This window comes from Vibrio sp. 10N.222.52.B12 (genome assembly GCF_002875385.1).
Lineage (GTDB): Bacteria > Pseudomonadota > Gammaproteobacteria > Enterobacterales > Vibrionaceae > Vibrio > Vibrio jasicida.
In genome coordinates this window covers 115,344-228,514 of sequence record NZ_MDAW01000121.1, presented here as the reverse complement: position 1 = coordinate 228,514, position 113,171 = coordinate 115,344, and the positions used below count along the sequence as shown (strand labels likewise).

Below are 113,171 nucleotides of genomic sequence, written 5' to 3'. Positions count from 1 at the left end.
ATTCTCGCTCATGAATTGAATTTGGTTCTTGATGAAGATGGTTTACTCAAGTCTGATGCACCTCTGCGTCACCAATTGCTAGAAAATCTTGGAGTAACAGTACATAGCGTTGATAGCGAGATGATGAATGAGTTCAATCATGCGATGTCGATTGACTTGATGTCAGAAGAAATGTCGCAAGAGCTTGGCTCACCAACGGAAGTTCGTTTGCTACTTGGCAGTGAGAGCTACATTCTGTGGATGCGCATCGATCAGTTGCCGAACTCCATCATTCGTATTCCGCTCTCTGAACTGCAAGAAGAAGATTTTGCTCCGCTGTTCCGTAACAGCTTGATCATGGCGCTTCTTATCATTGCTGGTGGCTGGTTGTTTATCCGTTTGCAAAACCGACCTTTGATTGCGTTAGAAAAAGCCGCGAAAGGAGTAGGTCGAGGTGAAATTCCGCCGCCATTGCCAGAGAAAGGTGCTTCAGAAATCCGCTCTGTAACTCGCGCATTCAACCAGATGTCGAAAGGTATTCAAGAGCTGGAAGAAGATCGTGCGCTACTAATGGCAGGCATTAGTCACGACTTACGCACGCCACTGACGCGTATTCGCCTCGCGACAGAAATGATGTCACCTGAAGACAGTTACTTAGCCGAAGGCATCATCAGTGATACCGAAGAGTGTAACGAGATCATCAGTCAGTTTATGGACTACCTCAAGCCAGTAAATAAAGAGTCGTTTGAGCAGGTGGACATCAATACCATTACCAGCGATGTAGCAACGTCGGAAGGGGGTTATGAAGTCGAAATCGAAACTGACCTCAACCCTACGATGCCAACCGCGAAAGGCAGTCCAATCGCGATTAAACGCGCGGTGAGTAACCTTGTGGTTAATGCTCTACGATACGGCAATGGCTGGGTGAAAATCAGTACGGGCGTCACGGCCGACAAACAGTTGGTGTGGGTTTGCGTTGAAGACAATGGCCCGGGTATCGAGCAGTCGCAAATTGCCAAGCTGTTTGAACCTTTTACTCGTGGTGATACCGCGCGAGGCAGTGAAGGGACCGGATTGGGCTTAGCCATTGTGAAGCGTATCGTTAGCCAACATTCTGGCTCGGTTGTGGTACGTAACCGCAGTGAAGGCGGGTTAAGCGCACAAATCAGTTTCCCAACCAAGTAAGCTTTCTTGCTCAATCGATTCCAATAAAAAAGCCCAACCTATGACTAGGTTGGGCTCCCCGATCATCCTAGGCAAGGTTAGGATTCTTTTACCTCTTGAGCAACCAGCTCATCTTCCTCTTCCAGTTTCTCTGGAAGCAGTAGGTTCAATACGATAGCGGTGATGCCGCCTGCCGCCACGCCTGTTGAGAAAATACTCTTAATGAACTCCGGCATGAATTGCAGAATTTCTGGTTTTTGTGCAATGCCCAAACCCATTGAGAATGACAGCGCCATAATTAGGATTGCGCGGCGATCGAGGTCAACACGAGAGATAATGCGCACGCCCGCTGCGGCAATGGTGCCGAACATCACGATGGTTGCGCCGCCCAGTACTGGCTCAGGAATCAGCTGAACAAAGCTTGCCACACCCGGGAACAGACCCAGAATCACCAGCATGCCTGAGATGAAGTAACCTACGTAACGGCTTGCTACGCCAGTGAGCATTATGATGCCGTTGTTTTGGCTAAAGGTAGAGTTCGGGAAGCTGTTGAATACTGCTGCAATCGCTGAGTTCAGGCCGTCAGCTAATACGCCGCCTTTGATGCGCTTCATGTAAACCGGGCCTTTCACTGGCTCTCCAGAAACTTCAGACGTTGCGGTAATGTCACCAATCGCTTCTAGTGCCGTAATGAAGAAAATCAGAACCAATGGAATAAACAGCGACCAGTCGAAGCTTAAGCCGTATTGCATTGGGATCGGCAGTGCGATGAGGTCAGTTTCGCCCAGTGTTGAGGTGTCGACCATGCCCATGAAGTACGCCATGACGTAGCCAACTAGCATTGCAATTACAATTGATGCAACGCGTAGGTATGGGTTCTTTGAACGGTTAAGAATTACGATTAGGCCAAGTACTGTACCAGCTAGAGCTAGTTTATCTAGGCTACCGAAAGAGCCATCGCTCATCGCCGCGTAGCCACCACCCATTGATACTAAGCCCACTTGGATAAGCGTCAGGCCGATAAGCGTCACGACAATGCCAGACACCAATGGCGTAATGATGCGGCGTGCGTGTTCTAGGACGCGAGATAGCAGGATTTCAGCAAAAGAAGCTACCAAGATAGTACCGAAGATCGCTGCCATCATAGTGCTGAGATCTGCGCCACCTGCTTTAAGAGAAAGACCTGCACCAATTATTGGACCTAAGAAGTTAAAGCTGGTGCCTTGCACTGAAAGCAAGCCAGAGCCGATAGGGCCAAAGGTACGAATTTGAATAAAGGAAGACACGCCAGATGCAAACAATGACATGCTGATGATGGTGTTGGTTTGGTCAGCAGGCACACCCAAAGACTGACAAATGATCAGAGAAGGAGTAATAACGGCTACGAACATCGCCAATAAGTGCTGAAGTGCAGCAAAAATGGTCTGAGGTAGTGGTGGACGATCGTTTAACTGATAGACCAGTTCCGAAGTTCGGTTTGAAGTTGTCATGTTTGTCTCGCTAGTCGCAATAAATCTTGCCCCAGAGCTCGCTGAATGGGAGTGCTGGGTGGAGTTGACGTTATGACCTGTGATTGCTGTTAATCAGTGTCAACTCAGGTTGGTTTGATGTGACAAGGTGCACACCATAAATTTTGAGCGCGATTATAGAGGGATTTATTCAAAAAGCAAACGTTTGCTTTGAGCTAAAAAGAAAAGGCGATAACGGAATGGCTATCGCCTTTAAGGTTTTACCTTGGGAGGTTAGTTTTTTAAGTGCTTATCGAAGAAGCCCAACACATGAGCGTAATATTTAGCTCGGTGTTCATCTTTGTAAAAGCCATGTCCTTCATCGTCTAACACAAAAGATTCGTATGGGTAGTTGAGCTTGTCGAGTGCTTTAGCCATTGCCTCATAATGTTCAATGGGCGCACGTTGATCTTTTCCACCATGCACGAGAAGAATAGAAGCTTTCAACTTGTCTGCATTATGAGTTGGAGACATGGCTTTCCAGACTTTAGGGTCGGTTCCCAGTACTTCTTTCAAATAGCTTAACCCCATGCGACTATCGGGCACATCACCTTCGGTGAACATCAACTCAAGGTCATAAACACCGGCACTGCCCACTGCGCACTGGAATAACTCAGGTGCAAGGGTGGCGGATTGCAATGCACTGTATCCACCAAAGCTTCCGCCAGAAATACAGATGCGTTCTTTATCTGCTATGCCTTCTGCGACAATGTGTTTGGTGGCGTCGATGATGTCATATTGAATGTTCGTTCCCCATTTACGATAGCCAGCCTCTTCAAACTGCTTACCGAAACCACCACTACCACGGAAGTTTACTTGCATCACAGCATAACCATTGTTAGCGAGAAACTGATTCTCCTCGGTAAAACGCCACCAATCTCGTGGACCATGAGGACCGCCATGCGGATTGACGATAAGAGGGAGATTTTTTGCTTCAGTATTTGGAGGCAATGTCAGATAGCCTGATATGGTTTTCCCGTCTCGACTGGTGAACTCAAAAGGCTTCACTTCGGCCATTTTCTCTGGGTCTAACCACTCTCGTGCCGAGAACAGATAACGGATTTCTTTTGGCTCGGTGGTAAATAAGTAGTAATCCCCAGGATTTCTATCGTTAAAGGCCATGATGACGTAAGCGTCACCAGCTTCTGTCTCACTGACTAGGCGAACTTGATGACCAGACAGAGAAGTGAGGATTTGCTTTAAGTATTCGCTGCGTTTGTTTTTTGGATCAACAAAGGCATAAGTAGGGTAATCACTTTCAAACTCGACCGCGTAAAGTTGCTTTGAGTCTGGATCTAACCAATATTCCTTCGGATCGACGGTATCATCCGAAGCAACTTTTGTACTTTTACCGGTTTTTAAGTTGAGGTGATGGATTGCTCTTGGCTCACCTGACTGACTTATCGCGGCATAAACGGAATCTTGATTCTCTGCAAAGGAGATAGGATAAAACTCTTCGAAATTTTTTAAAGCCGCCAATTTATCGGAGCTTTTCCATTGATCGTTGACGCGATAATAAAGCTCGACTTTGTTATTGCTATTCAAGCCTGAAACAAAGCGAACTTCACCATCATGGTCGGTGAGAAACCGACTAAACGGGATGGGTGCTGTCGTTATCTTTGAGCGCCTACCGGTGTATACGTTGACGCGGTACACCTCTCTTGGCGCTTCTAAGTTGAAACTGTATTCACCGAGAGGAAGAGCAGAAACTAAGATATGGCGGTCGTCTTCAGGCAGAATATCTAGGACATCACCGTAAGCTCTTACGATAGAGGATGCTCGCACTAGGCGGCTAGTTTGAGGAGGGTTATAACCAAATATATAAGCGTATTTGTTTCCATCCACATTGGCCGAGACGAGTTCGCCGTAGTAGCGAGGGGCGGTAGACCAACTCTTTAAATATTCTTTGGATGCGACAACACGTTCATTATTGACCCAATAATAATCACCCACTTGCTCGTTACCTGAGAAGCGCAGCACACTGCTCGGCTGCATGGTTTGACTGTCGAGTATAACCAAAGCATCTTTACCATCGATACTGGATTCAAAGGCTAAGTGCTTGCCGTCAGGTGATATTTTTGGATTAAAGTAAGCCGAACTTTTGGCAAAAAGCTCAGCCGACTGAAGAATCGCGCTCTGTTTATCTTGCGCTGCTATGGGGGCGGAGTGTACAGAACCAACTAATGCTGCTGTGACCGCAAGCAAGGTACGTTTTTTCATGCATCTATCCTTGATGACATTGTGTATTTATGATGTTTTTATATCCGCTTGGATCATTAACTTTATGTAGAGTTTGCTTGCTCTAACTTGTCGTAATTATTGAATAAAGTCGAGTTGGCTTTTATTAAATGAGATATTCATTGGCGCAATGAATGTATGCGAAACCTACCTTACAGAACAGTGTCTGTAAGGTAGGTTTATTAATGGAGCGAGGGTAGGTGAGAAAAAAGAGCTTACGCCTTAGAGTAAATGTCACGCTCACCTAACCAACGGTCAATAATTGCTGTCGCATTCGTTGGGTAGTTGTCATGAATGTAACGCGCGATGCGTTGAACTTCCGGAATTAAGCGCTGATCTCGCACTAAGTCGGCAATTTTAAAATCGGCCAAGCCAGTTTGTTTGGTGCCAAGAAGCTCACCCGGTCCACGAATCTCTAAGTCTTTCTGTGCAATCACAAAGCCGTCATTGCTTTCACGTAATACGCCTAAACGTTTTTGGGCGGTTTTTGATAGTGGCGAGTGATACAGCAACACACAATGGCTCGCCACTGAACCTCGACCAACACGACCTCTAAGCTGGTGCAACTGAGCTAAACCCAAGCGTTCTGGGTTCTCGATGATCATCAGGCTTGAATTGGGCACGTCCACGCCAACTTCAATCACTGTCGTTGCAACCAGTAAATGCAGCTTATTGTCTTTGAAATCCTGCATCACCGCTTGCTTCTCGGCGGGCTTCATTCGTCCGTGCACGAGACCAATTTTTACGTCAGGCAGTTTACGTTGCAGCTCTTCAGCGGTATCAGCGGCGGCTTGAGCTTCCAAGACTTCAGATTCATCAATTAAGGTACATACCCAATACGCTTGTTTGCCTTCGTTTAAGCAAGCATTGCGCACTCGTTCGACGATATCATCGCGTTTGGTGTCTGGAATCGCGACGGTCTGGATTGGTGTTCGACCTGGCGGTAGCTCATCAATCACCGACGTTTCTAAGTCGGCATAAGCAGTCATGGCTAATGTTCGCGGAATCGGCGTTGCTGTCATGATGAGCTGATGTGGATAAGCGCCTTGTTTCGCGCCTTTCTCACGCAGCTCTAAGCGCTGGTGGACACCAAAGCGGTGCTGTTCATCAATAATGACTAACGCAAGATGATGGAACTCAACATGCTCTTGGAAAAGGGCGTGAGTGCCCACTACCATTTTCGCTTCACCGCTGGCAATGCGCGCCAATTCGGCTTCTTTGGCTTTACCTTTCAATTTACCCGCAAGCCAACCGACCTGAATGCCCATTTTCTCGAACCAATTAGCGAAGTTAATCGCGTGCTGTTCGGCGAGCAGTTCGGTGGGTGCCATTAAAGCGACTTGATAGCCGTGTTCAATGGCTCTGACGGCAGCAAGCGCAGCAACTAAAGTTTTCCCCGAGCCTACGTCACCTTGAACAAGGCGCATCATTGGGTGGTTTTTTTCTAAGTCAGCTTCAATTTCTTTAACGACTCGTGCTTGAGCATTGGTCGGCGAGAAGGGTAATTGAGCCAGTAGTTGCTTTTTCAGCGAGTCACACGACGCCAAAGGCAATGCAACGTCCTGTTGTCCTTTGCTGCGCACTGCCAACATAGAGAGGTTCTGCGCCAGTAACTCTTCCATGATCAAACGAATTTGAGCTGGGTGTTTACCTTCATCAAACTCATCCAAATTAATGGTTGGAGGCGGTCGATGAATCGTATGCAGCGCTTGCGACATGGTGATCTGGTGATCGTACAAACCGGAAGGTAGCAACTCTTGTACTGCGGCTTTATCGAGGAGTGATAAGGCTTGTTCCGTCAGGTTACGCAAAGTGATTTGGCGTAACCCATCGGTGGTTGGATAAACGGGGGTTAAGCTCTGTTCCACATCCGGTTTTTGTTCACTTACATAAAACTTGTAGTCAGGGTGAACAATTTCTAAGCCCATCCCGCCACGCTTAATTTCACCGTAAGCGTGTACTAACTTACCATTCGAGAAGTTGTTCTTCATCGCGGCAGTAAAGTTAAAAAAGCGTAGGGTAATCGTGCCATTGCCGTCGCTGATTTTTATCGTCAGCATTTTGCGTTTGCCGAAAGTAGTATCGACAGCCATGACTTTGCCCTGTACCGCCGCCCAAAGTCCGGCATGCAGTTTGGCGATTGGGTAAATGCGAGTGCGATCTTCGTAACGAAGAGGAAGATGAAACAGTAGATCTTGAACGCTATGCAAGCCAACTTTGGCGAGTTTTTCTGCGACTTTAGCGCCAACTCCAGACAGAGAAGTTAAAGGAACAGCAGATAACATTTGGGCAGACATAGTGGGCTCAAGAAAATAGTTAACATAGCAGTATGTTAACCACTAAGCTGTGTTTTTGTACAGGATTAAGTTAGAGAAAGGGATATGGGAACGCTTACGCTCCGAGATTCGAGAGCGCGGAAATAAACTAACCAGTGAGGCGAGAAAGAGCCATATCGATTGACGATATGAGGTTATCCCGAAGTGAAACGTTCTCGCCTCTCGAGTCTATTTATTTCTTCTGCATCTCTTTCCACCATGATTCGTCAGCCACAATTTGGCCTTCGTCATCAAGTTGTGGGTATTCTAGCCCTTTGCGCTTCGCTACCTTTGCTAAGACCGGATGCCCACGTTCGAACAAAATGCGGTTGATGGTTTCTTTTGGTAGAGCGCTCTCTTCACGTTCGTACATGCCAGCGGCTTCACGCTGACGCTGCGCTTCATAAAGAATCACAGCACTGGCGACTGAGACATTCAGAGACTGCACCATACCGATCATTGGAATAATGATGTCTTGGTCTGCGAGTTTCTTCGCTTGCTCTGAAGCGCCGATTTTTTCGCTACCCAGAATAATTGCCGTTGGCTTGGTGTAGTCGATTTCACGAAAATCGACCGCGGTGTCCGAAAGGTTAGTGACCAAAACCTGCATGCCTTGCGCTTTGAGCTCGGTAATCGCGGTTTCAATCGAATTGTGAGTATCTACTTCTACCCAGTTACGTGCGCCTGCTGAGGTGTGAGTGAGGGTACGCATTTTGTCTGGCCAAATCGCATGAACTTTGTGTAAGCCTGTTGCGTCAGCAGTACGGATCACAGCGGATACGTTGTTTGGCTTATGAACTTCTTCAAGGCACAGAGTGAGGTCGGTTTGGCGTGCTTTTAGCACCTGATGAATGCGGTTGTAACGTTCTAAATTCATAATTAATAGGGATATAAAAAATCGCCACCCAGTGATTGGATGGCGATGAAGTTTAGTTCTTTCTTCGTCTGACTCGAGTCGCCTGTGGCATGGTCTTAATTTTACGCATGATGCCAGCAAGGTGAACACGATCTTTGGTGGTTAGCAGAACGGTAACCGTGTACAAGCGACCGTCGCGCTCTTCGGTCGAGAGACCGTGAATGTTCGAACCGGTTTTCGAAATCACATTGGTCAATTCCGCTAACGCACCTTGGTTGTTAAGCATATCGACTTTTAGTTCAGCGATGAATTCTTTGTCGTACTCTTCAGACCAAGCAACAGCCATGTATTTGTCTGGTTCTTTTTGATAACCGCGTACGTTTGGACACGTTTCACGGTGTACCACAAGACCACGACCTGGTGATACGTGAGCGATAATGTGGTCATCCGGGATCGGGTGACAACAATTTGCGAAAGTCAGTAGCAGGCCTTCAGCACCACGGATTGGCAGTTTCTTTTTAGATTCGTTTGGAATCGAACTTGTTGTGGTCAACTCATCGGTGTCACCTAGTAGGCGACGAGCGATGACGATACTCATCAATTCACCCAAACCAATTGCTGCAAGCAGATCATCAACGCTTTCTAAACGTAGATCCGTGAGCACTTCTTGGATGTTTTCTGGGTAGATTGAATCAATCGAGTGGCGACCTAAGGCGTGATTCAGAAGGCGACGACCCAAGGTAATAGACTCTTCGCGACGCATGGTTTTCAATACTTGACGAATCTTAGTGCGGGCACGCGATGTCACGACATAGTTTAACCAAGCCGCGTTTGGACGAGCGCCTGGTGCACTGATGATTTCTACCGTCTGACCGTTCTTCAGTGCCTTACTCAATGGGTAAGGGTTGCGATCAACACGAGTACCAACGCAAGAGTTGCCAACATCAGTATGCACAGCATAAGCAAAGTCGACCGCTGTAGCACCTAACGGCAATTCAACGATACGACCTTTTGGCGTGAAGACGTAAATTTCGTCTGGGAACAGATCCGATTTTACGTTTTCAATGAATTCGAATGAGTTACCTGCACTTTGCTGTAGCTCAAGTAGGCTTTGCATCCAACGCTGAGCTTTCACTTGCGCTGTTGTGCCAGACTTGTCGCCCTTGTCTTTGTATGACCAGTGTGCTGCAACACCTTTATCCGCCATTTGATCCATATCTTCGGTACGGATCTGAACTTCTACTGGTACACCGTGTGGGCCGACCATAGAAGTGTGTAGCGATTGGTAGCCGTTCGCTTTTGGTACTGCGATGTAATCTTTCATGCGACTAGGGCGTGGCTTATACAAGCTGTGTACTTGGCCTAGGACGCGATAACAAGTATCGGCAGTATCAACAACCACTCGGAAAGCGTAGATATCCATGATGGTGTGGAAACGCTGTTCTTTGGTTTTCATCTTGTTGTAGATGGAGAACAGGTTCTTTTCACGACCTAACACGCGCGCATTTAAGCCTACATCTTCGAGTCGGCCTTCAATTTCGCTGTGAATACGTTGGATCATCTCTTTTCGATTACCACGTGCCGCTCGCACCACTTCTTTTAGAACGCGGTAGCGGTTAGGGTAAAGCGCTTCGAAGCCAAGCTCCTCGAGTTCCGTTTTGATATTGTGAATACCAAGTCGGTGAGCCAGCGGCGCGTAGATTTCCAGTGTTTCACGAGCAATACGGCGTTTTTTGTCAGGGCGCAGGGCACCTAGCGTGCGCATATTGTGCGTACGGTCGGCCAGTTTGATCAGGATAACGCGGATGTCTTGCACCATCGCCAGAACCATCTTACGGAAGTTCTCGGCTTGAGCCTCTTTCCTATCGCGGAATTTGAGTTTGTCCAGTTTAGATACACCATCAACCAGCTCAGCGACGGTATTGCCGAATTTCTCTTCGAGATCTTCTTTTGTAACGTCACAGTCTTCGATGACGTCATGCAGCAAAGCAGCTTGGAGGGTTTCGATATCGAGGCGCATTTCGGCCAAGATTCGAGCCACAGCGACTGGGTGGATGATGTATGGTTCACCGCTTGAGCGGGTTTGCCCTTCATGGGCATCTCTTGCTACCACATAAGATTGACGCAGAGCCTCAATTTGAGGCTCTGTTAGGTATTCTTGGGCAACGTCTTTGAGGCTATCGAATAGATACAAATTATAGGCCCGGGAGGTTGTTGAATTCTAAAGTCAGAATTAACGGTTGTGAGCGATGCTGCTTACTGCCGCTAGCTCTGCCGCTTCTTGCTCTTGCTGTTCTTGACGTTCACGAGCGTCTAGAACTTCTTTAGTAATTAAACCTTCTTCGATTTCGCGTAGAGCGATAACCGTTGGCTTATCGTTCTCTTCTGGCACTAGTGCATCTTTACCGCCAGTTTGCATTTGACGAGCGCGGCGAGCCGCAATCAGTACTAGGTCGAAACGGTTGCCAACTTTTTCAACAGCGTCTTGAACAGTTACGCGTGCCATGAGGACTCCAAATAGTTAACTAAATTTTGAATGACGAGAAAGTATACAGTCTCAGCGTAATATTTACTAGCGATAAGACGTGCAACAACAATGACTTTCTATATAAACAATATAAGCTTCCTTACCGTAATAAAGAAGCGAAAATTTGTGTTTCCGAACAGAATTACTCTGCTAGAAGCGCGTCAAGCATACCTTTATATTTAGCAGCTTGCTTTTCTTCCTTCAATCTTTCCGCACGTAGGATGGCTTTAAAGTCCATCAATGCAGTATCGAAATCGTCGTTTACGATCACATAATCGTACTCGTTGTAATGCGAGATTTCAGACTTTGCTTCTGCCATGCGTTTTGCGATTACTTCTTCACTGTCTTGACCACGAGTGTTTAGACGGCGCTCTAGCTCACCATTTGATGGTGGCAGGATAAAGATGCTTTTCGCTTCTGGCATTTGCTCACGGATTTGGCGTGCGCCTTGCCAATCGATGTCTAGGAATACGTCGATGCCTTTATTTAGCGTTTCTTCAATCCATACGCGTGATGTGCCGTAGTAGTTGCCGAACACTTCTGCATATTCTAGGAAGTCGCCTTTAGCAATTAGAGTTTCAAACTCTTCTTTTGCTACGAAGTGGTAGTGCGTACCATTTTCTTCGCCAGGGCGCATGCTACGAGTAGTATGAGACACAGACACTTTCATTGCGTATGTTGGGTTGCGTTCCAACATTGCTGAGATCAAGCTAGATTTACCTGCGCCGCTAGGTGCCGATACGATATAGAGAGTACCTTTGCCCATTGTACTGTTCCACTTTTGGTTGGATTGAGTGAATGCCGAAAGAGTATCGACCTTGTGTCATGCTAATAACGCTTATTGGCGAAATTGGTATAACGATAGCACTGACGTTGATGATTTTCTCACCAAACCGCTTGAGATTGGTGATAAACCCGCCAGAAAAATGGAGGCGAAGAGTATCATGATCTCTTTGCGGTGGCTAGCCGATCTTTTGGATCTTTGAGGCTCAGTATAAATTCATATCTTTGTATACAGAAACGAAAAAAGGGGAAGCTTTCACTTCCCCAGGCGTGCGACTGACTCACACTTAATTTTCGGAGCAACCATAACCACTTTGGTTACTACTTTACAGGTGTTGGTGGCCTGTTAGCCTTGAGACTCTAAGAAGTTGATCCAAGGGCTAGCGACAGGCTTCATATCAGGCGATTGCGCAGCACTCTTCATTGCTTTTAATGCATTGCTTGGCTGATTTAATTCGAAGTACGCCATACCTCGAATGTAGTTCAGCTCACCTTTATCATCACGTTTGGCGTCTGGTGCGGCATTCTTAGCAAACTTAGTTGCTGCTGAGTACTGCTTGTCGAGAATCATCAAACGAGCAATCTTGATCTGCGTTTTTGCTTTTGGCGCTAACTTGTAGGCCGCTACATAAGTCTCAATCGACTTATCTAGTTCCTGTGCTTGTTGCCAGAAAGAAGCCAACTTCTCCAAGTTTTTAGCATCACGTGTGACCTTGCCTTCATCCATCGATGTTTGCATTGTCTTAGCTGCACGGAAAGGAACACCTTGATAAGCTTGGAAGTTCACTAAGCGTAGATACTCTTTCTCTTCTTCTAATAGGCCTAACTTATGGGCCATTTCCAAAGTCGAAAGGGCGTTACGTTCTTGGTTCAACTCCATATAAATACCAGACAATTGAGTCCAGTAGCGCTTATTTTGTGGGTACTTGGTGGTTAAAATTTTCAGTACACCAGCAACACTTTTGAATTGTTTCAATTCATAGTGTGCAGACATCAACAATTGATACCAAGACTCACTAGGGTTCTTACTCATTGCGATGGCTTTTTTGGTCGGCGGAATCGCATTCTTGTAATCAGATAGCTGAATGTAGGCACTTGCTAATGTGATGTAAGCGTGTGCTTGTGGCTTTTCTTCCGTTGTTTCAGCAATCTTGAACCACTCCTTCATCGTCACGACAGACTTTTTAAATTGGCCTTCCGCTAGATAAAGCTGAGCTAAGCTGTAACGCACTTGTTGCGCCACGGGTACCGGTAGAGCATCTAAACTCAAAGCTTGAGCAAAGTATTTCGCTGCCTTTGGGTAGTCATCTTTTAATGAATAGAGGAATCCCATTTGTTGTAGCAAAACAGCTTTGTCATATTGCTTCTTACCAGAGCTTTCCAGCGCTGAATTAATCTTTGATATCGCTTTGGAGTAATTTTCTTCAGCGATAAGTTCTTGAACTTTATTGACCGTTCGAAACGTTCTGTCAGACAACTCTGGTGTTTTTGCTAGGGCAGGTGCGCTGTACGCACCTGCAATAACCAATAGAGAAGCTAACAATTTTGTATATGTTTTCATGTTGCGACTCCTTAGTTAGTAGAGAACTCGATTTCTTGCGATAAGCGCGAAGTTACCGGCTTTCCATCAACCATTTTTGGTTTAAAGGTCCACTTTGATACGGTTTTTCTTGCTGCTTTACCCAAGCCTAACTTACGTGGTGTTTCTTTTAAGACTTTGACATCTTGAACACTGCCACGCTCGTTAACAGTAAACTCTACTAAAACGATACCTTTCTCAATCCCAGCTCGTGCCGCTTTACGTGGCATTTGAGGTTGGAATGTCGCAAGAGGAACAGGACCTCCGCTTCCAGCCAGTTGAGCACCACCACCTTGAGAGTAGTGACCGAGTACTGAACCACCCGTAACGTTCACTGGTAGGTCGAGTTTCGGCATATCCATTGGGATTTGATCCATCACCGGTTTGACCGTTGCTGTTACCTTCATTTCAGGTGGCGGCGGCGGGCGCTTCGGTGGTGGTGGTTTCGGGAGTTCGCGCTTTTTCTCCTGTATTTTTTCGTCCGGTTTAATGCGAATGAATTCCACCATACGGAGATCATCATTCGACACTAGCTCGTGGCGCTCTTTGTTTACTAGCTTGTCCATCCCCCAGAACAATCCAAGGGAGACAATGAGCGCCAGTGCAATTGAGGCCAGATACCGCATAGGCTTAATCCTTATTGGTTGCGGCAATGGAGATGCTTTCAACACCTGCCATCTTAATCTGGTCCATCACCTTCACGACTACGCCAGCATTTGCTTCTGTATCCGCTTGGATTACAACCGCACCGTCTGGGCTTTCAGCACGTAGACGCTCGATGTTGGCACGAACCGCATCGACTTCAATACGACGCTTGTCTACCCACACATCGCCTGCTGCACCGATAGCAACCATGATGTTACCTTTCTTCACGGTTTGCGCTGAACTTGCCGTAGGACGATTTACTTCTAGACCTGCTTCTTTAACAAACGATGTTGTTACGATAAAGAAGATCAACATGATGAATACGATGTCTAGCATCGGAGTCATATCGATAGCAGCCTCGTCGCTGCTGTCATTGCTATAGCGTCTCTTCATGACCTATACCTCTAATTCCGTTTACTCAGGCAATGTGCTTCAGCTTGTCTTCAAGCTTCTGCGTGGTGACTTTGGCTAAATGATCAAGACGAGTACTAAAGAAAAGTCCTGATAGAGAAGCCACCATTCCCGCTAATGTTGGGATTGTTGCCTTTGAGATCCCCGAGGCCATTGCTCGGGGGCTTCCTGTTCCTGTTACCGCTAAGATGTCGAATACTTGAATCATACCGACAACAGTGCCGAGCAGACCAAGTAGGGGACAAAGTGCAATCAGTACTTTAACGATTGGCAGTCCCTTTCTATTCTCAATATCCTGACGAGAAACCATTTCTTGTCGGATCATCTTAGCGTTCCAGCTTTTATGTTCTGAACGCTCTTCCCAAAAGCTCACCGCTTTTTTCATTGCTTTGGGAGCGACAGCAGCGAAGTAAAACCAACGTTCTAACAAGACTGCCCATAACATAAAGCTGAGGATAAAGATGGCGACAAGTACATCGCCACCCATTCCCAAGAAGCGCCTAATTGATTCAAGTTCTCCAACTAACCACCACATAATGCCTCCTTAGCTTTCGGCTTTATGCAGTTTTTCCTGATAGCGAGCGATGAAGCCTGCACTCTGTTCTTCAAGAGTTTGAACCAAACGGCGACCTTTACTGTGTACGATGGTGTACAGGAACAGTAGAGGAATTGCGACAACTAGACCAAGCATCGTAGTAACAAGTGCTTCTGAGATACCGCCAGCCATTAGCTTCGGATCACCTGTACCAAATAGTGTGATTGCTTGGAATGTACCGATCATACCCATAACGGTACCTAGTAGACCCAGAAGAGGAGCTACCGAAGCAAACAGCTTGATTGAACTGATAAAACGTTCAATGCTCGGTGCGTTGCGTAGGATGATTTCATCCAGTTTCGCTTCAAGATCCTCAAGGTTGTCACCTTTGTGGTCTTGGTAAGCTTGGATTACTTCACCCAGAGGGTTACCTGGAATAACAGTGTCTGATTTCGCTTGCTTACGCATTTTGCCACCAATAACCAATAGGCGTAGGTAACAGATAAGCGCGATAAGTGCACCGATAGCACCCATGCCTAGGATGACGTAACCCACGATACCACCTTGGTCAATACGCTCCTGAACAGTAGGGCTTTGTACAAGTAGAGACAGAATCACACCACGAGATGGGTCGATAAACAAAGGTTCGTATGTGCCTTCTGCTGCTTCAAAACCACCAACTAGGCCAGTAATGTTTTTGCGTGGTTGGCGTGATAGTTCTTCAAACTTAGCGGTTTGAGGTACGTAAGTAACGTACTTACCATCTGCGATTGCGTTAAACTCACCGACAAGAGTGACGTCACGTACCGCTTCTTTACCTTCGCCGTATACAACTGTTGCTTGTGCTGTTGTTGTCTCGCCTGATGCCACTACCTGTTGTAGGATCGTGTGCCAAAATGCTTCAAGTTCTTGCGTTGATGGAAGTTCTTTACTTTCTGCTAGTTTCGTAAGAAGTGCGTCACGCTCTGGGAAAAGAACAGCATTTTGTGAAGCGGCAAATAGGCCTTTAAATTCACCTGCATACTGACGAACCACACCAAACATTTCACCTAACGTACCTGAACGAACACGTAATGTTTCTGTTAGGTCAGTTAGCTGTTTGTCGTTTTCATCAAATGTTGCTTTTAATTCGTCACCAAGAGCTTGCTGTGCTGCAAGTTCTGCACGTGCTTTTTCAAGAAGTGCAGCTTGTTGGTCACGGTTGTTTTTGAACTCAGCTTCACGAGCCTTGTTCTCTTTTGATTCAACGATACTTTCTGATTTTACGTTTTTCAGTAGCTCAGATAAGTTCTTAGGTGCTTCAGCTTGCGCACCGGAAATCATGAATAAGCTCGCTAGCAAACCAGCGGCTAGAGTTTTGAATCCTTTCATTTCTTATTCCTCCCCAGCAAATACAGGCAGTTTGATCAGCGCTGGTGGCGCTTGTTTCTTAGCGATACGAAGGCCTTGCTGTACAGCGATACGGTAGTTTTCTGGTAGTGATTCCCATTGACGGGTTTGTTGATTCCACATACCTGTTTCACCGCCATCCGGAGATTGGAATAGAAGCGCAGTACGACCAATACGTAGGAAGTCGTAAGTCACGGTCTCACCGTTACGCTCTAGGCTAGCTTTGTAAGATTCGATTGAGCGAGAGAAGCCTTCTTCAATTTGGTACGCTTCCATCACTTTACGGAATTTCTCAGAAGTTGTTACGTCTGCACGATCCATCAGGTCACGCAATTCGTTAACGCGCTTAGCGCGTTCTTCTTTTTGGAAAGGGAGATCAAGCATAACGAACTCATCAAGAGCGTCGATCATTTTTAATGTAAGAGGTACAACCTCAGTCGCGGTTTGATCGATTTGAGCAATCTGGCTGTTTAATGAATCCAATTCGCCTTGCTGCGATTGAACCATACGATTGATTTGCTCGTTGTAGATTTTCATGCTGTCGATTTGACGCAGTAGGCCTTTGTATTCAGCCAGCATGCTTTCAGCGCTTTCAGCATAGTTATCAATTTTTTGTTGTGAAGCCTGAGAAGACTTCGTTGTCTTTGCTTGGTTAGCGACAACGGTACCGGAGTCCGCAGCTACTGCTGCTCCACTTACCGTTAAAATCGCGGCAGTAACTGCACTTACGCCAAATTCCTTTAACGTCATAGTTGCATCCTTGTCAGTGTGTAAAAAGTCAGTCGAATAGGGCGCAGGAAAAGTTCCTGCGCCAAAGTTTTTAATTAAAAGTTTTGAGAGTAGTTAACGAAGAATACACGGCCTTGAATGCTGTACAGTTCATCGTTGTATGTAACGCCATCTGCTTCAAATGCTGGATCTTCGTCAGTTAGGTTACGTACACCTGCTGTTAGTTTTGCATCCCAAGGTGCCATGTAGTTGTAGGCTACGTTGAACGTTGTGTAGCTTGGGATCTTGCCGGTCTTGTTGTAGTTCTTATCTACGTCTTGTGCTTGAGAGGCAATGTGATCAGCCGATAGGTAAATATCGTGGTCACTCAAGACATTGAAGCCAACACCCGTTTGGAAACGGTACTCAGGAAGACCGTTGCGGCCTACTTTGTTGTTTGTTGGACCATCTACGTACTCAGGGCTGCTGTAATCTAGTACGTAAGTACCACCAAAGTCGTAACGTACAGTCGCTACATCGAAGTCATACAAGTAGTTCACTTTTAAGTCGATGCCTGATGTTTCAAGGTCGCCGATGTTTGATAGTGGAACCGTTGCGTGTGTGATGCTGCCTGCTGAATCACGAGTGATGTTTGAGTTTGGTTGACCGCTGCTACGCTCTTGGTCAATCATACTCTGTAGTGTGTTCATCACGATCGTATCTTCAATACGGATGTTGTAGTAATCCGCAGTTAACGCTAGATCTTCGATTGGCGAGTAGCTTACGCCGAAGTTAAATGACGTTGATGTCTCAGCATCTAGATCTTCATTTGATGTACGCGTTGTTGTGTACTGTTTCTCAGGACAATCTGCGTCAGAGATGCCTTGGTCTTCACAGTAAACATAGTCTTTTGCGAAATCATTTGATTCGCTATCCGCACCGTAAAGGTTGCTTAAAGAAGGAGCGCGGAAGCCCATACCTGCACCAGCTCGGAACATTAAGTTATCAAGTGGTTGGTAACGGAATGATGCTTTTGGTGAAACGGCACTACCAAAATCGCTGTAGTGGTCGTAGCGTAACGCTACGTTCATCTCTAACTCATCAGTGAAAGCGATCAAGGATTCTGCAAAGAGAGCGTATGTTTGGCGATCACCAGCCGCTGAGTTACCAGCGCTACCAATGATATTACCTGCTTCACTTTGTGAATCGTATTGGTCAAAGTAGTCATACGTTGTTGCTTCAGCACCAATGTATAGTGGAATGGTTACATCACCGATATCTGCTAGGTCGAACTGTAAACCACCATTGATCTGGTGCATTTCCATTTGCGATTCACGTGCAGTTGTCGCGGCCAAATCTTTAGTCGCATCAGCACTAAATTCGCCATCTACGAATTCACCAGAGTTAGCAAGTGCTTCTGCAGGTGAACGTAGAACATAACCAGTACCGCGCTCGTTACTGTTTGAGTAGTTTAGGTGGTAGCCAGTTTCCCAAATTACCTCACCGAACCCGTCAGTATAGAAAGAGCCGTCTAGGCCTGCTTTCATATCCGCTTGGAAATCCGTAACGTTTGTGTCACGCGTACCTACGTTCGTGAAACGGTAGTAAACACTTGCTGGGCCCTTAGATGGGTCCAAGCCGTTTTCTGTAAAGAAATCAGCGCCGCCTGAAGTTGATGGATCAACTTCAAAGTAACCTGCCGCTGGGGCAAAACGACCGAAACTTTCGTTACGGCTTAAAAGCATTTGTGCGTTAAAGGTCGTTGTATCTGATAGGAAAATATTACCATTTACAAAAACTGTATTTCGTTCAAGAGAAGCGGTTTGAGCTGCCTCTGAGGTGTAGTCGTAACCACACATAGGGCCAAGACCAGGGTATTCAGTAACACCCACGAAGCCTTTAGATGAGTCACACTTCGCATCAGTGTCATAACCGTTCAGAGGCTTTAGTTTGCCATCATGATATACGTTACGGCCGTAAATACTTACGCCAGACATATCAAAGTAGTTATCTGAACCAGTATTCTTTGAGCTCAAGTAATCACGGTCTCTTTGGTAAATCTCACCTTTCGAATCATGTTCAAACGAAAAGTAAATATTACCTTTTTCACCAGAAGTACCCGTTACGATAGAGAAGTTCTGTTCATCACCGCCTTCTTGCGAAGGAATGCCGCCACCAACGGTTACGTTAATGCCGTCGAACTCATCTTTTAGAATTACGTTTACAACACCTGCAACAGCATCTGAACCGTACACGGCAGAACCGCCGTCGGCCATAACTTCTACACGCTCAACGATAGCTGCAGGAATCACGTTTAAGTTTGCTGCGCCGCCACCCATGGTTGCAGAACCAGGTAGACGCTTACCGTTAATAAGAACAAGTGTTCGTGAAGCACCTAGGCCACGTAGCGACATTGTTGCTTGGCTCTGCCACGAGCTACCTGAACTTTCACTGTATGAACCGAAAGAGTTGAATGAAGATTTACGTAGTACATCAGCGATGGAGATATCACCGGCACGTTCAATTTCTGCACGGCCGATTACTGCTACTGGAGTGCTTCCTTCCATAGACGCACGTGTTAAACGTGAACCAGTAACTTTCATCTTTTGAAGTTTTTCAACTTGCTGCTCTTCTGCCTGTGCTGCTAGTGGGGCCACTGCCGCCGCCGTTCCCAGTGCAAGGCTGATCGCAACAGATAAAGCGGTTGTGTTTTTATACATCCTTGTTGCTCCGATTATTATTATTTCCTATGTATGGTCACTTAAAGACCAATTGTGACGTTAAGATTTCGTTAACGCTTGCCACATGTATACCTGAGGTGAAAAAAGGAAGTCAAACCAGTGGTAAACAGAGATAAGGAAATGTAAAAAAGATGTAAAATTCCAAAAGTGATGTAAATCACAGAATAAATGGCTGTGTTAGGAAGAGTGGGCGAGATCAAATATTAATAAAACACCGTATTTTGTGTTTCTTGTAAAGACTAATGACTTATGTGGCCTTTGGTTTTTAACTAGGCGATTGGTACTGGAAATGGGTGCTTATCTAGAGAATTATTCTGATTTGGTTTTTTTATGGAATGGTCTCTATGTTAACTCGATCGCAAGGGGTGGTATCAGAATATGATACCCACCATTATAAAAGGGCTCACTCGTATTTCAGGGTCAAATAGTAATGGGCGTTTTCGTCTAATTATTCTCTATATATGCATGTTTATATAGGGTTTTGGCTCTAAAGTGCCCAGATTGATATTCTGTATGAATTGGTTTTGTGGTTTTTTATAATTTTTTACAAAAACATTTCTATTTTTCGACCTCGAGGGAAGTTTGTCATGTTTTGGGTTCAAACACTTGAAGCTTCAGTGGATTCAAGATAAATATGACGCTGAAATTATTGCAGTAGTGGAAAAAACTGGCTTTTGAAATTCAGGGAGTGTGTTTCAACAGCTTTAGTTACTACGGGATAGAGATGCACCATTTTGGGCCGGATTCCTCCTCTCCAATTCCGCCTAATAATGGACAGTAGACAAGGAGCAAGTTGTATATGCTGTCGTACTTTTTACGCCGTTTGGCGTTGGTTATCCCAACGTTTCTCGGGATTACCATTCTTATCTTTGCTATCACGCGATTCGTACCTGGTGGTCCGGTTGAGCGCATGCTTTCTCAAATGCAAGCGCAAGGTGATGGCGCCGCGTCAATGACATCTGCTGGCGGTAATACCGCTCTCTCCGATGATCAAATCGCTGAGCTGAATGCGTTTTATGGCTTAGATAAACCAGTGATGGAAGCCTATGTTGAGTGGTTGAGTCGCTTGGTGACGCTTGATTTAGGTGAATCTACTCGTTATTACGAACCTGTGTCTGACATGATTGCAGAGCGCTTACCTGTTTCTTTGTTTTATGGCGGAATGACCTTTTTTATCAGTTATTTTATTTCGATTCCGCTCGGCTATTATAAAGCGCTTAAACACGGCTCCGTATTTGATTCCGCTTCTTCTATTCTCATCTTTGTCGGGTACGCACTACCCGGATACGTGGTTGGTGTCCTACTTATCACCTTGTTCAGTTATCACCTAGAGTGGTTCCCGATGGGAGGCTTTGTCGGAGACGACTTTGATGACTATGAAACCTTCTTTGAGCGCGCAAAAGACATCATGTGGCATGCGGTACTGCCTCTAATCTGTTACCTGATTGGTGACTTCGCAACGCTAACGATGACAATGAAAAATAACCTGATGGAAAACTTGTCATCCGATTACATTCGTACTGCGATTGCAAAAGGTTTGCCATTTAAGAAAGCAGTACGCAAGCACGCGCTGCGCAATAGTTTGATTCCAATCGCCTCTCACTTTGGTAATTCATTGTTGTTCTTTATGACAGGTGCATTCCTTATTGAAGTAATTTTCAACATTGATGGCATTGGCCTGCTTGGTTATGAGTCCATTATGGAGCGCGATTATCCTGTAGTTATGGGCATCGTAGCTATCAACGCGGTATTGCTACTGATCGGTAATATCATTTCAGATATCTGTGTTGCTTTAGTCGACCCACGTGTGAAGTTTGGAGCGTAATATGATTAAAGTTAGCCCATTAACTCAAAAGAAGTTCCGTCACTTTAAAGAAATCAAACGCGGTTATTGGTCATTTTTGATCTTATCAACCATGCTGATCCTTTCATTGTTTTCGGAGCTGTTGATCAACAGTAAGGCACTGGTCGTTAAGTACGATGGTAGTTTTTACTTTCCTGTCGTCAGTGATGTCCGCTTGGGTTCTGAGTTTGGCCAAGCTTCTTCTAGTGAAGCAGACTACCGAGAGCTACAAAAGGTATTCGAATTAGAAGGTGGCGATAACTTCGTTGTATTACCTATTGTACCTTGGAACCCATACGAGCAAGACTTTAGCGGTGATTTCCCACCGACAGCGCCAAGCGCGGAAGATAAGCACTACCTAGGCACTGATGTGATTGGTCGAGACATTTTAGCTCGATTGGTTTATGGCTTTCGAACGGCAATGGGCTTTGCGTTGCTAACCATGGCCATCTCGTATGCGATTGGTACTGCCGTGGGTTGTGCGATGGGCTTCTGGGGCGGAAAATTTGACTTATTTGTTCAGCGTTTGATCGAGGTCTGGTCAATGGTTCCGTTTTTGTACGTCATCATGATCCTCGTCTCGATAGTGCAACCAACCTTTACTCTGTTCGTCGGTATTAACGTACTCTTTGGGTGGATGGGGATGACTTGGTACATGCGTACCATGACCTATAAAGAGTCGGCTCGTGAATACGTAATGGCAGCACGTGCATTAGGTGCGTCAACCGGCCGTATCCTGTTCAACCACATCCTGCCAAATACCATGGTAATGATTGTGACGCTGGCACCATTTACTATCGCAGCGAACATCACAGCACTGACAGCACTAGATTACCTAGGCCTTGGCCTGATGCCTCCGACACCAAGTTGGGGTGAGTTATTGCAACAAGGTAAGTCGAACCTAGACTCGCCATGGATCGTTGCTTCTGTTGTTAGCTCTATCGTACTGGTGCTAGTGATGGTGACCTTTATTGGTGAAGCTATCCGAGCTGCATTCGACCCGAAAAAATTCACGCGCTACGTTTAAGTAAGCATTGTGAGCAAAACATAAAAAGGGAAGTTTTATGAAAAAATTATTATTAGCGTCAACGCTGAGCGCCCTGAGTTTTGGTGCGATGTCAGCAACGCTTCCGACTGACTTAAACTGGCAAACAAACTGGGATGAGCCTCAATATGGCTCTCCTGAAGCAAAACGTGGTGGTACCTTCCGAGCGTATATGTCGAGCTTTCCTCAGACTTTGCGTAGTGTTGGCCCCGATGCCAACTCAGGTTTGCGTTCTTATATCCTGGATGAAACACCGGGATTGGTTGTACGTCACCCTGATACTCTCGAATTTATTCCGGAGTTAGCTAATGAGTGGGCGTTAGCGGGTGATAACAAAACCGTTTATTTTAAACTGAACCCAGAAGCAAAATGGTCAGATGGTAAACCTGTCACTGCCGACGATTTTGTATTTATGCTGAAGTTCTATCGCTCGAAAGACATTCTTGAGCCATGGTATAACGATTACTATAACAAGACTGTCGAAGATGTGATTAAGTTCGATGATTTAACGTTCGCGGTTAAAGCCGCGAAAGAACTCAATCCTGAAGAGTTGTTGTTAAGAATGGGCGCACTGCGTCCTCGTCCTGCTCATTTCTATGCGAATCCAAAGAAAGATGAGAATGGTGATGGTATTCACGACAACTTTGTTCGCTATTACAACTTTAAGAGTGAACCAACTACGAGTGCTTACTACCTAGCGGATATCAAAAAAGGTAAAAGCGTTACCTTTAAACACGTAGGCGAAGACTGGTGGGGTTACTCGAACAAGTACTACCAAAACCGTTATAACGTCGACAAGATTCGTATCACCGTCATCCGTGATAACGATATTGCCAAGAAGCACTTTGAGAAAGGCAGTTTAGATGCATTTGGTCTGGTTCTACCAAGCTTATGGCATGACAAATCCAATACCGCACCTTACCAAAAAGGCTACATTCAGAAGTTCTGGGGTTACAACCAATACCCTGTAGGGGCTGGCGGTGTTTGGATGAATACTGCAATGCCATTATTGGATGATTTAAACATCCGCAAAGGCATTACTCACGCGATCGACTTTGATGGCATGATCGAAAACATCATGCGTGGTGACTACAGTCGTAAACCAAACCCAACAGGTTACGGCCACGGCAAATACACGTTGCCAGATGCTAAAGCTCCGAAATTTGACCCAGAAAAAGCGGCACAAGCGTTTGCTGCAGCGGGTTTTGATAAGATTGGTTCGGACGGAATCCGTATCAATGACAAAGGCCAACGTTTGAGCTTCGAATTGACGTACGCGACACCTGTACACACGCCTCGTATCGCCTTTGTGCGCGAACAGGCTAAATTGGCTGGTTTAGACATTGAGCTTAAGCTGATCGATGGCTCGTCGATGTTCAAATATGTGCGTGAGAAGAAACATGATTTAGCGTTCCTTGATATGGGCACTTCTGAGATACCAACCTATTGGGAATACTTCCACTCAGTGAACGCGAATAAGCCTCAAACCAACTCGTTCACAAACTACAGCACGCCTGAACTTGATGCGAAGATCATCGATTATCGCTTCAATATGGACATGGACAAAAAGATCCAACTTGGTCATGAAATCCAGCGTGACATTATTGATGCGCACGTGATTGTTCCTGGTTATATGGTGCCTTACGTTCGTTATGGCCACTGGCGTTGGTTAAAGCTGCCAGAGAAGCCAATGAACCGCATGACGGAAGCACTGTTTAGCGGTGGCATCATTGGTGATGGCACTTACTGGATTGATACTGATGTGAAGAAAGAAACCCAGAAGGCGATGAAATCGGGTAAAACTTTTGAACCAGTTGTTGTCGTTGATGACACTTATAAGCTGTAAGGATGTGTTATGGAAAACGATGTAATCCTAAGTGTTAAAGATCTTGAGGTTGAATTCATTACGGATGATGGACCTGTCAAAGTACTGCATGGCGTAAACTTTGATGTTCGTGCTGGGCGTACCCTTGGTCTAGTTGGTGAGTCGGGTAGTGGTAAGAGTGTCACGTCGATGTCGATAATGGGTCTGTTGCCAAAACCATACGGTAATATCGTCAATGGTGAGGTCAATTACCGTGGTACAGACCTTGCCACATTACCAGCAGAAGAAATGTACGCCATGCGCGGCGACCGCATTTCTATTATTTTCCAAGACCCGATGACGGCTTTGAATCCCGTACATAGTATCGGGCGCCAACTGTGCGAAGTCTTGGAGTTGCACCGTCCTGAATTGGATAAGAGGCAAAGAGAGTCTTACGCGCTAGAAATGCTGGCCAAAGTAAAAATCCCAATGCCAGAAAAACGTCTGAATGAATACCCACACAACCTATCGGGTGGCATGCGTCAGCGTGTGATGATCGCGATGGCATTAGCGTGTAAACCAGACATTCTTATCTGTGATGAACCAACCACAGCACTGGATGTAACCGTGCAGGCGTCTATTCTTGAACTAATGAATGAGCTTCAAGAAGAAACGGGCATGGCGATGATCTTTATCACTCATGATCTTGGTGTGGTTGCGGAAGTGTGTGATGACGTAGCCGTGATGTACGGTGGTCGTATTGTGGAAAAAGCCGAGATTTTCGAGCTGTTTGATAACCCACAGCACCCTTATACAGAACGTTTAATGGGTTTGATGCCGAGTTTAGATAACGAACCTAAACAGATGATCGATATTAAACCGATCGATGCCAGTATGTTTGCTAGCTAACTGGTGCAAAGTGAACAAGTCATAAAAGAGGATGTTATGGCAAAAGAAGTATTAAGAATTGAAGATCTTAAGCAGCACTTTGTATCAGGTAAAGGACTGTTTAAGAAAGGCTACACCATTAAAGCCGTTGATGGCGTGTCGTTATCAGTAGGTGAGGGTGAAACTCTTGGCCTAGTAGGTGAATCTGGCTGTGGTAAAAGTACCCTAGGTCGTACTATTTTGAAATTGTACGAGCCAACAGAAGGTAAGATTTTCTTTGAAGGCAAAGACATCACCAAATTGTCTGTGAAACAAATGCGCTCATTGCGTAAAGACATGCAAATTGTCTTTCAAGACCCGATGGAATCGCTTAACCAACGTCATACGATTGGAATGATTCTCGAAGAGCCGTACGTGATTCACAACATTGGTACGTCTTCAGAGCGTAAGCAATGGGTGAAAGAGCTGTTGGTCAAAGTCGGTTTGCCAGAAACGGCAGTGAACCGTTATCCACATGAATTCTCTGGCGGTCAACGTCAGCGTATTGGTATTGCTCGTGCGATCGCTCTTAAACCGAAGTTGTTGATTTGTGATGAGTCAGTCTCTGCGTTAGACGTATCGGTTCAGGCTCAGATCTTGAATTTGTTACTGCAACTTCAGCAAGAGATGAATCTGGCCATCATCTTCATCTCTCATGATTTGTCTGTAGTGAAACATGTGTCCGATAAAGTGGCGGTGATGTACTTTGGCAAAGTGGTGGAAGCGGGCAACGCGAAAGAAATTTACGCGAACCCTCAAAATGACTACACCAAAAAACTACTATCCGCGATTCCTATCACGCACCCTAAATACCGCAAGAAAAAGCGCGTAGCAGAAAAAAAGCAGCAAGTGGCGTAAAGTCACCTTCTAGGTAAAATGAAACGCTCCTATTAATTGGAGCGTTTTTCTTTTTGCCGGTGAGGTTTGTCAGTTCAGTTTATTCAACTCTGCGTGCTACACTGCAAACTTACTCCTTTGATTTGTTTGGATAGTTGGCCATGCCGTCGCATTTACCTAAATCATTCAGTCGTCCTTTTCTGAAAATCTTTCATCTGCTTGAAGCTGTGCTTTTGGTTGCCATTACTCTGGCGACTGTTTGGGCTATGGTCGAAGAGTTTGTCCATATTTACGTGCAAAAGCGTGTTGCACTCGATGATATCTTATTGATGTTCATCTATCTGGAAGTGCTTGCTATGGTTGGGCAGTTTGTGATGAACGGTAAGATACCAGTCCGTTACCCAATTTACATTGCCATGATGGCCATCGCTCGCTATATCACTCTCGGAATGAAAGAGCTCGACTCCGTGATGATAGTGTGGCTGTCTTTGGCCGCGTTTATTCTGGCTGCCGCTACTTTGGTTATTCGAGTCGGTCATCATTATTGGCCGTATATTGATAATCAAACCGCCGAAAAAGATGAATAATGTTAAGCCTCGCCAAGTGCGAGGCTTTGCTTTTGTGTGAAGGGGAATCACATCTACACGACTTTGGGGTAAAAAAGTGTAAAGTCATCTCAAGCACTATTGTTTCTTGTCTGTTTGACAGTTATCTTCACGCTATCCCGTATTCTCCTTTTTATGAGACATTGTGATGCTGATGAAAAGCACATCCACAATTTGCTTCCTGCTCTCTGCTTTGATGGCTTTTATGCTGTCGAGTGGCGTAGCTCGTGCAGAGGTCTCACCCGGTTACTCAGATAACACTCCCAATGCAGAAGTGATGCACTTTAGCTATTGTGATATCGAGTTTAATACCGTCAACAAGGAAGAACCGGGTTGTTGTGAACCGGGCGGAACATGCTTCGAAAAACAATGTTGTTCCCATGGTCATGCTTCGGGCACGGCAGTTGTCGAAACCCAGCAACGTTCATATGAGGCACCATATCGTCATGAGCTTGCGACTAGCCAAACTTCTATCTATACCAGTGCAGATATGCACTCTCACTATCGTCCTCCGATAGCTTAATTCCTATCTCGCAGCATATCGCTGCCAACAATGTCACTGCACGCATTACCGTGCGAATTTGTTACGCGTGTAAATAGCTTTTTTATTTACACCGCCCTGTGATGGGAACTAAAAAATGAAAACCACTTTAATTGCTCGTAACGAGCGCCTTGCTGCGTATCTGCCAAACCTTGTTAATGCTCAACAAGCGGGAGGTCGTCATGACGTATAAGCATCTACCAATTATCTTGTTCGTGTCTGTGTGTTTGATTTGGGGCACCACGTGGTTTGCGATGGAAGTAGCGGTGCAAACTATTCCACCTATCTTTGCTACTGGACTGCGTTTTCTGATTGCCGCACCGCTATTAATCATGTTGGCGAAACACCTCAAACAACCTCTGTTTTTCCCTAAAGGTAAAGTGTTCTGGATGTTCGTCGTTGCGATTTTCTATTTCGCGATTCCGTTTACCTTGATGATTTTTGGGGAACAATACATTTCATCGGGCCTTGCTTCGATCATCTTCGCCAATATGCCGATAGCGGTGATGGTGACATCGAGTCTGTTTCTTGGGCTTAGGTTACGTAAATCCCAGATTGCCGGCCTTTTGGTCGCGGTTCTGAGCTTAATTCTGATTCTGGCGAAAGAAATGAGTCTAGGTGGGGAGGATTACCTGCTGGGCTTTCTCGCTCTAGGTGGGGCGGTCGCGATTCATGCAGTGATGTATGTGTTTGTTGAAAAGTTCTGTAAAGGCATTCCAGTACTGACTTACAACGCCTTTCCAAGCTTTGTTGCTTCTGTGCTGTTGTTTATCACCTCATTGCTCGTCGAGCGACCAGATATTTCTCAGTTCTCGGTGGACTCGATTAGCGCTGTGATTTATCTCGGTATGTTTGCTAGCGTAGGTGGCATTGTGGCGTACTTTAAGCTTGGACAAGTGTCGACGCCGTTTACTGCCTCGATCTGTTTTCTGTTTTTCCCGTTGATTGCGCTGAGTCTTTCTACATGGATTGCGGGTAACAGTTTGTCGTTGGTTTCTGTCGCTCTGCTGCTGCCATTATTGGGTGGTATTTTTGTCACTAAAGCTGAACCTACTTTCTGGCAGCGTTTTCGCCTCAAGTCTGCAGAGAAAAAGCCTGTGCTATGTGAACATTGTATGAAGAACATCAATGCCTAAAACAGACTAAACGTCATGAAGAAGCCCCATTGGATTGGGGCTTTTGATGTGACTTTATTTACCTTGTTCGTTACGCAGATACATGATGGCAACCATGCTAAAGCCAATAAATTGCCATAGATATTGTCCATCACTTGCACCTGTAATGGTTTGGGTGAAAGCCATACAACCCGTTACGAACAGAGATGCAAAAGCCGCATAGAGTAGCCATGGACGCTCTTTTCCAGCCATAAACTCACCTGCCAGCACCGAGCGAATCACCAATAAAAACGGTAAGCACTGCAAAGCGATGAGGATCGGGAACATAAAGTCAAACGTTGGACTTAGCAGTGCATGACCGACTTGGCTTTTATCCCAAGTTCCAACGATATAGCCTTTCCAGCCTGCCCAAGTATCGCCTGCATAGGCAGTATCAGGTGTGATGACGCTAAGTAGCACGCCCATCACTTTATCGATAAAGCCATTTTTGAACCAAAAGACGAACAGAAAGATCTGGATTGGAATGATCTGAAAAGCAAACTTCTTCAACATGTGTGTATCCCAAGAAATGAATGATTTGGTTTACAAGTATGTGGAAGGCGCGTTCTTTACGCTTGATGCAAGGCAAGCGAGTTGAACTCCAAACAAAAATCAAACATCCAGAATGCCCATCAGCATTGAGGAGGTTGACCGAACAATCGGTGAGAGCAGGCGATTTTTCACTCCGCTTTATTTGAGGCTATTTGGCTGTTTGGAATAGGTTTGCTTTTTGTGAAGATTCAATAAGATCAAACAGTTGCCCGTTATGTTCTTTTTTCATCTCAGTATAGCGTTGGTAATTGTATTGCGAGCCTTTTGGGTTATCTGCGAGTTTGTCAGCCACACTGAGTAAGTAAAAACTGATCGGACTTGGCGTGCTTTCTGCTGCGTAAAACAAGTATGGGAAGGCTTGATTAGGGTGCTGGTTGATAAGCAAAGCAAGCCCCAAAGTGAGGTTGGCAATATCACAACGTGGGTTCAGTTCGAACGCTTGCTTGGCTGAGTGAAGCGCTTGCTCTCGGTTTTCTTCTTTGTGCTCGCGTAAGTAAGCTAAAGATTCAGAGTAAGACAACAAAGCGCTGACCAAATAGCTGTCTCGCCCTTGCTGTTGAATCGTATTTAGCTGCTGAGCAATATTAGAAAAAGCGGGACCACCTTTACCTTGATAGAAAAGAGAAATCCCTTCAGAGATCACTTTCCAATCGTCATAGTTACTGATGGACGTCACGCGATGGCTCGCCACTTCGTAATCGGAACTCATTGGGGCAATGATGGCTTTGATTTCTAAAATCACATCGCCAATAGCATCGAAGAAGTTATCTTGGTTAAATGTCTTCTCTACCTTTTGGCTCTGGTTGGGTTGATGGTTGTTTTGCACCAAGACGCTAAGCACATAATTGCCTTCTACTTTCTTGATCCAACTTTTGAGCTCAACACCGTGGTTGGCAAGAGACTGCTTACTTTGTTGGGATAACTGAGAATAGTGATAACCGGATAGGTTTTTGGCTGAATTTAGCCCATAGAAGAGATAGTTATATACGCTTTCTGCCATTTCAAAGTTGCTGTTGGAATCGAGCGTTATATCATGAATATAAACGGGCACTACGTTACTTTGTTGCGCAGTTATCACCGTTGTGTCATCAGCGGTGTCACCTTTTGGCAAAGCCCAAGCCACAATAAACCCAGCCGTCAGGATTGCCGTTACAGCTAAAACCATACGTTTATTTTTAGGCTTGGCGGTACGAGTAAGAGGAGTGGATTCTTCAGGGATTGGAGTGCGCGTTATGCTCGGCTTAGTCACTTCGATATCAAATAAGTAACCTTGCTTAGGAATGGTCTGAATGATGCGATACGGACGCGTTTTGTCCTGAAGCTGACTGCGCAGTAGACTAATGACTTGTCTCACCAAGTTGTCGGAAACTTGCGTCCTTTGCCAGACATCATCGGCGATTTGCTGGGTACTCAGTACTTTCCCACGATTCTTGATAAAGTAGCTGAGCAATCTTGCTTGCAATGGCTCTAAATGAACCTCCTCACCATCAATCATCAACTGATTTTTATCAGGATAGAAAGAAATAGGGGAGTCATGTTGCAGGACTAAGCAATGCGGACGAGTCATGGCGATTCAATGGTTTAGAAGTAACCACACAAGACTATTGGTTTTATATATAGTAAGCAAGTGAAGCATCAGCAAATAAAAAGCCCCGCAGTGCGAGGCTCTTTAGATATCTCATCGAGGTCTTTATTACTCGATGTTCTGAATTTGTTCGCGCATTTGCTCAATCAGAACTTTCAGTTCAACACCTGATGCGGTGATGTCTGTGCTGATCGATTTTGACGCTAGCGTGTTCGACTCACGGTTGAACTCTTGCATCATGAAATCTAAACGACGACCGACTGCGCCACCTTTCTTCAGGATGTTTGTGGTTTCTTTTACGTGAGAATCAAGACGGTCTAGCTCTTCTGCTACGTCTGATTTCTGTGCCAGAAGGATAAGCTCTTGCTCAACGCGAGATGGGTCTAGCTCTACTTTCGCATCTTCAAACTTCGAGAACAGACGCTCACGTTGCCACTCTAGGATTTCTGGCATGCGTGCACGCACTTTCACGACTTCTGATGTGATCGCTTCTAGGCGTTGTTCGATAAGCGCTTTCATGTTGTCGCCTTCACGGCCACGCGCTTCGATGAACTCACCAATTGCTTCATCAAATGCAGCAAGCAGTTCTTTGTTCACCTCATCCATATTTTGCTCAGGTGTTTCCATCACACCAGGCCATTGCATGACTTGGAATGGGTTGATGCGGCTTAGTTCGCCAGTCATGTGCATCACTTGCTCAGCAGCTTTGATCACTTGGTTTGCCAGTGCTTCGTTAATGCTAAGCTCTGCTTTTGCTGCTGGGTTTGCTTCAAAACGCAGATTACATTCTACTTTGCCGCGAGCTAGGCGCTTACGAAAACGCTCACGCAGTACTGGCTCAAGAGCACGGAACTGTTCTGGCATGCGGAAGTAAGTTTCTAGGTAGCGTTGGTTTACACTGCGGATCTCCCACACTGCGCTGCCCCAATCGCCTTTTACTTCTTTGCGTGCATACGCTGTCATACTGTAAATCATCGAATTTTCCTGTCTTTTAAATTTGCTGAAAATTACCACGCAATAGTAGCACAGCAAGATGGCAGAGGCTTTGCTATTCTGTGACGAGATTGTCCAGATAGCTTTATTTAATCGATTCCGTTATAATCTGCGCCCAACCAAATCGTCTTCTCCTCATTACTTAAGGTAGATGCCCATGCGTCCAAACGATCGCAAGGCGGACCAAGTTCGCCCAATCAAAATTACTCGTAACTACACAGCTTACGCTGAAGGCTCAGTGTTAGTTGAGTTTGGTAACACCAAAGTGTTGTGTAATGCGACCGTTGAAGAATCTGTGCCTCGTTGGCTAAAAGGTCAAGGTAAAGGCTGGGTAACGGCTGAATACGGCATGCTACCTCGTGCAACTCACTCGCGTACGCGTCGTGAAGCGGCGAACGGTAAGCAAGGTGGTCGTACGATGGAAATCCAACGCTTGATCGCACGTAGCCTACGCGCTGTGGTTGATCTACAAGCGATGGGTGAGTTCATGATCACAGTTGACTGTGATGTTATCCAAGCAGACGGCGGCACTCGCACTGCATCTATCAGCGGCGCAAGCGTTGCAATGGCAGACGCGTTTCAACACCTAGTGGATAGCGGCAAGCTAAAAGCAAACCCAATGAAAGGCCACGTAGCGGCAGTTTCAGTTGGTTTGCTAGGTGATGATGTTCTGTGTGACCTTGAGTACGTTGAAGATTCAGCGGCAGACACAGACATGAATGTAGTGATGACAGAAGAAGGCAAGATGATTGAAATTCAGGGCACCGCAGAAGGTGAACCGTTCAGTCATGAGCAGCTGATGGCTCTGTTAGAGTCGGCGAAAGTCGGCATTACGGAAATTGTCGCAGCGCAGAAGGCGGCGTTAACCAATTGATTTTAATAGCTCCCATTATGGGGGCTATTTTTTTATCTCCGTCGTATATGAATCTACAGCGTTGTTCGCTGCGCTTTTCTACTGGATCGCCAGTCCGACCTATTTACATAGAAGACTATGCTCATAGGGATAGAAAAACTTGCTGCCTAGCTGTAAATCCATCTACTTAGGAGATAACGCATTAGTGTTTATTAACTGCTTGGGAATATGGATACCAAGCCTGTATTTAGAGAGAAAATAATGAAAGCATACCAGCGTGAATTTATTGAGTTTGCACTTGAGAAAGAAGTTCTTAAGTTTGGTGAGTTTACTTTGAAATCTGGCCGTAAAAGCCCGTACTTCTTTAACGCTGGTCTTTTCAATACTGGTCGTGACCTAGCGCGTCTTGGTCGTTTTTACGCTGCAGCGCTGGCGGACTCAGGCATTGAGTTTGATGTACTGTTTGGCCCTGCATACAAAGGTATCCCAATCGCGACTACAACAGCAGTAGCGCTAGCGGATCACCACGACATTGACACGCCTTACTGCTTCAACCGTAAAGAAGCAAAAGACCACGGCGAAGGTGGCAACCTTGTAGGCTCTGCTCTTGAAGGTCGTATCATGCTAGTAGATGACGTAATCACAGCAGGTACCGCGATTCGCGAATCAATGGAAATCATCCAAGCAAACGGTGCGGACCTAGCAGGTGTGTTGGTTGCGATTGACCGTCAAGAAAAAGGTAAAGGTGACTTGTCTGCGATTCAAGAAGTGGAGCGTGACTTTGGTTGTGCAATTATCTCAATCGTTAGCCTGACAGACCTTGTGACTTTCCTTGAAGAGAAAGGTACTGACAAAGAGCACCTAGAAGCAGTAAAAGCGTACCGCGCAGAATACGGCGTTTAATTGCTCTTTCATCATTGAAGAAAAAGGGGCTGGTGGATATCCATCAGCCCCTTTCTTTTATCTTTATCACTTACTTGTAGCGAATGCCTTTTGGCGCAGTTTCATCAGCCATGGTCTTGTAGCGTTTATGTAGCCACATCCACTGATCTGGTGCGCGCAGAATAACTTCTTCTACAAAGGTGTTCATATAAGCCGCTGCCGCTACTTCGTCTTTTTTCGGATAGTCGGCTTCAATGCACTTATCAGCGATGATTTCATACTTACCATCTCCATTGCGGAAGCCAGAGCCCGGAATTATCGAGCACTTGGACGTGTAAGCCAGAATGCTGGTGCCAGTTGTAGTACAAGCGTCTTCAATTGCGAAGAAAGGGACGAATACCGATTTGTTACGACCGTAATCGTGATCCGGTAAGTAAAACAAACGCTCACCGCTGCGTAGAACACGAATCATTTGTTTAACGTCTTTGCGGTCAATGAGTTTGTTGCCGTTGTGCGTGCGTCCCCAGTACTGAATGAAGTTGTACGCTGGGTTGTTGTGCGGGCGGAAAGCGCCATAGCCTGCAACACCTAACACACCGAAAGCACGAGCGGTGATTTCAAGATTTAAAGCATGTACACAACACAGTAATACACCTTTACCTTCTGTGGCTTTCTCACGAAGTGCGACTAGGTCTTTCTCAATGATCAGAGTTTTGAAACGCCATGTCGGCCAAAACCAAGTGATACCGGTTTCGATCAGTGCCATACCGGTATTCTTGAAGTTCTCTTCAACAATGTGTTGGATCTCTTCAGGCGCTTTATCTGGAAAAGCCAGTTCAAGGTTACGTGTCGCGACATGGACACGACCTTTGCCGTAGCGCATGCCGAGGTGGCCAAGTGTACGGCCTAACGACAGCAACATACGGTATGGAAGGATATTGACCACGATAGCCAAAAAGCCAAAGCCGAGCCAAACACCCCAGTTACGAGGGTGGAGAAGTGAAAGAGAAAACTCCGGCTTAGTGAATTTGTCTTTACTCATAATCTCTACTTAATTTGTGCGCTGAGAAGTGCCCAATACTCGTCAAAGTTCGCGGTTGGTTGGTATTTGAAATCACTACGAACAAAGCGGTTCAAGCTGCCTTCAACTTGTCCTAGGATTTGAGCCGCCAAAATGCGCTCTTCCACTGGGAACGATTTGCCTTCACGGATTTTACGTTCACGTAGGATCTGACGAAGCTGTGTTTCGATACGTTCAAACAGTTGGTTGATGCGATCGCGTAGGCGCTCATTTTCAAACATTAGAGCATGACCAGAAAGAATGCGTGTCAAACCTGGGTTACGTTCTGAGAATGCCAAGATAAGGTGCATTACCATACGAATGCGCTCTAGCGTGTCTTTCTCATCATCCAAAATGCGGTTGATACGAGTCATGAGTGCTTCTTCGATGAACTCAATCAAGCCTTCAAACATGCGAGCTTTACTTGGGAAGTGGCGATAAAGTGCCGCTTCTGAAACACCGACCTGTTTCGCCAATTTTGCCGTAGTAATGCGTGAAGCCCCTTCTGTAGATTCAAGCATCTGCGCGAGAGCTTGCAAGATTTCTTCACGACGATTGGATTTTTTACTGCCGGCCATTTAGTTACTTCCTTTCAAAATACAAAGTTGAGCGGAGGGGATTATAAGACGCTCTTTGGCATCAAACTAGACCAGTGAGGAGGTAATGGGAGCTTTAACACCCTCACTTGTCATGTTTGTACCAAATTTGTGCCAGTTTTCTATGAAAAGCGAATGGTAATTACATCAATTCGTGCATTTTTTCCAAAATTCTGAAACTTAGCGCTTCTTTGGATTCTAATGCCAACGCCTGTTCGCCTTCTGGCCAGAATAAAGTGATGGCGTTGTCGTTACTGTTAAAACCTTGGCCTTCAACAGAAACATCGTTCGCACAAATCATATCGAGGTTTTTCTTTACCAGTTTACCGCGAGCGTAGGTTTCTACGTCGTTGGTCTCTGCTGCAAAACCAACTGTGAATGGACGTTGCTCTGTCATGTTGGCGACGGTCGCTACGATATCAGGATTTTTGACCATGTTGATGGTCATCTGATCGTTGTTTTCGGTCTTTTTCAACTTTTGAGACGCCACATTTTCTGGACGGTAATCTGCTACGGCGGCGCAGCTAATGAAAGCATCGTGGTTAGGCGCGTGAGCCATTACAGCATCATGCATCTCTTGTGCACTCGCAACATTGATACGCTCAACACCCGCTGGCGTATTCAAGCTGACAGGCCCACTGACTAGCGTGACCTTCGCTCCCAATTGCGCTGCGGCATTTGCTAGTGCAAAGCCCATCTTTCCTGAGCTGTGGTTAGAAATGTAACGCACAGGGTCAATCGCTTCACGAGTTGGACCTGCGGTGATCAGTACCGATTTTCCTGCCAACAGTTTCGGTTTGAAGAACTGCTCACACAGATGCACTAACTGCATTGGCTCTAGCATTCGACCAGGACCCACATCGCCACATGCTTGCTCACCGGCCGCAGGGCCCCAAATGTGCATACCACGGCATGCAAGTGTGGCGATGTTTTCTTGAGTTGCGACATTGCGGTACATCTGTTGATTCATTGCTGGAGATACCGCTACTGGTGAATCTGTCGCAAGTATTAACGTAGTAAGCAAGTCATTACCCATGCCTGCCGACATACGTGCAATCAAATCTGCAGTTGCAGGAGCAAGAAGAACCAAATCTGCCCATTTTGCCAGTTCAATGTGACCCATCGACGCTTCTGCTGCTGGGTCTAACAAGCTATCCGACACCGGACGCCCAGAGACTGCCTGCATGGTTAAGGGAGTAATGAACTCCTTCGCCGCTTTGGTCATCACTACTTGAACTTGCGCGCCCCTTTCTATTAGGCGACGGGTTAGCTCCGCACATTTATACGCGGCAATACCGCCACTGATGCCAAGTAGAACTTTCTTTCCTGCTAGTGTTTGCATGTGAGATCTCCAATTTTTCTGGCGAGGAGTTTATCACAATTGAATCTTTCATCGCTCAAGCAAATCTGGCGTTAAGCTAATCCATATCAAACTACAGAATATTAATTATTGGGATTTCTAGAGCCTCAATAATGGTTTTTTGTGTTCAAATTTTAGAGAAGAGGTCTATGCCTTTTTAAGAAATCCACAGGAGAGAAAAGACGATCTGGTTGAACGCGGTACATTCTGATGGATTGCTAAATTACATAAAAAAGCTGCGGCTAACGGAAAAAACAAAAGTCAGTTTCGAATTTCTGCTTTTGTTTTGTGCAATAGGAGTTCACTAGAGAAAGAGAGCTCATGATGACCCTTAAATCCTTACCTACTGATTCTATGCCACGAGAGAAGCTGCTACACAGAGGGCCGCAAGCTTTGAGCGATGCTGAATTATTGGCGATTTTTCTTCGCACTGGCACACAAGGTATGAATGTCATCGAATTGGCTGATTTTCTTATTCAAGATTTCGGTTCACTTCGCCAGCTTTTTTCTGCAACCGAAAAAGAGTTCTGCCAACACAAAGGGTTGGGACAAGCGAAATACGTGCAGTTACAAGCCGTCTTGGAAATGACGCAACGTTATTTAGCCGAAACCTTAAAGCGTGGTGATGTATTAACCAGCCCCGAACAAACTAAAATGTACCTTTCTTCTATATTAAGAGATCGACAAAGAGAGGCTTTCTACATTCTTTTCTTAGATAACCAGCATAGAGTAATAAAAGATGAGATTTTGTTTGAAGGCACACTAGATGCCGCGTCGGTTTATCCGAGAGAAGTGGTCAAGCGAGCCCTGCATCATAACGCAGCTGCTTTGATTTTGGCACACAATCACCCGTCTGGTGTTGCAGAGCCGAGCCAAGCAGACAGACGAATTACGCGACGATTAATCGATGCTTTAGCGCTGGTGGATATACGGATTTTGGACCATTTCGTTATCGGTGATGGCGAAAGCGTTTCTTTTGCAGAAAGAGGGTGGATATAACTGTGCATTTTTTAGGTTGTTAGTTGCTAAAAATCTGCTATCATCCTCGCCACTAAATTTTTAACTGAATTCAGCTTGGACTGCTAGAAAAAACCTGCTGTCTAAAAAAAGATCACGAAAACCTGTAAAAAGGATCTGTTCGGGTCTTGAGCAATGCATATCAAGTTAGTATAATGCGCGACCTTTGATAGCCTTGTATGGATTTTCCATAGCGGTTCTTAACCTCTAACTTCTTTCCGAGAAATAGAGAGGTTCGGCCACCAAGGTTGATATCGAGCTGAAACGATTTTGGAGAAGACATTCATGTCACGAGTATGCCAAGTAACTGGTAAGCGTCCAGTAACGGGTAACAACCGTTCACACGCACGAAATGCTACTAAGCGTCGTTTTCTGCCGAACCTACAAACTCATCGTTTCTGGGTAGAGAGCGAAAAACGTTTTGTTAAACTACGCCTTACTGCAAAAGGTATGCGCATCATCGACAAGAAGGGTATCGATACTGTTCTTGCTGATATCCGTGCACGTGGCGAAAACGTTTAAGAGGAAATAGGCAATGGCAAAGAAAGGCGTTCGTGAGAAAATCCGTCTAGTATCTTCAGCAGGTACTGGTCACTTCTACACAACAGATAAGAACAAGCGTAACATGCCAGGCAAATTTGAGATCAAGAAATTTGATCCAGTTGTACGCCAGCACGTTATGTACAAAGAAGCTAAAATCAAATAATTGGTTTTGTCTCTTTGACGATTTAAAAAGCCCAACTCTCGAGTTGGGCTTTTTATTACCTAAAATTCAGTAATCCTTCACTTCATCCCTTCTTTCACGTGTTTCCATACAGATGTTCTAGTCAAAATTCATACGCTTTGGTAGTTTGTTGATAACTACAGGAGATTAGGAACTGCTATGCGCGTTAGTCCGGCCCGTCGCCGTCGTTGGAACAATATTCTTATCCTAGGCATCATCGTTTTTATGGTGATCTTGAATGCGCCAACCTTGATCAAAACCTACCTTGTCGAAGAACCTGTGGATCCTTACCCCAATTTATTGCGCTCTGATCATGAAGTGAGTGCTATTTACTTCTCAGGTTGGGAATTGGAGAAACAAAATGGGCAATGGCAATCGAACATTAAAGCTAATATTCCCGTACAAGAGATTGTGACTCGTTGGCAATCTTTGGAAGGGACTGAGCTGACCTCAGAACAATACGATAATTTAAAGTCTCAGTTGTCTTCTCCAGAAAGTATTGAGATCTGGTACAAAGACTTAGAAGAACCGCAACGAGTGACCTTTTATCGGCTTGGCGACTTTTGGTTGTTTAAAAACTGGCAAGATAAATGGATTGCGATTTCTGTTGATGGCAACTACATCATGCCCAAGTAAGCCTTACGAATAACCCTTTTCAAAGGCTGTGTTTGTCTTTGTTCTTTTCGATTATGCTAGCCACCCAATATCAATGCTCTTAGCGTTTTAAGGAAAATTAAATGCCTGAATTACCAGAAGTTGAAGTAAGCCGAATGGGCATCAGTCCACACATGGTTGGCGAGACGATTAAGGCATTTGTATTCCGAACCCCGAAACTGCGTTGGGATATCCCTCAAGAGTTGAAGAAGCTAGAAGGGCAGGTGATTCGTAATATCAATCGCCGCGCTAAGTATCTGTTGATTGAAACGGACGAAGGTACTGCGATTGTTCATTTAGGAATGTCGGGTTCACTGCGTGTGCTTGATGCTGATTTTCCTCCAGCAAAGCACGATCATGTGGATCTCAAACTTACTAATGGAAAAATACTGCGCTACAACGATCCACGCCGTTTTGGCGCATGGCTGTGGAGCGCACCAAATGAATCACATGCTGTATTAGGTCATATGGGACCGGAACCTTTGACTGAAGAGTTCAATGCTGATTACGTAGCGGAGAAAGCCAAAGGTAAGCGCGTTGCGGTTAAACAGTTCATTATGGACAATAAAGTCGTCGTCGGAGTCGGAAACATCTACGCCAACGAATCATTGTTTAAATCACGCATTCATCCCACTCGCCCTGCAGGTAAGCTAACCAAAAAAGAGTGGCAATTGCTGGTGGAGAACATCAAAGCCACGTTAGAGATCGCCATTCAGCAAGGCGGAACGACATTGAAAGATTTCGCCCAAGCAGATGGCAAGCCAGGTTACTTCGCACAAGAGTTATTAGTTTACGGAAAAGCCGGAGAGCCATGCCCAGAATGCGGCGAAGCTCTCCAAGAACAAAAGATAGGCCAACGCAATACCTTCTTCTGCGGGGAATGTCAGAAGTAAACTGCGTTAGTTATCAAACTTCTTTGGGCCGTATTCTCGGCCCATTTTTATGAGGTGGTAGCCATTCATCACTAAATTTAGCGTCATACTTTTTGCTTTATTTAGCAGCTTCATTGTAGCCACGAGGTAGTCTTTGTCTCCTTGGCGTTTTCTATTACCAATGACAGATGGTTTATTGCCTCCACGTAAGCCAGCTTGCCTTACGCCAAACATTGCTTGCTTATGAAGCCAAGTATTACGTAGGAAGACATCTACCGGGAATTGGAACGTTTTACTTGCTTCGATAAACGCTTGGGCCGCCTTGGGGTTTATTGCATAAGAGGTTGTACACTGTGGTACTTTTAGGTACTTAACCAAGCGTTGGGAGCCATATTGTTTCGTATCGTAGAACATGCCACGACTACTAGTGTTTTCTGTACGAATATAACCACAGTTTTCGATATTTTCTGCAACGGCTTTCAATGTGTTAAGGAATAGCTCGTCTTCGATGCTGAGATCATCTTCAAAAATGATAATAGGTTCATTTAATTCAACGCACTTTTGCCAAAGTAGGTAATGGCTCGCGTAGCAGCCCGCCTCACCGATGATGCATGGGCGACCCATATTAAATTCAAACTGGCGCCGATCTAAGTGTTCTAATAAGGGGTGAGCATCCTTACGTGCATCCACGCCATAGAAAACTTCACAATCTAAACCGATTCTCTTTAGGGTGTTTAATGTTGTTTCTTGCCTGTCTTCACAGCCTTTTAAAGTGATACAAAATGCTTTCATGGTGACTCAAAATTGGTGTTCTATCTAAAGTAAGGTAATTTTTTTATTTGTTTTACTGGCTCAGAAAGAAACTGATTCAGAGCTTCTCCATTAAGTACTTTTTCGTACTTCTCTATGTAAGCCTTGGCCATTGAAATATGATCAAACGTGTCTCGAGCGTATTCGTGACACAGTTTTGGATTGTAGCTTCCATGTTTAATTGCGTCTGCAAGTTCATCTTCAATATTTGACAGTAAGCCAAACTCTGGCGAGTTAATTAATTCAGGTAGTGATCCATATGGCGTAGCAAACACGGGCGTTCCCATAAATAGGCTTTCCGTGATGGCCAATCCAAATGGTTCTTCCCATGTGACTGGAAAGATTAGGCCTTTAGAGCGCTCAAGCACTGCACACTTTTCTGTATTGTTGACCATGCCGTGGAATTTTACGTGGCGATCTAAGGTGAGTCGAAATCCCATCTTGAAGTTCAACCTGTATCCACCTAACACATCCAGTGCTACATTGGCTTTTTTCGTAATATCTATTGCGCCTTGAACGTTTTTTAAACGCCATGCCGCTTTACCAAGGAAGTGATAGCGGTTTTCTCTGTTATTGAGTTCTAAGTTTGGCTGACGGTAATCACCCCAATCTAGACCATTGCACACAAAGGCTTCACAGCCGTGGTTTAGTGCATGTTTTTGAGAGACGAAAATTGAATTGGGGTCATTTTTCTTGGAAACGGTGTTGTTGCCATGACGAGTGATGACATAAGGTTTTTTGGTGCAACGACCACCAACATGGAAGTGAACGACATCCACCTCGTCAGGAATTTGTTCATCAATAGACAAGTCTGGTTGCTGGGTAATACACGTTGCCCAATCACATGTCATGGGTTCAGGATTCAGAATGTAAACGTTATGACCCAGTTGATGAAGCGCTTTCATTAAGCTCCATACAACACGTTCTGTACCACCATAAGCAACAGGGGGTAATGTGCCTTTACACACAATTAATACGTTCATAGCTATTCTTTTCTTTTGTTCGAGTAATTAGTTCTTTGTTTTTTGAGCAAGTGCAAGTTCAACTGGTGTAGGAACAAATCGGCTAATATCACCACCATGTAAAGCCACTTCTCTTACAATCGTAGAAGATAGGAATGCGTATTCGTCATCAGGGGTAAGGAAAACACTTTCGAGACCTGGTAAGAGTTTTCTGTACATGCTGGTTAGGCCAAATTCATATTCGAAGTCGACAGTAGTTCGCAGGCCGCGAATCAAAATGTTTGCGTTTTGATCTTTTGCAAAATCGACCAATAAACCAGTGAAGCCTTCAACGTTCACATTGGAAAGGTGACTGATAGAACTTTCTACTAATTGGACCCGTTCTTCTAAAGTGAACAGGGTCTTTTTGGAAGGACTTGCAGCAACGCCGATCGTGATAGAGTCGAACATCTGGGCCGCGCGTTCTATGAGGTTTAAGTGGCCATTTGTGATAGGGTCGAAGGTTCCCGGATAAATGACGTGTGTGGCACTATGACCTTGTTGTTTCATATGCAGCTCGTTGTGTTTGTCAAAAGTGTCAAAAAACGCTTAAAAGTAGTAATATGATACATCATCGAATCGAGAATAGATAACATCGACAAACATAGGTTTGATAAGGGCATAACGTTTTAATGAAACTTTTTTACTATATAAAAAACCTGCTGTTGACCATTGCTCCACGAGCGTATTTTGCTTACAACAAAAACAAACTAGAAAAGAAGTTTCAAGGTCAAATGGAGTTAGTTCAAGAACGAGTGGATTACTATTGTAAGATCAATACTCCGAGCGAACTAGATTCCAGTAAATCGACCAGTTTGAGTCGTTTCTCACACAAAGGGCAAAGTGCATACACCTATGATCTTAAAGAATTTCTTCGTTACTTTTCCGGTAATAATCCGTTTTGTTATTACTTTGGGGATGAAGTTGCCGTAGAAGATTGCCCGACGATCTATAAAGCAAGACCGATTGAGGGTAATAACGACAACTCGGTGTTGTTCAAACTCAACAAGCGCAGACACTTCCAGTTTGTAAACGACGCATTGGATTTTCGTGCCAAGAAAGATATGGCGGTTTTCCGTGGTTTTGTAAAACGGATTCACCGTATTCGTTTTATGGAAGCAATGTTTGAGAATCCAATGATGGATGCTGGTCAATCCAACCCCTCTCAAGAGCACCCAGAATGGCAAAAAGATTTTATGTCCATTCAAGAACAATTGAAGTACAAGTTTATCATTTGCCTTGAAGGTAACGATGTTGCAACCAATTTAAAGTGGGCAATGTCTTCGAATTCTGTCGTAGTGACGCCTAAGATGCGTTTTGAAACGTGGTTTATGGAAGGTACGCTACAACCTGGTGTTCATTATGTTGAAGTGAAAGATGATTGGTCTGACTTTGACGAGAAAATTAACTACTACCTTGAAAACCCAGATAAAGCTGAAGCCATGGTTGAAAATGCGCATCGACATGTGGCCCAATTTCAGGATGAACAATTGGAAAACTTAATTTGTATCAAGACGCTCGAGAAATACTTCAAGCTATGTCAGTAATGCTCTTAAACCAAAAGCCTAAATTATCATGAGTTTATTCACTTCACCTCCGTCTCATTTGTGTGTATTGCGTTTGTCGGCTATTGGCGATGTTTGTCATGCGATCTCTGTGGTTCAGGCGATTCAAAAGCACTGGCCGCAAACCAAGATAACTTGGGTTACTGGTAAAATAGAAGCGCAACTGATTGGTGATTTGCCCAACGTTAATGTGATTGTTTTTGATAAGTCACAAGGCCTTAAAGGAATGAAGGCTGTGTGGCAGCAGCTAAAGGGCACTAAGTTTGATGTTTTGCTGCACATGCAGGCAGCCCTGAGATCGAGTGTTTTGTCTTTGGGTATCCAAGCAAAATACAAAGTGGGTTTTAGCAAGAATAGAACGAGAGAAGGGCAGTGGTGGTTCACTAACCGTCACTTACCTAATACAACGGCAATGCATGTGTTAGATAACATGGCTGACTTTGCTAAGTACATTGGTGTTCCATTCAGCCAGCCAACGTGGAATATCCCCTTACCCAGTGAATCAGTCGATTACGCTAAAGGCATTACCCAAGGTAGAAAGTGTGTCGTGATTTCTGCTGCGGCAAGCAAGGACTCTCGTAACTGGTTAGTGGAGCGATATGCAGCTATCGCCGATTACGCATCGTCTTTGGGACTTCATGTGATCCTATGTGGCTCGCCAGCGGAACGAGAAAAGCAATTAGCATATAAAATTGAGTCACTGTGCAAGCAGCCTGTCACCAATATTGTCGGTGAAACAAGCTTAAAGCAACTGACAGCTGTATTGTATGAAGCCACGGTTGTCATTAGCCCTGATTCCGGTCCTGCTCACTTGGCGACAACTCAGGTGACACCTGTGATTGGTTTATATGCGCATAGTGACCCTAGACGCACAGGGCCTTATAACGATTTAGATAACGTCGTAAGTGTTTACCAACAACACGTTGAAGAACAAAAAGGCCAGTCCGTAGACTCACTCACGTGGGGCACGCGTGCTAAAGGGGATAACTTAATGGCCGCAATTACCGTTGAGCAGGTGCAAGAAAAGCTTCACAAGGTATTGCGGGGCCTGAGTGGCTCAGAATGAACCTCAAATGATAGGGTAAATTAGGACAATACCAGATTTAAATCATGTCTACGCGTCCTTCGATTAATCGTGATTATAATGGTAATACGTACAGTGCTTAGAGCATGTAAGCAAAATTAGGTTGAAAGTGAAAACGGATATGACAGAAAAAGTTATCGCACTCATAACAGCTCGAGGTGGGTCTAAAGGCTTGCCTCGAAAAAATGTACTCCCAATTAATGGTAAACCTCTGATTGGTTGGACCATAGAAGCTGCACTAAATTGCGAGCAAGTTGAACGTGTATTTGTATCTACTGATGATGATGAAATCGCAGACATTAGTGAAAGCTTTAAAGCCGATATTATTCAACGGCCTGACATTTTGGCATCCGATACCGCGAGCAGCATTGACGTTGTTTCTCATGCAATTACATGGTTTGAAGAAAAAGGGATTGATTGTGACAGTATTGTATTGTTGCAGCCTACTTCTCCGCTAAGAACGGCAGTTCACCTAGATGAGGCTCTAACACTATACATGTCTAAAAGCGCAAATTTTGTTATAAGTGTTTTCGAACCGTCTCACACACCTGTAAAATCTTACATAGCAAGAGAAGATGGAACAATTGAAGGGCTATGGAGTAATGACGCCCCTTACATGAGAAGACAGGATTTACCCAGAGCATTTCAGCCAAATGGCGCGATTTACGCATTCTCTAAAAACGAATTCAAATTAAACAATCAATTCCCTCGCAATAAAGTTTATCCCTATATCATGTCAGAAGCTGATTCTGCGGACATTGATACCATAAATGACTTGTATTTAGTCGAGGAAAGAATGAAGGAATTAGCAAAATGAACAATCCTGTATTTAAAATTTCTGACCGTGAAATTGGCCTAGATTTCGACCCATTAGTGATTGCAGAAATCGGTATTAACCATGAGGGTTCACTCAAAGTTGCGTACGAAATGGTTGATGCGGCAATTGAGGGGGGGGCGGAAGTCATAAAGCACCAAACTCACGTAGTCGAAGATGAAATGAGTGGGGAAGCGAAAAATGTTATCCCTGGCAATGCTGATGTTTCCATTTATGAAATTATGGATCGTTGTTCATTAAATGAAGAAGATGAGACTAAGCTAAAAGAATACGTTGAATCCAAAGGCGCTATTTTCATCAGTACGCCATTTTCTCGTGCTGCGGCTGAACGCTTAGAGCGAATGAATGTACCAGCATACAAGATTGGCTCAGGTGAATGTAACAACTATCCACTTCTTGACCTGATAGCAAGCTACGGGAAGCCTATCATTCTGAGTACGGGTATGAATGGCATTTCATCAATTCAAAAAGCTGTCGACATTTTTAGAAAGCATGCAACGCCTTTCTGCTTACTGCACACTACTAACTTATACCCAACACCAGACCATTTAATTCGAATTGGAGCGATGGAGCAGCTACAAGAGGCATTCCCCGACGCAGTTGTAGGGCTTTCTGATCACAGTATTGATAACCTTGCTTGTCTTGGTGCAGTTGCTGCAGGAGCTTCAGTTCTTGAGCGTCACTTCACTGATAGTAAAGATCGCCCTGGTCCTGATATCGTATGTTCAATGGATGCTAAAGAATGTGCTGAACTGATTGCCCAATCCAAGCGCATGGCAAAAATGCGTGGTGGAAAGAAAGAAGCTGCAAAAGAAGAGCAAGTCACCATTGATTTTGCTTATGCAAGTGTAGTAACCATTGCAGAAATCAAAGAGGGTGAGGTCTTTACGCGTGATAACCTTTGGGTTAAGCGTCCAGGTACCGGAGATTTTTTAGCGGAAGACTATGAGTCGCTTATTGGTAAAGTTGCATCACAAGCAATTACATCAGATGTCCAATTGAAGAAAGAATTCGTTAAATAGCTATGAAGAAAATATTGTTTTTGACAGGTACTCGCGCTGATTTCGGTAAGTTGAAAAGCTTGATCACAAAAGTGGAACAACACTCTGAATTTGAAGCGCATATCTTCATCACTGGAATGCACATGATTGCCAAATATGGCATGACAGCAATTGAAGTTGAAAAAGCAGGCTTCAAATCACTTTACAAGTACATCAATCAAAATGGTCACGATTCGATGGATGTTGTTCTGTCAAAAACAATTCAAGGTCTTTCAGATTACGTTAAAGAGCTCCGACCTGACATGATTGTTGTGCATGGAGATCGTGTTGAGGCAATGGCTGGTGCAATTGTTGGTGCGCTTAATAATATTCTTGTTTCACATATTGAAGGTGGAGAGGTCTCAGGCACTATTGATGAATTGATTCGTCATTCAGTGTCTAAAATGTCCCACCTACATTTTGTTTCCAATGAAGTTGCAAAAAAGCGTTTGCTTCAATTAGGTGAGAGTGAAGCGAGTATCTTTGTTATTGGTTCGCCAGATTTAGATATTATGGTTTCTCCAGATCTTCCATCACTGAAAGATGCGAAAAAAAGGTATGACATCCCTTTTGAGAGTTACTCGGTGTTTATGTATCACCCGGTTACAACAGAAGTTGATGAGCTTGCCAATAATATTGCTAATACCGTTGATGCTCTACTGGAAAGTAGCGAAAATTTTGTTGTCATTTATCCTAACAATGACCATGGTTCGGAAATTATCATCAATGAACTAGAGCGATTAAATAACAACAAAAGATTCAGAGTATTTCCTAGTATCCGCTTTGAATACTTTTTGACTCTTCTTAAAAACGCGAACTTAATGATAGGAAACTCCAGTGCTGGAGTTCGAGAAGTGCCATTTTATGGTAAAGCTTCGATAAACCTTGGAACTCGTCAAAATATGCGCTCGAACGCTAAGTCGATCATCAATGTGCCTGAAGTTAAAACTGATATTTTGGATGCTATTTTTCGTGCCAAAGCATCGGTATTTGAGCCAGAACAGGAGTTTGGTTCTGGGCAAAGCGATGAATTATTTATGAAAGCTCTTGCGTCGAGTGACCTCTGGCAAGCGAGTAAACAAAAGGTTTTTATAGATAAAAGATAAAGACCAAGCTTTAAATCCTGTCATATCGGTAACAGATGTAACTTAATTTAAAACGCGACAAGTGTTGGTTCATAGTTAATGAACCAACACTTGTCAGATAACTAACCCATTACAACAACAGCTACTGGTTGTTTTTTATTTTGTAAATTTCAAGCAGTTTCTGATAGTTCTTTTCTAATACCGTCTCGACATCCATTGTTAAGGCCAATTCTCTGCATTGTTCACTAACATTGGTTGTACGCTTTTTATCAGCCCAGAACTCCATCGCTTTTGCAAGTTCTTCTGGGTTCACCTCAGCCCCAATTACGCTCGACACTTCTGGTTTGAGAACCTCTTTTGCACCACAGTTTTCAGTGGTAATAGAGGGTGTGCCACATGCTAGAGATTCGATCACCGTAAAGCCAAAAGGTTCATAGAGAGTTGGTAGGACATAGCAATCAGCCAGCGTAAAGTAAAGCTCTGGTCGTTTGTCTTCTCCCATAAACTTACATTTGTCTTGTATACCAAGGTTTTCCGAAAATTTAATGTATTCGCCTTCGTGAGTCTCTCGGCCAACGACCACTAGTTGAGCATCAATGTTCAGTTTGGAAAATGCAGTGAGAGTCTGCTTTAACCCTTTCCTCTCGTAGCCAGTACCTAAAAATAAGAAAATCGGTTTGTTAGGATCAAGCTCCATTTGTTGCTTAAGTTCTAAAGCCTCTTTTTCGATTCGTTGTGCATCAAAGCGTTTCGTATCGACAAAGTTATGGATTACTGTGATTTTTTCTTTAGGTACGTGGTGAGCTTCTTGGATCTCCTGAGCACTCTTATATGAATTACTAATGACATGGTAGTAGGCTCCGGGGGCCATCGCTTTTTGTTCAATCAGATGTGTCACTCTATCTTTGATTCGCATCGGCTTATTTAACGATCGTGCCATATGAAGGCTTGTGCCTGCTCCAATTCTCAATACATCGTGTGTCCATGCGTGAGCTAGGCCGTATACCAAATCATAGTCAGATTCCTTGACGTGCTTCTCTACCGCTTTCGCAAATTTCCAAAGGCGATGGCTTTTGCCAATACTAAAACCGCGCAACTTCACAAACTTGACGTTAGGGTGCGGAGGTGTATCAGCATTAGAGCGGCAGATAATAGTGACTTCTTCCCCTTTCTCTGCCATGTATCTCGCCATTTGATTGAGGTACAGCTCAACTCCGCCAGAGTATGCGTGTCTTAAATGGACCAATGCAATCTTCATAAGTAATCCAGTAATTCGTTTGATATTGGTTGTTATGTTACTTGAAGCCTTCATTTTCTGAAAGAAGCCAATCAAAGAGGTGTCGTGTCATGGAAGAACGGTAAAAGAGGCTTACGAGATTGTTCCTCAAATAGAACAATGTAAAATGACGCTATGATGTGATCACGAGACATTCAAGTGGATAAGGACAAGCAGAAAACAGGAGCCGTTTCAGGAAAGCCCGGAAACACGGGCATTCAACGAATTTTAAAAGCCAGTATCTATTCACTTCAAGGTTTGAAGGCTGCAGTGAAACATGAAGCCGCAGTTCGACAAGAATTAGCTTTGCTGATTGCCGCTGTGTTGCTGCTCTCCTGGTTAGACGTTTCGCAAATACAACGTATAGTGATGCTTGGTACTGTTGTTTTGGTGTTGATTGTTGAACTGATTAACTCTGCGATTGAGGCGGTTGTGGATAGGATTGGTGTGGAAAGACATGAGTTAAGCGGTCGAGCAAAAGATATTGGTTCTGCTGCCGTTTTTGTAGCATTACTGTTTGCTGCCTTTACATGGTCTTATATTCTCTTTTTCTGAGGGGCGTGATGAAGCACTATCAAGAAAATAATACGCATGTGTGGTACGACGAAAGCTTGATCACCGAGCCCATTGAGAGTTTGTTTGATATCAACTACTGGCGCAGTTGTAATGCCATCGTTGGTAGTGCTAGTGGACGAGGCACTACGTGGTTTATCAAGCTCCAAAGTACAATTGCTGCATTACGCCATTATCACCGTGGTGGCTTGTTCGGAAAAATTGTCCGCGACCAATATTTGTTCCTAGGCTTAGAGAGAACTCGCAGTTACGCTGAGTTCGTTCTGCTCCAAAAATTACGTAGCGCTGGCGTTAATGTTCCACGTCCTATTGCCGCGAAAGTAGAACAAATAGGTTTGTTGTATCGAGCAGACTTATTGAGTGAAAAAATATCTGAGGCAAGCGATCTCGTTGATAAGTTACAGATAGAACGCTTATCCGGTGATAACTACAAAAAAATTGGTTTAGAAATCCGTAAAATGCACGATGTTGGTGTCAATCATACTGATCTGAATATCCATAACATCTTGCTAGATAGTGAAGGTAAGGTGTGGATTATTGATTTTGATAAGTGTAAGCAGCAGTCAGGTCATAAATGGAAAGAAAGCAATCTGAACAGGCTCTTAAGGTCATTCAATAAAGAGAAACTAAAAAATAATATCCACTGGAATGAAGAAGAATTTACTTCTCTCTTAAGTGGTTATTATGGTTATGAGTAAATCAAGGTAGTGCGACATGGGATTAAAGAGAAAAATCAAAAAATGGCTTTATAAAAAGGCATTAAGAAAAGCAGGAAGTGTCGGAGAGAATGTATTTGTGAATGGAAAGTCTGCATTCACTAAAACTAGTCATATTGGATCTGATTGTCATTTTAATGGAATGATGATTCGAGGGAAGGGTAAAGTTGTGATTGGGGACAACTTTCACTCTGGTGTTGGTTGCCATATTATTTCTGAGATTCATAACTACCACGGAACCAAGCTTCCATACGATGATACCTATATTGAAAAGCCAGTTTCTATAGGGAAAAACGTCTGGCTAGGGATTAATGTCATTGTGCTAGGTGGTGTGACTATTGGTGATGGTGCAATCATTCAGGCAGGAAGTGTTGTTGTAAGTGATATCCCACCAATGGCTATTGCTGGTGGCCATCCTGCAAAGGTTTTCTCATATAGAGATAAAGAACACTACGAGCGAACTGCTGGCAATATATAACTTTTCCGCAGTGAATAGTTGAAGTTGTAAGTCTTCAACTATTCATAAGCTTTACTAAATTTTAATTATATCTATACCACTTTGTTGATAAAACTGATATACAGTCTTAGCCCTCTCGCGAGTCGCCCCTTCTTTTTTCATCTTGCTAAGAATATCGAAAGAAATGACACTTTCCAGCTCATACGCTTTTCCTATGCTGTATATAACAGTGCTCCAACAGGCTGCAATATGACTTGGGATGCTTTTTGTGCTACTAAAGTATGTTTCGGCAGGGACACCAAGATCTTTTATTTTTATGTTTAAGTCTCTTATTATAGAAAGCTTTTCTTTGGATTCATCTCTGTGTGGAATGTAAAAGAAATCAATGTTTTTGTGTTGGTAATATTCACTTATTTGGCGTAAAGATTCTATTTCGTCTTCAAGAAGCATTATTCGGGATTCTGAATACTTAGAGCCGAAGAAGAAGCAAGTGTTGTTGAGTTTTTCTTTGCGGATAAGTGGTTTGGGCTTTCTTAAGTTTTTTTGGCCAAGTCTCAGTAACCCTTCTCCTGCGAAAAACGAATACAAATTAGGGCACTTTAGCTCAGAGTATTTGAAATTGAAAACAAAGTCATAAAAACGTTGGAATACCTTCTGACGTTTACTTCTTAGTTTTGGAGCATAAATCCCTTTTTGTATATAGTCTAGTTGGGTGACAATCGTAGCTGCACCATCGTCCATATAGACGCGCTCTTTGGCTCGATTAGCTAGAAAAAAATTACAAGCAACTTTGCTACGGAAGTCACCAATAATAAAGCGTTTTGATATCGGCATTCTTCTCATTTTTATCATAAAGAAAAATGAATATATATCGCTGATTAGAGAATTTCTAAAGTGCTTATACACTAACTTTCTATTAGCTGGAATTGGCTCTAAAAGATTGAGCATTTGTTCTCTATTTTTGATTCTTTTTTTGTTGCCAAAGTTAACGATAAAAATAGGATTTTCATTGTATTCATTACAGTACTCAAGTGCGGATAAGATCTGTAATGGAGATTCAACATATATAATACTCTGGTCAAAAGATATGGTCATGATGCAAGGTGTCCTATCACTTTTTCTAAGCTGCCTTTACTTTGAAAGTTGCTTTTTTTATCTTCAAGCTTGGTCGGAGATTTGTAGTACTTTCGAATGTGTTTAGAAAGCTCTATACCATCATTGACAACTGTGAGTTGAGAGCTGCTAATAAGTTCATGTGCAATCTCCTCGAAGTTAAAGTAGCTCGGACCAGTAATGGTTGGAACACCCAAAGCCGCTGGCTCTAACACATTGTGCCCACCGACTTTATCGCCAATTAAACTACCGCCCATAAAGCAAATGTCGGCTGCTCCAATCAAGGTAAGCATTTCACCCATGGTATCTCCAAGATAAACTTGGGTCGATATTGTTACTTCTTCTTGGCTTGTACGGCGAGCAGTTTCAAAGCCTTGACCTTGACAAAGCTCAAATACATCTTCGAATCGCTCTGGATGTCGTGGAACAAGGATTAAAAGTGCATTTGGGTGAGATTCTAAGATTTTTTTGTGAGCTTCTAATACCTGCTCATCTTCGCCTTTATGAGTGCTGGCAGCTATCCAAATCGGGCGCTCCAATCCAAGGGCATCCCTTAGCGCTTTAGCTTTTTCTTTTACGTCGTCCGATATCTGGATATCAAACTTTATTGAGCCAGTAACAAAAAGTTTGTTTTTCTCGATACCTAAACGTTCGAAACGCTCAGCATCTGACTCCGTCTGGCAAAGTACCTTATCTATGCATGGATGTAGGAGGTCAAACAGTGGCTGCACTTTTGCGTAGTTCCTACACGACTTTTCAGAGAGGCGAGCGTTGACCACTATGATAGGGATTCCGGCATTATGGACAGTATTAAGCGTGTTTGGCCAAAGCTCGGTTTCGATTATCAACATTTGCTTTGGCCGTATGGCCTTTAGAAAGCCTTTCACGGCAAAACTGAAATCGATAGGCATATAGCGGTGTTCAACTAAGTCGCCCAACTTAGCAATTTGTTCCGCACCAGTGCTGGTTGTGGTGGTGACTAAAATAGGTTGGGTTGGTTTTTGCTTTTTCAATTCTTTAATGAGTGGGATAGCAGCGATGCTTTCGCCTACCGAAACCGCATGAATCCAAATAGGGTGCTCAGTTGTCTCTAGCTTTGGGGTTGTACCAAAATGCTCTTTCCATCGTTGGCCAAATTTGGGCTTGTTCGGTTTACTTTTGTATAAACCAAATAAGAGGAAAGGGGACGCAAGGGCAAGTAGCAATGTGTAAAAAATGCGGATTAGCATGAACTTACCGTTATCGCTTCAAGTTTTTGGATGCTATCTAGCACCTGTTTTGGTGATAATTCAGTTAAACACTTAAGGTGCTTAAACTCACACTCACGCTTAAAGCATGGACGGCAGTCAATATCGGTGTGAACAATCTCTACCTTTTCAGCAAGCGGTGGAGTGTACTTTGGAGATGTTGAACCATAGACTGCAACGACGTTACAACCAACGGCAGCTGCCACGTGCATAAGACCCGAGTCATTTGCTACAACTGTCTGACATGCCGCCAGTAGATCAACGGCTTCAATCAGGCTCGTTTGCCCTGCCAAAACATGAATCAGGTGCTGGTGTTCTTGAGGTACTAATTGCTTGATGTTGTTACAGGTCTCAAGGTCTTTTTGAGAACCAAATAGCCACACTTGCTTTCCTGCATTCGCCATAGCTGATGCAACTTCTGCGTAATGTGTCTCTGGCCATTTTTTAGCAGGGCCAAACTCTGCACCAGGGCACAGGCCAACAACAGGCTCTTCTTGATTGAGGTTAAACTTAGCAATCGCTTCAGCTTGCTCTTTTTTATCAATAAACAGGTTAGGGCGAGGTTGGGTTTCTAAACCACCCAGTGAGGATGAATCGATCATCTCCTCTTGTGGGTAAGCTAATGCAACATAGCGTTCAACCATGAATTGAAAAGACTTCATGTTTGGTCGCAGGTCATTAAGCAGGCCGTAACGCATTTCGCCTTTCCAACCAGTACGAAGAGGAATGTTTGCAAACCACGGAATCAGAGCAGATTTTGCAGACTTCGGCAGGATGTAGGCGTGGTCGTATTGCTTTTCTCGTAATGATTTACCGATTTCGCGACGACCAAGTAAGTTGAATTCACCATGACCAATAGGCATTTCAATGGCTTGGTGGATTTCTGGCATGCGTTCAAGAATTGGTTTACACCAACCTGGTGCAATCACATCAATTTGGCTTTCTGGATGAAGTTGCTTTAAGACAATATAAAGAGACTGTGACATCACCATATCGCCAACCCAAGAAGGGCCAATAATTAAGATTTTTTTCATTTGCTTATTTGCCAGTCAGTGTTGTATCTCGGTTTAAATAGGTTGTAATAGTTATTGCCGTCTTCTTGAGAGTGCAGAAGTTGTAGCACCCACATGTATTGTTCCGGTTTATTTGCTACAAAGTACTCAATCGCTTGGTTACAAGTGCGAGCATCTTGTTCTTCACCCTTGTCTAGCTCAAACACTGGTAAGATTTCGATATCAAACGTACCATCTTCTGTATTCATAGAAGCAAACATAGGTAACACTTTAGCTCGTGATAGCTTGGCAATTTTACCTAAGCCTGGAAGCGTTGCTTTTCTAGTCGCAAAGAAATCGACAAAAACGCTGTGTTCAGGACCATGATCCTGATCGGGTAAGTAATAGCCAATGTAGCCATCACGGATCGATTTCAAAAATGGTTTAATACCACCAGAGCGCTCATAAACACGACCGCCATACTGAACTCGTTGTTTGTGCATCAACCAATCGCCGACTTCATTTTTCTGCTTTTTAGCCATTGCAGAAACCGGCATTCCCATAGAGGCCAACAAAATCGCTGGAATGTCGATCGCCCATGAGTGCGGTACCATCAAAATGACTTTTTCATCATTTTCGATATGCTCCTGCAAAATATCTAAGCCGCGAATTTGGCAGCGTTGCTGTAACCACTTTGGAGAACGTAAGGTAAGTAGGCTAAAGCGGAAAAAGAATAAAGCGGCTGTGTAAAGCGTCTTTTCGATGAGTGCTTCACGCTCTTCAAAGGTTTTGTCTGGGAAACACAGCTCAAAGTTAACGCGAGCTCGGTGGGCTGGGCCTTTGCGTGATTTAGCCAATTTTTTTGCAATAGCTTTGGCTAGCCATTTTTGCACTCCTAGCGGAAGAAGCGCCAACGGCATCGATAGTAGGGCGCCGAGCCAAGTTCCCCAATATTTAGGCGCAAGAAAGTGACGCTCGAATTCAGGGTTATAAGCTTTTGGATCGAAATCATCACGTTGAACAGTCATGAAGTTTTAAGCACCTATTTTCGGAAGAGAGAACTGGAGATGTTTAGAAATGATACTCGTAAACGTATCAGAGTAAAGGTGGTAGAGGCTTCACTACCACCCTTTGAAGGTATTAACGATTCTGAATCGCAAGGTATTCAGCAACACCCTCAGCTACCGTCTTGAATTCTACATCGCAGCCAGCAGCACGAAGCTTAGTAAGGTCAGCTTGAGTGAATTCTTGGTAAGCGCCCTTTAGGTGTTCAGGGAATGGAATGGTTTGGATTTCCCCTTGGCTGTGATGTTTGATCACTGCTTTTGCCACTTCTTCGAATGATTCCGCATTGCCGGTGCCACAGTTAAAAATGCCTGAAACACCGCTTTCTAAGAACCATAGGTTCACTTTGCTCACGTCACCAACGTAGATAAAGTCACGCTTGAAAGATTCACTACCAGCAAACAATTTAGGGTTTTCGCCTGCGTTGATCTGGTTGTTCAAGTGAAACGCTACTGATGCCATGCTGCCTTTGTGATCTTCACGTGGGCCATATACATTGAAGTAACGGAAACCAGTGATTTGAGAAAGCTGCTCGCCATGCTCCTCTGCGTCTTTCCACAGGCGACGAACGTAGTTGTCAAACTGCTGTTTTGAATAACCGTATACGTTAAGTGCACCTTCGTATTCACGCTCTTCAACAAACGTTTCTGTCTCACCGTATGTCGCAGCTGATGATGCGTATAGGAATGGAATTTCACGATCTAGACAGTAATGAAGCAACTCTTTCGAGTACTCATAGTTGTTTAGCATCATGTACTTGCCGTCCCACTCTGTTGTCGCAGAACAAGCACCTTCATGGAAGATGGCTTCGATAGGGCCAAAGTCATCACCCGCCATGATTTGGGTAAGGAAGTCATCACGATCCATGTAATCAGTGATATCAAGATCAACTAAGTTTTTAAACTTCTTGCCATTTTTTAGGTTGTCGACAACCAGAATATCGTTAATACCTGCTTCGTTCAGAGCTTTAACAATGTTGCTGCCGATCATGCCAGCACCACCAGTTACGATGATCATAAGACTTCCACCATAGATTAAAATTTTCTCAGGAAGTTTAGCAGAGTTAAGGCTTTAGGTGTTAGAGGGAAGGTGTTGGCGTTAGATAAAGAAAAAGGAAGCCGAAGCTTCCTTTGTATAAGTAAGTTAATCTAAATCGTGGTTAGATTACTTTTCATCTGATGTATTCGGGCGTTGATACCATGGGTTACGTTCATCCGTCAGTTCAATCAAGCTGTATTTACGACCTAGCTTCTGACCGCCATCGCGAGTCAATGGCTGCCAACTAAAGTTCGCACGGTTGTTGCTTGGTTTCACCGTCATGATGTCGAATGGAATCGAGATGTAGAAGCCTTTCGTAAAGCTACCTTCGCCGAACTCATCTGCAGACAAGTCACTAATTGATGCAAACGCACCAGCGATCACGCCACTCTTGAATTGCTTAGACACGTTCACTTGCGTACCGACATCACCCGCTAGGAACTGACCCACATCGACTTGAATCATCAAATCTTTTAGGAAGTCCCATTGTGGGTAGTAGTAGGCAGATACAAAACCAGTAAAGCCTTTATCGACCACTTGGAATGGGCGGCCGTATTCAGGGATATGCTGCCACTTCTCATCGTAAACGCCAAAGTAGCTTTCAGGGTCACGCTGAGAAATTAAGTTAACATCGGCACCAATTGCCCAGTTTGCACCTTTTGGACGGTACAAGAACTCCGTACCTACACCCGCAAACATGCTTTCTAGGTAACCAGCGTAGAATTGCTGGTCCATGGTATCGGAGTATTCTTGGAACCAAGTTAATTGAAGGTTCGACATAGTTACTGCGTGTTCATTCTGATAAGCACGGAACATAGTACGTACACGAGGAACACTTGTGCCATCTGGTGGTGTTACGTAGTTAAACTTGTCGTAATTATTGTACCAATCCCAGTACAGCGAACCGCCGATTTCTAGATTGTCCGTTAGCCAGTAAGAAGCGTTGCCGCTCAAACCAACACTAAACAAGTAGAAGTCTTCTGGGTTACCCAAAGTCTGTGCAAGTTTTGGTGCAAAGCCCCAATCAAAACGCTCAAATCCATCGTAAGCAGGTTTGCCTTGAGGCTTATTGTTTGATGTAGACGTCGCATCTTCAATATTTGGGTTGATGTAGTTTACTTCAGCAAAGTCACGGTACTTATTTTTTGAGATAACCGTTTGATCGCCGAGCAAACCACGGCTGCGCTCATTGATAGTAAAGGTATCAATGTTGTCTGGCATCTCGTTGTAAAGAACTGCAGCTGCTTTTTCATGCGCTTCGTTGCGGTCGCGATACTTCTTCTGTTCACCAACAATGGAGACAGTATTGGCTTCAACATAGAGCTGGGTATTTTGGTAGCCAGCGACTTTATCCAGCTCCTCGGTAACGCGCTCCCAATCGACATCAGACAGTTGCTCTGGTTGCTTGTCTTCAACTTCTGGCGTTGGTGTATCACGCCAGAAAGACGGCATGTCATTGAAGTTTGTGTAAAGGCTTACGCCTGCTACTAACGTATCACCACGTTCATAACTCACACGCAAGTCCGCCATGTGGCCTAAACGGTAAAGCACGCCGAAGTTCCAAGGGGTGTGGGGCGTCATGTCTATGCCACCGCGTACCACAGGAAAATCTTCGCTGTAGTCATTACTGTCGTATTCAAGCTTGAAGCGCAGTGGGGCATGTAGTGTTTGATATTCCACACCACCAAATAGAGCTGCCGGTCCTTTAAACCAACGCTCAAAATCTACGCTACCGCCATTGCCTTTAAAATCGGAAGGTCGCTCACAGAAACTGTCTGACAACTTACAAGCGGGGTTACTGATATTGTCACGCGTTCCAAGGTAACCCCAGCCCATACCTAAGGTAAAATCAAAGGTACCAAGGTTAGGGTTAGAGTAGCGTTTTGTTGCAGCAACAAACTCACCATCAAACAGGCCAGTACCCGCAAAGTCACGAATACCAACAGAAAGTTCTGGTAGGTACTCGGATTCTTCTAACAAGCGAACTTTAAAATCGATGCCTTTGTCTGTGTACTTGGTATCTCCAGAGAAGCTTGGGTCGTCACTATAGAAAAGATCGTTCACCATGGTGTAACGAATCGTCGTTTCTAGCCAAGGCATCACTTGCAGAGTCACATTGTAAAATAGGTACTCATCGCTGCCAGTGACCGCAAAGTTAAACTCACCTTCAGGAGCCATACGTCCAGTTGGCATTTGCATTAAGCCCACACCACCAAAGTCCATCTGTGAAGGTTGCAGTGGTGGTGCCTCAAAAGGCATATCTTGAGCCCAAACCAACGCTGGACTCATTAAAGAAAGCGATAAACTGGTTCTTATCAGGTTCATATTTAATTCTTCGACAAGGTTGGTTTACGTTGTGACAGTAGTTTGACGATATCTTGATCCATTGGCGACTGTTCAAAATCGTCAAATGGGATATAGACCATGGTCAAAGGTGGTAAATAATATTGTTTGGTTAACCAACTGCCATGATGAGGGGTAACCACCTCACCATTTGGATAGATTAAAATAGGCGGCTGAGCCAGTTCGCCAACCTCACTGCTTTTTAGGCTATCGACCTGTTCATGCAGAGGGATACCAGCTAGATTTTTGATGGCATAAACCTTGTCCACATTGCCCACATACAACACTTTTTCTGCTCGCTGAGGCGCACTTAAGGCAAACTGACCTTTTAAAAGCGGGTTATCAAATTTGTCTAAGCGAATTTGATCAACATCGACGGCGGAAAGAACGCGAGGCGCAAACTGACTTTGCTGGATAAATTTGTAAAATGGATGACCAACGAGGTTGTATTGAATCATTTGGTTCAACACGGCGTTTTTTAACGCCAGACTTTCTTGCTGTGCCTGTTCTGAGTCATCAAACAAACTAATCGCAAAAGGATATTGCAAGACAACGTTCTGCTCTTGTGCGAGTTTCAGGATGTTGTCTAAACGAGTTGGCTGTTCAAATTGTAAGGCTTTTCCAGTACCCACTAATTCAACTTGTAATGGCGGTAAACTTTGGTTCTGGGCTAAAGCAGGTACGGCGGTAATACCAACAACACCCACTAAGCTTAGTAAAGAGAGCAGTCGCTTACTCATGATTTGCTGTACCCTTTCAAAATGGTCAATTCAACTGGCACCATGTTTGGTCCCAAGTGCTGACGTGTTTTCACCACTTGTCCATTACTGTCTACCCAATAGGTGTTCTCTACGCTTTCTTCTAAGCTTGGAAAAGTGACGAGCTCAGTATAAACGTCGGTTGCTGTCGATGAAATAGGAGTGGTTATCGTCTCTTTGCCTTGATGTGATCGCTCTACTTGGGCTTGAAAGCCGTAACGGTATTGCTCAGACCAATCGTAAGACAGCGCATATTGAACAGATGATTTTGAGTAAGCAGGCACGTCACCGTAGACACCGGCTAGGTTAGTGGTTTGCAATCCAATGGTTTTAACAATATGGCCATTCTCTGTTACCACCATCGCTTTATCGGCACTGACCCATTTGAGTTGGGTTTGACCCGTTAGTGGGTTTGATTCTGCAAAGGCGAGAACAACAAAGACTTGCTTTTGGCTGCCGATTTTTAGATAAGCGCTGGCATAAGGAACGGCTTCAATTTCTTCTGGTGTCAGTTCAACATCGATGTAGTTGCCATAAGCTTCTTGAACGGTCGCCGAGACATCATTGAATTTCTGAGTACACCCAAAAGTGAGGCTTAATACAGGTAAAACAACAAGTAAGCGCATCCATTTTTGCGATAGAAAGGTATTCATTATTCCCTCGTACAAATAAAATCGCCCTGAAATAGTTCAGGGCGATTTATCTAGTTCAACTTAAACGAATTAGTTCGTAGAAGTAGAAGTAGAAGTAGAAGTAGACGTTGAAGTTGAATCGCTGTCTGACGCTGCAACTGCTACTACAGTTACTGCTGCTGCTGCACCTACTGCTACTGCAGTTGTTCCAGTTGCAGATGCTGCTGCTGTGCCAGTAGTACCAGCTTCAGTCGCTGCGAATGCAGTTGATGCGCTTAGAGCCATAAGAATAGCTAGAGCTGTGTTCTTCATTATTAATCCTTGTATTTCAGATTTTAAAACATCGATGTTTGGTCTGTTTAGAACATACCATCTGTCATTTTAGTTAAAAAACAATCAGCATGTAAATAGTTTCCTATGGAATTTTACCAACTTCTAAAGAATGCGTCTCATTGAAAAGACAATTCATTTGCAGGCGGTTTTAGTGATTTTAACTAGAGCTTACTGGTGTAATGAAGGATAACTCGGCCATAAGTAACACTAACCCGTCAATATCGAAGTAAGTAGCGAATTGACATTCGAGATAAGTACAACATTATGCTTTGTTACATTAGACGAATGATGCCCAGAGTGTCATTGCTCTCAAAAACAAGAATATCCATTCTCAAACGTTAGAGCGAGCCCCCTTGCCGTTTTGCGCTAATCCATGCATAATTTGCCAGCTTTTATGCTGTGCTTTTCAAGTATGAGTTTTTGATTTTCTCGTCACAAAAGCGATGTTTGAAAAAAGCACTTATATCAATAAACCGAGCAGCTCGGTAATCAGCGAACAGTGGCTAACGCGTAATGCCGCAGGGCGGTAGCGTGAAAACGCACAAGCAAACAGATTAAAGAGTTAACAGACATTCACTGCGTGCGTCATTCATGTGCAGCGGTCAGTCAATACCCAAGGAACACTTACGTGATGAACAAACGACCATGGCTAGGGGCGTTGAGTGCAATCAGCTTAGGCTTGTGCTCATTTACGGCCTCAGCAGATTTTTATGCAGGTGCGTTAGTGAGCTACTCTAATGCCGAATATCACCACTCTTCTACTTCTTCCGTAACCGAAGGCAATCCATTCCTTCTTCAAGCGCAAGCAGGCTATTTCTTTAACGATTATGTCGCGTTAGAAGCACGTTACGGCACTTCAGTACAGCGCGAAAGCGGACTTGCAGTAGACAGCTTAGCAAGTGGTTTTGTTAAGTTGAACATGCCGGTTTCTGAACGTTTCGCACTTTACGGACTGGCGGGTTACTCCAGTGTCCAAATTGATCAACAGAACGTCGGTTCGAATAAAGATCAAGGCTTTAGCTTTGGTTTAGGTATGCATTACGCCTTAGATAAGCACAATGCGGTTGTTTTCGAGTTTGTTGACAATACATCAGAAGACCAAGTTCGTTTGAATGCCCTGACACTCGGCTTTCAGCACCGATTTTAATTAAAAGACCTAGTGCCTAGTTTTAGTAACTAGGATTTTTTAACTCTCGATTTAAATAGCGAATTATCATGCTTAAAGGATATTTCTCGATTGCCGCTTGTGTATTGGCAAGTGTTTTTGCGCCATTCAGTCATGCGCAAACTCCAACCCCGGAACAAATGCAAATGTTCCAAAGCCTACCTGCTGATCAACAACAAGCACTAGCAAGTAAGTACGGCATATCTCTCCCTTCAGGATCTTCTTCTCAGCCAAGTTACTATCAAAACCCTCAAGTGATCGATCCTCGCCCAGAGGTGAGTAATGCCAATCAAACGGATAAAATGGATTTAGCGAAAGAAGACGAAGACTTAAAACGCTTCGGCTTGGAGCTATTTGCGGGTTCACCAACAACATTTGCCCCAGTGAGCGATGTACCGGTCCCTGCTGATTACACAGTTGGCGCCGGCGACGAAATTGTTATCCAACTGTTTGGTAAAGAGAACACGACACACCGTTTGCGAGTAAATCGCGCGGGTACTATCAACTTTCCATCTCTTGGTCCAGTTCAAGTTGCTGGCATGAGCTTTTCTGATGTTCGTGACTCACTAAACCAACGTGTAAAAGAGCAAATGATTGGCGTACGTAGCGACATTTCACTAGGTGAGATGCGCACCATGCAAGTGTTTGTCATGGGTGATGCTTACAAACCAGGTGCTTACACCGTCAGCGCGCTTACCACCATTTCTCAAGCCATTTATTACAGTGGAGGTTTTGGTGAGAGTGGTGCGTTGCGTAACGTGCAATTAAAGCGCAATGGTCAGGTGATTCGCAAGCTTGATATGTATGACCTATTGCTAAAAGGCGACGCGCGCAACGATGTTCGACTGTTACCTGGTGATGTGGTCTTTATTGGTGCTGTTGGCAATACCATCGCTATTGATGGCGAGGTAAACCGCCCTGCAATCTATGAAGTGAAATCAGGCGAAACTTACAAGCAAGCCATTCAAATGGCGGGAGGTTTTACTGCCAACGCTTATAGTGACCAAGTTGAAGTCAAACGTTATGCAGCAAAAGGTGCTCGCGATGCATTAACCCTTAACTTCAGCCAGTCACACGATCAACAAACTAAAGTCAAAGATGGCGACGCCGTTAATGTACTGAAGAAGAGTGAAGAACTAACCCGTTACGTGCAGATTGAAGGTGATGTTCGTCATCCGGGCTTTATCGAATGGAAGAGCGGCCTGCGTGTTGCTGATTTGTTCCAATCGGTAGATACGTCATTTAACTCTACTGCTGATGTTAACTATGCTGTCGTTGTCCGTGAGATTAATCCACAGCGTGACATTGAGGTTTATCAAGTTAACCTCGCTAACGCGATTCTTTCTCCAAGCAGTAAAGATAACCTAAAGCTAAATTCACGTGATCGAGTGCTGGTTTTTAACCGCTTCAATAATGAAGACCTAGATACACTAGCGGATCAAGATACGGTGACAAAAGCGAAAACGCTTGAGCAAGCGCAATTTAAAGCTGAGCTGGATCAACAAAAAGAGCAAGAAGTGATGAGCTCTTCTGTTGCAATATCTTCAGCAACAGACAATATGTCTATGGGCCAATCTTCAACTGAAGAGTCAGAACAGCCGAAAATCATATTCCGTGGCAAAGAAATCACGAAAGAAGACTTTGATGCGTTGAAGCAAAACACCCGTCGCACTTTACTTGCTCCGGTACTTTTGCAGCTCCAGCAGCAATCTCGTTTAGGTTTAGCGCCACAAATCACCGAAGTATTTGGTGAGGTTAAACACCCAGGTCGCTACCCACTCACACCACGCATGTCAGTGTCTACACTAATCGAAGCAGCTGGTGGTCTAACGTACAATGCATTTACCATCAATGCCGAACTGGCGCGTACTGTGATTAGCAGCAAGGACGAGCGCGCGTCTATCGACGTAGAACGCATTGACTTACGTAAAGCGATTCAAGGCAATACAACTGCTGACGCAATTCTTGTTGGCCGTGACCGTCTAAATATTCTTGAAAAACCGAATGTTAAACTACAAAGCACAGTAACTCTGCAAGGCGAAGTTCGTTTCCCTGGCACGTACACGGTTCGTCAGGGTGAGACCTTAGGTGAGTTACTTGAACGTGCTGGTGGTTTGACAGAATTTGCTCATCCTCAAGGCGCAATCTTCACGCGCGAGGCACTTCGCCTACAAGAGCAGAAGCTACTAAACCAATACGCTGCAGATATGCGTGCAGAAACTGCGAAGAAAACCTTCCGAGCAGACAGCAATATGAGCTCGGTGATTTCTGATCCGGATAAAACGTTGAAGTTTGTTGAAGAAGCTAGCCGTAGCAAAGCGCTTGGCCGCATGGTAGTACAGCTTAATCGCATCTTGAAGGACGAGCGCTCAGCTGACTTTATGTTGGAAGACGGCGACTTCTTATTTGTGCCGACATACCGCAATACAGTATCGATCATGGGCGAAGTTCAGGTGCCAATCACGTACTTGTTGGATAACAAGCTAGACGTGAATGACTACCTAAACAAAGCTGGTGGCGCGAAAAAACAAGCAGATGAAGACCGTATCTTTGTCGTGCGTGCTGACGGCTCAGTTTACAAACCAACGTCTGGTTACTGGTTTGGTAACAACCATGAAGAGCTAAAAGCGGGCGATACCATTGTAGTGCCAATTGATACTGACTACCGTGACGCATTGAGCACCTGGACGGCAGCAACGCAGATCCTTTACCAAACAGGTGTAGCGATCAACGCGTTGAAGTAACGAATTACAAAGCCATACAAGTCAGCTTAAACAGGATTAGAAATTTAACTTTAGCAAGAGCTTATGTAATGATTGGAGTTACATAAGCTCGACTTTGTTAATATTAATAATCTAGTGTGGAAATGAGACTGGACATTCTTTGACAGGATAATATTCAGTATTCCGTCATTCCAGCGAGCCTAAGCGAGACTAGGAATCTAGTCGCAGTATGGTGGCTGAAATCAATTTTACCAATCTCTGAATTCCACATAACGAACCTCAGAGCTTAGGATTAAAGACCCATGGAACAACAAAAAGAATCCAACCCAAACTACCTACCGTATCCACCTCAATCTCAGTCCACAGATGATGAAATCGACTTGCGTGAACTGTTCGGCACATTGTGGAAAGGAAAGTGGATCATCATTGCGACTACATTTGTTTTTACAGTTGGTGCGGTACTTTATGCACTAAGCTTGCCAAATATCTACAAATCGGACGCATTACTTGCACCAGCAGAAAGCTCAAGTGGTGGAGGTCTTTCAAAAATGGCTGGTCAACTCGGCGGATTAGCAGCACTAGCAGGTGTTAACCTTGGTGCCGGTGAATCTTCTCAAACGGATTTAGCTGTGCAAGTAATGAAGTCACGCCAATTTGTTGAAGCATTCATCAATAAACATGATTTACTTGTACCATTAATGGCGGCAAAAGATTGGGACTTAGCTAATAACAAACTCATTTTTGATGAAGAACTCTATAACCCAACTACAGGTGAATGGCTGCGTGAACCCGATGGACTGCGCGGTGTAACTCCAACGGCACAAGAAGCGTTTGAAGTATTCAATAAAGAAACGTTGAGCATTACTCAAGATAAAGAAAGCGGCTTATACACGGTATCGGTAAAACACTACTCACCTTATATTGCTCAGCAATGGGTTAACTGGCTGATTGAAGACATCAACAAAGTAATGCGTGAACGTACAATATCGGAAACTTCGCAAAACTTAGCTTACCTAAATACTCAGCTACAAAAAACCGCCGTAGCCGATATGCAAAGCACCTTTTATAAGCTGATAGAAGAACAAACCAAAAGTCTAATGCTTGCAGAGGTACAAGAAGAGTTTATCTTCAAAGTTGTTGATCCGGCAGTGGTACCAGAACTAAAAGACGGCCCGAAACGTGCTCTAATCTGTGTGTTAGGTACATTGCTTGGTGGCATGCTGGGCGTAGCAATTGTATTGATACGTTTTGCTTTTCGGAAAGAAGATACAGAGGAACTAAGATCTAGGACTTAGCCCTTGGTGTTACCTACTGGACCAGTTTGGCAAGATAGGTGAAATCAAGGAATTACAATGAGATAGTAAAATTTGGTTGTCTCATTTTGAATAAAATGTGTCTCAGATGTAAATAACTCTCTGAGACAAAGAGTGTTGTTAACGAGAATGAAAACAGTAATTACTTACGGAACGTTCGACCTTTTTCATGTTGGGCATGTGCGCTTACTCAAGCGTTTGAGTGAGCTAGGTGACAGGTTGGTTGTTGGGATATCTTCAGATGAGTTTAACGAGCTTAAAGGGAAAAAGTCCTTTTTCTCATACGCTGAGCGAGCCGAGATTGTTGCCGCATGCCAGTATGTTAATGAAGTGTTTCCAGAGCACGACTGGGAGCAAAAACAAAGTGACGTGCAACGCTTTAATGCAGATATCTTTGCCATGGGTGACGACTGGGAAGGCAAGTTTGACTTTCTGAGCGAGTACTGTGAAGTTGTTTACTTACCTCGCACTGAGAATGTGTCTACTACAGATATCAAGAAAAAGCTGTCGTCTTTGAAGAAGACCGATTTGGATAAAATTGAGAGCTCATTGCACAATGTAATTGAGATTGTGAAAGCAATGACATAAATCCGGGTGTTAGAAGTGCGAAGAAAGGCTCTTCCACCTAACTTAATAACATATAGAACGAACAAAGGTAGGTCGATTTTCACAATGTCTAAGGCATAGAAAAATCTTGTGTACCTATGATTGAACGATGACTTACAAAACTGACAAAAGCACAATTGCCAAGAACACGATCTATTTATATGTTCGTCAAATACTGATCGTACTGATCACTCTATTTAGTATTAGAGTTGTTCTCAATAATCTTGGCGTTGTTGACTATGGTATTTACAGCGTTGTCGCAGGTGTAGTGACTTTGTGCTCGTTTTTAACCACGAGCATGGCGTCTGCGACTCAGCGTTATTTTTCGTTTGCATTAGGTAAGGATGACGACAGCACACTTAAACAGACATTTTGTGTGAATTTGGTCATTTATGTCGCTATTGGTGCGTTGGCGTTACTTGCCCTTGAGTCTATTGGCTTGTGGTTCGTACAAGAGCATTTAAGCCTCCCTCCAGAAAAGTACGCTACAGCCCAAGCTCTATACCAATATTCTATTGTCACGCTGATTTTTGGGATATTTTCTGCCCCGTTTCTGGCGATTATCATTTCTCATGAGAGGATGCAGTATTTTGCAGCAATCTCTATTATGGAGGCGATATTGAAGCTTGTGGCAGCGATATCGTTGAGTGTTTACGGTGGTGATCGGCTCGAATTCTATGGGCTATTGCTATTGGCAGTTTCTATATTTGTCTTTTTGGCTTACTTTGTCGTTTGTATAAAAAGCTTTAAAGAGTGCCAGTTTAAACAGTGGTACTGGAACCAAAAGCTGTTTTCAGACATTATTGCTTTTACTGGTTGGACTCTATTTGGTCAATTCACTACGGTCGTCAGGATGCAGGGAGTGACCATTCTCGTCAATCAGTTCTTCTCTCCTGCGACAGCGGCCGCCCGTGCGATTGCTATTTCAGTTTCTTCGCAAGTTAGTGCGTTCTCAAACGCATTTAACACTGGTCTTTACCCTTCAATAATTAAAAACCATGCGGCGGGGAACACCAAAGAGCTACATGATATCGTCTTTGTTGGCTCAAAGTTTACCTTTTTCTTAATGTGGGTGTTTACTCTACCGCTGATTGTGGGAATGGAGTTGGTTTTGTCGCTGTGGTTAGGAGATCCCCCGCAGTTCGCCGTGTTGTTCACTCAACTGGCTATGGTTGAGATGTTGATCATGTCCATCAGTTTACCTCTAGCCACGGCTGCTAGAGCGCCCGGTAAAATGCGTGGCTACGAGCTAACACTGGGAATAATGCAGCTACTGATTATTGTGATTGCTTATTTCACCTTAAAACTTGGTTATCCAGCTTACAGCGTTTTTGTCATTGCTATCGTGATGAACCTACTGATGTTTTTAGTGAGACTGCTCATAGTTTCTCGCCTCATAGCTCTCTCTACTTTGAACTACGTTCGTGTCGTACTCAAGCCAGTATTTTGGGCTGTGATATTTCCTACTTTGCTGGTTATTATGGTCGGCGACTATTGCAAAGGTAGCGACATACTTCAGTTTGCTTACCTGATCTTAGTTTTTTTCGCAGCTGTAACCTCTGTTATTTACTTGGGGATGAATACAAGTACTCGACGTGAGTTTTTCAATGTCATCAACAATAAGCTACGAACTAAGTTAGGTGCAAAATAATGAAGATATTAATTATGGGCGGCACCGGAGCCATGGGGGCGCACCTCGTCAGTAAGTTAGCAGAGGGCTCTAACCAAGTATACGTAACGTCTCGTCGCAGTAGAGCTAACAATGGGAATATTCAGTATCTTACTGGAAATGCCAAAGACGACGGTTTCATGAAGCCTCTTTTGGAGTCAAAGTGGGATGTTATTGTAGACTTCATGATCTACAAGACAGACGAGTTTGCCTCGCGTGTTGAGCGACTGCTTGCAGCCACCGAACAATATGTTTTCATTAGCTCAGCAAGAGTATATGCAGATAGTACGGGCTTAATCTGTGAGGACTCACCTAGGTTGGTTGATGTATCCGATGATTCTACTTACCTAGCGACGGATGAGTACGCATTAAGTAAAGCAAGGCAAGAAGACTTGCTGTTTAATTCGGGACTTAGCAATTGGACGATCATTCGCCCCTATGTGACCTACAGTGAGCAACGACTTCAACTGGGGGTTCTAGAGAAAGAAGGGTGGCTTTATCGGGCGGTTAAAAATAGACCCGTAGTCATTAATCAGGAAATGTTAAATAAGACAACGACTTTGACGTATGGAAAAGACGTCGCTAACTCGATGGCTGCGCTGTTGGGGCATAAAGGTGCTCTGGGTGAAGCTTTTCACATTACCAGCTCTGAGTCGCTGACTTGGCAAGCAGTGTTAAAGGTTTACTCTCGTGTCTTGCAAAATGATGTCGGTATGGAACTAAAAGCTTGCTCAAGAGAGCTAGAAGACATCAAACGCTGGCATAGTGCTCAGTATCAAATCGACTATGACCGTATGTATAATCGGCAATTTGATAATACTAAGATTAACCAGTTTGTTAGCACCTGCGATTTTGTTAAGCCCACAGATGGGTTAGAGTGCTGTCTTAGTGAGTTTTTGAAAGTATCCAAGTTTGGCTACGTTGATTGGTGTGCCGAGGCAAAAAAAGACAAGCAAGTAGGTTGTGATACATCTTTAACTGAGCCGAAAGGATTAAAGAATAAATTGAAGTACGTTATTTTTAGGTACTTTTTGAAATAGGTATAACTCTATGTTTACAAGAGAAAAAAATGCTCAAATTGTCATGTCGTTGTTAAAGCAACATGGAATCAAAAAGGTAGTTGCTTCCCCAGGAAACACTAATGTCGCATTTATTGGTAGCATTCAAAATGACCCTTACTTCGAAATGTACTCGGCTGTTGACGAGCGCTCGGCGGCTTATATGGCGTGTGGGTTAGCGGCAGAATCAGAGGAACCGGTTGTCATCAGTTGTACTGGCGCTACAGCCTCCAGAAACTATTTGCCTGGCTTGACTGAAGCTTACTATCGCAAACTACCAGTGTTGGCGATTACCTCTACTCAGGATACATCAAAAGTGGGTCACTTGGTTGCACAGGTCATTGATCGAAGCAGTCTGCAAAATGACGTCACAAAAGTCAGCGTGTCTATGCCAATTGTTAAAGATGCCGACGATGTCTGGGCTTGCGAAGTCAGTGCTAATAAGGCCATTCTAGAACTATATCGCGATGGCGGTGGCCCTGCTCATATTAATCTGTTTACAAATTATAACCTTCCGTTTGATTGTAAAGTCTTACCTACTTCGCGAGCTATTCATCGTCACTTTATCGATAGTGGCAACCTACCTGAACTCAAGGGTAAGGTAGCCGTATTTATTGGTTCACATCCTAAGTGGGAACAAAAACAAACTGAGGCATTAGACGCCTTTTGTGAAGCGAATGATGCTGTTGTCTTTTGTGATCACACAAGTGGCTATAAGGGTAAGTATCGCTTGCTGTTCTCTTTGGCGGCAGGACAAGAGTATATGGATAACTCGGCGTTAAGGCCTGATATCTCTATTCACATTGGTGAAATAAGCGGCGACTATCCAAGTCTTAGAATGTCAGGAAAGCAAGTTTGGCGTGTCAGTCGAGATGGTGAGTTACGTGATACTTTCCGCAAGTTGAAGCATGTATTCGAAATGCCAGAGTCGCTATTTTTCAAGAAGTATACTCAGTCGAACTCCCCAAACAACAGCTATTATCTTACCTGCAAGGATTATCTGTCTTCATTACGCGAGAGCATGCCAGAGCTGCCGTATTCTAATATTTGGGTCGCTTCACAACTTGCTACTCACCTACCACCGCACTCAAACTTGCATTTAGGGATCCTAAATAGCTTACGTTCTTGGAACTTCTTTGAAGTTCCCGAAACTGTCGATGTATGCAGTAACGTGGGGGGATTTGGTATTGACGGAATTCTATCTTCTTTGTTAGGTGCGTCGCTAAATAATGAAAGCAAACCTTATTTTTGTGTACTTGGTGACCTTGCGTTCTTCTACGATATGAACACGCTTGGGAATAGACATGTTGGCAAGAACCTTAGAATCCTGATGATCAACAATGGTAAAGGCACTGAATTTAAGCAGTACAACCATCACGCAGCTTATTTTGATGATGCTGCGGATGAGTATATTGCGGCGGCCAATCACTTTGGGAACAAATCGAAAACTTTGGTTAAGAATTTCGCTCAGGATCTCGGCCTCCAATATTTGAGTGCTTCGACGAAAGAAGAATTCATCAAAGCCAAAGAGCAGTTTTTATCGGTTGAACCAATGAAGCAATCGGTGGTGTTTGAAGTTTTCACCGACAGCAGACTTGAAAGCAAGGCATTGGAAAAGGTGCTTAATATCAAGCAAGACTCAAAGCTTTTACTTAAAGGTAAAACCAAAAAAATGATTGGTCATAAAGGGATGAGCACAATTCGAAAAATCGTTAAAGGTAGCTAAATGAAGGTTTGCATTCTTACTCAGCCATTGCATAAGAACTATGGTGGTTTACTTCAGGCATACGCGCTGCAGAAAGTTATTCGTGACAATGGTCATGATGTATACACTGCTGATATTCCGTTTCGAAAGCCAAGGCTTTTTGGCATACCTTCATTTGCTAAAGCCTGTGTAAATCGTTATCTGCGAAATAAGCCTGTGGCGAGACTTTGGCCTTTATCTAACCAGGAAAAGGCGCGAATTCAAAAAGAGACCGATAGATTCATCGCAGAAAAGCTAACGCTTACAAAGCCCGTTGATTCGGTAAGTAAAATCCAGCAGTTGGATGAATACCAGTTTGATGCCTTCGTTGTAGGGAGCGACCAGGTTTGGAGGCCGTTATACTCTCCTGGGATCATGACTTATTTCTTCGATTTTTTGGAAGGGAAGCAAAACGTCAAACGTATGTCCTATGCTGCTTCATTTGGTATAGATAATGCGGCTGAGTATTCACCAGAGCAAATCAAACAAGTGTCACACCTGTTGAGTAAATTCGATGAGATCACCGTGCGTGAAAGCTCGGCAGTCGATTTGTGTAGTAATGTTTTTGGTGCTTCAGCGACGCACGTTGTTGATCCTACGCTACTACTCGACAAAGAGACTTATATCAATTTAGTTGAGCAAGATAACCCCCCTCACTCCACAGGCGACCTGTTCGTATACGTGCTTGACCAACGAGAAGATAAAAGAAAAGTCATCGACTTTGTGTTAGAGCTGACTCAATTAACCGAGTTTACCGTGCTACCCGAAACACCTTACGAGACTTACCCTGCAGTAACGCAGTGGATTCGTGGCTTTATGGACGCCAATTATGTGGTGACCGACTCATTCCATGGCGTCGCGTTTTGCATTATTTTCAATATTCCATTTATTGCAATAGGCAACGAGTCGCGTGGCCTTGCTCGGTTTACCTCAGTATTATCTAAGTTTGGTTTACTTGACCGATTAGTGACATCTGTCGATGATATTTCAGCCGAACTTGTTGCAAAAGAGATAGATTTTGCCGCGGTTAATATAATCAGAGAGCAAGAGAAAAAAAGCGCTAAAGATATCCTAGCGTCTGTTTTAACTAATTAGGGCTACTCGATTGTTAATGAAAATTTCCATCATTATCCCTGTATATAATGGCGAGCGATTCATAGAAGAGTGTATCCGTTCGGCCATGAATCAAGACCTAGACCTATTTGAGGTCATTTGCATTAATGACGGTTCAAATGATAATACTCAAAACATCTTAGCCCAACTCGAGAACGAGTACGCATCTCTTCGAGTGATCAATAAGGTTAATGAGGGGCCTGCAAAGGCTAGAGAAATAGGCGCTGAAAAAGCGACAGGGGAATATCTTGTCTTTTTAGATGGTGATGATCTCTTGGCACCTAACGCTTTAGGTGAAATCTACACTGTCGCTTCTAAAAATGACTTGGATATGGCTGTTTATGACTATGTCATTTTTTCTGACCAGCCAAGGTTTTCGAAAGACTCTGCTCACACACTCAAGCCTGTGAGCGTGTACACCGGTAAGGAGTACATTAACCAGTTTATGTATACCGCATACAATTGGGACAAATTGTGGCGCCGTGATTTTTACATTAGCAAGGTGATATCTGGCGTTGGTGGGTTTTATTATGAAGACCAACTTCCAACTTTAAAAGGCATCTACTCATCCAATCGTATAGCTAGACTCAACATTGTTTGTGTTGGATACAGAGATAATGCGAGCTCAACCACTCGTAGAGCGATTACGAAAGAACATTTTCAAGATCTTCGTTCGGTGATTCTAAGTTATTCTAAGGTGCTAAAAGATAACGATTTATGTCGTAGTCGTTGTGCGCTCATGAAGCTAGCGCATATGCTGGCTTTGTTAGATGAACACCGACATCAGCTGAGCCTTGAATTTGATAAAGAAATCTTATCGGTGTACAGCGAGGTTAGAGCGTTCATTGTTTCTCAAAATGGTGGCTTTGTTAACCTTTGTCAAAAAGTCGGTGTAGTTTATGGTTTTTACTACAAGCTAGAAACGATGTGCCTTGCGCGTGTATTTGGATTTATAGGTAAGTTGAGTCGCATCAAACGAATATTAAAAGAAAAAAAGTTGGTAGTAAGTAAAAATCAGGGGCTAGATAATGGCAGTTAATGTACTGTATCCATTAATTTGTTCAGTGTATGTGTTATTTATATATCCCATTATCTATTCTAAGATATTGAATAAAAATAAAATATTATCCCTAGCTTTCTTACTGATTCCGTTGTTCATAACAACAGCAACACAGGTTAATATAGGGACGGATTACCCTTCATATATTGGATTATACAAAGGAGAGTTTCCGTTCGATGCATCAAAAGGAGTAATATTTAACTTTCTTTTTGATAACCTTAACTTGATAAGTAATGATCCTAGGCTATTATTTGTTACGGTATCGGCTCTTCAGGTTTTATTTCAGTTTTTTATTTATAAAAAAGTAATTGAGCTTTATGGTAAGACTACATTTTTAATTTTTTTGATTGTCTATTTTTGTTTGACATTTACAAGTAGCTTCAATATTTTAAGATCATCTTTAGCCTCTTTAGTCTTAGCGTATTCCTTCCTTAGTCATTTGCCATACGGAAAGATCAAAAAATATACTTTCAGTACATTATTAGCCGCGTTATTTCACCCTACTGCGATTTTATTTGTTTTTATTCCTATTTTCTTGCCCATCATTAAGAGGAATATCCCCACAATCATATTGATTTCTATAGCTGTAATCGGTTTTATTTTAGGTCAAATTAAATTTGTGGCTGTATTAGCAGATTGGTTATATCACTCATTACCTCCTAGTACCCCATATCGCTTTTATTTGGTCTCCGAGCATATGAATTCATATATTGGAGGGTTAGGGCTGGGAATGTTTGTTAATTTAATCTTCTGCTTGGTTGGTGCGTATTTGGTGAGGCATGAAAGACGTGATGATATGATTCTTTTTTACAATTTATCAATAATAACATATTCGCTAGGCATGGTTTTTTACTATAACCCAATCTTTAATAGGGTACTATATTACTTGGTGTTTTTTCAAGCTATGTTTTTATCATCTCTAATTGTTAAATTATCTAGAGATAGATATTTATATTCTGGTTTTTTAGTTTTAGTGAATTCGTTGCTTTATTTTTATTTTGGGTATTACTCTGTTCAAGTCTTTAATGGAAATATTTAAAGTTTATGAAGTTTTCAAAAATAAATAACTTTGATTTAATACGTTTGTTTGCTGCTATACAAGTGGTTATAGGGCACAGTGTCCATCATTTGGGTGTGGAACTAGTTTTGTATGACTACTTTCTTCGCTATTTTCCAGGTGTGCCAATTTTCTTTTTTGTTAGTGGGTACTTAATTTCATCTGCTTATAAAAGAAGCCCTGATATTAGAAGTTATGCTTTTAATCGAATTGTACGGATATACCCAGCACTTTTAGTATGCTTGTTAGTAACGCTAGCGTTTGTTTTGTTCAACCAGCAAATTGATTTTAGCTTATTGGCGTTGTCAAAGTGGCTGGTGGCACAAGCTACTGTAGGACAGTTTTACAATCCTGACTTTCTTCGTGGTTATGGTGTGGGTGTGATCAATGGTAGTCTCTGGACTATACCCGTGGAATTACAGTTCTATATACTTGCCCCGCTAATCTATCTCTTTGTTGAGCGTTTTAAGGCCAACAGTAAGTGGTTTATTCTGTTAGTTTTGATTAGCTTTGTAGTAGTTAACCAAGTCTATGGGCTTTATTTCACTACCGTGGAGCATAGAGGGGTAATCAATAAGCTTTTCGGGGTGACCTTTTTACCTTTTGTCTATTACTTCATTTTGGGGGTGATAGTTCAAACTTATAGTGAGCAAGTGATAAGCTGGGTTAAGGGGCGATTCGTTACATTTTTACTGTTGCACTTAGTGTTAGCGAATGTAATGGAGGTAAGCGGATTCATTACCTATGGGTCTTATCTAACCCCGATTCTGGTGGTGACTTTATCATTGTTAGTTATTAGTGCGGCTTATTCGATGCCGAGTTTGTCTGAAAAGATGCTAAACAGAAACGATATATCGTATGGGGTATACATATACCACATGCTTTGGGTTAACTTTGTTATCGATTTAGATTTATCGTCAATCTATAAGTTTTCATTGGTGATAGTGTTAACTTTGCTTTCAGGAATATTGTCTTGGCGTTTGATTGAACGTCCATCTCTATCTTTTAAGAGAAAGGCTTTCGCAGAGAATAAAGTGTGATTTTGTAATGAGTGTAATTTTAAAATTAAGTTATTTAATATACTACTTAATCTTTCCTAAAAAGGTTAATCGAGTTGTTTTCTATTCAGCATCGGGAGCGAGTTTTAATCAAAACTCAAAACACCTTTTTGAGTTCTGTATCGCAAACACTGACCTCGAGTGCAAATTTGTTGTGAATAATAACAGACTTCGAGAGCAGTTAAATCAGGAGTTTGGGGGCGGATTTATCTCCAATCAAGGAGTAGAAAACATCCGTTGGATTATGTCTGCTGGAATCTGGGTGACCTCGACTGGGCTTCCGATCAAGGTCCCTTTCTTTGACGTCGGTAGGTTGTGTGTCAATCTTTGGCATGGTATTCCGCTCAAGAAAGTTCTCTATAAAGACGTCAGCATCAATGCTCTGAAGCGCTTGTTGTTCTCGTTTGTGTATCCTAAATATGACATTGTGACTAGCACCTCAGATACTGTCTCCGATGTGCTTGTCGACAGTTTTCGATGCAAGCCGAGTAGTGTCGTTGTTACTGGACAAGCATGGAACGATGCCGTTTTTACCAAAGACAATGCTGCGCAAGTACGAGCACTCGATGCTCGTATCACTGAACAATCGAAATTGGTGTTGTATGCCCCGACCTGGAGAAATGCTCCAGCAAAAGCGTTCAGTCTTAACCCATTTAAAACCTACCCGGATGAGCGTCCTTCCACGGTCTTTTTTCCATTTGAAGATCTCAAGCTCGAGGAGCTACAATCTTATCTCGAAAGCGAGGATATCTTTGTTTTTGTGCGAGCGCATTTGCTTGATGCTCAGAACAACCAAGAAATCCTCAAATTGCCCAATGTTGTTTCTTTTGAGCAAGACGCCTTTCCAGATGTTATGGAGTACATCAATGCATTCGACATGCTGATCACTGATTACTCAAGTATTTACTTCGACTTTTTACATCTAGATAGACCGATGCTGTTTCTTCCATACGACATTGAAGAATACACGAAGAACCCAGGGTTTAACTTTGATTATCACGCAGTCACTCCTGGGCCAAAACCAAGTTCATTTGCAGAGTTTAAAACAGTGCTCTCTAACTCGTTGTCTGGTGACTTTGATCGTGAGCTATTGCTCAGTACCAAACGAAAGTTCCACAAGTTTGATGGGGACAACTGCAAACGTATTTATGAATTAATGAAAGACTATAGAGACAGCAAATAATGTTTAAAGACAGAATTCTTCTCATTACTGGTGGTACAGGCTCATTCGGTAATGCCGTTCTTGATCGCTTCTTAGAAACCGATATCAAAGAGATTCGTATTTTTTCTCGTGATGAGAAAAAACAAGATGATATGAGAAAGAAGTACAACAACGATAAGCTTAAGTTCTATATCGGTGACGTTCGAGACTACCAAAGCATTCTCAATGCAACTCGGGGAGTGGATTACATTTACCATGCGGCAGCGTTAAAACAAGTACCTTCTTGTGAGTTTTACCCTCTAGAAGCAGTAAAAACCAACGTATTGGGTACTGAGAACGTACTCGAAGCGGCGATTGCAAATAATGTTGAGCGCGTGGTTTGCCTGAGTACCGACAAAGCGGTTTATCCTATCAACGCGATGGGCATTTCAAAAGCGATGATGGAAAAAGTCATTGTTGCTAAGAGCCGTAACCTAGAGCACACCAACACAACTATTTGTGCGACTCGTTACGGTAACGTGATGGCTTCTCGCGGTTCAGTGATTCCACTGTTTTTGCGTCAGATCATCAACGGCCAGCCAATCACCATCACTGACCCGAACATGACTCGTTTCATGATGACCCTCAACGATGCGGTTGACCTTGTGTTGCATGCTTTCGTTAACGGAACCAATGGCGATATCTTCGTACAGAAAGCGCCTGCAGCGACTATTAATGTATTAGTTCAAGCACTATTACGCCTTACTCATAAGGATGAGCACCAGATTAACGTTATTGGTACTCGTCACGGCGAGAAGTTGTATGAAGCACTGTGTAGCCGTGAAGAAATGTTTGTAACAGAGGACCAAGGCAACTACTACTGCATCCCATCAGACAATCGAGATCTTAACTACTCAAAATACAATGAAGAAGGTGAGAAAGACCTATCCCTTATCGAAGATTACAACTCTCACAATACTGAGCGTTTGGATGTCGAGGGTATGGTTGAGCTATTACGTAAGCTTGATTTCATTGTCGATATTGAAGCTGGAAGTTTGGTTGTACCAGAGGGCGTATAGATGAAGATTGTTGTAACAGGTGCAAAAGGTTTCATTGGAAAAAACCTCTGTGTCATGCTTCGTGAGCATGGCTATGAAGACCTTGTTGAAATTGACCGTGATACCACAAGTGAGCAAACGATTCATGCGTTAGCTGAGGCTGACTTTGTTTATCACTTAGCTGGAATTAATCGCCCAAAAACAGAAGCGGAATTCCAAGAGGGCAACGCCGATTTTACTGATTTCGTTGTCGAACAGCTTAAAGCTAGTGGTCGAAAGATTCCCCTTGTGGTGAGTTCTTCCACTCAAGCTCTTCAAGACAACGCATATGGACAGAGCAAACGCTCTGCCGAGCAGAGTGTTGAGCAATATGGGCAAGAAAGCGGTGCGTCATTTTATATCTATCGTTTTCCTAATGTGTTTGGAAAATGGTGTCGCCCAAACTACAACTCATTTGTTGCCACTTTCTGTTACAACACACTCAATGACCTAGATATTACCATCAACGACCCTAAAGCTCCGGTAACGCTTGTTTATATCGATGACGTTTGTCGTAGCTTAATTGCTTTACTTGATGGTACTGAGCCGAGTGGGGCCAAAGCTGTTTCACCGGAGTATCCAACCACAGTTGGTGAGGTGGCGGATTTACTGCGAGCGTTTAAAGAGAGTCGAGAGAACTTAGTTACGGAAGATGTGGGTACAGGATTGGTTCGTGCATTGTACTCGACTTACTTAAGCTATATGTCACCTGAGCAATTTAGCTATACCATCCCTAGTTATGGTGATGAGCGTGGTGTGTTTAGCGAGATGCTAAAAACAAAGCAAGCAGGCCAATTTTCTTTCTTTACCGCGCACCCTGGGATAACTCGAGGTGGGCACTATCACCACAGCAAGAATGAAAAGTTCCTTGTCTTAAAAGGTAAAGCTCGCTTTAAGTTTGAACACATTGGGACGGGGGAGCACTATGAGCTGGAGACGGAAGGCAGCGCTCCTCAAATCGTCGAGACTGTGCCAGGTTGGTCACATGACATCACGAATATTGGCGATGAAGAGATGATCGTTATGCTTTGGGCAAATGAGATTTTTGACAGAGAAGCGCCAGATACCTTTGCGTTCCCACTGTAAACCTTGAAGAGAAAAAAAATGAAGAAATTAAAAGTCATGTCGGTGGTTGGCACGCGTCCTGAGATTATTCGTCTGTCCCGTGTGTTGGCAAAATTGGATGAGCATTGTGAGCATATTCTAGTACACACCGGTCAGAACTATGACTTCGAGCTTAACGAAGTCTTCTTTAATGACTTAGGGGTCCGTAAGCCGGATTACTTTCTTAATGCAGCAGGCAAGAACGCGGCTGAGACTATTGGTCAGGTCATCATCAAAGTGGATGAAGTGCTGGAAGAGATAAAGCCGGAAGCTATGCTGGTCCTAGGTGATACCAACTCTTGCATTTCTGCCATTCCAGCGAAACGTCGTAAGGTGCCTATCTTTCATATGGAGGCGGGCAATCGCTGTTTCGACCAACGAGTTCCTGAAGAGACCAATCGCCGTATTGTCGATCATACCGCAGACATTAACCTTACTTACAGCACGATTGCTCGTGATTACTTGTTAGCGGAAGGGCTTCCAGCTGACCGCGTTATTAAAACGGGCAGCCCAATGTTTGAGGTGCTGAACCACTACATGCCTCAAATCGATAACTCAGACGTTCTTGAGCGTCTTGGTTTGGTGAAAGGTGAGTTCTTTGTGGTGAGTGCTCACCGAGAAGAGAATGTCGATTCACCAAAGCAGCTTGCAAAATTGGCGGAGAGCTTGAATGCAGTAGCGGCGAAGTATGGATACCCAGTTATCGTATCGACTCACCCTCGCACACGAAACCGAATAGAAGCACAAGGTATTGAGTTTCATGCCAACATTCAGCTTCTGAAGCCGTTAGGTTTTCATGACTACAACCATCTTCAGAAAAACGCAAAAGCGGTGCTTTCAGACAGTGGCACAATCAATGAAGAGTCATCGATTATGAACTTCCCAGCGTTGAACTTGCGAGAAGCGCACGAGCGCCCAGAGGGAATGGAAGAAGCTGCGGTGATGATGGTGGGTCTAGAAGTTGAGCGCATCATGCAGGGCTTGCAGATACTGGAAAGTCAGCCAAGTGGCGAGAGCCGTTTGTTAAGAAGAGTGGAAGATTACAGCATGCCGAATGTGTCAGATAAGGTCGTTCGTATTGTTCACTCGTACACTGATTACGTGAATCGTGTCGTTTGGAAAAAGTATTAATGCGCTTAGCTTTAATTATTGATGATTACTTGCCCCGCAGTACCCGTGTTGGGGCAAAAATGTTTCATGAATTGGCTTGCCACTACGCCGCTCTAGGACATGATGTTACTGTTATTACCCCCGAACAAGGGCAACAAACAAAGTTAGTAAAAAGCGTTATAGATAACGTAAAGGTTTGGCGATTCTCCAGTGGTGCAATTAAAGATGTACCCAAAATAAAGCGAGCGGTTAATGAAACGTTGTTGTCAACTCGTGCCTGGAATGCCATTTCTCATGAAGTTAAGCCAGATACGTTCGATGGCATTGTTTACTACTCACCATCGATTTTCTTTGGGGGACTTGTTTCAAAAATTAAAGTACGTTGCCAATGTAAAGCGTACTTGGTTTTGCGAGACTTATTTCCTCAATGGGTCATCGATGCCGGCATGATAAAGCAAGGTTCATTGATTGAAAGATATTTTCGATTCTTTGAAAAACTTTCTTATGAGCAAGCCGATACCATTGGTTTAATGTCTGAAAAAAATCAATTGCTTTTTAACGAGATTACAGAGCATCGTTATACTTCCGAAATATTAAGAAATTGGGCAGAGCTTACCCCGCATACACTGTCTTCTCAGAAAGACAGTATTCGTTGCCAACTAAATTTAGAAGACAAGGTCATTTACTTCTATGGAGGCAATATTGGTCATGCTCAAAATATGGCCAATTTGATACGTCTCGCTAGAGCGATGAGTTCATATAAGAAAGCACATTTTCTTTTTGTCGGACAAGGCGATGAAGTTAATCTTATTAAGCGTTTAGCCAAAGAGTGGAGGCTTGATAACTTCACTTATCTCCCTTCAGTAGACCAAAAGGAGTTTAAGAACCTCCTTGCAGATATTGATGTGGGCCTTTTTTCGCTTTCTGCTCAGCATACTGCTCACAACTTTCCGGGTAAGCTCTTAGGGTATATGGTTCAATCCATTCCAATCTTAGGCAGTGTGAATATTGGTAATGACTTACTTGACATTATTAATGACAATAATGCGGGGATGATTTCTGTCAATGGTGAAGACGACGTACTTTATAAGAATGCGTTATCACTGTATGAAAACGTGGAACTGAGAGCACAAATTGGATGCAAAGCATATTCTCTGCTTGAGCAAGAGTTTTCTGTTCAGGCGGCAGGAGCAAGCATTATCGAAGCATTGAAGGAATAGTATGAACACTTATAATGATGAGAGCTTATCTGTACTTTTTGAAAGAGCGCAAACCTCATCAAGAAAAAGGGCACACCATAATTTACATGCTGATTATGGTGAAAAGGTTCAGAGGCTATTCATCGCTTTAACAAAGGGAAGTTATGTCGAACCTCATTATCACGAACTTTCACATCAATGGGAGATGTTTATCGTCGTAAGTGGTGTGATTAGAGTGTGCCATTATAACTTTGATGGGAGTGTTGCTTCAGAGCTCCTCGTCGGCGATGGTCAGAGCGTAAGGGTTATCGAGTTTCTACCGAAAGACATCCATAGTGTGGAATGTCTTTCCGATAAAGCTCTGTTACTGGAAGTTAAAGAAGGTCCATTTAATCCTCAATTCGCTAAAGTACCTGTGATGATAGCCAAGTAAGTAATGTTATATTGAAATGCACCTAAATGATAAAAAAGGTCGTTTTTTCCTGACATCAAGTAGCAATGGATGATTACTTATACTTCTTGTGTTGGGGACTCTTTATTTAACTTCTTACGTAGGAAGCTGGTTACGCGCCAGATATAGGTAAGAATTAATGAGTAAACAACAAAACATCCAATGAATAAACTGAACATGACTGATTCTGGGATATCTCTTGCCTCTCCATAAATGCCTACGCTTGCATAAAGTGAAGCAATAAAGCAAATTGAAACAAGAGTTTGTTTTGGCCCTAACCCTAATCTTTGGAATATATGGTGCAGGTGTTCGCGATCTGGTTTGAATGGTGAATCCCCACGGCGTATGCGGCGGATCATTATTGCAGCCATATCCATTAGTGGGACTGCGATTAGCCAAAGAGCCGTGACTGGGCGCATCAAAGGTTCTGTACCTTCAACCTGGCTGACTCCTAATAATAGCCAAATGACAGTAAAGCCGATCATCATGCTTCCAGCATCGCCCATGAAAACTTTTCTCTCTCTCCCCAAAACGCCAAGGTTCATGCAAATGTAAGGTAGCATCGCTACTATAATTACGACACATAAATAGGCAAGGCCATGCTGGCTATCGACTTGAAGTAAAAATGCTAACGCGCCAAAGGTTACAATAGATAATCCACCTAGCAGGCCGTCAATCCCATCAACCATATTAAAGGCATTTATTGCTCCAATTACAGCTAGGATCGTCACCAAACTTCCAGCCCAGCCAAGGGAAATCTCACCAAAACCAAACATGTCACCTAGGCTATGTAGCTCAATACCCGCTACTTTCATCATTACTATAGATAACGCTGCTTGAATGCCCATTCTAACTTTGAAGCTGAGGTCGATCTTATCATCAACGGCTCCGACAACTGTTAACACGCAGATGCAAAGTAGATAAAGCCAGCTATGTTCGATGATTTCTGGTTTAAAAGTGAGGTATTGTGTAAGAACTAAACAAATAGAGATTCCACCAACTAAAGGGACTGCACCATTATGTAGTTTACGAGCGTTGGGCTTGTCAACTAAGCCTACTTTCTTTGCTACTTTTCGCATTAAAAAGAGCGTGGCAAAAGAAGAGAAAAAGATAAAACTGAGTTCGAGGAGCATACATTAGCCAACTGTATTATTAAATTTAATCTATGCGATTCTAACGTAAATTAAAGACATGAAAAAGTTAGTAATAGGATATTTATAGCTAACCGTGTTCACAGAAGTGCCTCTAGAGTTGATGTCATTTACGAGGAGGAGTATTCTTAGCGTGATAGTTTTAAGGGGATATTCATGAAAATTGCTGTCGCTGGCACTGGTTATGTCGGCCTTTCCAACGCCATGTTGTTAGCTCAAAACCATGAAGTGGTTGCACTAGATATTGTTCTTGAAAAAGTTGAATTGTTAAATAAAAAACAATCTCCAATTGTTGATGCTGAGATTGAAAGTTTCCTTGAAAACAGGGAACTAAACTTTATCGCAACAACAGATAAGCAGAAGGCTTATCAAGGCGCAGAATATGTTGTGATCGCAACGCCAACGGATTATGACTCTGTTACGCATTACTTTAATACTTCTTCAGTAGAAGCTGTGATTAAAGATGTGATGGCGATTAATCCAGATGCGGTAATGGTGATTAAGTCAACTGTGCCAGTTGGTTACACGACGCGTATCAAAGAGGAGTTAGGGTGTGAGAACGTTATTTTCTCGCCAGAGTTTCTTCGTGAAGGTAAAGCGCTTTATGATAACCTTCATCCGTCACGTATCATCGTCGGTGAGCGTAGCGAACGTGCTGAAATATTTGCAGGTCTGCTTGTTGAAGGGGCTGTAAAAGAAAACATTCAAGTGCTCTTTACTGACTCTACAGAAGCGGAAGCGGTTAAGCTGTTCTCTAACACTTACCTTGCTATGCGTGTTGCGTACTTTAATGAGCTCGATTCTTATGCAGAAGCACACGGTCTGGATGCTCGCCAGATTATTGAAGGTGTTGGCTTAGACCCACGTATTGGTAATCATTACAACAACCCGTCCTTTGGTTACGGTGGTTACTGCCTTCCAAAAGACACGAAGCAGTTGCTTGCGAACTACCAAGAAGTGCCGAATAACATCATTGGCGCGATTGTGGATGCAAACCGCACTCGTAAAGACTTTGTGGCGGAATCTATCCTCAAGCGTGAACCAAAAGTAGTAGGCATTTACCGCCTTATCATGAAGGCTGGATCGGATAATTTCCGTGCTTCTTCTATTCAAGGCATTATGAAGCGAATCAAGGCGAAAGGTGTTGAGGTCGTGGTTTACGAACCAGTACTCAAAGAAGAAGATTTCTTTAACTCTCGAGTGATTAAAGACCTGAATGAATTCAAACAAAGTGCGGATGTGATTGTTTCTAACCGCATGGTGGAAGAGTTAGCCGATGTAGCGGATAAAGTTTACACCCGTGACTTGTTTGGTAGCGACTAATGAATCTCTGGTAAGGTCCTAGTTTGCTAGGACCTTTTTTCTTTGCTCTTATTAAAACACCTAACAAGCTCCAATTAATAGACTACCTCAACTCCTTCCACTTCAATCCTCTTCCCTAACTCACTTTTTGCTTCTTTCTCTCCATGTATCAAATGCACGGCTTTTGGTTGTGTTGGAATCTCAGTAACAAACTTCAATAAATCGCTTTGGTCTGCGTGTGCAGAATAACCAGAGATGGTATGGACCTGCGCGTTGGCTTCGATTGGTTGGTTATCGATACCCACCGTGTGGCTGCCTGATTGGATTTCTCGACCTAAGGTTCCTTGCGCTTGATAGCCCGCAAACAACACATCATTTCTTTCATCCGGTAAGAGTGCTTTTAAGTAATTGACGATTCTTCCTCCTTCGCACATACCGGATGCCGCGACGACAATCGCAGGTTCATCGGTGGAGGCTAGTCGATTCACTAATGCTTGATGTTCTCGATGGTTTTCTACAGTAATGCATTGTTCAAAGGCGAGGGGGTGACGATGATTGTTGAGCTTTTGCTTTGCTTCTTTTCCCCATAGTTTTTTGAAACGGCGGTAGGTCTTCGTGACTCTTTTCGCAAGCGGTGAGTCTAGGATAATTGGCAAAGAAGACGACAAGTCGCGTTGGTGAATCAGTTGCTCAATATCGAATAACAGTTCCTGCGTACGTCCTACGCTGAAAGCTGGGATCAGAATTACGCCACCGTCTTGCAGTGCGTGATCGATAATGGCGTTCAAGCGCTCAGTTCGAGTGACAATGTCTTCATGCTCTTTGTTGCCGTATGTGGACTCGATGAACAGATAGTCGGCACGCTTTGGCGGCTTTGGATCGGGCAAGAGCGGGGTATTGGACGGACCTAGATCTCCGGAGAACACGATGATTTCATGATTAGGGAGTTTGAATTCCACATAAGCGGAACCAAGAATGTGTCCTGCAGGTTGAAAGCGCAGGTAACATTGTTTGCCAAGTGGCAGCCATTGTTGGTAGTCATGGGGTCTTATCTGTTTTTTAATGACGTTGAGGACTTGTTGACGCTGATGGTAGTTCAAACCCAGTTGCAGCTTTAGCCCGTCTTCTAACATGAGCGGTACCAGTTCGGCTGTTGCTTTAGTGCAGTAAATGGGGCCTTTAAATCCAGCTGCCAGTAACCAAGGTAGGCGTCCAATATGGTCGATATGTGCATGAGTCAGGACTAATGCTTTGATGTGTTTTTCCGGAAACTCAATATCCAATGATGCCCTGCGGTTGCCAAAATGGATGTCTTTGCCTTGGAAGAGTCCACAATCGATCAAGATGCTGCCGTGTGGCAGTTTCAATTCATGACAAGAGCCTGTGACGGTATGTTTACCACCATGGTGAATCACACTGGCGATGTCTGATATTGGTGTTGTCATGTCGATTGCTCCTCCTTGAACAAGCGTAGGTCAATAGTAAATCTTGAGAGCAGGGTAAGTGAATAGAGTTCGTTGGTTGGATGGAATTGAGTGGGAATAATCGGAAGTGCGATTGGGTTCTTTGTTTGATGTAAGTGGTTTGTCGTTGTTTTGCTAATTTGATTTTTGTGCGTGCGGTGAGTAGATTCCTGATGTCGTTAAGGCTCCTCGGAATGACGGGATTCTTTGGGTTATGTCTGTTGTTTAGTTGCTTTGAGTTAGAGGGGGACGGGGAGTAGATTTCTGATGTCGCTTGGGTTCCTCGGAATGACGGATTTCTTATAGGTTATGTCTGTTGTTTGGTTGTTTTGAGTTGGGCGCGTGCGGGTGACTAGATTCCTGATATCGCTTGGGCTCTTCGGAATGACAGAATTTACTGAGTCGGTCGTAAGCAAATAAAAAAGGATGCGTGAAGCATCCCTTTTTATTTCTGCTTAGTCAAAAGCGAAATTAAGCTTTAGCTGCCGCCGCTGCTTTAGCGATAGCTACGAAGCTCTTAGCGTCTAGAGAAGCGCCGCCAACTAGAGCACCGTCGATGTCTGGTTGTGAGAAGTAAGCTTCAGCGTTTTCTGGTTTAACAGAACCGCCGTATTGGATGATTACTTGTGCTGCAACTGCTTCGTCTTTCGCTGCGATTAGTGCACGGATAGAAGCGTGGATACGTTGTGCATCTTCAGCTGTTGCTGCTTTACCAGTACCGATAGCCCAGATTGGTTCGTAAGCGATGATTGCGCCGTTTAGAGCTTCAACACCGTAAGTGTCGATAACTGCGTTGATTTGACGTGCACATACTGCTTCAGTTTCGCCAGCTTCGTTTTGAGCTTCAGATTCACCGATACAGAAAACAGGCGTTAGACCGTTTTCTTTTAGGAAGTTGAATTTCTTCGCGATGAACTCGTCAGATTCGTTGTGGTATTCACGACGCTCTGAGTGACCGATGATGATGTGAGAAGCACCAAAGTCTTTCAGCATTTCTGGAGACATGTCGCCAGTGAAAGCACCGCTGTTGTTTAGGTCAGTGTTTTGTGCGCCTAGGATAACTTTGTTATCACCTTCTGCGATTACACACTCAGCTAGACCGATGTAAAGAGCTGGTGGAGCTACTGCTACGTCAACACCTTCAACGCCTTCAAGTTCAGCGTTAATACCAGCTAGCAGCTCAGTTACCATTGCTTTGCTACCGTTTAGTTTCCAGTTACCCATCACTACAGGACGACGCATAGGAATATCTCCCTTATCTTTAATGTAAATAGTCTATTAATGTAAAAAATCTACGTAGGAATATAACAGAATAATGTGAACAGATCATGATTGGCGTCATGTCTTATTCGGCTTTCTTCATCTGGTCGGTGCTGCATTTGTTCTATACCCAAGTAACCTCGAGATGCTAGGTTCAGCGAGAATGGCTTGGTTTGCAGGCGAGGCAACAATTTGAAGATCTAGTGGTTCTAAATTAAAAATTGTTAACAAAGTATGCAGACCAAGGCAGCTCGCCCTTCGGGAGCGTGTCATTGAACCGATGTTGCGTTGTTTTCTTAGCTTGCTTTTTCGGTAAACAGGGAATCAATGACAACGCTCTGGACCCTGTATCTTGAGGTCACTTGGGTCTATCCATTTTGTCAAAAGCAATCGATTGGTGATCGCGTAGACAGAATGATAGTCCATTCCTCGGAAATTGCCGCTTAGATTGGTATTACTACGGGTTAAAAGTTAGCCGTAATAAGAAAGGAATCAAAATGCCAAACTTAGTTTTAGAATATTCCAACTCGGTCGGTGAGCGTGTGAATGTTCAAGGATTGTTGGAAGACTTACACAAAGTGGCCTTAGACTGTGGTTTGTTTGAGCTTGCGTCCGTCAAATCTCGTGCGCTTCGTTGCCACAACTGGCTGGTAGGGGAAGAGGGCGATAGTGTTGATTTCATCCATATCAACTTTGATTTGCTCGCAGGAAGAAGCTCAGAACAGAAGCGGGAATTATCAAGAGCACTGATGGTGGTGTTACAAGAACAAGCAAGCCATGTTCGCAGTTTGACTGTGAATGTTCGAGATATGGATATTGATTGCTTCCAGAAGGTGGTAAATTAGACACACTAGATTTACGTAGTGCGGCCAAGGAGTTGTCGCACTTTCAATATGTTGAGTGTTTCGATGTCGATTAAAGAACTACTGTTTTCTTTCCAAGGTCGTATAGGCCGTAAAACTTACTGGGTGTGGAATATCATCTACTACATCATGATCTTGGGCTTCGGTGCGGGCATCAGTAAGTTGTTCCCTGCGTTCTCTTATATTCTTCTGCCTATCTTCTTATTGATTCTTCTTATCCCAGACTTAGCGATCACCACTAAGCGCTGGCATGACCGTAATAAATCAATTTACTGGTTGGCGTTGAATATCCCGTTGATCATTGGGCGAGTTGCAACGCCAATGACGAACCCAGCAGCGCAAGACCCATCAACACCGCAAATGATGGTCGCTTCGATTTCTCTGATTTGTGGTCTGTGGATTCTGGTGGAGTGTGGTTTCTTGAAAGGCACGGTAGGTCAAAACAACTACGGCCCTGAGCCGAAGTAAGGCCTTTGGGTAGCGAACTTGTCGAAAGTAGATTCTTAGTCTCGCTGGAGCTCGCGAGAATGACAGATTTCTTTTATTTAAGAGTGGCTTAAAGTAGCTGCGAGAAGGAGTCTTTTTTAAGGTGTCGTACTGGCTGAAAGTAGATTCTTAGTCTCGCTGAAGCTCGCTAGAATGACGGACTTCTTTTATTTAATAGTGACTTAAAGTAACTACGAGAGTGCGTTCTTTCTAAGGTATCGTACTTGCTGAAAGTAGATTCTTAGTCTCGCTGGAGCTCGCTAGAATGACGGATTTCTTTTATTTAATAGTGACTTAAAGTAACTGCAATAAGGAGTCCTTTCTAAGGTATCGTACTTGTTGAAAGTAGACTCTTAATCTCGCTAGAATGACGGGTTTCTTTTATTTAATAGTAAGTTAAATTAACTGTCATTCTGAACAGCGAGGGACGAGCGTGATTCAGAATCTACTCACCGAGTGCTCCGAGTTTGAAGTAAGCTAACTGTGCTGGTGGGTCACAATAGGAAACTAAAACAACTCATTAAGGAGAATGAACCATCGACAAAACACCTTGCGTTTACATCCTAACTTCAAAAAATAACTCTGTTCTCTACATTGGTGTTACCAGCCAACTAGCCCAAAGAATATGGCAGCATAAAAACGGAGTCGTTGAAGGTTTTACCAAAAAGTATCACGTTCATAAGCTCGTTTATTTTGAGTTGTTCGAAGATATGGCAACTGCCATAAACCGAGAAAAGCAGCTGAAACAATGGAAGCGAGAGTGGAAGTTAGATTTAGTGAGAAAAACGAACCCTGACTTTCTCGATTTATCCAATGAGTTTTAGTAAAAATCATCCCTATCTTTAAATGCCTTCAACTCAACTACATCAGCTTTTTGAGTTGGTGAAGGTTCTCCCTGTAATGCCTCTCTGAATTTCACGACCTGTTTCTGTAGCTCATTCATCAGCACGACATTGGTGTGGTTTGGGTTTTTGCAGTTGTGGATGACCCTATCTATGTGGCTTTGTTGCGCCCATAACCTTGGCTGCATCTGCTCTGAGGCACCTTCTATCATCTCTTTTGCCATGTCATGACGAAACTGTTCAAAGGCTTCGGGATCGCGTTCCGCCATTTTTACCATTTCATCGAATGAGGGTAAAACTTGTGGTTTGTGGGTGCTTGGCATGGTTATCTCCAAATCCATTGGATGTTGCTCCTAGTTACTAAAAGCTTAATCCATGCAGAAACGGAGATAGAAAGAATTACAACATCGTCTCATTAATAAGAGCGTATGTTCATAATAAAGTGGAAGAGAGTCGAAATACTAGGCTTGAATGCGGTACACGCAGCGACGCTGGCCACTGATGATGTGCTCATCGCGCTTTATTTTTGTGTCACTGCCGAGAAGTGACTGGAAGACGTTGAGCTCAGATTGGCACAAGCTTGGGCAGCGAGTCGCGGCTTTGTAAATAGGGCAGTGGTTTTCGATGAGGATAAAACCATGTTCATCTTGTTCTAGTTCTGCCATGTAGCCTTCTTGTTCACGCAGAGTAACCAATGTCTTTAGTTTGCTCTCTAGAGAGTCACACTGCTCAAGGTGTTGTTGGTAGTTTTGTAAGGTGAGTTTCTCGCGCTCAGACGTGACTTTCTCCAATCCGTCTTTACCGAAGATATGCTCTACGGCTTCGATAAATTGAATGGTCAGTTCACCATGACGATCGGCAAATTGCTCATGACCTTTTTGGGTCAGAGACCAATGGCGGGCAGGGCGACCCACTTTGACTTTTACATCATGAATCGACAGGATACCGTCATCTTCCAAACCTTGCAGATGCTGACGCGCACCCATGGTTGTCATACCCAGTTCAGAAGAGAGTTGTTTCGCTGTGACAGAGCCATCACGCTTAACGATTTGCAAAATCCTATCTACGGTCTTCATATACCCACCATTTATACGTCAGTACATATTATGCGCGATAGGGTTAGTAAAGAAAAGTGTTGACTTAATTTGTCTGTGGATTTGTTGGGTCTGTGTTCATGCGCACAAATATATGTCGTCATTCAGAACAACGAGGGACGAGGTGATTCAGAATCTATTGTCCGTTTGTGCTTTGACTTAAGATGAATGAGGAAGAGTTGAGGGCGCTGTTATTAGATCCTTAGTCTCGTTAGTGCTCGCTAGAATAACGCACTCTTATGATGACAGAGCAAGCTTAAATGGCTTACAAGGAGAGAAAGGCTCCAGCTCTGGGTGAGCGGAAGCCTCGAACCATGCCTAAAGAATAATATCGCGTACTTCAGGATCTTTACGCTCTAGGTAGTGTGTAGACTTGATGCGACGAATAGTACGACAACGGCCACGGATCAACAGAGTTTCTGTTGTTGCGATATTGCCTTGGCGAGAGATGCCTTCTAGCAGGTCGCCTTTCGTAATCCCCGTTGCAGAGAAGACTACGTTGTCGCTGCGTGCCATGTCTTCCATCTTCAATACAACATTCGCTTTTACGCCCATCTCTTCGCAGCGTTGTAGCTCTGCTGAGCCGTAGATACGGTTTTCTTCGGTATCGCCTTTTACTTCATGACGAGGAAGAAGACGACCATGCATGTCACCGTCTAGTGCGCGAATCACCGCTGCCGATACCACGCCCTCTGGTGCACCACCGATGCAGTACATCATGTCGACTTCGCTGTCTGGCATACAAGTTAGGATTGAAGCGGCTACGTCGCCGTCTGGCACTGCGAATACGCGAACGCCCATGGTTTGCATCTCTGCGATCACTTCATCGTGACGAGGCTTCGCAAGCGTAATAACGACTAGCGTATCAAGAGGTTTATTCAGTGCTTTTGCTACGTTTTCTAGGTTTTCTTTAAGTGGCTTACCTAGGTCGATAACACCTTTAGCGCCAGGACCGACAACCAGTTTTTCCATGTACATGTCTGGTGCTTTAAGGAAGCTGCCTTTCTCACCCGCTGCCAATACTGCTAGTGCGTTAGATTGACCCATTGCGGTCATGCGAGTACCTTCGATTGGGTCGACAGCGATATCGACTTCGTCGCCACCAATACCCACTTGTTCACCGATGTACAGCATTGGTGCATCATCGATTTCACCTTCACCAATAACGATTTCACCACTGATGTCTGTTTTGTTCAGCAGGGTGCGCATTACTTCAACAGCAGCACCATCCGCTGCGTTTTTGTCGCCACGGCCAAGCCATTTGTAACCAGCCAAAGCGGCACCTTCAGTAACACGGGAAAATGCCATTGCTAAATCGCGTTTCATGATGTCTCCAAGTAACAAGAGGGAAGAATAATTTGCGCGGCGATTTTATCACATCGTCAGTTAAACGTTTGCCTTTTTGCTGAGCTTTTACTTTAACTAAGTTGAATTTGATCAATACTTGGGTGAGTTTATGGGGTAGTGATGGGAAAATACATTGCTCAAAAATGCTTCTAGGATAAGAAAAGTCAGCGTTTAGTGAGATTGCGCCGATTTTTTAACCGAATGATGCAAAATATCGAATATAGTAAGTGTTTCTCATCGCTACGCTGAGTAGAATGAACCTCATAGGTAAGGTGCAAGCGAACGCTCGCCATCGTCCCACGGAATAACAATAGGTAGGCCAAGATGTCTTTTGAAGTACTAGAAAAACTAGAAGCGAAAATTCAAACTGCAGTTGACACAATCACTCTTCTTCAGATGGAAGTAGAAGAGCTGAAAGAAGACAAAGTGAAATTAGAAGCTGAAGCTAACGAAATGCGTTCTCAACGTGAAGAGCTTGAGCAAAAATCTCAGCAAGCTCAACAAGAGCACGCTCAGTGGCAAGAGCGCATTCGTGCACTACTTGGCAAGATGGACGAAGTGGAATAATCCACTTAAGTATCCAGAATCAAAAACACCCGCTTCGGCGGGTGTTTGCGTATTTGGCTAGTAGCCGTAAATGGCGTTAGGTTAGTTTAACCTTTCCTCATCTTCTTCCTCTTCATCATCATCCAACTCGAGATCGATATTGAGCGGTTCTGGAGAAAGAATAATGCCAGTACTATCTGCATAGATGTAATCTTCCGGTAGGAAGCTAACACCACCAAAGTTTACTGGAACATCGATTTCACCAACGCCTTGGTTAGCTGCGCCAACAGGAATAGAAGCGAGCGCTTGAATGCCAAGGTTCATGTCTTCTAGTTCATCCACTTCACGGACACAACCGTAAACGACAATGCCTTCCCATTCATTTTCTTCTGCAAGGGTTGCGATTTCTGCATCTATTAAGGCTCTGCGTAGGGACCCTCCGCCGTCGATCAACAATACTCGCCCGATTCCGTCTTGTTCTAGCGTTTCGCGGATCAGTGCGTTGTCTTCAAAGCACTTAACCGTCGTCACTTGCCCGGCAAACGACGCGCGGCCGCCAAAGTTACTGAACATCGGTTCAACTACATCTACCTGATCAAGATAGATATCACAGAGTGCTGAGGTATTGTATTCCATAGCGTACCTTTCTAAACAGAAACTGTTGTCTTTGAGTATATCTAGGCATTAAGTCAATGCAATGACAATCCTTTTTTAACTCATCAGAGTTTGAGCTACCACAATTGTTGCAAATAAAACGTTAGTGACCAGTGAGCATTTCACAACAACGGGCATCATTGGGGCAATTTGTGCGGGTTTTTCGGTATCCCAAACCGCTTTGCCATGATTCGCTACTACGTAGATGCTTAGCAGGAAGGGTAAGCTGATCCAAACCGGCTTGTCTTGAATAAGTAAATAAGCCGCAAAGGCGAGTAGGGCGCCACCGAGTAAGATGAAGTGGTATTGCTTTGCTTTACGTTGACCAAGTCGAACTGCCATCGTGCGTTTACCACATTCGCTGTCGTTCTCAATGTCACGCATGTTGTTGATGTTCAGCACTGCTACGGCTAACAAACCGCAGCCTAATGCTGGTAAGAACAATGTCGCATCCACATGACCGGTATGCAGGAAGTAGGTACCAGACACGCCAAGTAATCCAAAGAAGATGAAGACAGACAGGTCGCCCAAACCAACGTAGCCGTATGGTTTGCTGCCCATGGTGTAAGCAATCGCTGCGATAATGGCCAGAATGCCGAGGCCGATAAAGGTAATGATGCTCTCAAAAGAACTCAGTGCGTAAAACACCAAAATAAGGCCTGCAATCGCGGTCAGAACGATATTAAAGATGATCGCCATTTTCATCTGAGCGGCAGTTACGGCGCCAGACTGCATCGCGCGCTGAGGGCCCAAGCGGTTGTCATTATCTGTACCTTGGACTGCATCGCCATAATCATTGGCAAGGTTAGATAGTATTTGCAGTAACGTAGCTGTGACGAAAGCCATGATGGCAATGGTCAGAGAAAAGTGTCCCGCTGAATAGGCGAGTACGCTACCGGTCAAAATTGATACCAGTGCAAGCGGTAATGTTTTAGGACGCGCGGCTTCAAGCCAGATCTTTAGAGATTGTTTCATGGATATTTCGTGCTAGTAACCAATGTGCCCAGTATAAGCACAAAGCGACAGATACGCTATTGACCTAAAGCAAGTCAATTAAGAGTCAAAGGGTTACAAGTAAGGAACACAGTTTTCATATTTGAGGGAATAAAGCGGGGCTTTTTGGGAAAGGGAAGGGTACGGCGCACGTTGTTATTAGATCCTCAGTCTCGCTTGAGCTCGCTAGGATGACGAACTTTTTTGGTCTAGAGCTTCTTAAAGTAAACCTTCATTTTGAACGACGAGGGACGAGGTGATTCAGAATCTATTGTCCGTTTGCTCTTGGATTTAAGGTCAATGCTGAAGAGTTGGAGTGTGTTGTTATTAGATCCTTAGTCTCGCTTGAGCTCGCTAGGATGACGAACTTTTTTGGTTTAGAGCTTCTTAAAGTAAACCACCATTTTGAACAACGAGGGACGAGGTGATTCAGAATCTATTGTTCGTTTGCGCTTTGATTTAAGGTCAATGTTGAAGAGTTGGAGTACGTTGTTATTAGATCCTCAGTCTCGCTTGAGCTCGCTAGGATGACGAACTTTCTTGCTCTAGAGTTTGCTAAAGTAACTGTCATTCGGAACGAAAAAGCCCAGAAGCATAGTTCTGGGCTTTGGTCTCTATACTGGGCTTATTACAGAATGAAGCGGCTTAGATCTTCATCTTCAATCGTGTCGCCTAGGCGGTTTTTCACGTAAGCCGCATCAATGACGAACTTCTCACCCGCTTTTTCAGTCGCGTCGTAAGAAATCTCATCCATCAAACGCTCCATCACGGTATGCAGACGACGAGCACCGATGTTCTCAGTAGTTTCGTTCACGGTCCATGCTGCTTCTGCGATTTGAGTGATGCCGTCTTCAGTGAATTCTACATCCACGCTTTCTGTTTTCATTAGCGCAACGTATTGTTCAGTCAGAGATGCTTTTGGCTCAGTAAGAATACGTTTGAAATCGTTACTGGTCAGTGCTTCTAGCTCTACACGAATAGGCAGACGACCTTGCAGTTCTGGAATCAAGTCAGAAGGCTTCGCTACTTGGAATGCACCAGATGCCACAAATAGGATGTGGTCTGTTTTCACCATGCCGTGCTTAGTTGATACGGTGCTACCTTCGATTAACGGTAGTAGGTCACGCTGAACACCTTCACGAGAAACGTCAGGACCTGAGCTTTCGCCGCGCTTACAAATCTTGTCGATTTCGTCGATGAACACGATACCGTTGTTCTCGACGTTGAAAATCGCAGACTCTTTCAGCTCTTCTTGGTTTACCAGCTTCGCTGCTTCTTCTTCTGCCAACGCTTTCATTGCGTCTTTGATTTTCAGTTTGCGTTTCTTCTTCGTGTCGCCAGCAAGGTTTTGAAACATGCCTTGTAACTGGTTGGTCATTTCTTCCATACCAGGAGGCGCCATGATCTCCACACCCATTTGCGGTGCTGCTACGTCGATGTCGATTTCTTTATCATCTAACTGGCCTTCACGTAGTTTCTTACGGAAGATTTGGCGGGTGTTCGATGTGTCTTCTTTTTGCTCAGATTGACCCCAAGCATCACGAGCTGGTGGTAGTAGGGCATCTAGAACACGCTCTTCTGCTTGCTCTTCAGCGCGGAATTTTACTTTTTCCATCGCTTGCTGGTGTGTCATCTTCACTGCTACATCGGTAAGATCGCGGATGATGGTTTCGACTTCTTTACCAACATAACCTACTTCGGTGAATTTGGTTGCTTCGACTTTGATGAATGGTGCATTAGCCAGTTTGGCAAGACGGCGAGCAATCTCCGTTTTACCTACACCAGTAGGACCAATCATTAGGATATTTTTGGGTGTCACTTCTACACGCAAGCTTTCTTCAAGCTGCATGCGACGCCAGCGGTTACGTAGGGCAATCGCAACCGAACGTTTTGCTTTCTCTTGACCAATAATGTGGCGGTTCAGTTCATGAACGATTTCGCGAGGAGTCATTTCAGACATATTCTTTCCTTACTTCGTTACGATTACGCTTAAGCCGTTGGCTTAGGAAGCTCTACTGTAGATTCTAGTTCTTCTACAGTGTGATTATGGTTGGTGAATACACAGATGTCGCCAGCGATGTTCAGTGCTTTCTCTGCAATTTCGCGTGCGTCTAGGTCTGTGTTTTCTAATAGTGCGGTTGCTGCTGCTTGTGCGTATGCGCCACCGGAGCCAATGGCAATCAGATCGTTCTCTGGCTGAACTACGTCACCGTTACCTGTGATGATAAGTGAAGCCGTTTCATCCGCTACAGCTAGCAGCGCTTCTAGTTTGCGAAGTGCACGGTCGCTACGCCAGTCTTTTGCAAGTTCCACTGCTGCCTTAGTTAGGTGGCCTTGGTGCATTTGTAGTTTGCTTTCGAAGCGTTCGAATAGGGTGAAGGCATCCGCAGTACCGCCAGCAAAACCGGCAAGTACTTGGTTGTTGTATAGGCGGCGAACTTTACGTGCATTGCCCTTCATTACGGTATTGCCTAGCGACACTTGGCCATCACCCGCGATGACGACTTTATTGTTTCGACGTACAGATACAATGGTAGTCACAGTCGACCTCTTAATTATTTCTCTTTGGATTTAATTAAGTATATGGGGTAAGTGAGTGGGGGATTCAAGGGGGCGAAAAGAAAGGCCCTAGGATCTTAGCTCCTAGGGCCAGTGTTTAAAGATTCTCTTTCCAAATCGCACAAGGTTCGATCTTCGCGCGTTGCAATTTGTGGCGATCTTTCTCTGCTTCACGTTTGAACTTGTATGGGCCAAGTACAACACGGTACCAAGAGCTGCCGTCTTTTTTGATTACTCGGCTTGTCATGCCTTGGAAGGCGATCGCTAACTTACGCTCTTCTGCTTGGCTTTGGTTCTTGTAAGCGCCGCATTGCATAACGTAAGGGACTTTGGATACCTGAATTTCTTTGGCGACGACTTCGACTTCACGTTTTGGAAGCGTATCGACGTATTCCCACTTCTCTTCCGGTGGAGGTGGAATGTCTTTCTTCGGCTTTGGCTTGCTGGTGGTATTTGTTGTTGGTGTTTCAACAACCACTGTTTTTTCCGGCTCAGGATCTGAACTTAATAAATACAGCCCATAGCCAAAACCGCCCACGAGCAAAATTGCCAGTAGACCGCTACGCCAAGGTTTTTTTCTTGAAGGTTGTTTTTTTGCAGACTTTTTCGGAGCGCCGCGTCCGCGTCTTACATAATCTCTATTTGCCACGGTTACTTCAGGTCATCAAGGATTCTGGCAAATATGTTAATCCAGATTGAAAAGATAAAACACCCTATTCGTGTAATCTTGTTAGTTACGTGCAGGAAAGTTGAGAATAAAAAGCGACGCTAAATGCGTCGCTTGGGGAGTCTTGCGTTGCTTATCGTAATGGTGGAGGCGCAGCACTACCACGAACGACAAGCTTAGTGTCGAGCAGTCGAGAGCCAGCATGTACATCATGGCCTTTCAGTAGCTCTAGCATCATCAGCATCGCTTGGCGACCAATCTCGTAGCGAGGTTGAGAAATGGTGGTCAGTGGTGGATCGCAGTATTGCGCGAACTGAATGTCATCAAAGCCGACAATAGACAAATCTTGAGGGATACGCAGACCAAGACGCTTTGCTTCTTGAATGGCTCCAATCGCCATGGTGTCACAGTGACAGAAGAGTGCCGTTGGGGGCTCTGGTAATTCAAGCAGTTTGCGAACGGCTTGTACGCCACCTTCAAAGGAGAAGTCTGCAATCACACTGTATTGTGGTTCTTTATTGATGCCTGCGCGACGCAACGCTTGTTGATAACCTTGCTGACGGAATTGACAAAGTACTGCAGTGTCCGGGCCAGAGATTTGCGCGATGCGTTTATGACCAAGTTGCGTTAGGTAGTTCACCGCTTCAAACGCTGAAGTCAGGTTATCGATATGAACAGTTGGTAACTCCAACTCAGGGGCAAACTCACAGGCCATCACCATAGGTGGTAGGTTCTTTTGCTCAGGCTTGCTGACGTCAAAGGGTAAGTCTGTACCCAACAGCAACATACCGTCGGCTTGTTTGGTGAAGACCAAGTTTACAAATGAGCTCTCACGTTTCTTTTGTTGACCGCTATCGCCAAGCAGAACCAGATAGCCATGTTCCATCGCTGCATCTTCGATACCGCGAATGATCTCTGAGAAGTACGGATCGCAAATATCCGGAACGATAGTGACAATGGTTTTTGATTCATTTCTTCGTAAGTTACGAGCTAATGAATTTGGTGAATAACCAGCTTCTAGTACGGCATCTTCCACTCTCTTTCTTGTTGAAGAAGAGACTTTTTCTGGATTCATTAATGCTCGTGATACTGTCGCAGTAGATACCCCTGCAAGCTGGGCAACATCCTTCATTGTCGCCATAGTTTTTACCCTCTTAAAATATTCGCCAAGGTGACGTTTGTCATTGTTCTAATTGAAGCCTATGTGACTGATCCACTTTAGACTTTACTAATTTGAATAGTCTATTCATTTCTAAAGGTAAAGTTACGGTCTGTTTAACAAAAATTGCAATCCTATTGTGATTTTACTCACATTAAAAGGCAATTCATTACATGGTTAAACGTTTGCTAGCTGAGATCTTGTGGCTCTATGTCTAAATTCCAGCGAACTTTCTTGGCATTTGGCAACAACTCAATAGCAGGTTTGGCACTGGTTAATAACTTTTGCATCAATGAGCGATGCTGAGTTTGCAAAAGTAACTGCCAGCGATACTTACCTGCACGTTTAGCAAGTGGTGAAGGTGTTGGTCCCAGCACCATGCAGGAATCATCGAATAGCGGATGTGATTCAAGAGTAAAACGCACCTGACGAAGGAAATCCTCGACAATTTCACTTTGGTTCGCTTCGGCTTTAAACAGCGTTAAAAAGCTATATGGTGGCAGTTGAGCTAACTTGCGTTCTTCCAATGCCGTCATAGCAAAGTGTCGGTAGTCTTTATGTAAAAGGGCTTGCAACAAGCTGTGCTCGGGGTGGTGAGTTTGAAGTATCACTTCACCAGGCTTGCTAGCTCGGCCAGCTCGGCCTGCAACCTGAATAAATAGCTGAGCCAGTCTTTCAGAAGCACGGAAATCACTACTATAAAGAGAGCCATCGACATCTAATAGTGCAACAAGGGTGACGTTAGGGAAGTGGTGACCTTTCGCCAACATCTGCGTTCCAATCAGAATTTGGTATTCGCCTTTGCGAATGGACTCAAGCGCATCTTCTAAACTGCCTTTGCGGCGCGTGCTGTCTCTATCTATACGAATGGCTTTGTATTCAGGGAAAAGATCGGCCAGTTGCAACTCAAGTTGTTCGGTTCCCACGCCAACCGTCACAAGCTGGGTCGAACCGCAGCCCTGACATTGATGAATTACAGGTTGTTGTGAGCCGCAATGATGGCAGCGAATCTCGTTACTGTATTGATGGAAGGTATAGTACGCATCGCAACGTTTACATTCCGCAATCCAACCACACTCATGACACATGAGTGCAGGCGAGAAGCCACGACGGTTCAAGAACAACATCACTTGGTTGCCTGCTTTTAGGTGCTTGCGCATTTCAGCAATTAGAGGAGCCGATAAGCCGCTGTCCAAATACAGCCCTTTGACATCGAGGACTTTATTCGTGGTCGGAACCGCTGAACCAGCACGTTGTGTCAGGGTCAGATGATGATATTTCCCCGTAAGTGCGTTGTGCAGCGTTTCCAAAGCAGGGGTTGCAGAACCAAGCACAATAGGCACTTGCTCTTTATGGGCGCGCATCACGGCGACATCACGAGCGTGATAACGCAGACTGTCTTGTTGCTTGTAAGATGCATCGTGCTCTTCATCGACAATAATAATACCGAGATCGGCAAAAGGTGTGAGCAGGGCCGAGCGGGTTCCAATAATGATGCCGGCGGCTTTGTCTCTTGCAGAAAGCCACGCATTGAGCCGCTCGGTATCATTCAATCCAGAATGAATCACATCAACAGGAACATTAAAACGGTGTTTAAAGCGGTTAATGGTTTGTGGTGTTAGACCAATCTCCGGTACGAGAACGAGTGCCTGCTTGCCTTTCTCGAGTACAGGTTTGATCAGGTTCAGGTAAACTTCAGTCTTACCAGATCCCGTTACTCCTTCTAATAAATAGCAAGCAAACCCGGTTTGGCTATTCACACTGGCAATCGCAAGCGCCTGTTCATGATTAACCTTGGGCTTTTCAACATCGCGCTCAACGTGATTACCCCATTTGGTGATAGTAGGCTTTTTCTCTATGCGCTCAACCCAGCCTTTTTCTTCCAAGGTCTTTAGCACTGTTGAGGGAATTTCTTGGTCGATGAACTCTTGATGCGGAACTACGCCATCAACCAACATCTGCAATACGCGCTGCTGTTTAACCGCTCTTCCCAAGCCTTGCATTAATTTATTTTTACCTGATTCGGTGATCTGCCATTCTTGCAGCGTTGCGAAGTCCGCTGGCTTCCCTTTACGTAGCGCCGCCGGCATTGCATTGTGTAAGGTATCGCCGAGAGGGTATTGATAAAAGTAACTGCACCACGTGAGCAAGGAATATAAATTCTCTGGCCATAGCGGTTGAGCATCTAATACGGCTTTGATTGGCTTAAGTTGCTCTTTAGGAAAGTCAGAATGGTTCACCATCGCTGTGACTACACCAACAAGGGTCTGTCGGCCAAAAGGAACAGATACTCTTCCCCCAATGAGCGGAAAGAGATGCCCAGGAATGACGTAATCGAACTGTTTGTCGAGTGGGACCGGCAGTGCCACTCTAGCGATGGATGGGCGCATAGAATCTTAACTATATAAAAGAGGGAAGAAGAGGGTATAGTCTATTAAAACCCTCGGCGAAATTCGAGTAAACCTCAAATAAGGCGGCAGAAAGCCTTCAGTACATACGTACTGGTGAAAAAAGTGGCGAAAAAGTTGCCAAATGTGTTGATCCCAGCAAAGTGATTCATTACTATACTGCGCCTTGAGATATGGCTTCGGCAATTGGCCGATGCGGTACTCATTTCTATTATTAATTACGTGTGGTGTGCGGCTTAGACTCGTATAGCGACACGGCCTACTATTGAGGTTATCCCATGAAAGCTGGTATCCACCCAGAATACAAAGCAGTAACTGCTACTTGTTCTTGCGGCAACTCTTTTGAGTTCAAATCTACTCTAGCGAAGGAATCTATCCACCTAGACGTATGTGACAAGTGTCACCCATTCTACACTGGTAAGCAACGTATCGTTGATACAGGCGGCCGTGTTGATCGCTTCAACAAGCGTTTCGGTGCACTATCAAGCAAGAAGTAATAGCCAGCGCTATTATCATTCCTGTTTAAAAAAGGACGCTACGGCGTCCTTTTTGTTTATGGCGAAAGCAAAAGCTGAAGGATAAATCGAGCGGTTAAATTTTGTTCGATTATTTTTCACTCAGGTCTTGCATCCTAAAGTGTGATCTGTATAATGCGTCGCACTGGTTAAGCCAGTTGTGAACCAATGAGCAATGAGGAGCGAGTAAATCTTCGGATTTACGAGGTAATGTAGACTCAGCTTATGTTCGCGGTTAATACAATTAGCTATCTTTTCTTCGGAAAAACTATCCCCAGACGTGACTCTGGTATGTAGGGGTAGTTAATCGAAAATTAACTGACAATGTGTCCTAATCTTGGACGCTACGGTTTCACATAAATCAATCGGCATTCTCTCGTCTTAACGAGTTTGAGTGGCGATATTGTTTGTGTAATTTTTAATATTGGAGCTCTGTCTCATGCAGAACCAACGTATCCGTATCCGCCTAAAAGCATTCGATTACAAACTAATCGACGCTTCTACAGCGGAAATCGTTGAAACAGCTAAGCGCACTGGCGCACAGGTTCGTGGTCCAATCCCACTGCCAACTCGTAAAGAGCGTTTCACAGTTCTTATCTCTCCACACGTTAACAAGAAAGCACGTGACCAGTACGAAATTCGTACTCACAAGCGTCTAATCGACATCGTTGAGCCAACAGACAAAACTGTTGATGCTCTAATGCGTCTAGACCTTGCTGCGGGCGTTGACGTTCAAATTAGCCTAGGTTAAGGGAGATTAGAAGAATGATTGGTCTAATCGGTCGTAAAGTGGGCATGACCCGCGTATTTACTGAAGACGGCGTTTCTATCCCAGTAACAGTTGTTGAAGTTGAAGCAAACCGTGTTTCTCAAGTTAAAACTCTTGAGACAGACGGCTACGCAGCAATTCAGGTAACTGCTGGTTCTAAGAAAGCTAACCGTGTAAACAAAGCTGAAGCAGGTCACTTTGCTAAAGCTGGCGTTGAAGCTGGTCGCGGTCTTTGGGAATTCCGTTTGGAAAACGGTGAAGAGTTCGCAGTTGGCGCTGAGCTAACAGTTGAACTATTCAACGAAACTAAGAAAGTAGACGTTACTGGTACATCTAAAGGTAAGGGCTTCCAAGGCGCTGTTAAGCGTTGGAACTTCCGTACTCAAGATATGACTCACGGTAACTCATTGTCTCACCGTGCACCGGGTTCAATTGGCCAATGTCAAACTCCAGGTCGCGTATTTAAAGGCAAGAAAATGGCAGGTCACATGGGTGCTGAGCGTGTAACGACTCAAAACCTAGAGATCGTACGTGTTGACGCTGAGCGCAATCTGCTTCTTATTAAAGGTGCAGTACCAGGCTCAACAGGTGGCAACGTGATCGTTAAACCAGCTGTTAAAGCATAACGTCTCAGGAGTAAGTAATGGAACTAATGGTTAAAGGTGCTGATGCACTAACTGTTTCCGAAACTACTTTCGGACGTGAGTTTAACGAAGCTCTTGTACACCAAGTAGTTGTTGCGTTTGCAGCAGGTGCTCGTCAAGGTACTCGTGCTCAAAAAACACGTTCAGAAGTTTCTGGCGGTGGCGCTAAGCCATGGCGTCAAAAAGGTACTGGCCGTGCGCGTGCTGGTACAATCCGTAGCCCAATCTGGCGTACAGGTGGTGTTACTTTTGCTGCGAAACCACAAGATCACAGCCAAAAAGTAAACAAAAAAATGTACCGCGGTGCTATGAAGAGCATTCTTTCTGAGCTAGTTCGTCAAGAGCGTCTAATCGTTGTTGATAACTTCTCAGTTGAAGCGCCAAAGACTAAAGAGCTAGTTGCTAAGCTTAAAGAGCTTGAGCTAACTGACGCTCTAATCGTGACTAGCGAAGTAGATGAGAATCTATTCCTAGCGGCTCGTAACCTATACAAAGTTGACGCACGTGATGTTGCTGGTATCGATCCAGTTTCACTAATCGCGTTCGACAAAGTTGTAATGACTGCTGACGCAGTTAAACAAGTTGAGGAGATGCTAGCATGATCACTGAAGAGCGTATCCTAAAAGTTCTACGTGCTCCGCACATCTCTGAAAAAGCAACTATGGCAGCTGAGAAAGCGAACACTATCGTTTTCAAAGTAGCTAAAGATGCAACTAAAAAAGAGATCAAAGCAGCTGTAGAAAAGCTTTTTGAAGTTGAAGTTAAGTCTGTAAATACTCTTATCACTAAGGGTAAGACCAAACGTCAAGGTCTACGCCAAGGTCGCCGCAGCGACGTTAAGAAAGCGTACGTTACTTTGAAAGAAGGTCAAGATCTTGACTTTGTTGGCGGCGCGGAATAACAGGAGTAGTTAAGAATGGCTATTGTTAAATGTAAGCCGACTTCCCCTGGTCGTCGTCACGTTGTTAAAGTTGTTAACGCTGACCTACACAAGGGCAAGCCATACGCACCTCTTCTAGAGAAAAACTCTAAGAACGGTGGTCGTAACAACAACGGTCGTATCACAGTACGTCACATCGGCGGTGGTCACAAGCACCACTACCGTGTAGTTGACTTCAAACGTACTAAAGATGGCATCCCAGCGAAAGTTGAGCGTCTAGAATACGATCCAAACCGTAGCGCAAACATTGCTCTAGTTCTTTACAAAGACGGTGAGCGTCGCTACATCCTAGCACCTAAAGGTGTTAACGCGGGTGATGTTATCCAATCTGGTGTTGATGCACCGATTAAAGCTGGTAACACTCTTCCAATGCGTAACATCCCAGTAGGTTCAACTGTACACAACGTTGAACTAAAACCTGGTAAAGGTGGTCAGCTAGCTCGTTCGGCTGGTGCTTACGCTCAAATCGTTGCTCGCGACGGTGCGTACGTAACTATCCGTCTACGTTCTGGCGAAATGCGCAAAGTTCTTTCTGAAGGCCGTGCAACAATCGGTGAAGTTGGTAACTCTGAGCACATGCTACGTGAACTTGGTAAAGCTGGTGCTTCACGCTGGCGCGGCGTACGTCCAACCGTACGTGGTGTAGTAATGAACCCGGTTGATCACCCACACGGTGGTGGTGAAGGTCGTACTTCTGGTGGCCGTCATCCAGTATCTCCTTGGGGTATGCCAACTAAAGGCTTCAAGACTCGTAAGAACAAACGCACTGACAAGTACATCGTACGTCGTCGTAACAAGTAATCTATATAAAGAGGAATCGCCATGCCACGTTCTCTCAAGAAAGGTCCTTTTATTGACCTACACTTGCTGAAGAAGGTAGAGAAAGCGGTGGAAAGCGGAGACAAAAAGCCTATTAAGACTTGGTCCCGTCGTTCAATGATCATCCCTACGATGATCGGTTTGACCATCGCTGTCCATAATGGTCGTCAGCACGTACCAGTATTTGTAACTGAAGAAATGATCGGTCACAAACTGGGTGAATTCGCACCAACACGTACTTACCGCGGTCACGCTGCGGATAAGAAAGCTAAGAAGCGTTAAGGAGTAAATGATGGAAGCTATTGCTAAACATAACTTTGCTCGCATTTCGCCTCAGAAAGCTCGCTTAGTTGCGGATCTAATTCGTGGTAAATCTGTTGACCAAGCTCTAGAAATCCTAACTTTCAGCAACAAAAAAGCTGCTGTTCTAGTTAAGAAAGTTCTAGAGTCTGCTATCGCTAACGCGGAGCACAACGAAGGTGCAGATATTGACGATCTGAATGTCGCAAAAATCTTTGTAGATGAAGGCCCAACCATGAAGCGTATTATGCCTCGTGCTAAAGGTCGTGCGGATCGTATCTTGAAGCGTTCAAGCCACATCACTGTTGTTGTAGCAGATCGCTAGAGACTAGGAGAGTAAGCAATGGGTCAAAAAGTACATCCTAATGGTATTCGTCTTGGCATCGTTAAGCCTTGGAATGCTACATGGTTTGCTAACACCAAAGATTTCGCTGACAACCTAGACGGCGACTTCAAGGTACGTCAGTTCCTTACTAAGGAACTACAAAAAGCATCTCTTTCACGCATCGTTATCGAGCGTCCTGCTAAGAGCATCCGTGTGACTATTCACACTGCTCGTCCAGGCGTTGTAATCGGTAAGAAAGGTGAAGACGTTGAGAAACTACGCACAGCTGTAGCAAAAATTGCAGGTGTACCAGCGCAAATTAACATCGCTGAAGTACGTAAACCTGAACTTGATGCACAACTTGTTGGCGATAGCATCGCGTCTCAACTAGAGCGTCGTGTTATGTTCCGTCGTGCTATGAAGCGCGCGGTACAAAACGCAATGCGTCTAGGTGCTAAAGGCATCAAAGTGGAAGTAAGCGGTCGTCTAGGCGGCGCTGAAATCGCACGTTCTGAGTGGTACCGTGAAGGTCGTGTGCCTCTACACACTCTACGTGCAGACATTGATTACGCAACTTCTTCGGCTCACACTCAATACGGTGTGATCGGCATTAAAACTTGGATCTTCAAAGGTGAGATTCTAGGTGGTATGCCAGCAGCTAACGCTGTAGAGCCTAAAGGCGATAAGCCTAAGAAGCAGCGTAAAGGCCGTAAGTAAGGAGTCGACAGATGCTACAACCTAAACGTACTAAGTTCCGTAAGGTTCAGACAGGTCGTAACCGTGGTCTAGCTAAAGGTACTGATGTAAGCTTCGGCGAATTCGGTCTTAAAGCTGTTGGCCGTGGTCGTCTAACTGCTCGTCAAATCGAAGCGGCACGTCGTGCAATGACACGTCACGTTAAGCGTCAAGGTAAAATCTGGATCCGTGTGTTCCCAGACAAACCAATCACAGAAAAACCACTTGAAGTTCGTCAAGGTAAGGGTAAAGGTAACGTTGAGTACTGGGTAGCCCAAATCCAACCTGGTAAGGTTATGTACGAAATGGGTGGTGTACCTGAAGAATTGGCGCGTGAAGCGTTCCGCCTAGCGGCTCGTAAACTGCCATTCAAAACTACATTTGTAACTAAGCAGGTGATGTGATGAAAGCACAAGATCTACGCGAGAAAAGCGTTGAAGAGCTTAACGCTGAGCTATTGAATTTGCTACGCGAACAGTTCAACTTGCGCATGCAAGCTGCAACTGGTCAGCTACAGCAAACTCATACTCTGAAAGCTGTACGCCGTGATATCGCACGTGTGAAAACTGTTTTGACTGAGAAGGCAGGCGCATAATGAGCGAAGTAAAACGTACTCAACAAGGTCGTGTAGTTAGCGACAAGATGGACAAGTCTATCGTTGTTGCTATCGAACGCATGGTGAAACACCCAATTTACGGTAAATACGTAAAGCGTACGACTAAAGTACACGCACATGACGAAAACAACACTTGTGGCCTAGGCGACAAAGTTGAAATCGCAGAGTGTCGTCCACTGTCTAAGACTAAGTCTTGGACATTGGTAAAAGTCCTAGAAAAGGCGAAGATGTAATCTTCACTATTCTATAGGTAGGAAAGCGGCTCCAAAAAATTTTTGGGGCCGTTTATTTTTTGACTACCCAATCACAAAAAAGGGTGGTACAATCCGCGTCTCTTTTAAGAGGCAGCCCGACCCGTGATGGGTCTAGTTATTAATATTTAGCGGAGCACTAACATGATCCAAATGCAAAGTATGCTGGACGCAGCTGATAACTCAGGCGCACGCAGCGTAATGTGTATTAAGGTTCTGGGTGGCTCACACCGCCGTTATGCACATATCGGTGACGTCATCAAAGTTACTGTTAAGGAAGCAATTCCTCGCGGTAAAGTAAAGAAAGGTGACGTTATGAAGGCGGTTGTAGTGCGCACCCGTAAAGGCGTACGTCGTCCTGACGGTTCTGTCATTCGCTTCGACCGAAATGCTTGCGTACTGTTGAATAACACTACTGAGCAACCAATCGGTACACGTATCTTTGGTCCTGTGACACGCGAACTTCGTGGCGATAAGTTCATGAAGATCGTTTCACTGGCTCCAGAAGTTCTGTAAGGAGCACGTAGAAATGGCAGCTAAAATCCGTCGTAATGACGAAGTAATCGTTCTTGCTGGTAAAGACAAAGGCAAGAAAGGTAAAGTAACTAAGGTCCTAGCAACTGGTAAAGTTATCGTTGAAGGTATCAACCTTGTTAAGAAACACCAGAAACCTGTTCCTGCACTAGGTATCCAAGGCGGTATCGTAGAGCAAGAAGCAGCTATCGATGTTTCTAACGTGGCGATCTTTAACGCAGCTACTGGTAAAGCTGACCGTATCGGTTTCCGTTTTGAAGATGGTAAGAAAGTTCGTTTCTTTAAATCTAACAACGAAATCGTTTCTAACTAATAGAAGTAATTTGGAGTTCTACTATGGCGAAACTGCATGATTACTACAAGTCGTCTGTAGTCGCTGAACTGACCAAACAGTTTAGCTACACAAGCGTCATGCAAGTCCCTAGAATCGAGAAAATCACCCTAAACATGGGTGTTGGTGAAGCAATCAACGATAAGAAACTGCTAGAAAACGCAGCTGCTGATATGGCAACGATCTCTGGTCAAAAGCCACTTATCACTAAAGCTCGTAAATCTGTTGCAGGTTTCAAAATCCGTGAAGGCTACCCTATCGGTTGTAAAGTAACCTTGCGTGGCGAACGTATGTGGGAATTTTTAGAGCGTTTAATCTCTATCGCACTTCCACGTGTACGTGACTTCCGTGGTGTTAGCGCTAAGTCTTTTGACGGTCGCGGTAACTACAGCATGGGCGTTCGCGAGCAAATCATCTTCCCGGAAATCGACTTTGATAAAGTTGATCGAGTACGCGGTCTAGACATCACTATTACGACGTCTGCTGGTACTGATGAGGAAGGCCGTGCTCTGCTGGCTGCCTTTAACTTCCCATTCCGTAAGTAAGGTGAAGGGTTACTGTTATGGCTAAAAATTCAATGAAAGCACGTGAAGCAAAACGTGCGAAGCTAGTAGCTAAGTTCGCTGAAAAGCGTGCAGCGCTAAAAGCTATCATCAGCGATGTAAACGCATCTGAAGAAGATCGTTGGAATGCGGTTCTTACACTGCAATCTCTTCCACGTGATTCAAGTGCATCACGTCAGCGCAACCGTTGTAACCAAACTGGTCGTCCACACGGTTACCTACGTAAGTTCGGTCTAAGCCGTATTAAGGTTCGTGAAGCTTGCATGAAAGGCGAGATTCCGGGTCTTCGTAAGGCTAGCTGGTAATTGCCACTTAATCATTTGGAGTAAATCATATGAGCATGCAAGATCCGATTTCGGATATGCTGACCCGCGTTCGTAACGGTCAGGCAGCAAACAAAGTTGCTGTTAAAATGCCTTCTTCAAAGCTTAAAGTTGCAATTGCTGCACTACTAAAAGCTGAAGGTTACATCGTTGACTTCGCTGTTGAAGGCGAAGCAAAACCTGAGCTAGAAGTTACACTTAAGTACTTCCAAGCAAAACCAGTAATCGAGCAACTTAAACGTGTTTCTCGTCCAGGTCTACGTGTTTACAAGAAGAAAGATCAACTTCCTTCTGTAATGGGTGGTCTTGGTATTGCTATCGTTTCAACTTCCAAGGGTCTTATGTCAGACCGCGCTGCACGTAAAGCAGGTCTTGGTGGTGAAATCATCTGCTACGTAGCTTAATAGGAGTAGAATATGTCTCGTGTTGCTAAGGCACCTGTCGCTATTCCAGCCGGCGTAGAGGTGAAACTAAACGGCCAAGAAATCACTGTAAAAGGTGCGAAGGGCGAACTAACACGCGTTGTTAACAATGCAGTTGTTGTTGCTCAGGAAGAAAACAACCTAACTTTCGGTCCTAAAGAAGGTTTTGCTAACGCATGGGCACAAGCTGGTACAGCTCGCGCTCTAGTTAACAACATGGTTGTTGGTGTTACTGAAGGCTTTACTAAGAAGCTAACTCTTAAAGGTGTTGGTTACCGTGCTGCTATTAAAGGCAACGCTGTAGGTCTAACACTAGGCTTCTCTCACCCAGTTGAGCACGAGTTGCCAGCGGGTATTAAAGCTGAATGTCCAAGCCAAACTGAAATCATCATTACTGGTTGTGATAAGCAACTAGTTGGTCAAGTTGCGGCTGACATTCGTTCTTACCGTCAACCTGAGCCTTACAAAGGTAAAGGTGTTCGTTACGCAGATGAAAATGTGCGTACTAAAGAAGCTAAGAAGAAGTAAGGTAACACTATGGATAAGAAAGCATCTCGCATCCGTCGTGCTACACGCGCACGTCGTAAGATTGCAGAACTGGGTGCGACTCGCCTAGTTGTACACCGTACTCCTCGTCACGTGTACGCACAGGTTATCGCGGCTAATGGCTCTGAGGTTATCGCAGCAGCTTCTACTGTAGAAAAAGCGATCCGTGAGCAAGTGAAATACACTGGTAACGTTGATGCAGCTAAAGCAGTAGGTAAAGCTGTTGCTGAGCGCGCTCTTGAAAAAGGCGTAACTGCAGTTGCATTTGATCGTTCTGGTTTCCAATACCACGGTCGAGTAGCGGCGCTAGCAGAATCTGCTCGCGAAGCTGGTCTGAAATTCTAAGGTAGGGTTGGAAGATGGCTAAAGAACAACAAGTTCAAGCGAATGATTTGCAAGAAAAATTAATCGCAGTTAACCGTGTTTCTAAAACGGTTAAAGGCGGTCGAATCATGAGCTTCACTGCACTAACAGTAGTTGGTGACGGTAACGGTCGTGTAGGTTTCGGTTACGGCAAAGCTCGTGAAGTACCTGCAGCGATTCAAAAAGCAATGGAAAAAGCGCGTCGTAACATGACTACTATCGCGCTAAACGAAGGCACTCTTCACCACCCAGTGAAAGGTCGCCATTCGGGCTCTAAAGTTTACATGCAGCCTGCTGCTGAAGGTACTGGTGTTATCGCAGGTGGTGCGATGCGTGCAGTACTAGAAGTTGCTGGTGTACACAACGTACTATCTAAAGCATACGGTTCTACGAACCCTATCAACATCGTTCGTGCAACGATCGATGCACTAGGTAGCATGAAGTCGCCAGAAATGGTTGCTGCTAAACGTGGTCTAACTGTTGAAGCTATTTCGGAGTAAGAACACCATGGCAACTATTAAAGTAACTCAAACTAAAAGCTCAATTGGTCGCCTGCCAAAGCACAAAGCTACTTTGCGCGGTCTAGGCCTTCGTAAAATCAACCACACAGTAGAACTTGAAGATACTCCGTGCGTGCGCGGTATGATCAACAAGGTTTACTACATGGTTAAAGTTGAGGAGTAATCAGAAATGCGTTTGAATACTCTATCACCGGCTGCTGGCTCGAAAACTTCTCCGAAGCGTGTAGGTCGTGGTATCGGTTCTGGCCTAGGTAAAACTGGTGGCCGTGGTCACAAAGGTCAAAAGTCACGTTCTGGCGGCTCTGTTCGTCCAGGTTTTGAAGGCGGTCAAATGCCTCTAAAACAACGTCTACCTAAATTCGGTTTCACTTCTCGCAAGAGCCTAGTGTCTGCTGAAGTTCGTCTAGCTGAGCTAGCGAAAGTAACAGGTGACGTAGTTGATCTTAACAGCCTAAAAGCTGCTAACGTTATCACTAAGAACATCGAATTCGTTAAGATCGTTCTTTCTGGTGACCTAAGCAAAGCTGTGACTGTTAAAGGTCTACGCGTGACTAAAGGCGCTAAAGCTGCAATCGAAGCTGCAGGCGGTAAAATCGAGGAATAATCTCGAGGAACGAGGTACAGATGGCTAAGAAACCAGGACAAGATTTTCGTAGTGCTCAGAGCGGCTTAAGTGAACTAAAGTCGCGCTTGTTATTCGTAATTGGTGCACTTTTAGTATTCCGAGCCGGCTCATTTGTGCCGATTCCTGGTATTGACGCTGCTGTACTTGCCGATTTGTTCGAACAGCAAAAAGGTACCATCGTAGAAATGTTTAACATGTTCTCCGGTGGTGCACTTGAGCGTGCATCTATATTAGCATTGGGCATCATGCCGTATATTTCGGCATCTATTGTTGTCCAATTGCTAACTGTAGTTCATCCAGCGTTAGCGGAACTCAAGAAAGAGGGTGAAGCAGGCCGTCGTAAGATCAGCCAATATACACGCTACGGCACGCTTGTACTTGCAACATTCCAAGCTATTGGTATTGCAACTGGCTTACCAAACATGGTCGACAATCTGGTTGTAATGAACCAAACCATGTTTACGCTAATTGCTACCGTAAGTTTAGTAACCGGTACCATGTTCCTAATGTGGTTAGGTGAACAAATTACAGAGCGAGGAATCGGTAATGGTATTTCCATTCTGATTTTTGCAGGTATTGTTGCTGGATTGCCTTCTGCAATCGGTCAAACAATCGAGCAAGCGCGTCAAGGTGAATTGCATGTACTTCTTCTACTGTTAATCGCGGTATTAGCTTTCGCAGTAATTTACTTCGTTGTTTTCATGGAACGTGGTCAACGCCGAATCGTCGTTAACTACGCTAAGCGTCAACAAGGTCGTAAAGTATTTGCTGCACAGAGCTCGCATCTGCCACTTAAAATTAATATGGCAGGTGTTATTCCAGCGATTTTCGCATCAAGCATTATCCTGTTCCCAGGAACACTGGCTCAGTGGTTTGGTCAGAACGGTGAGAGCAGCGCGTTCGGTTGGTTAACTGACGTGTCTTTGGCTCTTAGCCCAGGTCAACCTCTGTATGTAATGCTTTATGCAGCAGCGATTATCTTCTTCTGTTTCTTTTACACGGCGTTGGTTTTCAACCCGCGTGAAACAGCGGATAACTTGAAGAAGTCCGGTGCATTCGTACCCGGTATCCGCCCAGGTGAGCAGACAGCGAAGTACATCGATAAAGTAATGACACGTTTAACCCTAGCGGGCGCACTGTACATTACCTTTATCTGTCTGATTCCCGAGTTCATGATGGTCGCGTGGAACGTACGTTTCTACTTCGGCGGTACATCACTACTTATCGTAGTTGTTGTTATCATGGACTTTATGGCACAGGTACAGACTCATCTGATGTCTCAACAGTATGATTCTGTGTTGAAGAAAGCGAATCTGAAAGGCTACGGTCGTTAATAGCGACGGTAGACTCAGTTTCAATTACGGAGTTTAGCAATGAAAGTTCGTGCTTCCGTTAAAAAAATCTGCCGTAACTGTAAAGTAATCAAGCGTAACGGTGTCGTTCGCGTGATTTGCAGTGAGCCAAAGCACAAACAGCGCCAAGGCTAATTAGCAGAAATTTTTACTTGAAAACGAAGGTTAGGTCGAGTATATTCCTCGGCCTACCTTTTGCGTGCAAAAGAAGTAGTATCCCGCAGCGTATCCATAACGGGCTTTGCTGCGGCTAATTCTTTTATAGAACCACTTAGGAGTGAATAATGGCCCGTATAGCAGGCATTAACATTCCTGATCAGAAACACGCTGTAATCGCTCTAACAGCGATCTACGGCATCGGTAAAACTCGCTCTCAAGCTATCCTAGCTGAAGTGGGTATTGCTGAAGATGTTAAGATCAGTGAACTAACTGAAGATCAGATCGATCAACTGCGTGATGGTGTAGCTAAGTACACTGTAGAAGGTGATCTACGTCGTGAAGTATCTATGAACATCAAGCGTCTTATGGACCTTGGCTGTTACCGTGGTCTTCGTCATCGTCGCAGTCTACCACTACGTGGACAGCGTACTAAAACCAACGCTCGCACCCGTAAGGGTCCGCGTAAGCCGATCAAGAAATAATCGGGAAGGTAGAGTACAATGGCTAAACAACCAACTCGCGCTCGTAAGCGCGTACGCAAGCAAGTTGCAGATGGCGTTGCGCACATCCATGCTTCTTTCAATAACACAATCGTAACCATTACTGACCGTCAAGGTAACGCTCTAGCTTGGGCTACTGCAGGTGGTTCTGGTTTCCGCGGTTCTCGTAAGTCTACTCCGTTCGCTGCACAGGTTGCTGCTGAGCGTTGTGCTGAAATGGCTAAAGAATACGGTCTAAAGAACTTGGAAGTTATGGTTAAGGGTCCTGGTCCAGGTCGTGAATCTACTGTTCGCGCTCTGAACGCTGCTGGTTTCCGCATCACAAACATCGTTGATGCTACACCAATCCCTCATAACGGTTGTCGTCCACCTAAGAAACGTCGTGTATAACGTTTTTTAGATTACTGGAGAAAGATCATGGCAAGATATTTGGGTCCTAAGCTGAAGCTTAGCCGTCGTGAAGGCACTGACTTATTCCTTAAGTCTGGTGTTCGCGCGATCGATACCAAGTGTAAAATTGATAACGCACCAGGTGTACACGGCGCTCGTCGCGGTCGTCTATCTGAGTATGGCGTTCAGCTTCGTGAGAAGCAAAAAGTTCGTCGTATGTACGGCGTTCTAGAAAAACAATTCCGTAACTACTACAAAGAAGCTGCACGCCTTAAAGGCAACACAGGTGAGAACCTGCTTCAGCTTCTTGAAGGTCGTCTTGATAACGTAGTTTACCGCATGGGCTTTGGCGCAACTCGCGCAGAAGCACGTCAGCTAGTTAGCCACAAAGCTATCCTAGTTAACGGTAAAGTTGTAAACGTTCCTTCTTTCAAAGTAGCGGCTAATGACGTTGTTTCTATTCGCGAGAAAGCTAAACAGCAAGCTCGTATTAAAGCGGCTCTAGAAGTTGCTGAACAACGTGAAAAACCAACTTGGATTGAAGTAGATGGTGGCAAGATGGAAGGTACATTCAAGCGTATGCCTGAGCGTTCTGATCTATCAGCTGACATCAACGAACAATTGATCGTCGAGCTTTACTCTAAGTAAGGTTTAAACTAAAGAGAGGACACAATGCAGGGTTCTGTAACAGAATTTCTTAAGCCACGTCTAGTTGACATCGAACAAATCAGCTCGACTCACGCAAAAGTAACTCTTGAGCCATTAGAGCGTGGCTTTGGTCATACTCTGGGTAATGCACTTCGCCGTATTCTTCTATCTTCTATGCCAGGTTGTGCTGTGACAGAAGTAGAAATCGAAGGCGTACTTCATGAGTACAGCACTAAAGAAGGCGTACAAGAAGATATTCTTGAAATCCTTCTAAACCTTAAAGGTTTGGCTGTACGCGTTGCCGAAGGCAAAGATGAAGTGTTCATTACTTTGAACAAATCAGGCTCGGGCCCTGTGGTTGCAGGTGACATCACCCATGATGGTGATGTAGAGATCGCTAACCCTGAACACGTTATTTGTCACCTAACGGATGACAATGCTGAAATCGCAATGCGTATTAAAGTAGAACGTGGTCGTGGTTATGTTCCAGCTTCTGCGCGTATCCATAACGAAGAAGACGAGCGTCCAATCGGTCGCCTACTAGTAGATGCTACTTACAGTCCTGTAGACAAAATTGCCTACGCTGTAGAAGCAGCTCGTGTAGAACAGCGCACTGATTTAGACAAGCTAGTTATCGATATGGAAACAAACGGTACTCTAGAACCTGAGGAAGCAATCCGTCGTGCAGCTACTATCCTAGCTGAACAACTGGATGCGTTCGTAGATCTTCGTGATGTACGTGTACCTGAGGAGAAGGAAGAGAAGCCAGAATTCGATCCGATCCTACTGCGTCCTGTAGACGATCTTGAACTAACAGTTCGCTCTGCTAACTGTCTGAAAGCAGAAGCGATTCACTACATCGGTGATCTAGTACAACGTACTGAGGTTGAGCTACTTAAAACGCCTAACCTTGGTAAAAAATCTCTTACTGAGATTAAAGACGTACTTGCGTCACGTGGTCTGTCTCTGGGCATGCGCCTAGAAAACTGGCCACCTGCATCAATCGCTGAAGATTAATCGATACTAGTTAGAAGGATTAGGTCATGCGCCATCGTAAGAGTGGTCGTCAACTCAACCGCAACAGCTCACATCGTAAAGCGATGTTTAGCAACATGGCTAGCTCTCTAGTACGTCATGAAGTTATCAAGACTACTTTGCCAAAAGCAAAAGAGCTACGTCGCGTAGTTGAGCCTTTGATTACACTAGCTAAGACTGACAGTGTTGCTAACCGTCGTCTAGCATTTGCACGTACTCGTGATAACGAAGTAGTTGC

Annotated in this window: 120 protein-coding genes and 1 pseudogene (2 of these 121 cut by a window edge); 75 read left to right on the top strand and 46 right to left on the bottom strand. The window is 44.2% G+C overall.

All coding sequences use genetic code 11. The features are described 5' to 3' along the window. Positions 1-1,164, top strand: the 3' portion of a protein-coding gene (envZ, locus tag BCT11_RS15195) for a two-component system sensor histidine kinase EnvZ (protein ID WP_038876979.1). It extends 129 nt beyond the left edge of the window; the window shows 1,164 of its 1,293 coding nt (coding positions 130-1,293); its start codon lies off the left edge, out of view; the stop codon is at positions 1,162-1,164. Between the two features lie 77 nt (positions 1,165-1,241). Here the strand turns inward: envZ and BCT11_RS15190 are convergent, their stop codons facing one another. The 14 genes from BCT11_RS15190 to BCT11_RS15125 form a co-directional block, all read right to left on the bottom strand. Further along, complete coding sequence (locus BCT11_RS15190) at positions 1,242-2,633, bottom strand: uracil-xanthine permease family protein (RefSeq protein ID WP_039985618.1); 1,392 nt, start codon at positions 2,631-2,633, stop codon at positions 1,242-1,244. A gap of 252 nt (positions 2,634-2,885) precedes the next feature. Beyond that, positions 2,886-4,871: a S9 family peptidase gene (locus BCT11_RS15185; RefSeq protein WP_102388632.1), complete on the bottom strand. Its 1,986-nt coding sequence runs from the start codon at positions 4,869-4,871 to the stop codon at positions 2,886-2,888. A 233-nt stretch (positions 4,872-5,104) separates the two neighbouring features. Further along, positions 5,105-7,186 carry an ATP-dependent DNA helicase RecG gene (gene recG, locus BCT11_RS15180; RefSeq protein WP_102388631.1) on the bottom strand — a complete coding sequence of 694 codons (2,082 nt, stop codon included), beginning with the start codon at positions 7,184-7,186 and terminating at the stop codon, positions 5,105-5,107. Positions 7,187-7,397: 211 nt separating this feature from the next. Next, on the bottom strand, positions 7,398-8,081 hold the full coding sequence (gene trmH / locus BCT11_RS15175) for a tRNA (guanosine(18)-2'-O)-methyltransferase TrmH (RefSeq protein ID WP_038876971.1): 684 nt from the start codon (positions 8,079-8,081) through the stop codon (positions 7,398-7,400). Between the two features lie 52 nt (positions 8,082-8,133). After that, positions 8,134-10,254 carry a bifunctional GTP diphosphokinase/guanosine-3',5'-bis pyrophosphate 3'-pyrophosphohydrolase gene (gene spoT, locus BCT11_RS15170; RefSeq protein ID WP_038870099.1) on the bottom strand — a complete coding sequence of 707 codons (2,121 nt, stop codon included), beginning with the start codon at positions 10,252-10,254 and terminating at the stop codon, positions 8,134-8,136. Between the two features lie 39 nt (positions 10,255-10,293). Beyond that, positions 10,294-10,566, bottom strand: a complete 273-nt coding sequence (gene rpoZ, locus BCT11_RS15165) for a DNA-directed RNA polymerase subunit omega (protein ID WP_005379346.1) — start codon at positions 10,564-10,566, stop codon at positions 10,294-10,296. A 163-nt stretch (positions 10,567-10,729) separates the two neighbouring features. After that, the gene (gene gmk, locus BCT11_RS15160; protein ID WP_038870100.1) at positions 10,730-11,353 is read right to left on the bottom strand and encodes a guanylate kinase; all 624 of its coding nucleotides are present in this window, start codon (positions 11,351-11,353) and stop codon (positions 10,730-10,732) included. A 363-nt stretch (positions 11,354-11,716) separates the two neighbouring features. After that, positions 11,717-12,931 (bottom strand): hypothetical protein, encoded by a 1,215-nt coding sequence (locus BCT11_RS15155; protein ID WP_045409296.1) that lies wholly within the window; start codon positions 12,929-12,931, stop codon positions 11,717-11,719. 11 nt (positions 12,932-12,942) lie between these two features. Further along, a complete protein-coding gene (locus BCT11_RS15150) occupies positions 12,943-13,575 on the bottom strand; it encodes an energy transducer TonB (RefSeq protein ID WP_005529132.1) in 633 nt (210 codons plus the stop codon). A 4-nt stretch (positions 13,576-13,579) separates the two neighbouring features. Further along, positions 13,580-13,987 (bottom strand): biopolymer transporter ExbD, encoded by a 408-nt coding sequence (locus tag BCT11_RS15145; RefSeq protein WP_005430119.1) that lies wholly within the window; start codon positions 13,985-13,987, stop codon positions 13,580-13,582. 25 nt (positions 13,988-14,012) lie between these two features. Beyond that, complete coding sequence (locus tag BCT11_RS15140) at positions 14,013-14,540, bottom strand: MotA/TolQ/ExbB proton channel family protein (protein WP_038870102.1); 528 nt, start codon at positions 14,538-14,540, stop codon at positions 14,013-14,015. A 9-nt stretch (positions 14,541-14,549) separates the two neighbouring features. Next, positions 14,550-15,911 (bottom strand): MotA/TolQ/ExbB proton channel family protein, encoded by a 1,362-nt coding sequence (locus tag BCT11_RS15135; protein WP_038870104.1) that lies wholly within the window; start codon positions 15,909-15,911, stop codon positions 14,550-14,552. Between the two features lie 3 nt (positions 15,912-15,914). Beyond that, positions 15,915-16,679 (bottom strand): DUF3450 domain-containing protein, encoded by a 765-nt coding sequence (locus BCT11_RS15130; protein ID WP_102388630.1) that lies wholly within the window; start codon positions 16,677-16,679, stop codon positions 15,915-15,917. 74 nt (positions 16,680-16,753) lie between these two features. Continuing rightward, positions 16,754-19,357 (bottom strand): TonB-dependent receptor, encoded by a 2,604-nt coding sequence (locus BCT11_RS15125; protein WP_045399414.1) that lies wholly within the window; start codon positions 19,355-19,357, stop codon positions 16,754-16,756. Positions 19,358-20,177: 820 nt separating this feature from the next. Here BCT11_RS15125 and BCT11_RS15115 point away from each other — a divergent pair. The 8 genes from BCT11_RS15115 (at position 20,178) to BCT11_RS15080 (ending at position 28,116) form a co-directional block, all read left to right on the top strand. Then, positions 20,178-21,203 carry an ABC transporter permease subunit gene (locus tag BCT11_RS15115; protein ID WP_005434432.1) on the top strand — a complete coding sequence of 342 codons (1,026 nt, stop codon included), beginning with the start codon at positions 20,178-20,180 and terminating at the stop codon, positions 21,201-21,203. 1 nt (position 21,204) lies between these two features. Next, on the top strand, positions 21,205-22,248 hold the full coding sequence (locus BCT11_RS15110; protein WP_038870110.1) for an ABC transporter permease subunit: 1,044 nt from the start codon (positions 21,205-21,207) through the stop codon (positions 22,246-22,248). Positions 22,249-22,285: 37 nt separating this feature from the next. Continuing rightward, the gene (locus BCT11_RS15105; RefSeq protein ID WP_038870112.1) at positions 22,286-24,112 is read left to right on the top strand and encodes an extracellular solute-binding protein; all 1,827 of its coding nucleotides are present in this window, start codon (positions 22,286-22,288) and stop codon (positions 24,110-24,112) included. A 9-nt stretch (positions 24,113-24,121) separates the two neighbouring features. Next, positions 24,122-24,979 carry an ABC transporter ATP-binding protein gene (locus BCT11_RS15100; protein ID WP_050568419.1) on the top strand — a complete coding sequence of 286 codons (858 nt, stop codon included), beginning with the start codon at positions 24,122-24,124 and terminating at the stop codon, positions 24,977-24,979. Between the two features lie 36 nt (positions 24,980-25,015). Continuing rightward, entirely contained in the window at positions 25,016-25,855 is an 840-nt protein-coding gene (locus tag BCT11_RS15095) for an ATP-binding cassette domain-containing protein (protein WP_080774273.1), read from the top strand. Positions 25,856-25,995: 140 nt separating this feature from the next. After that, the gene (locus tag BCT11_RS15090) at positions 25,996-26,421 is read left to right on the top strand and encodes a phosphate-starvation-inducible PsiE family protein (protein ID WP_038870113.1); all 426 of its coding nucleotides are present in this window, start codon (positions 25,996-25,998) and stop codon (positions 26,419-26,421) included. Between the two features lie 166 nt (positions 26,422-26,587). Continuing rightward, on the top strand, positions 26,588-26,962 hold the full coding sequence (locus BCT11_RS15085; protein WP_038870114.1) for a hypothetical protein: 375 nt from the start codon (positions 26,588-26,590) through the stop codon (positions 26,960-26,962). Between the two features lie 200 nt (positions 26,963-27,162). Then, positions 27,163-28,116, top strand: coding sequence for a DMT family transporter (locus BCT11_RS15080; RefSeq protein ID WP_102388629.1), 954 nt, complete (start codon positions 27,163-27,165; stop codon positions 28,114-28,116). A 54-nt stretch (positions 28,117-28,170) separates the two neighbouring features. Here BCT11_RS15080 and BCT11_RS15075 read toward each other — a convergent pair whose 3' ends face one another. From BCT11_RS15075 to BCT11_RS15065, 3 genes are all read right to left on the bottom strand, one after another. Then, complete coding sequence (locus tag BCT11_RS15075; RefSeq protein WP_102388628.1) at positions 28,171-28,647, bottom strand: hypothetical protein; 477 nt, start codon at positions 28,645-28,647, stop codon at positions 28,171-28,173. 187 nt (positions 28,648-28,834) lie between these two features. Then, positions 28,835-30,253, bottom strand: a complete 1,419-nt coding sequence (locus BCT11_RS15070; RefSeq protein WP_102388627.1) for a winged helix-turn-helix domain-containing protein — start codon at positions 30,251-30,253, stop codon at positions 28,835-28,837. Between the two features lie 126 nt (positions 30,254-30,379). After that, positions 30,380-31,246 (bottom strand): YicC/YloC family endoribonuclease, encoded by an 867-nt coding sequence (locus tag BCT11_RS15065; protein ID WP_038864819.1) that lies wholly within the window; start codon positions 31,244-31,246, stop codon positions 30,380-30,382. A gap of 175 nt (positions 31,247-31,421) precedes the next feature. Between BCT11_RS15065 and rph the strand changes: the two genes are divergently transcribed. Together rph and pyrE are read left to right on the top strand one after the other, a co-directional pair. Further along, the gene (gene rph / locus BCT11_RS15060; protein WP_038864820.1) at positions 31,422-32,138 is read left to right on the top strand and encodes a ribonuclease PH; all 717 of its coding nucleotides are present in this window, start codon (positions 31,422-31,424) and stop codon (positions 32,136-32,138) included. Between the two features lie 240 nt (positions 32,139-32,378). Then, complete coding sequence (pyrE, locus tag BCT11_RS15055) at positions 32,379-33,020, top strand: orotate phosphoribosyltransferase (RefSeq protein ID WP_102388626.1); 642 nt, start codon at positions 32,379-32,381, stop codon at positions 33,018-33,020. A 70-nt stretch (positions 33,021-33,090) separates the two neighbouring features. Here pyrE and BCT11_RS15050 read toward each other — a convergent pair whose 3' ends face one another. The 3 genes from BCT11_RS15050 to coaBC form a co-directional block, all read right to left on the bottom strand. Further along, complete coding sequence (locus tag BCT11_RS15050) at positions 33,091-34,041, bottom strand: Kdo(2)-lipid IV(A) acyltransferase (protein WP_102388625.1); 951 nt, start codon at positions 34,039-34,041, stop codon at positions 33,091-33,093. Positions 34,042-34,046: 5 nt separating this feature from the next. Next, entirely contained in the window at positions 34,047-34,637 is a 591-nt protein-coding gene (gene slmA / locus BCT11_RS15045; RefSeq protein ID WP_005434407.1) for a nucleoid occlusion factor SlmA, read from the bottom strand. 160 nt (positions 34,638-34,797) lie between these two features. Next, positions 34,798-35,997 (bottom strand): bifunctional phosphopantothenoylcysteine decarboxylase/phosphopantothenate--cysteine ligase CoaBC, encoded by a 1,200-nt coding sequence (gene coaBC / locus BCT11_RS15040; RefSeq protein WP_102388624.1) that lies wholly within the window; start codon positions 35,995-35,997, stop codon positions 34,798-34,800. A 342-nt stretch (positions 35,998-36,339) separates the two neighbouring features. Between coaBC and radC the strand changes: the two genes are divergently transcribed. From radC to mutM, 5 genes are all read left to right on the top strand, one after another. Then, positions 36,340-37,014, top strand: a complete 675-nt coding sequence (gene radC, locus BCT11_RS15035) for a DNA repair protein RadC (protein WP_102388642.1) — start codon at positions 36,340-36,342, stop codon at positions 37,012-37,014. 303 nt (positions 37,015-37,317) lie between these two features. Next, positions 37,318-37,554 (top strand): 50S ribosomal protein L28, encoded by a 237-nt coding sequence (gene rpmB / locus BCT11_RS15030; RefSeq protein WP_005467944.1) that lies wholly within the window; start codon positions 37,318-37,320, stop codon positions 37,552-37,554. A 13-nt stretch (positions 37,555-37,567) separates the two neighbouring features. Beyond that, positions 37,568-37,738 (top strand): 50S ribosomal protein L33, encoded by a 171-nt coding sequence (rpmG, locus tag BCT11_RS15025; RefSeq protein ID WP_004410866.1) that lies wholly within the window; start codon positions 37,568-37,570, stop codon positions 37,736-37,738. 177 nt (positions 37,739-37,915) lie between these two features. After that, complete coding sequence (locus tag BCT11_RS15020; RefSeq protein ID WP_102388623.1) at positions 37,916-38,392, top strand: hypothetical protein; 477 nt, start codon at positions 37,916-37,918, stop codon at positions 38,390-38,392. A gap of 101 nt (positions 38,393-38,493) precedes the next feature. Continuing rightward, positions 38,494-39,303, top strand: coding sequence for a bifunctional DNA-formamidopyrimidine glycosylase/DNA-(apurinic or apyrimidinic site) lyase (mutM, locus tag BCT11_RS15015; protein ID WP_102388622.1), 810 nt, complete (start codon positions 38,494-38,496; stop codon positions 39,301-39,303). A gap of 6 nt (positions 39,304-39,309) precedes the next feature. Here mutM and BCT11_RS15010 read toward each other — a convergent pair whose 3' ends face one another. Genes BCT11_RS15010 through coaD form a run of 3 tightly spaced genes read right to left on the bottom strand, consistent with a single transcriptional unit; the run spans position 39,310 to position 41,603 of the window. Next, on the bottom strand, positions 39,310-40,074 hold the full coding sequence (locus BCT11_RS15010; RefSeq protein ID WP_045494438.1) for a glycosyltransferase family 25 protein: 765 nt from the start codon (positions 40,072-40,074) through the stop codon (positions 39,310-39,312). A 20-nt stretch (positions 40,075-40,094) separates the two neighbouring features. Beyond that, positions 40,095-41,075 (bottom strand): glycosyltransferase, encoded by a 981-nt coding sequence (locus tag BCT11_RS15005; RefSeq protein ID WP_102388621.1) that lies wholly within the window; start codon positions 41,073-41,075, stop codon positions 40,095-40,097. A 27-nt stretch (positions 41,076-41,102) separates the two neighbouring features. Beyond that, positions 41,103-41,603, bottom strand: coding sequence for a pantetheine-phosphate adenylyltransferase (coaD, locus tag BCT11_RS15000; RefSeq protein ID WP_054756312.1), 501 nt, complete (start codon positions 41,601-41,603; stop codon positions 41,103-41,105). 122 nt (positions 41,604-41,725) lie between these two features. Between coaD and BCT11_RS14995 the strand changes: the two genes are divergently transcribed. The 5 genes from BCT11_RS14995 (at position 41,726) to neuC (ending at position 46,723) form a co-directional block, all read left to right on the top strand. Beyond that, positions 41,726-42,640 (top strand): glycosyl transferase family 90, encoded by a 915-nt coding sequence (locus tag BCT11_RS14995; protein WP_102388620.1) that lies wholly within the window; start codon positions 41,726-41,728, stop codon positions 42,638-42,640. A gap of 28 nt (positions 42,641-42,668) precedes the next feature. Further along, positions 42,669-43,724, top strand: coding sequence for a glycosyltransferase family 9 protein (locus tag BCT11_RS14990; protein ID WP_102388619.1), 1,056 nt, complete (start codon positions 42,669-42,671; stop codon positions 43,722-43,724). Positions 43,725-43,863: 139 nt separating this feature from the next. Beyond that, entirely contained in the window at positions 43,864-44,559 is a 696-nt protein-coding gene (locus tag BCT11_RS14985; RefSeq protein ID WP_102388618.1) for an acylneuraminate cytidylyltransferase family protein, read from the top strand. Continuing rightward, positions 44,556-45,599, top strand: a complete 1,044-nt coding sequence (locus BCT11_RS14980) for an N-acetylneuraminate synthase family protein (RefSeq protein WP_102388617.1) — start codon at positions 44,556-44,558, stop codon at positions 45,597-45,599. The genes BCT11_RS14985 and BCT11_RS14980 overlap by 4 nt, the downstream gene beginning before the upstream one ends. Positions 45,600-45,601: 2 nt before the next feature. Then, a complete protein-coding gene (gene neuC, locus BCT11_RS14975) occupies positions 45,602-46,723 on the top strand; it encodes a UDP-N-acetylglucosamine 2-epimerase (RefSeq protein WP_050904675.1) in 1,122 nt (373 codons plus the stop codon). A 121-nt stretch (positions 46,724-46,844) separates the two neighbouring features. Here the strand turns inward: neuC and BCT11_RS14970 are convergent, their stop codons facing one another. After that, positions 46,845-47,960 carry a glycosyltransferase family 4 protein gene (locus tag BCT11_RS14970; protein WP_102388616.1) on the bottom strand — a complete coding sequence of 372 codons (1,116 nt, stop codon included), beginning with the start codon at positions 47,958-47,960 and terminating at the stop codon, positions 46,845-46,847. A 177-nt stretch (positions 47,961-48,137) separates the two neighbouring features. On the opposite strand from BCT11_RS14970, the gene BCT11_RS14965 reads away from it, so the two are divergent. Genes BCT11_RS14965 through BCT11_RS14955 form a run of 3 tightly spaced genes read left to right on the top strand, consistent with a single transcriptional unit; the run spans position 48,138 to position 49,745 of the window. Continuing rightward, on the top strand, positions 48,138-48,533 hold the full coding sequence (locus BCT11_RS14965; protein WP_050904673.1) for a diacylglycerol kinase: 396 nt from the start codon (positions 48,138-48,140) through the stop codon (positions 48,531-48,533). Between the two features lie 8 nt (positions 48,534-48,541). Continuing rightward, complete coding sequence (locus BCT11_RS14960; protein ID WP_102388615.1) at positions 48,542-49,249, top strand: 3-deoxy-D-manno-octulosonic acid kinase; 708 nt, start codon at positions 48,542-48,544, stop codon at positions 49,247-49,249. 16 nt (positions 49,250-49,265) lie between these two features. Next, on the top strand, positions 49,266-49,745 hold the full coding sequence (locus tag BCT11_RS14955; protein WP_102388614.1) for an acyltransferase: 480 nt from the start codon (positions 49,266-49,268) through the stop codon (positions 49,743-49,745). Positions 49,746-49,799: 54 nt separating this feature from the next. Here the strand turns inward: BCT11_RS14955 and BCT11_RS14950 are convergent, their stop codons facing one another. The 9 genes from BCT11_RS14950 to BCT11_RS14910 all read right to left on the bottom strand — a co-directional run bounded on the left by BCT11_RS14950 (position 49,800) and on the right by BCT11_RS14910 (position 59,224). Further along, positions 49,800-50,819 (bottom strand): polysialyltransferase family glycosyltransferase, encoded by a 1,020-nt coding sequence (locus BCT11_RS14950; protein ID WP_102388613.1) that lies wholly within the window; start codon positions 50,817-50,819, stop codon positions 49,800-49,802. Beyond that, positions 50,816-52,066, bottom strand: coding sequence for a lipid IV(A) 3-deoxy-D-manno-octulosonic acid transferase (gene waaA / locus BCT11_RS14945; RefSeq protein WP_102388612.1), 1,251 nt, complete (start codon positions 52,064-52,066; stop codon positions 50,816-50,818). The genes BCT11_RS14950 and waaA overlap by 4 nt, the downstream gene beginning before the upstream one ends. Then, positions 52,060-53,118 (bottom strand): lipopolysaccharide heptosyltransferase II, encoded by a 1,059-nt coding sequence (gene waaF, locus BCT11_RS14940; protein WP_102388611.1) that lies wholly within the window; start codon positions 53,116-53,118, stop codon positions 52,060-52,062. Before waaF ends, waaA begins: the two co-directional genes overlap by 7 nt. Next, positions 53,115-54,104: a lauroyl-Kdo(2)-lipid IV(A) myristoyltransferase gene (gene lpxM, locus BCT11_RS14935; RefSeq protein ID WP_102388610.1), complete on the bottom strand. Its 990-nt coding sequence runs from the start codon at positions 54,102-54,104 to the stop codon at positions 53,115-53,117. Before lpxM ends, waaF begins: the two co-directional genes overlap by 4 nt. Positions 54,105-54,216: 112 nt before the next feature. Further along, the gene (rfaD, locus tag BCT11_RS14930; protein ID WP_102388609.1) at positions 54,217-55,158 is read right to left on the bottom strand and encodes an ADP-glyceromanno-heptose 6-epimerase; all 942 of its coding nucleotides are present in this window, start codon (positions 55,156-55,158) and stop codon (positions 54,217-54,219) included. Between the two features lie 147 nt (positions 55,159-55,305). Continuing rightward, on the bottom strand, positions 55,306-57,504 hold the full coding sequence (locus BCT11_RS14925) for a YjbH domain-containing protein (protein ID WP_102388608.1): 2,199 nt from the start codon (positions 57,502-57,504) through the stop codon (positions 55,306-55,308). 2 nt (positions 57,505-57,506) lie between these two features. After that, positions 57,507-58,262, bottom strand: coding sequence for a capsule biosynthesis GfcC family protein (locus BCT11_RS14920; protein ID WP_102388607.1), 756 nt, complete (start codon positions 58,260-58,262; stop codon positions 57,507-57,509). After that, positions 58,259-58,933 carry a YjbF family lipoprotein gene (locus BCT11_RS14915; RefSeq protein WP_198593953.1) on the bottom strand — a complete coding sequence of 225 codons (675 nt, stop codon included), beginning with the start codon at positions 58,931-58,933 and terminating at the stop codon, positions 58,259-58,261. Before BCT11_RS14915 ends, BCT11_RS14920 begins: the two co-directional genes overlap by 4 nt. A gap of 69 nt (positions 58,934-59,002) precedes the next feature. Continuing rightward, complete coding sequence (locus tag BCT11_RS14910) at positions 59,003-59,224, bottom strand: hypothetical protein (RefSeq protein ID WP_021017910.1); 222 nt, start codon at positions 59,222-59,224, stop codon at positions 59,003-59,005. Positions 59,225-59,876: 652 nt separating this feature from the next. Here BCT11_RS14910 and BCT11_RS14905 point away from each other — a divergent pair. The 17 genes from BCT11_RS14905 (at position 59,877) to BCT11_RS14825 (ending at position 79,895) form a co-directional block, all read left to right on the top strand. Then, on the top strand, positions 59,877-60,392 hold the full coding sequence (locus BCT11_RS14905; RefSeq protein WP_045482916.1) for a porin family protein: 516 nt from the start codon (positions 59,877-59,879) through the stop codon (positions 60,390-60,392). A 68-nt stretch (positions 60,393-60,460) separates the two neighbouring features. Then, positions 60,461-63,154 (top strand): SLBB domain-containing protein, encoded by a 2,694-nt coding sequence (locus tag BCT11_RS14900; protein WP_102388605.1) that lies wholly within the window; start codon positions 60,461-60,463, stop codon positions 63,152-63,154. A gap of 281 nt (positions 63,155-63,435) precedes the next feature. Beyond that, entirely contained in the window at positions 63,436-64,428 is a 993-nt protein-coding gene (locus BCT11_RS14895) for a Wzz/FepE/Etk N-terminal domain-containing protein (protein WP_038876869.1), read from the top strand. Positions 64,429-64,575: 147 nt separating this feature from the next. After that, positions 64,576-65,034 carry a glycerol-3-phosphate cytidylyltransferase gene (gene tagD / locus BCT11_RS14890; protein WP_102388604.1) on the top strand — a complete coding sequence of 153 codons (459 nt, stop codon included), beginning with the start codon at positions 64,576-64,578 and terminating at the stop codon, positions 65,032-65,034. A gap of 127 nt (positions 65,035-65,161) precedes the next feature. Beyond that, the gene (locus tag BCT11_RS14885; protein ID WP_102388603.1) at positions 65,162-66,703 is read left to right on the top strand and encodes an oligosaccharide flippase family protein; all 1,542 of its coding nucleotides are present in this window, start codon (positions 65,162-65,164) and stop codon (positions 66,701-66,703) included. Continuing rightward, a complete protein-coding gene (locus tag BCT11_RS14880) occupies positions 66,703-67,761 on the top strand; it encodes an NAD-dependent epimerase/dehydratase family protein (RefSeq protein WP_102388602.1) in 1,059 nt (352 codons plus the stop codon). The genes BCT11_RS14885 and BCT11_RS14880 overlap by 1 nt, the downstream gene beginning before the upstream one ends. A 10-nt stretch (positions 67,762-67,771) precedes the next feature. Beyond that, positions 67,772-69,505 (top strand): thiamine pyrophosphate-binding protein, encoded by a 1,734-nt coding sequence (locus BCT11_RS14875; protein WP_038876862.1) that lies wholly within the window; start codon positions 67,772-67,774, stop codon positions 69,503-69,505. After that, a complete protein-coding gene (locus tag BCT11_RS14870) occupies positions 69,506-70,618 on the top strand; it encodes a polysaccharide pyruvyl transferase family protein (RefSeq protein ID WP_038876859.1) in 1,113 nt (370 codons plus the stop codon). 16 nt (positions 70,619-70,634) lie between these two features. Then, the gene (locus BCT11_RS14865) at positions 70,635-71,675 is read left to right on the top strand and encodes a glycosyltransferase family 2 protein (RefSeq protein WP_102388601.1); all 1,041 of its coding nucleotides are present in this window, start codon (positions 70,635-70,637) and stop codon (positions 71,673-71,675) included. After that, on the top strand, positions 71,665-72,735 hold the full coding sequence (locus BCT11_RS14860) for an EpsG family protein (RefSeq protein ID WP_102388600.1): 1,071 nt from the start codon (positions 71,665-71,667) through the stop codon (positions 72,733-72,735). Before BCT11_RS14865 ends, BCT11_RS14860 begins: the two co-directional genes overlap by 11 nt. A 5-nt stretch (positions 72,736-72,740) precedes the next feature. Then, entirely contained in the window at positions 72,741-73,793 is a 1,053-nt protein-coding gene (locus BCT11_RS14855; RefSeq protein ID WP_102388599.1) for an acyltransferase, read from the top strand. Positions 73,794-73,800: 7 nt separating this feature from the next. Continuing rightward, positions 73,801-74,994 (top strand): CDP-glycerol glycerophosphotransferase family protein, encoded by a 1,194-nt coding sequence (locus BCT11_RS14850; protein WP_102388598.1) that lies wholly within the window; start codon positions 73,801-73,803, stop codon positions 74,992-74,994. Next, positions 74,994-76,031, top strand: coding sequence for a polysaccharide biosynthesis protein (locus BCT11_RS14845; protein ID WP_038876853.1), 1,038 nt, complete (start codon positions 74,994-74,996; stop codon positions 76,029-76,031). The genes BCT11_RS14850 and BCT11_RS14845 overlap by 1 nt, the downstream gene beginning before the upstream one ends. Beyond that, on the top strand, positions 76,032-77,135 hold the full coding sequence (locus BCT11_RS14840) for a capsular polysaccharide biosynthesis protein CapF (RefSeq protein WP_102388597.1): 1,104 nt from the start codon (positions 76,032-76,034) through the stop codon (positions 77,133-77,135). 18 nt (positions 77,136-77,153) lie between these two features. Next, complete coding sequence (wecB, locus tag BCT11_RS14835) at positions 77,154-78,284, top strand: UDP-N-acetylglucosamine 2-epimerase (non-hydrolyzing) (protein ID WP_102388596.1); 1,131 nt, start codon at positions 77,154-77,156, stop codon at positions 78,282-78,284. After that, complete coding sequence (locus BCT11_RS14830; RefSeq protein WP_102388595.1) at positions 78,284-79,483, top strand: glycosyltransferase family 4 protein; 1,200 nt, start codon at positions 78,284-78,286, stop codon at positions 79,481-79,483. Before wecB ends, BCT11_RS14830 begins: the two co-directional genes overlap by 1 nt. A 1-nt stretch (position 79,484) precedes the next feature. Beyond that, positions 79,485-79,895 carry a WbuC family cupin fold metalloprotein gene (locus tag BCT11_RS14825; protein WP_102388594.1) on the top strand — a complete coding sequence of 137 codons (411 nt, stop codon included), beginning with the start codon at positions 79,485-79,487 and terminating at the stop codon, positions 79,893-79,895. A gap of 77 nt (positions 79,896-79,972) precedes the next feature. Here BCT11_RS14825 and wecA read toward each other — a convergent pair whose 3' ends face one another. Continuing rightward, positions 79,973-81,046 carry a UDP-N-acetylglucosamine--undecaprenyl-phosphate N-acetylglucosaminephosphotransferase gene (wecA, locus tag BCT11_RS14820; protein ID WP_102388593.1) on the bottom strand — a complete coding sequence of 358 codons (1,074 nt, stop codon included), beginning with the start codon at positions 81,044-81,046 and terminating at the stop codon, positions 79,973-79,975. Between the two features lie 174 nt (positions 81,047-81,220). Here wecA and BCT11_RS14815 point away from each other — a divergent pair, with 174 nt between their 5' ends. Continuing rightward, a complete protein-coding gene (locus tag BCT11_RS14815; protein WP_102388592.1) occupies positions 81,221-82,387 on the top strand; it encodes a nucleotide sugar dehydrogenase in 1,167 nt (388 codons plus the stop codon). 74 nt (positions 82,388-82,461) lie between these two features. Here BCT11_RS14815 and BCT11_RS14810 read toward each other — a convergent pair whose 3' ends face one another. Further along, a complete protein-coding gene (locus tag BCT11_RS14810; protein ID WP_102388591.1) occupies positions 82,462-83,811 on the bottom strand; it encodes an MBL fold metallo-hydrolase in 1,350 nt (449 codons plus the stop codon). A 489-nt stretch (positions 83,812-84,300) separates the two neighbouring features. After that, the gene (gene tpiA / locus BCT11_RS14805; RefSeq protein WP_038864880.1) at positions 84,301-85,071 is read right to left on the bottom strand and encodes a triose-phosphate isomerase; all 771 of its coding nucleotides are present in this window, start codon (positions 85,069-85,071) and stop codon (positions 84,301-84,303) included. Positions 85,072-85,586: 515 nt separating this feature from the next. Between tpiA and BCT11_RS14800 the strand changes: the two genes are divergently transcribed. From BCT11_RS14800 to BCT11_RS14790, 3 genes are all read left to right on the top strand, one after another. Further along, entirely contained in the window at positions 85,587-85,934 is a 348-nt protein-coding gene (locus BCT11_RS14800; protein ID WP_102388590.1) for a 5-carboxymethyl-2-hydroxymuconate isomerase, read from the top strand. A gap of 63 nt (positions 85,935-85,997) precedes the next feature. After that, the gene (locus BCT11_RS14795; protein ID WP_045422127.1) at positions 85,998-86,420 is read left to right on the top strand and encodes a DUF805 domain-containing protein; all 423 of its coding nucleotides are present in this window, start codon (positions 85,998-86,000) and stop codon (positions 86,418-86,420) included. 554 nt (positions 86,421-86,974) lie between these two features. Further along, positions 86,975-87,262 (top strand): GIY-YIG nuclease family protein, encoded by a 288-nt coding sequence (locus tag BCT11_RS14790; RefSeq protein ID WP_080642194.1) that lies wholly within the window; start codon positions 86,975-86,977, stop codon positions 87,260-87,262. On the opposite strand, the gene BCT11_RS14785 is transcribed toward BCT11_RS14790, so the two are convergent. The 3 genes from BCT11_RS14785 to glpX all read right to left on the bottom strand — a co-directional run bounded on the left by BCT11_RS14785 (position 87,259) and on the right by glpX (position 89,700). After that, the gene (locus tag BCT11_RS14785; RefSeq protein WP_198593952.1) at positions 87,259-87,621 is read right to left on the bottom strand and encodes a DUF3135 domain-containing protein; all 363 of its coding nucleotides are present in this window, start codon (positions 87,619-87,621) and stop codon (positions 87,259-87,261) included. The genes BCT11_RS14790 and BCT11_RS14785 overlap by 4 nt on opposite strands. 120 nt (positions 87,622-87,741) lie before the next feature. Then, the gene (locus tag BCT11_RS14780; protein ID WP_102388589.1) at positions 87,742-88,356 is read right to left on the bottom strand and encodes a metalloregulator ArsR/SmtB family transcription factor; all 615 of its coding nucleotides are present in this window, start codon (positions 88,354-88,356) and stop codon (positions 87,742-87,744) included. A 336-nt stretch (positions 88,357-88,692) separates the two neighbouring features. Further along, positions 88,693-89,700: a class II fructose-bisphosphatase gene (gene glpX, locus BCT11_RS14775; protein ID WP_038864885.1), complete on the bottom strand. Its 1,008-nt coding sequence runs from the start codon at positions 89,698-89,700 to the stop codon at positions 88,693-88,695. Positions 89,701-90,045: 345 nt separating this feature from the next. Here glpX and zapB point away from each other — a divergent pair, with 345 nt between their 5' ends. Further along, positions 90,046-90,288 carry a cell division protein ZapB gene (gene zapB / locus BCT11_RS14765; RefSeq protein WP_038864886.1) on the top strand — a complete coding sequence of 81 codons (243 nt, stop codon included), beginning with the start codon at positions 90,046-90,048 and terminating at the stop codon, positions 90,286-90,288. Positions 90,289-90,369: 81 nt separating this feature from the next. On the opposite strand, the gene rraA is transcribed toward zapB, so the two are convergent. The 7 genes and pseudogenes from rraA to priA all read right to left on the bottom strand — a co-directional run bounded on the left by rraA (position 90,370) and on the right by priA (position 98,689). After that, positions 90,370-90,903, bottom strand: coding sequence for a ribonuclease E activity regulator RraA (gene rraA, locus BCT11_RS14760; protein ID WP_042599800.1), 534 nt, complete (start codon positions 90,901-90,903; stop codon positions 90,370-90,372). A gap of 75 nt (positions 90,904-90,978) precedes the next feature. Then, on the bottom strand, positions 90,979-91,896 hold the full coding sequence (locus tag BCT11_RS14755) for a 1,4-dihydroxy-2-naphthoate polyprenyltransferase (RefSeq protein ID WP_042604306.1): 918 nt from the start codon (positions 91,894-91,896) through the stop codon (positions 90,979-90,981). A gap of 646 nt (positions 91,897-92,542) precedes the next feature. Continuing rightward, positions 92,543-93,874, bottom strand: a complete 1,332-nt coding sequence (hslU, locus tag BCT11_RS14750; RefSeq protein ID WP_038864892.1) for an HslU--HslV peptidase ATPase subunit — start codon at positions 93,872-93,874, stop codon at positions 92,543-92,545. Between the two features lie 29 nt (positions 93,875-93,903). Then, complete coding sequence (gene hslV / locus BCT11_RS14745; protein WP_038864894.1) at positions 93,904-94,455, bottom strand: ATP-dependent protease subunit HslV; 552 nt, start codon at positions 94,453-94,455, stop codon at positions 93,904-93,906. A gap of 115 nt (positions 94,456-94,570) precedes the next feature. Then, on the bottom strand, positions 94,571-95,122 hold the full coding sequence (locus BCT11_RS14740; protein ID WP_038864896.1) for an SPOR domain-containing protein: 552 nt from the start codon (positions 95,120-95,122) through the stop codon (positions 94,571-94,573). Between the two features lie 151 nt (positions 95,123-95,273). Then, positions 95,274-96,284 (bottom strand): annotated as a pseudogene (gene cytR, locus BCT11_RS14735) (DNA-binding transcriptional regulator CytR); the annotation flags it as partial. A 203-nt stretch (positions 96,285-96,487) separates the two neighbouring features. Further along, entirely contained in the window at positions 96,488-98,689 is a 2,202-nt protein-coding gene (gene priA, locus BCT11_RS14730) for a primosomal protein N' (protein ID WP_102388588.1), read from the bottom strand. Positions 98,690-98,985: 296 nt separating this feature from the next. On the opposite strand from priA, the gene rpmE reads away from it, so the two are divergent. The 29 genes from rpmE to rplQ form a co-directional block, all read left to right on the top strand. Continuing rightward, a complete protein-coding gene (gene rpmE / locus BCT11_RS14725) occupies positions 98,986-99,204 on the top strand; it encodes a 50S ribosomal protein L31 (protein WP_010445294.1) in 219 nt (72 codons plus the stop codon). A gap of 457 nt (positions 99,205-99,661) precedes the next feature. Further along, positions 99,662-99,973, top strand: a complete 312-nt coding sequence (gene rpsJ / locus BCT11_RS14720; protein ID WP_004410492.1) for a 30S ribosomal protein S10 — start codon at positions 99,662-99,664, stop codon at positions 99,971-99,973. 14 nt (positions 99,974-99,987) lie between these two features. After that, a complete protein-coding gene (gene rplC, locus BCT11_RS14715) occupies positions 99,988-100,617 on the top strand; it encodes a 50S ribosomal protein L3 (RefSeq protein ID WP_005435072.1) in 630 nt (209 codons plus the stop codon). Between the two features lie 17 nt (positions 100,618-100,634). Continuing rightward, the gene (gene rplD / locus BCT11_RS14710; protein ID WP_006878388.1) at positions 100,635-101,237 is read left to right on the top strand and encodes a 50S ribosomal protein L4; all 603 of its coding nucleotides are present in this window, start codon (positions 100,635-100,637) and stop codon (positions 101,235-101,237) included. Next, positions 101,234-101,536 (top strand): 50S ribosomal protein L23, encoded by a 303-nt coding sequence (rplW, locus tag BCT11_RS14705; protein WP_004398471.1) that lies wholly within the window; start codon positions 101,234-101,236, stop codon positions 101,534-101,536. The genes rplD and rplW overlap by 4 nt, the downstream gene beginning before the upstream one ends. A gap of 15 nt (positions 101,537-101,551) precedes the next feature. Continuing rightward, positions 101,552-102,376: a 50S ribosomal protein L2 gene (gene rplB / locus BCT11_RS14700; RefSeq protein ID WP_005435076.1), complete on the top strand. Its 825-nt coding sequence runs from the start codon at positions 101,552-101,554 to the stop codon at positions 102,374-102,376. A 21-nt stretch (positions 102,377-102,397) separates the two neighbouring features. Then, positions 102,398-102,676 (top strand): 30S ribosomal protein S19, encoded by a 279-nt coding sequence (gene rpsS, locus BCT11_RS14695; protein WP_005435078.1) that lies wholly within the window; start codon positions 102,398-102,400, stop codon positions 102,674-102,676. A gap of 10 nt (positions 102,677-102,686) precedes the next feature. Then, on the top strand, positions 102,687-103,019 hold the full coding sequence (rplV, locus tag BCT11_RS14690) for a 50S ribosomal protein L22 (protein WP_005528535.1): 333 nt from the start codon (positions 102,687-102,689) through the stop codon (positions 103,017-103,019). Positions 103,020-103,037: 18 nt separating this feature from the next. Further along, positions 103,038-103,736, top strand: a complete 699-nt coding sequence (rpsC, locus tag BCT11_RS14685) for a 30S ribosomal protein S3 (protein ID WP_038864899.1) — start codon at positions 103,038-103,040, stop codon at positions 103,734-103,736. A gap of 11 nt (positions 103,737-103,747) precedes the next feature. Continuing rightward, a complete protein-coding gene (gene rplP, locus BCT11_RS14680) occupies positions 103,748-104,158 on the top strand; it encodes a 50S ribosomal protein L16 (protein ID WP_005379577.1) in 411 nt (136 codons plus the stop codon). Next, positions 104,158-104,349, top strand: coding sequence for a 50S ribosomal protein L29 (gene rpmC, locus BCT11_RS14675; protein WP_004410456.1), 192 nt, complete (start codon positions 104,158-104,160; stop codon positions 104,347-104,349). The genes rplP and rpmC overlap by 1 nt, the downstream gene beginning before the upstream one ends. Further along, positions 104,349-104,603 carry a 30S ribosomal protein S17 gene (gene rpsQ, locus BCT11_RS14670; protein ID WP_038864900.1) on the top strand — a complete coding sequence of 85 codons (255 nt, stop codon included), beginning with the start codon at positions 104,349-104,351 and terminating at the stop codon, positions 104,601-104,603. Before rpmC ends, rpsQ begins: the two co-directional genes overlap by 1 nt. Before the next feature lie 162 nt (positions 104,604-104,765). Next, positions 104,766-105,137: a 50S ribosomal protein L14 gene (gene rplN / locus BCT11_RS14665; RefSeq protein ID WP_005489425.1), complete on the top strand. Its 372-nt coding sequence runs from the start codon at positions 104,766-104,768 to the stop codon at positions 105,135-105,137. 13 nt (positions 105,138-105,150) lie between these two features. Then, complete coding sequence (rplX, locus tag BCT11_RS14660; protein ID WP_005435084.1) at positions 105,151-105,468, top strand: 50S ribosomal protein L24; 318 nt, start codon at positions 105,151-105,153, stop codon at positions 105,466-105,468. Between the two features lie 23 nt (positions 105,469-105,491). After that, a complete protein-coding gene (gene rplE / locus BCT11_RS14655) occupies positions 105,492-106,031 on the top strand; it encodes a 50S ribosomal protein L5 (protein ID WP_005528536.1) in 540 nt (179 codons plus the stop codon). A 17-nt stretch (positions 106,032-106,048) separates the two neighbouring features. After that, positions 106,049-106,354, top strand: a complete 306-nt coding sequence (rpsN, locus tag BCT11_RS14650) for a 30S ribosomal protein S14 (RefSeq protein ID WP_004410442.1) — start codon at positions 106,049-106,051, stop codon at positions 106,352-106,354. 29 nt (positions 106,355-106,383) lie between these two features. After that, complete coding sequence (rpsH, locus tag BCT11_RS14645) at positions 106,384-106,776, top strand: 30S ribosomal protein S8 (protein ID WP_005450567.1); 393 nt, start codon at positions 106,384-106,386, stop codon at positions 106,774-106,776. A gap of 12 nt (positions 106,777-106,788) precedes the next feature. Further along, positions 106,789-107,322: a 50S ribosomal protein L6 gene (rplF, locus tag BCT11_RS14640; protein ID WP_038864901.1), complete on the top strand. Its 534-nt coding sequence runs from the start codon at positions 106,789-106,791 to the stop codon at positions 107,320-107,322. A 9-nt stretch (positions 107,323-107,331) separates the two neighbouring features. Further along, entirely contained in the window at positions 107,332-107,685 is a 354-nt protein-coding gene (gene rplR, locus BCT11_RS14635; RefSeq protein WP_005435088.1) for a 50S ribosomal protein L18, read from the top strand. A gap of 14 nt (positions 107,686-107,699) precedes the next feature. Further along, positions 107,700-108,203, top strand: coding sequence for a 30S ribosomal protein S5 (rpsE, locus tag BCT11_RS14630; protein ID WP_005435090.1), 504 nt, complete (start codon positions 107,700-107,702; stop codon positions 108,201-108,203). Between the two features lie 7 nt (positions 108,204-108,210). Beyond that, positions 108,211-108,387: a 50S ribosomal protein L30 gene (gene rpmD / locus BCT11_RS14625; RefSeq protein WP_000201159.1), complete on the top strand. Its 177-nt coding sequence runs from the start codon at positions 108,211-108,213 to the stop codon at positions 108,385-108,387. Between the two features lie 6 nt (positions 108,388-108,393). Then, on the top strand, positions 108,394-108,828 hold the full coding sequence (rplO, locus tag BCT11_RS14620; protein ID WP_038864902.1) for a 50S ribosomal protein L15: 435 nt from the start codon (positions 108,394-108,396) through the stop codon (positions 108,826-108,828). A 20-nt stretch (positions 108,829-108,848) separates the two neighbouring features. Continuing rightward, positions 108,849-110,183, top strand: a complete 1,335-nt coding sequence (secY, locus tag BCT11_RS14615) for a preprotein translocase subunit SecY (protein ID WP_005435093.1) — start codon at positions 108,849-108,851, stop codon at positions 110,181-110,183. A gap of 39 nt (positions 110,184-110,222) precedes the next feature. Continuing rightward, positions 110,223-110,336, top strand: coding sequence for a 50S ribosomal protein L36 (gene rpmJ, locus BCT11_RS14610; protein WP_000868186.1), 114 nt, complete (start codon positions 110,223-110,225; stop codon positions 110,334-110,336). A 149-nt stretch (positions 110,337-110,485) separates the two neighbouring features. Next, a complete protein-coding gene (rpsM, locus tag BCT11_RS14605) occupies positions 110,486-110,842 on the top strand; it encodes a 30S ribosomal protein S13 (protein WP_038864904.1) in 357 nt (118 codons plus the stop codon). A gap of 18 nt (positions 110,843-110,860) precedes the next feature. Continuing rightward, positions 110,861-111,250 carry a 30S ribosomal protein S11 gene (gene rpsK, locus BCT11_RS14600; protein ID WP_001118870.1) on the top strand — a complete coding sequence of 130 codons (390 nt, stop codon included), beginning with the start codon at positions 110,861-110,863 and terminating at the stop codon, positions 111,248-111,250. Positions 111,251-111,277: 27 nt separating this feature from the next. Then, the gene (rpsD, locus tag BCT11_RS14595) at positions 111,278-111,898 is read left to right on the top strand and encodes a 30S ribosomal protein S4 (RefSeq protein WP_005383146.1); all 621 of its coding nucleotides are present in this window, start codon (positions 111,278-111,280) and stop codon (positions 111,896-111,898) included. A gap of 24 nt (positions 111,899-111,922) precedes the next feature. Continuing rightward, positions 111,923-112,915: a DNA-directed RNA polymerase subunit alpha gene (gene rpoA / locus BCT11_RS14590; protein ID WP_005383143.1), complete on the top strand. Its 993-nt coding sequence runs from the start codon at positions 111,923-111,925 to the stop codon at positions 112,913-112,915. 26 nt (positions 112,916-112,941) lie between these two features. Continuing rightward, positions 112,942-113,171: the 5' portion of a 50S ribosomal protein L17 gene (gene rplQ / locus BCT11_RS14585; protein ID WP_005383141.1), read on the top strand. The gene runs 151 nt beyond the window's last position; the window shows 230 of its 381 coding nt (coding positions 1-230); it begins with the start codon at positions 112,942-112,944; the stop codon falls past the right edge of the window.

Excerpts from the sequence above, each read along its gene's own strand:
- BCT11_RS15190 (WP_039985618.1), bottom strand. The coding sequence starts at position 2,633 with ATGACAACTTCAAACCGAACTTCGGAACTGGTCTATCAGTTAAACGAT.
- BCT11_RS15185 (WP_102388632.1), bottom strand. The coding sequence starts at position 4,871 with ATGAAAAAACGTACCTTGCTTGCGGTCACAGCAGCATTAGTTGGTTCT.
- recG (WP_102388631.1), bottom strand. The coding sequence starts at position 7,186 with ATGTCTGCCCAAATGTTATCTGCTGTTCCTTTAACTTCTCTGTCTGGA.
- trmH (WP_038876971.1), bottom strand. The coding sequence starts at position 8,081 with ATGAATTTAGAACGTTACAACCGCATTCATCAGGTGCTAAAAGCACGC.
- rpoZ (WP_005379346.1), bottom strand. The coding sequence starts at position 10,566 with ATGGCACGCGTAACTGTTCAAGACGCTGTTGAAAAAGTTGGCAACCGT.
- gmk (WP_038870100.1), bottom strand. The coding sequence starts at position 11,353 with ATGGGCAAAGGTACTCTCTATATCGTATCGGCACCTAGCGGCGCAGGT.
- BCT11_RS15155 (WP_045409296.1), bottom strand. The coding sequence starts at position 12,931 with ATGAAAACATATACAAAATTGTTAGCTTCTCTATTGGTTATTGCAGGT.
- BCT11_RS15150 (WP_005529132.1), bottom strand. The coding sequence starts at position 13,575 with ATGCGGTATCTGGCCTCAATTGCACTGGCGCTCATTGTCTCCCTTGGA.
- BCT11_RS15145 (WP_005430119.1), bottom strand. The coding sequence starts at position 13,987 with ATGAAGAGACGCTATAGCAATGACAGCAGCGACGAGGCTGCTATCGAT.
- BCT11_RS15140 (WP_038870102.1), bottom strand. The coding sequence starts at position 14,540 with ATGTGGTGGTTAGTTGGAGAACTTGAATCAATTAGGCGCTTCTTGGGA.
- BCT11_RS15135 (WP_038870104.1), bottom strand. The coding sequence starts at position 15,911 with ATGAAAGGATTCAAAACTCTAGCCGCTGGTTTGCTAGCGAGCTTATTC.
- BCT11_RS15130 (WP_102388630.1), bottom strand. The coding sequence starts at position 16,679 with ATGACGTTAAAGGAATTTGGCGTAAGTGCAGTTACTGCCGCGATTTTA.
- BCT11_RS15125 (WP_045399414.1), bottom strand. The coding sequence starts at position 19,357 with ATGTATAAAAACACAACCGCTTTATCTGTTGCGATCAGCCTTGCACTG.
- BCT11_RS15115 (WP_005434432.1), top strand. The coding sequence starts at position 20,178 with ATGCTGTCGTACTTTTTACGCCGTTTGGCGTTGGTTATCCCAACGTTT.
- BCT11_RS15110 (WP_038870110.1), top strand. The coding sequence starts at position 21,205 with ATGATTAAAGTTAGCCCATTAACTCAAAAGAAGTTCCGTCACTTTAAA.
- BCT11_RS15105 (WP_038870112.1), top strand. The coding sequence starts at position 22,286 with ATGAAAAAATTATTATTAGCGTCAACGCTGAGCGCCCTGAGTTTTGGT.
- BCT11_RS15100 (WP_050568419.1), top strand. The coding sequence starts at position 24,122 with ATGGAAAACGATGTAATCCTAAGTGTTAAAGATCTTGAGGTTGAATTC.
- BCT11_RS15095 (WP_080774273.1), top strand. The coding sequence starts at position 25,016 with ATGGCAAAAGAAGTATTAAGAATTGAAGATCTTAAGCAGCACTTTGTA.
- BCT11_RS15090 (WP_038870113.1), top strand. The coding sequence starts at position 25,996 with ATGCCGTCGCATTTACCTAAATCATTCAGTCGTCCTTTTCTGAAAATC.
- BCT11_RS15085 (WP_038870114.1), top strand. The coding sequence starts at position 26,588 with ATGCTGATGAAAAGCACATCCACAATTTGCTTCCTGCTCTCTGCTTTG.
- BCT11_RS15080 (WP_102388629.1), top strand. The coding sequence starts at position 27,163 with ATGACGTATAAGCATCTACCAATTATCTTGTTCGTGTCTGTGTGTTTG.
- BCT11_RS15075 (WP_102388628.1), bottom strand. The coding sequence starts at position 28,647 with ATGTTGAAGAAGTTTGCTTTTCAGATCATTCCAATCCAGATCTTTCTG.
- BCT11_RS15070 (WP_102388627.1), bottom strand. The coding sequence starts at position 30,253 with ATGACTCGTCCGCATTGCTTAGTCCTGCAACATGACTCCCCTATTTCT.
- BCT11_RS15065 (WP_038864819.1), bottom strand. The coding sequence starts at position 31,246 with ATGATTTACAGTATGACAGCGTATGCACGCAAAGAAGTAAAAGGCGAT.
- rph (WP_038864820.1), top strand. The coding sequence starts at position 31,422 with ATGCGTCCAAACGATCGCAAGGCGGACCAAGTTCGCCCAATCAAAATT.
- pyrE (WP_102388626.1), top strand. The coding sequence starts at position 32,379 with ATGAAAGCATACCAGCGTGAATTTATTGAGTTTGCACTTGAGAAAGAA.
- BCT11_RS15050 (WP_102388625.1), bottom strand. The coding sequence starts at position 34,041 with ATGAGTAAAGACAAATTCACTAAGCCGGAGTTTTCTCTTTCACTTCTC.
- slmA (WP_005434407.1), bottom strand. The coding sequence starts at position 34,637 with ATGGCCGGCAGTAAAAAATCCAATCGTCGTGAAGAAATCTTGCAAGCT.
- coaBC (WP_102388624.1), bottom strand. The coding sequence starts at position 35,997 with ATGCAAACACTAGCAGGAAAGAAAGTTCTACTTGGCATCAGTGGCGGT.
- radC (WP_102388642.1), top strand. The coding sequence starts at position 36,340 with ATGACCCTTAAATCCTTACCTACTGATTCTATGCCACGAGAGAAGCTG.
- rpmB (WP_005467944.1), top strand. The coding sequence starts at position 37,318 with ATGTCACGAGTATGCCAAGTAACTGGTAAGCGTCCAGTAACGGGTAAC.
- rpmG (WP_004410866.1), top strand. The coding sequence starts at position 37,568 with ATGGCAAAGAAAGGCGTTCGTGAGAAAATCCGTCTAGTATCTTCAGCA.
- BCT11_RS15020 (WP_102388623.1), top strand. The coding sequence starts at position 37,916 with ATGCGCGTTAGTCCGGCCCGTCGCCGTCGTTGGAACAATATTCTTATC.
- mutM (WP_102388622.1), top strand. The coding sequence starts at position 38,494 with ATGCCTGAATTACCAGAAGTTGAAGTAAGCCGAATGGGCATCAGTCCA.
- BCT11_RS15010 (WP_045494438.1), bottom strand. The coding sequence starts at position 40,074 with ATGAAAGCATTTTGTATCACTTTAAAAGGCTGTGAAGACAGGCAAGAA.
- BCT11_RS15005 (WP_102388621.1), bottom strand. The coding sequence starts at position 41,075 with ATGAACGTATTAATTGTGTGTAAAGGCACATTACCCCCTGTTGCTTAT.
- coaD (WP_054756312.1), bottom strand. The coding sequence starts at position 41,603 with ATGAAACAACAAGGTCATAGTGCCACACACGTCATTTATCCGGGAACC.
- BCT11_RS14995 (WP_102388620.1), top strand. The coding sequence starts at position 41,726 with ATGAAACTTTTTTACTATATAAAAAACCTGCTGTTGACCATTGCTCCA.
- BCT11_RS14990 (WP_102388619.1), top strand. The coding sequence starts at position 42,669 with ATGAGTTTATTCACTTCACCTCCGTCTCATTTGTGTGTATTGCGTTTG.
- BCT11_RS14985 (WP_102388618.1), top strand. The coding sequence starts at position 43,864 with ATGACAGAAAAAGTTATCGCACTCATAACAGCTCGAGGTGGGTCTAAA.
- BCT11_RS14980 (WP_102388617.1), top strand. The coding sequence starts at position 44,556 with ATGAACAATCCTGTATTTAAAATTTCTGACCGTGAAATTGGCCTAGAT.
- neuC (WP_050904675.1), top strand. The coding sequence starts at position 45,602 with ATGAAGAAAATATTGTTTTTGACAGGTACTCGCGCTGATTTCGGTAAG.
- BCT11_RS14970 (WP_102388616.1), bottom strand. The coding sequence starts at position 47,960 with ATGAAGATTGCATTGGTCCATTTAAGACACGCATACTCTGGCGGAGTT.
- BCT11_RS14960 (WP_102388615.1), top strand. The coding sequence starts at position 48,542 with ATGAAGCACTATCAAGAAAATAATACGCATGTGTGGTACGACGAAAGC.
- BCT11_RS14955 (WP_102388614.1), top strand. The coding sequence starts at position 49,266 with ATGGGATTAAAGAGAAAAATCAAAAAATGGCTTTATAAAAAGGCATTA.
- BCT11_RS14950 (WP_102388613.1), bottom strand. The coding sequence starts at position 50,819 with ATGACCATATCTTTTGACCAGAGTATTATATATGTTGAATCTCCATTA.
- waaA (WP_102388612.1), bottom strand. The coding sequence starts at position 52,066 with ATGCTAATCCGCATTTTTTACACATTGCTACTTGCCCTTGCGTCCCCT.
- waaF (WP_102388611.1), bottom strand. The coding sequence starts at position 53,118 with ATGAAAAAAATCTTAATTATTGGCCCTTCTTGGGTTGGCGATATGGTG.
- lpxM (WP_102388610.1), bottom strand. The coding sequence starts at position 54,104 with ATGACTGTTCAACGTGATGATTTCGATCCAAAAGCTTATAACCCTGAA.
- rfaD (WP_102388609.1), bottom strand. The coding sequence starts at position 55,158 with ATGATCATCGTAACTGGTGGTGCTGGCATGATCGGCAGCAACATTGTT.
- BCT11_RS14925 (WP_102388608.1), bottom strand. The coding sequence starts at position 57,504 with ATGAACCTGATAAGAACCAGTTTATCGCTTTCTTTAATGAGTCCAGCG.
- BCT11_RS14920 (WP_102388607.1), bottom strand. The coding sequence starts at position 58,262 with ATGAGTAAGCGACTGCTCTCTTTACTAAGCTTAGTGGGTGTTGTTGGT.
- BCT11_RS14915 (WP_198593953.1), bottom strand. The coding sequence starts at position 58,933 with ATGAATACCTTTCTATCGCAAAAATGGATGCGCTTACTTGTTGTTTTA.
- BCT11_RS14910 (WP_021017910.1), bottom strand. The coding sequence starts at position 59,224 with ATGAAGAACACAGCTCTAGCTATTCTTATGGCTCTAAGCGCATCAACT.
- BCT11_RS14905 (WP_045482916.1), top strand. The coding sequence starts at position 59,877 with ATGAACAAACGACCATGGCTAGGGGCGTTGAGTGCAATCAGCTTAGGC.
- BCT11_RS14900 (WP_102388605.1), top strand. The coding sequence starts at position 60,461 with ATGCTTAAAGGATATTTCTCGATTGCCGCTTGTGTATTGGCAAGTGTT.
- BCT11_RS14895 (WP_038876869.1), top strand. The coding sequence starts at position 63,436 with ATGGAACAACAAAAAGAATCCAACCCAAACTACCTACCGTATCCACCT.
- tagD (WP_102388604.1), top strand. The coding sequence starts at position 64,576 with ATGAAAACAGTAATTACTTACGGAACGTTCGACCTTTTTCATGTTGGG.
- BCT11_RS14885 (WP_102388603.1), top strand. The coding sequence starts at position 65,162 with ATGACTTACAAAACTGACAAAAGCACAATTGCCAAGAACACGATCTAT.
- BCT11_RS14880 (WP_102388602.1), top strand. The coding sequence starts at position 66,703 with ATGAAGATATTAATTATGGGCGGCACCGGAGCCATGGGGGCGCACCTC.
- BCT11_RS14875 (WP_038876862.1), top strand. The coding sequence starts at position 67,772 with ATGTTTACAAGAGAAAAAAATGCTCAAATTGTCATGTCGTTGTTAAAG.
- BCT11_RS14870 (WP_038876859.1), top strand. The coding sequence starts at position 69,506 with ATGAAGGTTTGCATTCTTACTCAGCCATTGCATAAGAACTATGGTGGT.
- BCT11_RS14865 (WP_102388601.1), top strand. The coding sequence starts at position 70,635 with ATGAAAATTTCCATCATTATCCCTGTATATAATGGCGAGCGATTCATA.
- BCT11_RS14860 (WP_102388600.1), top strand. The coding sequence starts at position 71,665 with ATGGCAGTTAATGTACTGTATCCATTAATTTGTTCAGTGTATGTGTTA.
- BCT11_RS14855 (WP_102388599.1), top strand. The coding sequence starts at position 72,741 with ATGAAGTTTTCAAAAATAAATAACTTTGATTTAATACGTTTGTTTGCT.
- BCT11_RS14850 (WP_102388598.1), top strand. The coding sequence starts at position 73,801 with ATGAGTGTAATTTTAAAATTAAGTTATTTAATATACTACTTAATCTTT.
- BCT11_RS14845 (WP_038876853.1), top strand. The coding sequence starts at position 74,994 with ATGTTTAAAGACAGAATTCTTCTCATTACTGGTGGTACAGGCTCATTC.
- BCT11_RS14840 (WP_102388597.1), top strand. The coding sequence starts at position 76,032 with ATGAAGATTGTTGTAACAGGTGCAAAAGGTTTCATTGGAAAAAACCTC.
- wecB (WP_102388596.1), top strand. The coding sequence starts at position 77,154 with ATGAAGAAATTAAAAGTCATGTCGGTGGTTGGCACGCGTCCTGAGATT.
- BCT11_RS14830 (WP_102388595.1), top strand. The coding sequence starts at position 78,284 with ATGCGCTTAGCTTTAATTATTGATGATTACTTGCCCCGCAGTACCCGT.
- BCT11_RS14825 (WP_102388594.1), top strand. The coding sequence starts at position 79,485 with ATGAACACTTATAATGATGAGAGCTTATCTGTACTTTTTGAAAGAGCG.
- wecA (WP_102388593.1), bottom strand. The coding sequence starts at position 81,046 with ATGCTCCTCGAACTCAGTTTTATCTTTTTCTCTTCTTTTGCCACGCTC.
- BCT11_RS14815 (WP_102388592.1), top strand. The coding sequence starts at position 81,221 with ATGAAAATTGCTGTCGCTGGCACTGGTTATGTCGGCCTTTCCAACGCC.
- BCT11_RS14810 (WP_102388591.1), bottom strand. The coding sequence starts at position 83,811 with ATGACAACACCAATATCAGACATCGCCAGTGTGATTCACCATGGTGGT.
- tpiA (WP_038864880.1), bottom strand. The coding sequence starts at position 85,071 with ATGCGTCGTCCTGTAGTGATGGGTAACTGGAAACTAAACGGTAGCAAA.
- BCT11_RS14800 (WP_102388590.1), top strand. The coding sequence starts at position 85,587 with ATGCCAAACTTAGTTTTAGAATATTCCAACTCGGTCGGTGAGCGTGTG.
- BCT11_RS14795 (WP_045422127.1), top strand. The coding sequence starts at position 85,998 with ATGTCGATTAAAGAACTACTGTTTTCTTTCCAAGGTCGTATAGGCCGT.
- BCT11_RS14785 (WP_198593952.1), bottom strand. The coding sequence starts at position 87,621 with ATGGATTTGGAGATAACCATGCCAAGCACCCACAAACCACAAGTTTTA.
- BCT11_RS14780 (WP_102388589.1), bottom strand. The coding sequence starts at position 88,356 with ATGAAGACCGTAGATAGGATTTTGCAAATCGTTAAGCGTGATGGCTCT.
- glpX (WP_038864885.1), bottom strand. The coding sequence starts at position 89,700 with ATGAAACGCGATTTAGCAATGGCATTTTCCCGTGTTACTGAAGGTGCC.
- zapB (WP_038864886.1), top strand. The coding sequence starts at position 90,046 with ATGTCTTTTGAAGTACTAGAAAAACTAGAAGCGAAAATTCAAACTGCA.
- rraA (WP_042599800.1), bottom strand. The coding sequence starts at position 90,903 with ATGGAATACAATACCTCAGCACTCTGTGATATCTATCTTGATCAGGTA.
- BCT11_RS14755 (WP_042604306.1), bottom strand. The coding sequence starts at position 91,896 with ATGAAACAATCTCTAAAGATCTGGCTTGAAGCCGCGCGTCCTAAAACA.
- hslU (WP_038864892.1), bottom strand. The coding sequence starts at position 93,874 with ATGTCTGAAATGACTCCTCGCGAAATCGTTCATGAACTGAACCGCCAC.
- priA (WP_102388588.1), bottom strand. The coding sequence starts at position 98,689 with ATGCGCCCATCCATCGCTAGAGTGGCACTGCCGGTCCCACTCGACAAA.
- rpmE (WP_010445294.1), top strand. The coding sequence starts at position 98,986 with ATGAAAGCTGGTATCCACCCAGAATACAAAGCAGTAACTGCTACTTGT.
- rpsJ (WP_004410492.1), top strand. The coding sequence starts at position 99,662 with ATGCAGAACCAACGTATCCGTATCCGCCTAAAAGCATTCGATTACAAA.
- rplC (WP_005435072.1), top strand. The coding sequence starts at position 99,988 with ATGATTGGTCTAATCGGTCGTAAAGTGGGCATGACCCGCGTATTTACT.
- rplD (WP_006878388.1), top strand. The coding sequence starts at position 100,635 with ATGGAACTAATGGTTAAAGGTGCTGATGCACTAACTGTTTCCGAAACT.
- rplW (WP_004398471.1), top strand. The coding sequence starts at position 101,234 with ATGATCACTGAAGAGCGTATCCTAAAAGTTCTACGTGCTCCGCACATC.
- rplB (WP_005435076.1), top strand. The coding sequence starts at position 101,552 with ATGGCTATTGTTAAATGTAAGCCGACTTCCCCTGGTCGTCGTCACGTT.
- rpsS (WP_005435078.1), top strand. The coding sequence starts at position 102,398 with ATGCCACGTTCTCTCAAGAAAGGTCCTTTTATTGACCTACACTTGCTG.
- rplV (WP_005528535.1), top strand. The coding sequence starts at position 102,687 with ATGGAAGCTATTGCTAAACATAACTTTGCTCGCATTTCGCCTCAGAAA.
- rpsC (WP_038864899.1), top strand. The coding sequence starts at position 103,038 with ATGGGTCAAAAAGTACATCCTAATGGTATTCGTCTTGGCATCGTTAAG.
- rplP (WP_005379577.1), top strand. The coding sequence starts at position 103,748 with ATGCTACAACCTAAACGTACTAAGTTCCGTAAGGTTCAGACAGGTCGT.
- rpmC (WP_004410456.1), top strand. The coding sequence starts at position 104,158 with ATGAAAGCACAAGATCTACGCGAGAAAAGCGTTGAAGAGCTTAACGCT.
- rpsQ (WP_038864900.1), top strand. The coding sequence starts at position 104,349 with ATGAGCGAAGTAAAACGTACTCAACAAGGTCGTGTAGTTAGCGACAAG.
- rplN (WP_005489425.1), top strand. The coding sequence starts at position 104,766 with ATGATCCAAATGCAAAGTATGCTGGACGCAGCTGATAACTCAGGCGCA.
- rplX (WP_005435084.1), top strand. The coding sequence starts at position 105,151 with ATGGCAGCTAAAATCCGTCGTAATGACGAAGTAATCGTTCTTGCTGGT.
- rplE (WP_005528536.1), top strand. The coding sequence starts at position 105,492 with ATGGCGAAACTGCATGATTACTACAAGTCGTCTGTAGTCGCTGAACTG.
- rpsN (WP_004410442.1), top strand. The coding sequence starts at position 106,049 with ATGGCTAAAAATTCAATGAAAGCACGTGAAGCAAAACGTGCGAAGCTA.
- rpsH (WP_005450567.1), top strand. The coding sequence starts at position 106,384 with ATGAGCATGCAAGATCCGATTTCGGATATGCTGACCCGCGTTCGTAAC.
- rplF (WP_038864901.1), top strand. The coding sequence starts at position 106,789 with ATGTCTCGTGTTGCTAAGGCACCTGTCGCTATTCCAGCCGGCGTAGAG.
- rplR (WP_005435088.1), top strand. The coding sequence starts at position 107,332 with ATGGATAAGAAAGCATCTCGCATCCGTCGTGCTACACGCGCACGTCGT.
- rpsE (WP_005435090.1), top strand. The coding sequence starts at position 107,700 with ATGGCTAAAGAACAACAAGTTCAAGCGAATGATTTGCAAGAAAAATTA.
- rpmD (WP_000201159.1), top strand. The coding sequence starts at position 108,211 with ATGGCAACTATTAAAGTAACTCAAACTAAAAGCTCAATTGGTCGCCTG.
- rplO (WP_038864902.1), top strand. The coding sequence starts at position 108,394 with ATGCGTTTGAATACTCTATCACCGGCTGCTGGCTCGAAAACTTCTCCG.
- secY (WP_005435093.1), top strand. The coding sequence starts at position 108,849 with ATGGCTAAGAAACCAGGACAAGATTTTCGTAGTGCTCAGAGCGGCTTA.
- rpmJ (WP_000868186.1), top strand. The coding sequence starts at position 110,223 with ATGAAAGTTCGTGCTTCCGTTAAAAAAATCTGCCGTAACTGTAAAGTA.
- rpsM (WP_038864904.1), top strand. The coding sequence starts at position 110,486 with ATGGCCCGTATAGCAGGCATTAACATTCCTGATCAGAAACACGCTGTA.
- rpsK (WP_001118870.1), top strand. The coding sequence starts at position 110,861 with ATGGCTAAACAACCAACTCGCGCTCGTAAGCGCGTACGCAAGCAAGTT.
- rpsD (WP_005383146.1), top strand. The coding sequence starts at position 111,278 with ATGGCAAGATATTTGGGTCCTAAGCTGAAGCTTAGCCGTCGTGAAGGC.
- rpoA (WP_005383143.1), top strand. The coding sequence starts at position 111,923 with ATGCAGGGTTCTGTAACAGAATTTCTTAAGCCACGTCTAGTTGACATC.